The organism is Nocardia sp. CA-151230, assembly GCF_050942175.1.
Taxonomy (GTDB): Bacteria; Actinomycetota; Actinomycetes; order Mycobacteriales; family Mycobacteriaceae; genus Nocardia.
On the sequence record NZ_CP192061.1, the window covers coordinates 456731 to 569380 of the forward strand.

Genomic DNA, 112650 nt, shown 5'->3' on the forward strand with positions numbered 1-112650 from the left:
TCCTGATCATGGTGTACGCGGTGCGGTCGCTGTATCCGCAGCTGCTGGCGCGCGGTTCGGTGGGGCCCGCCGATCGGCGGCAGCTGTCGGCGCTGGCCCGGCGCAGCAATTTCTATCTCGCCGCGGCCGCATCGGTGCCGCTGCTGGCAGTAGCCAGCGTGACCTTCGTGTCGACCGCCGATCTGTCGCTGGTGATCGTGCCGCTGCGGCTGATCAGTGTCGGCGGCGTGCTGGCGTTCGTGCTCACCTACCGGCTCTCGCGGCTGCTGGAGGAGGACCTGCAGGCGCTGGTGCGCGCCATTCCCGAAGGCGGGCATTGATTCCCCGTAGTCTCGGAGGGGTGGCGATACGTGGCAGTGTCGAAACCTCGTTGGCGGAGTTGGCGGCTCGCGTTCGCCGCCGTGCCGACGGGCATTCCGGTCGGTTTCTGCTCGGTATCGCGGGCCCGCCCGGCGCCGGCAAATCCACCCTCGCCCGCGGCATCCGCGACGAGCTGAATCTGGCCGCCGGCGCTACGATCGCCGACGTCGCGCCCATGGACGGATTCCACCTCACCAACGCCCAGCTGCGCGCCGCCGGAATCCTCGATCGCAAAGGCGAACCCGACACCTTCGACACCGACGGCTTTGTGGCGCTGCTGCGCACCATCCGCGACACCGCGCCGGGCACGCCGGTGTCCTGGCCCGTCTACGATCGCGAGCTCCACGAACCGGTCCCCGGTGGCGTCGTGTTCGACCGCCAATCCATCGTGGTGACCGAGGGCAACTACCTGCTGCTCGACGACCGCGCACACCCGGCCTGGGCTGCCGTGCGCCCCCTGCTCGACGAGGCCTGGTACCTGGACGTGCCGCGCCCGATCATCGAACAGCGCCTGTTGCGCCGCCATATTCGCGGCGGCCGCACCCCCGAGGCCGCCCGGACCAAGGTGGCGCACAGCGACCTCCGCAATGCCGCCCTCGTCGAATCCACCCGCACCCGTGCCGATCTGGTGCTGCGCAAGGCCGGACACGGCTATCGCATCGACTGAACGCGCTATCCGATCGATCGAATGTCGAAGTGCCGCATCCATTCCCGGGTGCCGATGAAACCGCAGGAGGCCGTCGCCACCGCGGCCGCGCGCCGCAGCGCGACCGGGAAATCCGCGCCACGCTCGTGAAAATGGCAGAACGCGCCGTGCAGGATGTCGCCCGCCCCGAGGGTGTCCACCGCCGGCGCCGCGGGGACGGGGATCTCGCCGCGTCCGCCGGGCATCGAGTACCGGATCGGGCCACCGCCACCGGTGATCGCGACCAGCCGCGGTCCTGCCGCGTGCAGATAGTCGAACACCTCACCGGCCGAATCGGCCTGTACCCCAGGCGGAGTGAAGGAACTCGAGCAGATGGCTATATCGACGACCGGCAGCAGCGCGTCGTGCACCGGACGCCAGCGCCCGGCATCCAGCACCACGGGCACGCCCGCCGCCCGTGCCGCCGTCGCCAGCCGTAGCGCGGGCTCGGGATAGTGACCGTCCACCAGCAGCACCGTGGCCATGTCGAGTACCTCGGCCGCGGTCTCGTCGAGGGCCGGGTGGATCCGGGATCCATCCAGCGACACGATGGTCCGGGTGGCCGCCGCGGTGGCGACGATGATCGAGGACACCGGCGGCTGCTGATCGCCGTCGGGCGTGAGGTCCACGGCGGTGACCCCGTGCCGGTGCAGATCACCGCGAATCAGTTCCGCCAGTGGATGTTTGCCCAGCGCGGTCACCAGGGCCGGTGTCGCGCCGGACAGGAAGGCGTAGGTCACCGCCGCATTGGCGGCCGGTCCGCCCGCGCCGAGAAACAGGTCGGCGGCCTGGGTCTTGGAGTCCTCGGCAGGATACCGGTCGACGGCATAGGCGAGATCCAGTGTCGCCAATCCGGCGAAAACCGCACTCCTGCTACCCATGCCGCCGACCCTACGGTGAGCTACTCGCGCACCCGATTCTCGTAGGCCTTGCGTGCGTCGGAGTCCACATCGTCCAGGAACGCGCTCTGCGCGCCCAGCGCGCGCCCGATGGCATCGCCCATGGACTGCGGCAGCAGACCCACCACCTGCGAGATGATGCCCGCCATCGCCGTGACGCGAACCTTGGAGCGCGGCTCCACGATCAGCTTGGTGATGGCGTCGGCGATCTCCTCCGGCTCGGCCGGGCGCAGCAGCTTGGGCGCCGTAACCCCGGATCCCAGTTCGGTTCTGGTGAGCGTCGGCAGCACCGAGGAGAAGCGCAGCCCGGTGCCCCGGTACTCCTCGCGCAGGGTGTCGGTGAAGCCCAGCACCGCGTGCTTGCTGGCGTTGTAGGTGGCCAGGCCCGGAATGTGGGTCTCGCCGGCGAGCGAGGCGATATTGATGACGTGCCCGCGCCCGCGCGGCAGCATGCGCCCGATGGCGAGTTTGGAGCCGAGGATCACGCCGTACACATTGATGTCGAGAATGCGGCGGGTGATCTGATCCGGTTCGTCCACCACGCGGCCGGTGGGCATGATCCCGGCATTGTTGATGAGCACGTCGATCGGGCCGAGGCGGCGCTCCACCTCGTCGAGGAAGGCGTCGAAGGACTGGTGGTCGGTGACGTCCAGCCGATCGTAGACGTCGAAACCCCGTGCGGCGCCGGACTCCTTGACGGTGGTCTCGTCGATATCGCCGATGGCGATCCTGGCGCCGAGGGCCTGCAGGGCGGTCGCGGTGGCCAGGCCGATACCGCGCGCGCCGCCGGTGATCACCACGACCTTGCCGGCGATCGTTCCGAAGTCGGTCATCACATCCCCCGCACGGTCTTGATGATGGCGGGCAGGTTGATCCGCCGCAGTCCGCGGGTGCCCGCGGCCCGCATGGCGCCCATGGCGATGGTCAGCTTGGCCGGCGAATACGGGAACCACAGCGGCTCTTTGGTCTGGGTGGGCAGGATCGGCTTGGTGATGGCCTGCTGACGGCAATACTTGCGCACGCCGTTGGCCCCGCCCCAGCGCGCGCCGGTGCCGGACAGGCCCCAGCCGCCCATGGGCAGCGCGAAGCTGAACATATTGGCGAACACGTCGTTGATGTTCACCGCGCCCGCGTTCAGTTGGCGCGCAACGCGTTCGGCGCGATCCTTGTCGCCGGACCACACCGAGGCGGACAGGCCGTAGATCGAATCATTGGCCAGGCGAATGGCTTCCGCCTCGTCGACCACCTTCATGACCGGCAGCGTGGGCCCGAAGGTCTCCTCGGTCATGCAGGTCATGGTGTGGTCCACGTCGGCCAGCACGGTCGGCTCGAAGAGCGTGCCGACGCCGGTGCGCTTGCCGCCGGTCGTGACGCGCGCACCCGCCTTGACGGCCTCCTCGACGTGCCGCTGCACGATCTGCGCCTGGTTCTCGTTGGCGAGCGCGCCCATGTCGTACTGGGGCCGGCGGCCGTCCACGCCCTGGCGGACCTCCTTGACGGCGGCGGTCAGCTTCGCCAGGAACTCCTCGTAGACAGGCGCTTCCACGTATACGCGCTCGACCGAGATGCACACCTGCCCGGCGTTGAACAGCCCGCCGAAGGCGATGCCGTGCGCGGCGCGATCCAGGTCGGCGTCGGCCAGCACGATGGCCGGGTCCTTGCCGCCAAGTTCCAGGCTGTACGGGATCATCCGCTCGGTACAGGCCGCGGCGATCTTGCGGCCGGTGGCGGTGGAACCGGTGAACTGGATGTAGTCGGCGTTCCCGACCACGGCCGCGCCCGTCTCGCCCGCGCCGGTGACCACCTCGAACACCGGCGGCGCGCCGATCTCGCGCCAGCCGCGCGCCAGCTCGACCGCCGAAAGCGGTGTCACCTCTGAGGGTTTCAGGATGACCGCCGCGCCCGCGGCCAGCGCCGGGATCACATCGATGACCGGCATGGCCAGCGGGAAGTTCCACGGCGTGATCACGCCGACCACCTGGTAGGGCCGGAACACGGTGGTCAGCTGCTTGACCCGGGCCAGCGGGCTGTGCGGCGAAGGGTGTTCGTCGGCAAGGAATTTCGCGGCGCGGCGGGCGTAGTAGCCGGTCAGGTCGACCGAGAACGCCGGGTCGATGAGCGAGTCCACGCGGGCCTTGCCGGTCTCGGACTGCAGCACGTCGGCCAGGCGATCGGTGTTGTCCACCAGCCAGTCCTGCAGCTTCAGCAGCCACTCCTTGCGCCCGTCGGGGCCCAGGGCCTCCCAGGCGGGCTGCTGCGCGCGCAGGGCGGCGACCTTGGCGGCGACCGTCTCGGCCGAATCGATCGGCACCGTGCCCGCGAGTGCGCTGGTCGCCGGATTGCGGACCTCGAGTTCGGTGGCGGACGCCGGGGCCGCCTCCGGTTTCGGGGTGGCCTTGACGGCCGTCCCGGCCGGCTTGCGGGTCCCGGTCTTGCGAGCGGTGCCCGCGGCGGGTTCGGTATTGGTCACGATGTGCCTCTCCCCACGTGCGCTACGTTGCGACGGCGAGCTGTGCCCCAGCTCACTGGACTATGATCGTGACACAATTTTGTGAGCCCATGCTTGGCCAATCGGGTCAATTGTTCCGGTCGGTTTTGTGCTCTGAGTACAACCTCGGAGGAGGGCCCCGTGGCGACGCCCGCGAACCCGGCGGAGATCCGGCTCTGGATCGCCGATTTCGTCGCGGAAACTCTCCCGGCCGAAACCCTGGAACAGGTCGTCACCCGCCTCGACGACGCCATCATCGCCCGCATCCCGGAGATGCAGGACCGCGATATGCGCCGCGACCTGGCCGCCAGCAGCCGGGCCCACGCGGTCGCCGTGCTCAGCGGCCTCACCCAGGACCTGTTCGAATACCCGGTCCCGCCGGAGGCACACGCCTTCGCCCGCACCGTCGCCCGCCGCGGCTACGACGTGCGGCTGCTGCTGCGCGTCTACCACCTCGGCCAGGAGGCGGTCATCGACTACATGACCGAGGTGCTCGAACAGCGGCAGCTGCCGCAGGACATCGAAAGATCGGTGCTGCTACGGCTTTTCGACCGCACCACCCGCTGGGTCAGTACCTCGGTCGAGGCCCTCACCGACACCTACATGGCCGAGCGGGAACGCGGCCTGCGCGCCGCGCTGACCCAGCGCGCCGAGACCGTGCGCGCCCTGCTGGACGGCGCCGAGGTGGATATCGAGACCGCTTCGGGCCGGCTCGGATACCGGCTGTCGCAGCGGCATCTGGCGCTGGTGCTGTGGACGGACGAGGACGCCGCGCCGCTGCCGTCGGACGGCACCGGCGAGGCCGTCGGAAGGCTCGACCGGATCGTGGCCCGCTACGCGGGCACGCTCGGCAACGGCAGCCTGCTCACCGTGCCCTCGGGTGCGACCGCGCTGTGGGCGTGGATCGGCGTGGACGACGCGCTGCCCGAGCCCGGCGATCCTGTGTGGTCGGTGGACCCGCCCGTGCGGGTGGCGATCGGTGTGCCCGCCGCGCACGCCGCCGGCTTCCTGGCCGGTCACCGCGAGGCGGTCTCCGCCCGGCAGGTCGCCGAGCGTGCCCGCCCGGGCCTGCCGCGAGCACTGCACTACTCGGAGGTGGAGGTCGCCTATCTGGCGGGATCCGACGAGACCGCCATGCGGTCGCTCATCGACAGGGAACTGGGCGCACTCGCCGCACCCGACGCGCAGTCGGCGCGACTGCGGGAAACCTTGCATGCCTACCTGCGAGCCCGCCGCAGCCCGGATGCGGCCGCGAAACTGCTCGGCGTGCACAAGAACACGGTGCGATACCGGATTCAGCGCATAGAAGAACTACTCGGTCACTCTCTCGACCAGCGTGGTACGCGACTGGAGGTCGCGCTCGACTGCGTGGCGGTCTACGGCGTGTGAGTCCGCGAGCGTCAGCTCGCTTCCTCCGCGACGGTGTCCCGGGCGGCGCGTCGCCGGGTGGGCGGCTCGCCTTCGGAGGCCGGGCGCTCGGGTAATTCCGCCAGTAATTGCGTGGTGGCCGCGGCAATAGCGGCCACCGCCTTGTCCACCGCGGCCTTGGTGGCCGTCGTCAATCCCGACACCCCGCCGACTTTGCGCACGTATTCCTGTGCGGCGGCGTAGATTTCCTGCTCCGTGGCGGCCGGACTCAGCCCGCGGAGGAGGGTGATGTTCCCACTCATGCCCCCAGAGGTTAGCGCCCGATTACCCGCTGTGACAGGGCAAGATTCAGACAATTGCGTGAGTGTGTCGCGCGGGGCCCGTGGGAATGGCGCACAGTGGCCGCCGGAATTCCGAACCGAATGGTTTGCCGATTATTCGCACCCGACGCGGCCGGTGTGGCACACGCGATCGGCGAATAGCGGGCCACTCCAAGATCGATGGGGAACAATCGGGGTATGGCTGCCCGCGACGTGCCCACGCTGACGACTTTTCCGTACCCGGAGCTGGACCAGCGCGAGGACGATCACTGGTCCGGCGCGCAGGTCTCCGACGACGAACTGCGCGCCCTCTCGCTCGGCGGCTTCTACTCCTCCCGGTGGGACGCCTTCCACGACGCCCTGCTGCTCGGCCCCGAACGCGACCATCCCCTCGGTGATCGCCGCGAACTTGCCATCGACACCCTCACGGGCGCCTGGGGCATCACCGACGGCACCGAGGCCATGGCCTCGATGGAACAGCTGCTGGACGGCATGCACGGCCCGCTCTACGCGCTCGTGCATCCACTCGTCATGGCGGCCATCAACTCCCCTGAACGGGATCGCTTCGGCGAGCGCGCCGATCGGCACCGCGCGTTCCTGCGGCAGGTCGGCTCGTTCCGCGGCATGGAGAATCCGGAAGCGCTGGTCCGCGATTACGACATCTGGTCGCAGGCCATCAAGCTCGGTCTCACCGACCATCTGGTCCGCCCGCTGCCCACCGACATCCAGGCATGGGATCTGGCCCGCGTGGTCGCCGTCGCCCGTATGGCCTACACCGCGGGTTACCTCGACGCCGATGTCGCCTGGGATTACCTCATGCGCGCACTGCCCCCGGCCCAGCGGAAATACCGGAACTGGCGGCAATTCGGCGACGCCTACCTGGCCGGGTGGACCTACTGGCAGGCGTGCGAGGACCTCGCGGAACTGAAATCCGGTGGCGTGGACCGGCGAATGGAATTGCTGCGCCTGTGGATGCGCCCCACCAGCCCGTGGCGGCGGATCGCGCTGCAATCGGACGAATAAGCCGGTCGGGTTCGGGGGCTTGACCCCCCAACCTTTTCACTCGATCCGCCCGGTGCTCAATCGGGCAGGGACCGGAGAATTCCGCGTCCGTACCGCTGGAACTGCGCGTCGTCGACCATGCCGAGCGAATGCCGCTCGACCAGCAATTCCCATTCGGAGTACAGCTTCGCCACGCCCGGATCCGCCGGCCCGGCGGCGCCGTCGGCCACCTCGCGCTGGATGGCGAAATTCAAAGCGCCCGTTACCCGGTCGATGTCGGCCCGGTCGGTGCCGGTGAAATGCCAGGTCAGATTGCCGTCGCTGAGCTCGACGCCGTACTCGGCGAGCGGGGTGGCCGGTGCCTCGGCGTCGTCGGTGGTGCGTGCCCACAGCAGGGTCGCCACCGGTAGCTCGTGGGCGAAACGCTTGCTCGAGCTCAGCGAGACGAAGATCATCCGGGTGGTGGTGATCGCGAGCAGTCCGGTAGCCCGGGGCGCGGGCGCCTGCGCGGTGACGAGGGCGGTCTCCAGCACGTATTCGCCCGGGGTGACATAGCGCTGCAGCGCGGCGACGGCCGGCTTGGCGTCCCGCTTGGGCGCCATCCGGCGCACCGCGCGATCCACGTCCGCGCGGGCGGGCCCGGTGCGTCCCCAGGAGGGCGCGGGCGGGGTGAGGTCGGGGGCGGCCACGTCCAGTCGCTGGGTGGCCAGGATCTGATTGTTGATGCGCTCGACGATGACGGTGGCGGCGGGCACATCGTGCTCGGCGATGAGCACCGGCAGCGGGGTCCGGTCGGCGGGGACGCCGGTCAGGACGGGGGTCGGGTAGCGCAAATATATTTCGATGACGACGGCGTCATCGGCGCGCCGGTTCAAACGCACCTTGAGCAGGTCGCTTACCGGCACGTCGAGCACGCGCTCGCCGTCGGTTCCAGGTCGCAGCACCGTCAAACGCCCGTTGCCATGACGCACAATCGCCGTGGGTGTCCGTAGCTCGACTATGTCCATACCCCCTGCGCTCTGTTGTGTCGTCACTCACGATGAGACGACCATGCCATGATTGTGACCACTCGGTCCGACACCAGGGGGTGATCGACCCAGTGTGTTGCCGCAGATGGTCGGGGAACCACCCGCGTTCTCCAGCCGTTTACCTGTTGAACTGCACTAGCTGCCGAACTGCGCGATGTAACGACTAGACCGTACGCGGTAACGTGGCATGTCCGCATCCGTTCGCCGGAACGGGCGTGCCACGCAAGCATCGCAGGCAAACCGGATACACCCCCCGGAAAGGACTGGCCGCCGGCCGACGCTCTATGAACCGCAAGACTGTGTTCCGCAACCTGGCCATAGTCGCGGGCTTCCTGCTCGTGATCTGGTTGGTCAGCTATTTCAGCAACGACACGCGCGGCTGGCATAGCGTCGATACCTCGGTGGCGCTTTCCCAGCTCCAGGACAAGTCGAATGTCGATTCGGTCCAGATCGACGACAAAGAACAGCAACTGCGCATCACGCTGAAGAACGGCAATGATGCCACCAAGGGCGAGACCAAGCTCATCGCCAAGTATCCGGGCGGCGGCGAGGTGTCCGCGCAGGTCTTCAAGGCCGCGCAGGATTCCGGTGCCAAGGTCAACACCACCGTCAAGCAGGATTCCTGGCTGAGCCAGATTCTGCTGTTCATGCTGCCCATGGTGATTCTGCTGGGCCTGTTCATCTTCGTGATGGCGCGCATGCAGGGCGGCGGCCGCGGCGGCATGATGGGCTTCGGCAAGTCGAAGGCCAAGCTGCTGTCCAAGGACATGCCCAAGACCACATTCCAGGATGTGGCGGGCGCCGACGAGGCCATCGAAGAGCTCTACGAGATCAAGGACTTCCTGCAGAACCCGGCCCGGTATCAGGCGCTGGGCGCGAAGATCCCCAAGGGCGTGCTGCTCTACGGCCCGCCCGGTACCGGTAAGACGTTGCTGGCCAAGGCCGTTGCCGGTGAGGCCGGGGTACCGTTCTTCACCATCTCGGGTTCGGACTTCGTCGAGATGTTCGTCGGTGTCGGCGCCTCCCGCGTGCGCGACCTGTTCGATCAGGCCAAGCAGAACAGCCCCTGCATCATCTTCGTGGACGAGATCGACGCGGTCGGCCGCCAGCGTGGCGCCGGCCTGGGCGGCGGTCACGACGAGCGCGAGCAGACCCTGAACCAGCTGCTGGTGGAGATGGACGGCTTCGGTGAGCGCACCGGCGTCATCATCATGGCGGCCACCAACCGGCCCGACATCCTGGACCCGGCGCTGCTGCGCCCGGGCCGTTTCGACCGGCAGATCCCGGTCGGCAACCCGGACCTGAACGGCCGCCGCGCGATTCTGCAGGTGCACTCCAAGGGCAAGCCGATCGCGACCGACGCCGACCTGGAGGGTCTGGCCAAGCGCACCGTCGGTATGTCGGGTGCGGACCTGGCCAATGTGATCAACGAGGCCGCGCTGCTCACCGCGCGTGAACACGGCAATGTGATCACCGGCGCGGCCCTGGAGGAGTCGGTCGACCGTGTCATCGGCGGTCCCCGCCGCAAGTCGCGGGTGATCAGCGAGCACGAGAAGAAGATCACCGCCTACCACGAGGCCGGTCACACCCTGGCCGCCTGGGCGATGCCCGATATCGAGCCCGTCTACAAGGTCACCATCCTGGCTCGCGGCCGCACCGGCGGTCACGCCATGACGGTGCCCGAGGACGACAAGGGCCTGATGACCCGCTCGGAGATGATCGCCCGACTGGTCATGGCCATGGGCGGCCGCGCGGCCGAGGAGCTGGTGTTCCACGAGCCGACCACGGGCGCCTCGTCCGATATCGACCAGGCCACCAAGATCGCGCGCGCCATGGTCACCGAATACGGCATGAGCGCCCGCCTGGGCGCGGTCCGCTACGGCGAGGAGCAGGGCGACCCGTTCCTGGGCCGGTCCATGGGCATGGCCTCGAGCTACTCGCACGAGGTGGCCCGCGAGATCGACGAGGAGGTGCGCAACCTCATCGAGGCCGCGCACACCGAGGCGTGGGCGGTGCTCAACGAGTACCGCGACGAGCTGGACTCCCTGGCCACCGCGCTGCTGGAACGCGAGACCCTGCACCGCAAGGATCTCGAGGAAGTGCTGACGACGGTCGAAAAGCGGCCGCGCATCACGGCTTTCAACGATTTCGGTGACCGCACCCCATCCGATCGCCCGCCCGTGAAGACCCCGCGCGAGCTGGCCGCCGAGCGCGGTGAGCCGTGGCCGGAGGAGAACTCGCGGCCGTCGCATCCGGTGGTGCAGCCCGCCAACGGCTATCCGGAACCGGTCTACGGCTCCGCGCAGCCGCAGTACGGCGGCTATCCCGCGCCCGCGCCGCAGGGCTATCCGCTGCCGCAGGCTCCGGCCTATCCGCGGCACGGTGCGCCGACGCACGGTTCGCGTCCGGACTACGGCGCTCCGGCCGGTTGGTCGGCGCCGGGCTGGCCCCCGCAGGAGGAAGAGGCCCAGGCCCCGCAGCCGCGCGGCGCGTACGGCGGCTGGGCGCCCGCGGGCAACCAGCGCTATCAGCCGGGCGCCCAGTATCAGCCGGGCTACTCGCAGCCGGAGCATCCGGCCGCGCAGCCGGCGGCCGGGAATGACGAGGACGAGAAGAACGGTTGGGACGGACCGAACGGTCGTCGCTGACCGCGGTCCCGATAGGCTCAATGGGTTCGCGGCCCGCCTCGGGCGGGGTTCGGATGCTGGGTGAACGCCCCCCGTCCGGATCCGCCCGAGTGGTTCGGCGACCGCGTCCAAGCCGCGTGTGCACGTGCGGCAAGTCAACACAGGAGGTGTCGATTGTCGGCCACCAACAATCGTGTCGTGTCCGGCCTGATCGCGCTCGACACCGGTCGACCGTTCGATCAGGACCGTGCGGAAGCTGCCGTACGGGAGTTGCTGATCGCGGTCGGCGAGAATCCGGATCGCCCCGGGCTCGCCGAAACCCCGGCCCGGGTGGCTCGGTCCTACCGGGAGATGTTCGCCGGACTGTTCACCGATCCGTCCGAGGTGCTCAACACCACCTTCGAGGAGGGGCACCAGGAGCTGGTGCTGGTTCGCGACATTCCCATGTACTCGACCTGTGAGCACCACCTGGTGGCGTTCCACGGCGTCGCGCACGTCGGCTACATTCCGGGCCCGCACGGCCGGGTGACCGGACTGTCCAAGCTGGCCCGACTGGTCGATCTGTACGCCAAGCGCCCGCAGGTGCAGGAGCGGTTGACCAGCCAGATCGCCGACGCCGTGATGGAGAAGCTGGATCCGCGCGGCGCCATCGTGGTGATCGAGGCCGAGCACCTGTGCATGGCGATGCGCGGTATCCGCAAGCCGGGCGCCTCCACCACCACCTCGGCGGTGCGCGGCCTGCTGCAGTCCAACGCCTCTTCTCGCGCGGAGGCCCTGGATCTCATTCTGCGAAAGTGAGCGCACCGACCATGGCCGAGAGCGGTACACGGGGGGCCAACCTGGTTGTTCCTCGTGGGGGCCGCTCGTGCGTGGTGATGGGCGTCGTGAACGTCACCAGCGACTCGTTCTCCGATGGCGGCCGCTACCTGGATCCGGGTCTGGCGGTCGCGCACGGTCTCGAGCTGTACGAGATGGGCGCGGACATCATCGATGTCGGCGGTGAGTCCACCCGGCCCGGCGCGATTCGCATCGACCCGGAAACCGAAGCGGTGCGGGTGGTTCCGGTGATCCGGCAGCTGGCCGCGGCCGGGGTGCCGACCAGCGTGGACACCATGCGGGCGAGCGTGGCCGAGGCCGCCATCGCGGCGGGCGTGTCCATGGTCAATGACGTGTCGGGCGGGCGTGCCGACCCGAACATGGTGAAAGTCGTTGCGGCGACCAAGATCCCGTGGATCCTCATGCACTGGCGGGCCGAGGCGGACTACCGTCACGCCGGTCCCGCCGAACAGTACGACGATGTGGTGTCCAAGGTCTGGGAGGAGCTGAACGCGCAGGTCGAGTTCGCCCTCGCCGGCGGTGTCGACTTCGGGCAGCTGGTGCTGGATCCGGGCCTGGGCTTCGCCAAGAACGCCGACCACAACTGGGAGCTGCTGGGCGGCCTGTTCTACCGCATGACCGAGATGATGGACGCGGGCCTGCCGATCCTGATCGGGGCCTCCCGCAAGCGTTTTCTCGGCGGCCTGCTGGCCGATGCCGAGGGCCCGCGCCCGCCGGACGGCCGCGAGGTCGCCACGGCCACGATTTCCGCACTGGCCGCCGAGCACGGCGCCTGGGGTGTGCGGGTGCACGATGTCCGATCGTCGCTGGACGCCATCGCGGTGGTCGACGCGACCACCAATGCGGCCCGGCGCCTGCGGGAGCGGTATGTGCGGGAGCGGGAGACGGGGGAGCGGCTGTGAGCCTCGATCGCGCCGGATCGCCGGGTGACCGTATCGAACTGCGCGGGCTGCGCGTCTACGGCCATCATGGTGTCTTCGACTTCGAGAAGCGCGACGGCCAGGAGTTCGTCGTGGATCTGACGCTGTGGACGGATTTCACCGCCGCCGCGAAGTCGGACGACATCGCCGACACCGTCCACTACGGCGAGCTGGCCGAGCAGGTGGTGCGGATCGTGGCCGGGGAGCCGAAGGATCTGATCGAGACGGTGGTCTCGACCATCGCCGACGAGGTGATGGCCGATCCGCGCATCCAGGCCGTGGAAGTGGTGCTGCACAAGCCTTTCGCGCCGATTCCGCATACCTTCGAAGACGTCCGTGTAGTCACGTCCCGTCGTCGCGAACCGGAGGAGTAGAGCGGTGACCCGCGTTGTCCTGTCGATCGGATCCAATCTCGGTGACCGGCTGGCGCATCTGCGCAGTGTCGTGGAGGCACTGGGCCCGCGCGTAGTGGCGGTCTCGTCGGTGTACTCGACCCCGCCGTGGGGCGGGGTGCCGCAGCAGGACTACCTGAATGCCGTGCTGGTGGCCGAGGATCCGGCCATGGAACCCTCGGACTGGCTACGCCTGGGTCAGGAGCTGGAGCAGGCCGCGGGGCGGATCCGGGAAGTCCGCTGGGGTGCGCGCACTCTCGATGTGGACGTGGTGCAGGCCGAGTCGCGCCGCCGTGACGGCCGGGTGGTGGTGCGCAGTCTGGATCCGGTGCTGACGCTGCCGCATCCACAGGCCCACCATCGCGCGTTCGTGCTGGTGCCGTGGCTGGAGATCGATCCCGACGCGGAGCTGGAGGCGACCGGCGGGCTACGCACGCTGCGAGAGTGGTTGTCCGCCTTGGATTCCGCCGAGGTGAGTGGGGTGCGCCGCACCGAGCTGACGCTGGGCTGGACACCGTGACGCCGGAGCTGCTGCGGTGAAGCCGACCCGCATTCTCGATCTGTGTGCGAATGTGCTGCTGGCGGCGATCGTGGCCTGGGTCGCAACCAATATGGCGTATTCGAGTTTCCCGCCGATCTCGGTGTTCTCCGGCGCCTCGCTGTTGCCGGTGGCGCTGCTGGAGGCGGTACTGGCCTTCGTGATTCGGCAGCGTAAGGAGAATCACGGGATCGGTCCCGGTTCGGGGCAGCTGCATGCGATCACGGCGGCCCGGGCGGTGGCGCTGGCGAAGGCATCGGCGCAGGTGGGGTCGCTGGTGGGCGGGATCTGGCTGGGTTTCCTGGTGTGGCTGCTCATGCAGCGCTCGGATCTGCGTGCGGCGGCGTCGGATACGCCGGGCGCGGTGGTGGGTCTGCTGGGCGGGGTCGCCCTGGTAGCCGCGGCCCTGTGGCTGGAGTATTGCTGTCGGGCCCCCATTGAACCGCCCGACGAGGCAGCTACTTCGTAGCTAACGGATTGGCACTGATCATCGCCAAGGCGGGGACCGCACTCCCGAGATCAAGCTACGCTGGCGGACATGGTTTCACCCTCCCGTAGCAGTGCTTCCCGTCGCCGCCGGGAGGATGCGGGAAAGTTCTTCACCGGCTTTCTGCTTCTCCTCGGACTGGTTGCCAGCGTTTTCCTGGTCTTCAGTGACAACCTCCACCTGATCCGGGTGGGCCTGGTCGCGGCCCTCTGGGCGGCCGCCATCGGCGCACTCGCGGCCACCCGTTATCGCAGGGAGGCGGCCGTCGACAAGGCGAAAGTGGGCGACCTCCAGAAGGTCTACCAACTCCAGCTGGAGCGGGAGGTTGCTGCCCGCCGCGAATACGAGCTCGGCGTCGAGACCCGGGTCCGCCACGAGGTCGGTGCCGACGCCGCGGAGATGGCCGCGCTGCGGGCCGAACTCACGGTGCTGCGCGAGAGCCTGCAGCGTCTGTTCGACGGTGATCTGCCCTCCGAGCGTCCGGCCCTGCGTGCGGATGCTGTTCGGGTCCAAGAACTTCCGAGCAGCGAGTCCAATCAGGCCCCCGAGGCGGCGAACGATAACTGGCCGGACGCGGATCCCTGGGACCCGTGGTCGTCCCCCGACCAGGCCGAGGACGACGACCCGCGCGCCCGCATGGCCCCGAAGTTCGATCCCGCGCACCCCGAACCGCCGGCCTTCGCCACCCCCTTCGACGACCCGGTGACCGCTGAGACGTCGGTCATCACCGACGCCATGCGCCAGGACTACGAGGCCGAACGCGCCGCCGCCGAACCGGATTCACCCACCCCGCCCCCGAACCCGGAGGCCGCCAACGAATCCGCCGACGCACCCGCGGCGAACCGCAATGCCGGCGCCAACGGCAATGCGTCCGCCAATGGAAGCACCGCCGCCAATGGCACTACCACCAACGGCCCCGTCCCCGTCCCGCGCCTGACCCCCGACCCGACTCCCGCGGCCCCGGTGGGCCGCGCCACCGCCCGCCGTCGCCGCCGCTCCGAGGACGACGCCGGCGCCGAAGGCACCCACCGCCTCTCGGTCGCCGAGATCATGGCCAATCTCGAGTCCGAGAACAGCAACTGACCGGAGAGTCCACCGGGGGTCGAGGGCAGCGCCCCCGAGAATCCCGAGGGGGTTCGGGGCGGAGCCCCTGAGAGTCGCGAGAGTTGCCTATCCCACAGTGGGTAGCTCTGGCGAATCGGCGGCGATATTCTCGCTCGAGTAACGTCCGGTACCCGCAAGGCGGGACTGGAACGACTTTCGAGAGGACAAAGTGACCTCGGACAAGGATGTCTGCGGGACCGATCCTGCCCCTGCACGCTTGACGGTGGGAATCGTCTCGGCGGGACGCGTCGGATCCGCGCTGGGTGTGGCACTGGAGCGTGCCGGTCATGTCGTATTCGGGGTGTCCGCGATTTCGGATGCCTCGGTGCGTCGTGCCACCACGCGCCTGCCGGATTCCCGCATCCTGCCCGCCGAGGAGGTGGCCGCCCGCAGTGAGCTGCTGATTCTCGCGGTGCCGGACAGTGAATTGCCGGGTCTGGTCGCGGGTCTTGCGGCCGCGACCGCGGTGCGCGCGGGCACCATCGTGGTGCACACGTCCGGTGCGAACGGGGTCGGCGTGCTGGCGCCGCTGACCGCGCTGGGCACGCTGCCGCTGGCGATTCATCCGGCCATGACGTTCACGGGACACGACGAGGATGTGGCCCGCCTGGCCAATGCCTGCTTCGGCGTGACCGCCGCCGACGACATCGGCTATGCCATCGGGCAGTCGCTGGTGATCGAGATGGGCGGCGAGCCGGTGCGGGTCGCGGAGGAGAACCGCACCCTCTATCACGCGGCTCTCGCACACGGCAGCAACCATCTGGTGACCTTGATCGTGGATGCGGTCGAGGCATTGCGCGCGGCGCTGGCCGGTCCGGGTCTGCTGGGTCAGCAGACGGTGGACGATCAGCCGAACGGCCTGGCCGAGCGGATGCTCGCGCCGCTGGCCTCGGCCGCCCTCGACAATGCCCTGCGCCGCGGCCCGGCCGCGTTGACGGGTCCGGTGGCGCGCGGCGATGTGGCCGCGGTGGCCGCGCATCTGGACGCTCTCGAAGCCCTGAATCCCCGGCTGGCCGCGGGCTATCGCGCCCTGTCGCTGCGTTCGGCTCAGCGCGCCGAGACCAATCCCGCCCTGATCGATCTGCTGGAAGGACCCCGGTCGGGCGGTCAGGCCCGGAGGCGGCAGCGAAGCGTAACCACGGAGGGCCCCGACCGCCCGGAGAAAGGACACTGACGCCCATGGACCCCAAGCTGATTGGCACCTACAAGCGCGGCGAGCTGACCGTGCTGCACGATCCGGCCGTCATGACCAAGGTCGTGAAGGCGCTGCGGTCGGTGGGCCGCCGGGTCGCGCTGGTGCCGACCATGGGCGCGCTGCACGAGGGCCATCTGGAGCTGGTCCGGCTGGCCAAGCTGACCAACACCACCGTCATCGTGTCGATCTTCGTGAACCCGCTGCAGTTCGGCGCGAACGAGGATCTCGACAAGTACCCGCGCACCCTGGACGCGGATGTGGAACTGCTGCGCGGTGAGGGCGTGGAGCTGGTGTTCGCGCCGAGCGCCCAGGACATGTACCCGTTCGGCACCCGCACCACGGTGCAGGCCGGTCCCTACGGCGACATCCTGGAGGGCGCGACCCGCCCGGGCCACTTCTCCGGTGTGCTGACCGTCGTGTCGAAGCTCTTCAATATCTGCCAGCCGCACGAGGCGTTCTTCGGCGAGAAGGACTACCAGCAGCTGGCGCTGATCCGGCAGATGGTCGTCGACCTGAACATGGATGTGAAGGTCGTGCCGGCGGCGACCGTCCGCGAGGCGGACGGTCTGGCCAAGTCCTCCCGCAACCGCTATCTGAGCGCCGAGGAGCGCGAGCTGGCCACCACCCTGTCGGCGGCGCTGCTGGCCGGCCGGCACGCGGCGGGCCGGGGTCCGGAGGCGGTGCTGGAGACCGCGCAGTCGGTGCTGGATCTCACACCGGACGTCCGGGTCGACTATCTGGCCCTGCGGGGTGCGGACTTCTCCGAGCAGTGGCCGACCGGCAATGCCCGGCTGCTGGTCGCGGCCCGGGTCGGCACCACCCGCCTGATCGACAACATGCCCGTCTCCATCGGCAAGCCGCTCGATGGCCACCCCACTGCCCCCGATCAGCCTGCCCAGGCAGCTCTCTAGGAAGGCGACGACGATGTTGCGCACCATGATGACGTCGAAGATCCACCGCGCCACGGTGACTCACGCCGATCTGCACTACGTGGGTTCGGTGACCGTGGACCAGGACCTGCTCGATGCCGCCGACCTGCTCGAGGGCGAGAAGGTCAGCATTGTCGACATCACCAACGGGGCCCGCCTCGAGACCTATGTGATCGCCGGCGAGCGCGGTTCCGGCGTGATCGGAATCAACGGCGCCGCAGCGCATCTCGTGCATCCCGGCGACCTGGTCATCCTCATCGCCTACGGCATGATGGACGAGGCCGAGCTGAAGAGCTACGCCCCGCACGTGGTCTTCGTCGACGAGCGCAATCGCCCGATCGAGCTGGGCACCGATCCGGCGCACGCCCCGGAGGGGTCCGACCTGATCTCGCCGCGTTCGCTCTCGCTGGCCTGAGCGGCGGGCCATGCTGCTGACCATCGATGTCCGCAACACCAGCATCGAGCTGGGCCTGTTCTCCGGCAGCGGAGACCACGCGAAGCTGGTGCGGCACTGGCGGATGCACACCAATCCGCTGCTGACCGCGGACGAATTCGCGCTGCAGGTGCGCGGCCTGATCGGCGCGGACGCCGATCAGGTGGTGGGCGTCGCGGCGCTGTCCACGGTGCCGCCGGTGCTGCGCGAGCTGCGTGAAATGCTGTCCCGGTATTGGGCTCATGCCCCGCACGTGCTGGTGGAACCCGGTGTGCGCACGGGTATTCCGCTGCTGGTCGACAATCCCAAGGAGGTGGGCGCGGATCGCATCGTGAATTGTCTTGCGGCGTATCACCGTTTCCACTCGCCGGCCATCGTGGTGGATTTCGGGACGGCCATCTGTGTGGATCTGGTGTCGGCCAAGGGGGAATTCCTCGGCGGCAGTATCGCGCCCGGTGTGGAGATTTCCACCGAGGCGCTGATCGCCCGCAGTGCGCTGCGCCGCGCGGAGCTGACCCGCCCGCGGTCGGTGGTGGGCAAGAACAGCATGGAGTGCCTGCAGTCGGGCGCCATTTTCGGTTTCGCCGGCCTGGTGGACGGCCTGATCGATCGTATTCGCGATATCGACGCCTTCTCCGGCGACGATGTGGCGGTGGTGGCGACGGGTGCGACCGCGCCGCTGATCGTGCCGGAGTCGGAGACCATCGAGCATCACGAGCCGCATCTGACACTGGACGGCCTGCGCCTGGTCTACGAGCGCAATCAGCAGCGCCGGACCCGGCCCGAGCCGAGCGCCGCCCGGCCCTGAACAGACCGGTGGGAATAAAAGTGACGCAGTCGTCGTCGGGAGCCCCTGGTGATTCCCGGCGAACCGCTGTTAGACTCGCCGACGTGTATTTCCGCGTGAGCACCCAGGAGTGTTGTCGAGGCTGATTCGCCTCGACGGTCGTCGAGGCTTCCTATAGCCCCCGACCACAAACACACTTCTTGGAGTTTCGCTCATGCGTTCCTCTGTTTTCTCCCTCCCTGTCGATACCCGCGCCGCCTCGCCGCTCCTGCCCGAGGTCACCGAGCGGGCCACCGCCTCCGCCCTGCCGACCCGGCTGCGTCCGGCCGATCTGCTGCGCCTCACCGATGAGGGCGCCCAGGACGTGCTGGAGGGCCGCTACGACCACCTGCTGCCGGACGGCGGCCTGTGGCCCACCGAAAACCGCTGGGCCACAAGGCTTGTCGCCGACGACGAGGTGGACATCTGGCTGATCAGCTGGGTCGAGGGCAAATACACCGAACTGCACGACCACGCCGGCTCGCTGGGAGCGCTGACCGTGCTCTCCGGCGCGCTCTCGGAATATCGCTGGAACGGCCGGGACCTGCGCCGCCGCACCCTCACCGCGGGTGATCAGGCCTCCTTCCCGCTCGGCTGGGTGCACGACGTGGTGCGTGCCCCCGAGGCGGAGGCCGGCATCACCGGCCCGCTGAATCCGACTCTGAGCGTGCACGCCTATTCCCCGCCGCTGACGGCCATGTCCTATTACGAGGTCACCGGCCACGGCACCCTGCGGCGCACCCGTTCCGTCCTCACCGACCAGCCCGAAGGCGAACTCGAATGACCCACATGACGATCGACGGCATGCTCGCCCAGGCCCGCGGGCAGCTGCGTCGCCTGCTCCCGATCGAATTGCCGCAGGCCATCGCCCGTGGCGCGATTCTGGTGGATATTCGCCCGCAGGCGCAGCGGATGCGCGAGGGCACCCTGCCGGGCGCGCTGGTGATCGAGCGAAATGTCCTGGAATGGCGTTTGGATCCGTCGAGTTCCGCGCGTCTGGCCATGGCCGAGCACCACGACATGGAATGGATCATCGTCTGCTCGGAGGGATACACCTCGAGCCTGGCCGCCGCCTCCCTGCAACAGCTGGGCCTGCGCCGCGCCACCGACCTCGAGGGCGGATATCAGGCCTTGAAAGCGGCGGGCCTGCTGACCGCCGCGGCCACTGCCCCGCACTTCGAGCGCGAGGTCGCGACCCTCGCCTGGCTGTAGCCGAAGCGGCGGGGAGGCGGCGGAAAAAAGGAATTCCGCCGCACGATAGTCTTGAGACCCGTGAGCACCTCCACTCCTTCTTCTCCCTCGAGCAACCCCGTTCCTGCTGGGCAAAAGCGTGCCGCGGCGGCCCCCGTGGAGCATGACGTTCCCGAGCAGATGCGGATTCGCCGCGAGAAGCGCGAGCGGTTGCTCGAGGAGGGCCGTGAGGCCTATCCGGTGGTGGTGAACCGCACCCATACCCTCGGTGAAATTCGCGCGGCGTACCCGGATCTGGCGGCCGATACCCAGACCGGTCAGACGGTCGGGATTGCGGGGCGCGTCATTTTCGTCCGAAATACCGGCAAACTGTGTTTCGCCACCCTGCAGGAGGGTGACGGCACCAAGCTGCAGGCGATGATCAGCCTCAATGGCGTCGGCGCGGAGTCGTTGGCGGCCTGGAAGTCCGATGTCGACCTGGGCGACTTCGTGTACGTCCACGGCGAGGTGATCGCCTCGCGCACGGGCGAATTGAGTGTGATGGCCGATACGTGGGAGATGGCGGCGAAGTCGCTGCGCCCGCTGCCGGTGGCCCACAAGGAGATGGGCGAGGAGTCGCGCGTCCGCCAGCGCTATGTCGACCTGATCCTGCGCCCGGAGGCCCGTGAGATGGCCCGCACCCGCGTCGCGGCCGTGCGCGCGCTGCGAAATGCGTTGGAGCGCAGAGGTTTCCTCGAGGTCGAGACCCCGATGCTGCAGACCATTCACGGCGGCGCCGCGGCCCGTCCGTTCGCCACGCACTCGAACGCGCTCGATATGGAGCTGTTCCTGCGCATCGCTCCGGAGCTGTTCCTGAAGCGCTGCGTGGTGGGCGGCATCGAGAAGGTCTTCGAGATCAACCGGAACTTCCGCAACGAGGGCGCGGACTCGACCCATTCGCCCGAGTTCGCAATGCTGGAAACCTACGAGGCGTACGGCACCTACGACGATTCCGCCACGATGATGCGGGAATTGATCCAGGAAGTCGCGCAGGAGGTCTACGGCACGCAGGTCGTGACGCTCGCCGACGGCACCGAATACGATCTGTCCGGCGAGTGGGCGACGGTGGAGATGTACCCGTCGCTGTCGGAGTCGATCGGTACCGAGGTCACCCCGGAAACGTCGGTCGAGGAATTGCTGGCACTCGCGGACCGGGTCGGTCTGGAAATTCCGGAGGGCAAGGGCTACGGTCACGGCAAACTGGTCGAGGAACTGTGGGAGCACGTCTACGGCGACAAGCTGTACGCGCCGACTTTCGTACGGGACTTCCCGGTCGAGACATCGCCGCTGACGCGCCAGCATCGGAGCAAGCCCGGGGTTACCGAGAAGTGGGACCTGTACGTGCGCGGCTTCGAACTGGCCACCGGCTATTCCGAACTCGTGGATCCGGTGATCCAGCGGGACCGTTTCATGGATCAGGCTCGTTTGGCCGCGGCCGGTGACGAGGAGGCCATGCGCCTGGACGAGGACTTCCTCACCGCGATGGAGCACGGTATGCCTCCCACAACCGGAACGGGTATGGGTATCGATCGTTTGCTGATGGCCCTGACTGGCCTGGGAATCCGGGAAACGATACTCTTTCCAATTGTGCGTCCGGCAGCCCGATAGTTCTCCGGATTGCATTTCCGGGGCCTGTTCTGGGACTATCGGAATTAGCGGTATTCTGGCGTCGGGTAATCGGCCTGACTATGCGGGTCGCACGATTTCGAGAGGACGTTCATCTCATGGCAAAGAAGGTCACCGTTAGCTTGATCGACGATGTCGACGGTGAGTCCATCGCGGACGAGACCATCGAGTTCGCAATCGATGGCGTCTCGTACGAGATCGACTTGTCGACGGAGAATGCGGCCAAGCTGCGGGAGGGTCTGGACAGTTGGGTTTCGGCCGCTCGGCGCGTGAGTGGCCGGCGTCGTACCAAGGTGGCCGGTGCTCCGGCCGCGGGCCCGAAGAACCGGGTGTCGATCGATCGCGAACAAAGCGCGGCCATTCGCGAATGGGCACGCCGGAATGGTCACAAGGTGTCCGCTCGTGGTCGTATCTCCGCTGACATCACCGAGGCTTACAACAAGGCCGCTGCTAAGAACTAGTTGTCCGACTAGTCGCCGATTCGACTGCCGTCCGGGTGTTTCGTGCGTGCCCGGGCGGCAGTGGTTTTCTTCATACGCTTTGCGTATAACCGGGGGGTCGACTGCGATCTTGCTAGTGCCGGGAAGGCCAGGCACCATTGAAACGTGCGGACGATGTCACTGGCTGGATGTAGAGAAGAGGTATCGGCGCAGTGACCGCTTTCCACGGTTCCTTCCTTCGGGTCAAGGATCAAGAGGGACGTCAGCATGAGCTGATGCTGTCCCCTGACCAGCAGCGAATCACCATCGGGCGATCGCCGCAGGCAGACCTGTCACTTTTCTGGGACGTCGAGGTGTCGCGCCTGCATGCCACCGCCGAGTACCTGGGCGCGCACTGGACCATCGTCGACGACGGCCTGTCCCGCAACGGCACTTTCGTCAACGGGGATCGCCTGGTCGGCCGCCATCGCCTGCAGCCGGGGGACGTCATCCGGATGGGCACCTCGCGGGTCACCTTCCACGACTTCAGCGGCGCCGCAGGCGATGTCACGCAGACCTCCACCGGCGGGCTGCCGACGCTGCGCTCGCTTACCGAAACCCAGCGGTCGGTATTGATCGCGCTCTGCCGGCCGCTCCGGAGCAATGACGGGTTCGCCTCACCCGCCTCCAACCAGCAGATCGCGGCGGAACTCTTCCTCAGCGTCGACGCCATCAAGACCCATCTGCGCGCGTTGTTCGCGAAGTTCGGTGTCGAGGACCTCCCGCAGAACCAGAAGCGGGTCCGCCTCGCCAACCTGGCCATGCAGTCCGGCGTCATCTCCGAACGCGACCTCTGATTCGCCGATCCTGGTACTGCCCGTGCCTGTTGGACCCCCGCGCATGCGTGCGAGCTTCTGAGCCATGGGTTTCCGTGCCCGTCGGCGATTGACTGGATGTAGTTGATCACCCGGGAAGAACACGGGTGGCAGATCCAGTCAGGAGAGAACCATGTTCGCACTTCGCACCGCCGCGCTGGTGGCGGCGACGCTGACCACCGGACTGATCGCCGGGGTGTTCTACGCCTACGCGACCTCGGTGATGACGGCCCTGGGCCAGTCCGACGACCGCACCTTCATCGATGTCATGCAGAAGATCAACGTGGTCATCATCAATCCGTGGTTCATGCTCGGATTCATGGGCACGGTCGGCTTCACCGTGCTGGCCGCGGCCCTGCACCTGGGCAAGGACAACCGCACCACGCTGAGCTGGATCGGGGTCGCGCTGGCCCTCAATCTGATCGCCTTCTGCGTCACCTCGGGCCTGAACGTGCCGCTCAACAATCAGCTGGCCAATGCCGGTGACGTCGGGCAGATCCCGGATCTGGCGGCGGTGCGCTCGCAGTTCGAAAGCTCGTGGGTGGCTTGGAATATCGTCCGCGCGGTGCTCCACACGCTGGCGTTCCTGGTGCTGACGGGCGCGCTGTTCGTGGCCGGCGTCCAGCACGCCAAGGCGAGCGCGGCCGCCGCGGTCACCACCGTCGCGCCCACCGCGCAGCCGGGTTTCCCGCAGGCTCCGGGTGCCTACCCGGCTCCGGCGGCGTGGTCCGCTCCGGGCCGGCAGGCGTTGCCGTCCCAGTCCGGTTTCGCTTCCGGTCAGCAGTAATTCCTTCCGATTCCGGCAATGGCCGGGACCTCCGGTGCGGCCTCACACGCCGCCTGCGGGCCCCGGCCATCGCCGTTTTCCTGTACTGAAACCGGTTTCAGAACTTACCCGTCAGTAATCCATCCCTCATGCCCGGTTCCTGGCTACGTTGGCGGAACGCGTTCTAATTTGGGAGGGAACATGCGAAGGATGCCCATGCGCGGAACGCCGGGATCACTGCTGATCATGGCGTTTCTGGCGGTCCTGTGGATCGGTGCGAGCGGTACCGCCCGAGCGGAATATCCGGTCACTTTCAATTTCTTCGCGGGCATCCCGAACGAACTCACCAATCCCGGTGGCTCACTACCCGGGGCCAATGACTGGTCCTGCAAACCCAGTGTGGCGCACCCGGATCCGGTGGTCCTGATCCACGGCACCGCGGGCGGTGCGCAGACCAACTGGGGCACCTACGCGCCGCTGCTCGCCAATCAGGGCTACTGCGTATTCGCGCTGACCTACGGCGCCCTCGACGTGCCGTGGCCGCTGTCCGCGCTGGGCGGGATGAAGCCGATCCCCGAAAGTGCCGCTCAGCTCGGCGCTTTCGTGAGCCGCGTACTCTCCGCGACCGGTGCGGCGCAGGTCGACTTCGTCGCTCACTCGCAGGGCAATACGGTCGGCAACTACTTCATCAAGCGGCTCGGCGGCGCCGGTGAGGTCAACCGCTTCGTGGCCATCGCCCCCCCGTGGCTGGGCATCTTCGGCGACCAGATGAACGTGGTGCGGGCCTTCGGGCGGCAGCTCGGCGCGAGCGCCGACCAGGTGGACAACCTGGCCGCGGCGGGCGTCGTCTGCCAGGCATGCCCGGAGATGCTCGGCAATTCCTCGTTCATGAATGCCCTGAACGCCGACGGCGTCTACGACCCGTCGGTCACCTACACCAACCTGGCCTCCAACTTCGACGAGGCGGTGTGGCCCTCTATCGCGCTGGTGTCGGGTCCCAATGTCACCAATGCTCTGATGCAGGACGGTTGCCCTGTCGACTTCTCCGATCACATGGCCATCGCCGGCAGTCACCGTGCGGCCATGATGACCCTCAACGCCCTCGACCCGGCGCACCTCCAGCCGGTGTCATGCGAGTTCGTCCCACTCATCACAGGCGACTGACCGGCTTGCATCTCATGTAACGCGTTCTAATGCGGGAGGGGGGCATGAGACGGATGCGCATGGCACCTACGGCGACAACATGAACGTCGTCCGGGCTTTCGGTGCGCAGCTGGGTACGGGCGTCGCCGACGTGGGCCGCCATCGGCATGGGTGTCTGCCGGCCCTGCGCGCAGGTGGTCGGCGGCGACCCCTTCATGACCGCCCTGGATGCCGACCACCTCGCCATCGTGGGCAGCCGCCGTGCGGCCATGGTCGCCCTCAACGCTCTGGATCCGGAGCATCCCCGTCCGGTTCCGTGCGAGTTCGTTCCGCCGTTCACGGGATAGGGGATTCGTGGATTCGCGCGACTGACCGACTTGTTCGCTGTGGGCGTAGCGCGGATGGAAACGGTCCGCGCAACTGCCCCGTTATGACTGAATGAGTCGTACTGTCGCCGGTTCGCAATAGGGTGGACGGACGACGTGCGTGACCCCCGGCAACTAGAGTGGAGGCGGGGGATGCAACCCCAGGGCTTCATGGCAGGCTGGCGACCAGAAGGGCAGCACAGGGTCTGAAGCGCCGGATGCCAGTGATGGCGGAGCAGGAGAGTGAGGGAGCGATGTTCGAGAGGTTCACCGACCGCGCGCGGCGGGTCGTTGTCCTGGCCCAAGAAGAGGCCCGGATGCTCAACCACAACTACATCGGCACCGAGCACATCCTGCTGGGCCTGATCCACGAGGGCGAGGGCGTCGCGGCGAAGTCGCTGGAGTCCCTTGGCATCTCGCTGGAGGGTGTGCGTTCGCAGGTCGAGGAGATCATCGGCCAGGGCCAGCAGGCCCCGTCCGGTCACATTCCGTTCACCCCGCGCGCCAAGAAGGTGCTGGAGCTGTCGCTGCGCGAGGCGCTGCAGCTCGGCCACAACTACATCGGCACCGAGCACATTCTGCTCGGTCTGATCCGCGAGGGTGAGGGCGTCGCGGCGCAGGTGCTGGTCAAGCTGGGCGCGGACCTGAACCGGGTGCGCCAGCAGGTCATCCAGCTGCTGTCGGGTTACCAGGGCAAGGAGCCGGTCGAGGGTTCCGGTTCGCGCGGCGAGCAGGGCACCCCGTCCACCTCGCTGGTGCTGGACCAGTTCGGCCGCAACCTGACCCAGGCCGCCCTCGAGGGCAAGCTCGACCCGGTCATCGGCCGCTCGAAGGAAATCGAGCGCGTGATGCAGGTGCTGAGCCGCCGTACCAAGAACAACCCGGTCCTGATCGGTGAGCCCGGCGTCGGTAAAACCGCCGTCGTGGAGGGTCTCGCCCAGGCCATCGTCAACGGCGAGGTGCCGGAGACACTCAAGGACAAGCAGCTGTACACCCTCGACCTGGGTTCCCTGGTCGCGGGCAGCCGCTACCGCGGTGATTTCGAGGAGCGCCTGAAGAAGGTGCTCAAGGAGATCAACACCCGCGGCGACATCATCCTGTTCATCGACGAGCTGCACACCCTGGTGGGTGCGGGCGCGGCCGAGGGCGCGATCGACGCGGCCTCGATCCTGAAGCCCAAGCTGGCTCGCGGTGAGCTGCAGACCATCGGCGCCACCACCCTCGACGAGTACCGCAAGTACATCGAGAAGGACGCCGCCCTGGAGCGCCGGTTCCAGCCGGTCCAGGTGGGCGAGCCGACGGTCGAGCACACCATCAACATCCTCAAGGGTCTGCGCGACCGCTACGAGGCACACCACCGGGTTTCGATCACCGATGGCGCTCTCGTCGCTGCCGCCACCCTCGCGGACCGCTACATCAACGACCGCTTCCTGCCGGACAAGGCGATCGACCTCATCGACGAGGCCGGTGCGCGCATGCGCATCCGCCGGATGACCGCGCCGCCGGACCTGCGCGAGTTCGACGACAAGATCGCCGAGGCGCGCCGGGAGAAGGAGTCCGCGATCGACGCGCAGGACTTCGAGAAGGCCGCGCGCCTGCGCGACAAGGAGAAGCAGCTCGTCGCCAAGCGGGCCGAGCGCGAAAAGCAGTGGCGCTCAGGCGATCTGGACGTCGTGGCCGAGGTCGACGACGAGCAGATCGCGGAGGTGCTGGCCAACTGGACCGGTATCCCGGTGTTCAAGCTCACCGAGGAGGAGACCACCCGTCTGCTCCGCATGGAGGACGAGCTGCACAAGCGGATCATCGGCCAGGAGGACGCGGTCAAGGCCGTGTCCAAGGCCATCCGCCGCACCCGCGCCGGTCTGAAGGACCCGAAGCGTCCGTCGGGCTCGTTCATCTTCGCCGGTCCGTCCGGTGTCGGTAAGACCGAGCTGTCGAAGGCGCTGGCGAACTTCCTGTTCGGCGAGGACGACGCGCTCATCCAGATCGACATGGGCGAGTTCCACGACCGCTTCACCGCCTCGCGCCTGTTCGGTGCCCCTCCGGGCTACGTGGGCTACGAGGAGGGCGGCCAGCTCACCGAGAAGGTGCGCCGCAAGCCGTTCTCGGTGGTGCTGTTCGACGAGATCGAGAAGGCGCACCAGGAGATCTACAACACCCTGTTGCAGGTCCTCGAGGACGGCCGCCTGACCGATGGTCAGGGTCGCACGGTCGACTTCAAGAACACGGTGCTGATCTTCACCTCGAACCTCGGTACCTCGGACATCTCGAAGGCCGTGGGTCTGGGCTTCGCGCAGTCGAACAACGAGGGCTCGAACTACGAGCGGATGAAGCTCAAGGTCAACGATGAGCTGAAGAAGCACTTCCGGCCCGAGTTCCTCAACCGTATCGACGACGTGATCGTGTTCCACCAGCTCACTCAGGACCAGATCATCCAGATGGTCGACCTGATGATCGGCCGCGTCGCCAACCAGCTGAAGAACAAGGACATGGAGATCGAGCTGACCGAACAGGCCAAGAGCCTGCTGGCCAAGCGCGGTTTCGACCCGGTCCTGGGCGCCCGCCCGCTGCGTCGCACCATTCAGCGCGAGATCGAGGACCAGCTGTCGGAGAAGATCCTCTTCGGCGAACTGGGCGCCGGTCAGATCGTGGTGGTGGACGTCGAGGGCTGGGATGGCGAAGGCCAGGGCGAGAACGCCAAGTTCACCTTCACGCCGAAGGCCAAGCTGACCAAGAAGTCGGACTCCGGCGCCGAGGACAAGCCGGTCGCCGCCCTCGCGGGTGAGGCTCCGGCCTCCGCCTCGGGCGAGTAAAGGCTCAGCCTCGGGTCGAATAGGCTCAGCGACAACGAAAGCCCCGTTCTCCTTCGGGAGGGCGGGGCTTTTCGTTTGCCCGGGCGAGAAATTCGGTGGCGGCGCGATCCTGGTATCACCCATGCTCGGATAGCTGTCCGGAGGGACCGGGCGCGGAAAGGGCGACAGCATGCTCTCCGAGACACAGATCGAGGACTTCATCACCGAGGGATTCGTGAAGGTCGAGGGCGCCTTCTCCGCCGAGACGGCCGCCGCGGGCCGCGAGATCCTCTGGCGCGCAACCGGTTGCGACCCGGAGGATCCGTCGACCTGGACCCAGCCGGTCATCCGGCTGTGGGACCACGCCCAGGAGCCCTTCGCGCGGGCGGTCACTGCACCGCCGCTGCTCACCGCCTTCGATCAACTGGTCGGTCCGGGCCGCTGGTTCCCCCGGAAAACCCTGGGCAGCTGGCCGATTCGATTCCCCAGCCCGGAGCCCCCGGGCGACGACGGCTGGCACGTCGACGTGAGCTTTCCCGGCGACGCCGCGCCCGACGACTACCTGAGCTGGCGCCTGAACATCCACTCCAAGGGCCGCGCCCTGCTGATGTTGTTCCTGTTCTCCGATGTCGGCGTCGATGACGCCCCGACGCGTATCCGGGTCGGCTCGCACCTGCGGCTGGCGCCGGTGCTGGAGCCGCTCGGCGAGGCGGGCACCACCATGTTCGACCTCCACGAGTTCTACACCGCCACGGCCGATCTCCCCGAGGCCGTCGCGACCGGACGGGCCGGCGATGTCTACCTCTGCCATCCCTTCCTGGTGCACGCCGCCCAGCCCAATCGCGTCGGCCGCCCGAAGTTCATGGCCCAGCCGCCGCTGCTGCTGCGCGAGCCGTGCGTGCTGGACCGCCCGGACGGCGCGTATTCGGCAGTGGAACGGGCCATTCGGCGCGGGCTGGCGCTCGGGGCCGCGCACTGACTACGCGCCGAGGCGTAGCCGGGATGTGGTCTCCGGACGGATGTTTCGCGCCGCCGCCGGGCGGAGGGTGGAGTCATGGAACTCGGATTGCATCTGACGAACTTCGCCCTGGACACCCCTTCGGAACGGATCGGATCGCGGCTGGCGGAGGTGGTCCGCACGGCCGAGGACAGTGGTTTCTCGGTCATCGCCGTGGGTGACCATCTCTGGCAGAGCCCATGGCTGGGCCGTGTGGAACAGAATGCGCTGGAGGCGTATTCGACGCTGTCGTTCATCGCCGCGCACACGTCGCGGGTGGAGCTGACCGCACTGGTGTCCGGGGTGCACTATCGGCATCCGGCCATGCTCGGGAAGCTGGTCACCACCTTGGACGTGCTGTCCGGCGGCCGGGCCTGGCTGGGGATCGGTGCGGGCACCTCCACAGGGGATGTGGAGGGTTACGGCCTGCCGTTCCCGCCGCTGCGCGACCGCTACGAGATGCTGGAGGAGACGCTGCGGATCTGCCGGGCCATGTGGACCGGGGAGCGGGGCGGTGCGGAACCAGTGCCCGGCAAGCATTTTCACGTGGAGCGCCCGCTGAACGCCCCGCAGGCGGTGCGGAATTCGCGGGGCGGCACTCATCCGCCCGTGCTCATCGGCGGGGACGGGGAGCGGCGCACCCTGCCGCTGGTGGCGCGCTACGCGGATGTGGCGAGCCTGCGGCCCGGCCCGGACCTGCCGGCCAAGATCGCGCTGCTGGACCGGCTGTGCGCGGAGATCGGCCGCGATCCGCGCGAGATTCGCAAGAGCTGTGCCTTCGCTTTCGATCCGGGCCCGGGCGGAGGCGGCGTCGGCCAGGTGCTGGGGCAGCTGAAGTGGCTGGCGGACATGGGGATCGACCTCGTCATCGGCCGGGTGGCGGGTGTCGACGACCTGGAGCCGTTGCGGGTGCTGGGCCGCGAGGTGATCCCGGCGGTCGCCGAGTTCGGCGCTACTGCCAGCCCGGTCGGACCAGACCGGATTCATAGGCCATGACGACGAGCTGGGTGCGGTCGCGCGCACCCAGTTTCACCAGGATCCGGCTGACATGGGTGCGGGCGGTGGCGGGGCTCATGTAGAGGCGATCGGCGATCTCGGCATTGGTGAGGCCCTCGGCGACCAGGGTCATGACCTCGCGTTCGCGGTCGGTGAGTTCGGAGAACTCCGCCGCGGGCGCGGGTTTGGCGTGTGCGGCGAATTCGGCGACCAGGCGCCGGGTGACGCTGGGGGAGAGCAGCGCGTCACCGCCTGCGACCACTCGCACGGCCTTGACCAGGTCGGCGGGTTCGGTGTGTTTGACGAGGAAGCCGGTGGCGCCGGAACGCATGGCTTCGAAGACGTATTCGTCGAGTTCGAAGGTGGTCAGGACGACGACCTTCACCGCGGCGAGGACCGGATCGGACGCGATGGCGCGGGTGGCGGCGAGGCCGTCCAGGACCGGCATGCGGATGTCCATCAGTACGACATCGGGCACGAATTCGCGGGCCAGGTCGAGGGCCTGCGCGCCGGTGTCGGCCTCGCCCACCACCTCGATGTCCTCCTGCGCGCCGAGCAGCGCCACGAAGCCCGCGCGCACGAGCGCCTGATCATCGGCGATCACCACCCGGATGGGCATGGAACGTCCTCCAATTCGTCACTCACACAACCGGTTCGGATCGGGCCAGGTGGGTGGGCAGTCGGGCCTTCACCCGGAATCCGCCGTCCGCCTTGGGTTCCGCGGACAGTTGCCCGCCCAGGGCGTGGGCGCGTTCGGTCATGCCGGTGATGCCGTGGCCGCCGGTCGGCGACTGCGGCGCGGGCTGCCGGGTGGGCCGGGTGTTGTCGATGGTGAGTTGTAGCCGCTCGGCCGCGTAGTGCACGGTGACGAGGACGCTCGCACCGGGCGCGTGCCGGACCACATTGGTGAGCGACTCCTGCACGATCCGGGCGGCGGCCACGTCGACCACGGCCGGCAGCCGTCGCGGCCCACCGGTCACCATGGTGTGTACCTCCAGCCCGGCGGCGCGGGCCGGTCCGGTGAGCTTGTCGAGGTCGGTGATGCCGATGGTGGGTGCGGTCGGCGCGGTCACGGTGGCGGTGCCGCCGCGAATGGAGCGCAGCAGCGCGTTCACCTCGCCCAGCGCGTCCTTGCTGGCGGATTTGATGGCGGCCAGCGCAGTGGCGGCCTGTTCGGGCTTGCGGTCGAGCAGTTCCAGCGCGACCGAGGACTGCACATTGATCAGGGACAGGCTGTGCGCGAGCACGTCGTGCAGTTCGCGGGCGATGGCCAGGCGCTCCTCGGTGACCCGCTGTTCCCGCTCGGCCGATTCCAGTGCGCGCTGGGCCTGTTCGCGTTCGCGCTCGGCCTCTTCCTCACGGCGGGCCGCCTCGCCGCGCTGGCGCCGCGCGATGACCGCGGCGCGCCGCTGCCGGATGCCCTCGGCCGCTGCGGCGAGTACGAAAAGCCAGGCGAGCAAACCGAATTCCTGCCAGGCGCCGGTGTGGTACCCGCGCCAGCCGGGCACCGGCCACACCATGAGCAGGTAGCCCGCGGCCACGAACGGGTAGGTGTACCAACGGGATCCGAGGACAGCGGCGGTCAGGAAGGCGACGATGAGCGAGACGAAGATCGGCCCGTAACCGTAACCGAGCAGTAGGTACGCGACCGCCACGGCCAGTGTCGCGTAGAACACTTCCAGTGGCCGGCGCCGGCGCAGTACCAGCAGTGCCGGACCGGCGATGAGCAGCGCATATCCGTATGAATCGAGCTGGCGCACCCCGGTCTGATGATGATTGGCCAGGGTCCCGAAGCCGAGTTGTATCGCCCCCACCGCCAGCGCCGGGAGCACGTCGCGCCGCCCGAGCCTTCCCCCGCGTGTGTCCATAGCTGCACCGTAGCGCCGTCTGCGGGCAGCGGCAGTGTGTCGCGGCCAAATACGTCCAGATACGTACGCCGGATCGCGCGTCGCGACGGATTTTTTCCCGTCCGAGGCGGCGGATCGTTGAGCCCATGAACGAAGTGATCGTTGTCACCGATCGGCTGACCAAGCGTTACGGCTCCCACACCGCCGTGGACGCGGTGAGCATGAGTGTCCGCCGCGGTGAGATCTACGGTTTCCTGGGTCCCAATGGCGCGGGCAAGACCACCACGCTGCGCATGCTGGTCGGTCTCATCCGTCCGTCGTCCGGCGGCGCGACCGTGCTCGGCCGGCAGCCCGGCGACCCCGAAACCCTGCGCCGCACGGGCGTTCTCATCGAGGGCCCCGGCTTCTACCCCTACCTGTCGGGCCGGGACAATCTGCGCGTCCTGGCCCGTTACCGGGGTGTCGGCGACGACGCGGTCGCCGATGCCCTGGACCGGGTGGCCCTCAGCGCCCGCGGCAAGGACCGGTTCCGCACCTATTCGCTCGGCATGAAGCAGCGCCTCGGTGTCGCGGCCACCCTGCTGGGCCACCCCGACCTGCTGATTCTCGACGAACCCACCAATGGCCTGGATCCGGCGGGCATGGCCGAGATGCGGGAGCTCATCACCGGACTCGCCGCCGACGGGCACACCGTCGTGCTGTCCAGCCACCTGCTCAGCGAGGTGCAGGAGATCTGTGATCGCGTCGGCGTCATCTCCGGCGGGCGACTGCTGGTCGAGTCGACGGTACGCGAATTGCGTGGCACCGCCTCGCTTCTGGTGCGCGCGGAGCCGCTGGAGGTGGCCTTCCCGGCGGTGCGCGCGGTGGTGGGGCAGCGGTCGGCGCTGATGACCGCCAACGGTATTCGCGTCGACGCCGGGGCCGCGAACGCCCCCGTGGTGGCGCGCGCGGTCATCGAGGCGGGGGCGGAGCTGCTCGAGCTGCGCACCGACGAAAAGTCCTTGGAAGAAGTCTTTTTCGAGATGACGGAGACGGCGAAATGACCGACCTACTGGCCAGCACCCGGGCCGAACTGCTGCGGCTGCGCAAGTGGCCCGCCTTCTGGATCGTGCTCGGCACCTGGATCCTGTTGAATCTCACCTTCGTCTACCTGTTCAACTACCTGGCCTACACCACCGGCAGCACCACCCGGATGTCCAATGGCCTGCCGCGTGAGCTGCTCCTGCAGCAGATGCTGCCCGCGGCCGTACCGGAGGTGTTCACGCAGGGCATGGCCATGTTCGGCGGGGCGCTCATGCTGGTGCTGGGCGCGCTCGCGGTGGGCGGCGGCTACGGCTGGGGCAGCTGGAAAACCGCACTCACACAGGGACCTTCGCGGGTGCACGTGATCGGCGCGGTGGTGCTGAGCCTGGCGGTGACGGTGGTCGCGCTGGTGCTGGCCGCCTTCGTGATCGATACCGGCGTGGCCGCGCTCATCGCCGGCACCCGGGGCCAGTCCCTGGCGCTGCCCTCGGCGGGCCGGATGCTGCTCGGAATCGCTTCCGGCACCGCCATTCTGGGCATGTGGACGCTGGCCGGCGCGCTGATCGGGGCGGTCGCCCGGGGTCCCGCGCTGGCGGTGGGCCTGGGCCTGGTGTGGGTGCTGGTGGTGGAGAACCTGCTGCGCGGCGTCGCGGCGATCTTCGCGCCCATCCGGGCCGTCACCGACCATCTTCCCGGCACGGCGGCCGGCTCGCTGGCGGGTTCCCTGCGCACGGTGGGCGGCCCGGCCACCCCCGGTGTCCTGGATGTGCTGGGCCGTGGCGAGTCCCTGCTGGTGCTGGCCGCGTACGTCGTCGTCTTCGCGGGCGGAACGATCTGGCTGATCCGACGCCGTGACATGGTGTGAGACAGGCGAATACCGCGCGATGCGGCCGTTCACCCACCCGGTGAGCGGTCGTGGCGTCGTGTCAGCCCGCCGGATCCAGGACGCCGTGTGCGAGTTTCGCCAGGCCCGCGGCGATCTGCCCGGATCCGAGCCCGCGTTCACGCTGATGCCGGTACACCTCGGCGGCGAGCGGTGCGAGCAGCGGGTCCACGAGTGAATCGGGTTCGGACACACCGGCCTCGGTGAGCAGCGCCCGCACGTGCACCGCCCAGAACTGGTAGGCCCCGGTGCGGAAACGCGCACCGCCGGTCTCCGCACCGAGGACGAGATGGGCGTGGGTGTCCAGCAATTCGACCATCGCGGCGTAGAACGCGGCCAGTCGTTCGGCGGGCGGCGCGCCCGGCCCGAGCGGTGGCTCGCCGCGCAGCAGCTGCTCCTGGAGTGCCCGCTCATGCTCGTCGAGCAGCGCGACGGCGATGGATCCCACGTCCGGATAGCGCCGGTACAGCGTCCCCCGCCCGACTCCGGCCGCCTTGGCGATGTCGTCCATGGTGACCGTGCGCGGGTCGCGCCCGGCGAACAGTTCCGCGGCGGCGGCCAGCACCTTGGCCCGATTGCGGGCGGCGTCGGCGCGCTCGGCGGGCGCGGGCCGGTCGTTGAGCAGCGGGAGGCCGGGGGTGTTCATGCAGCTCACTGTAGCCCTCGGGAAATAACTGGACAATCCGTCCGGTTTGGGCCTACTGTCGGAGAAGTAAACGGACACAACGTCCATTTGATGGGAGCTTCGATCATGACCGCCCTGCTGCACCTCGACGCCAGCGCCCGCCGCACCTCGGTCAGCCGTGAGCTGAGCGCCGCCTTCGCCACCGCCTGGCGCGCCGAACACCCCGGCGCCGCCTACGTCCACCGTGACCTGGCCGCCGAACCGATCCCGTTCATCGGCGAGGGCTGGACCGAACTGTGCGATCGGGTGCTGGCCCACGGTCGCACCGACCTCGACCGCCTGGCCGAGCTGGTGGATTCCCCTGCGCAGCAGCGGGCCTGGGAGATCGTCGAGCCACTGCTGGCCGAGGTCCGCGCCGCCGATGTCGTGCTGATCGGCACGCCGATGTACAACTACTCGATTCCGGCGAGCCTCAAGGCGTGGCTGGATCAGATCACCTTCCCGCGAATGTCGCTGGCCCCCACCCGATTCGTGGTCGTCACCGCGCGTGGAGGTGCGTACTCGCCGGGCGCGCCGAAGGCGGTCTACGACTATCAGGAGCGCTACCTCCGCGACTTCTTCTCGGGCCATTTCGCCGTCGACGACACGGTTTTCGTCAATGCCGAACTGGTGAACTCGCGCCGGGACCCGGCGCTGGCCCATCTGCGCGACGAGCACGACGCCTCGTACGCCGCCGCGCTCGCCACGGCCCGCACCCTGGGCAAGGAGTACTGAAATGAACTGGCTCGTCCTGGGTTTGGCCGGCATGGTGGAAATCGCGTGGTCGCAATCCATCAAGCCGACCCAGAATTTCACCAAGCCGCTGCCCACCCTGCTGTGCTTCGTGCTCGCGGCGGTCGCGGTGTACCTGCTGTCCTACGCCCTGCAGTCGCTGCCGGTGGGCACCGCGTACGCCATCTTCACCGGCATCGGCGCGGTGGGCGCGATCGGGCTGGGCATCGTGGTGCAGAAGGACCCGGTGAGCGCGGGCCGGGTGCTGGCGCTGTCCATGATCATCGGCGGCATCGTGCTGGCTCGGGTCACCAATCCCGGGTGAGCGCGGGCCGGGGCGGTATCGTCGCGCCCCATGGACGTTGCGCCCCTGCGGCCACCCGACCTAGCCGCGCGACCGTTCTTCCTGGTCGCGGAACGCATCATGGCCGCCTCGCCCGCCGAGCTCTACCGCCAGTGCACCCAGCAGTTCGGACTCTGGTTCGCCGACCCGGGGTCGATCCTCATGCGCCCGGCGGTGAACCAGCCGTTCTTCTTCACCGCGGGCGGCGGCCACCCGCACTACGGCAGATTCCTGCGCCTGGAACCCGACCGGCTGGTCGAACTGACCTGGGTCACCGACGGCACCCAGGGCACGGAAACCGTGGTCACCCTGGAGCTTTCGGCGCACGGCGCGGGCACCGCGGTGCTCCTCACCCACGCCGGCTTCCCGAACGCCGCCACTCGAGACCGGCACGAGCAATCCTGGCCAAATGTGTTGCAGCAGTGGGACCGGCGGAGCGCTGCCGCGGTATAGAGTCTGCAAGCGTCCGGCAAGTCCATCACCGGATGAACCTCACCCGAAGGTTCGCGGCCCGTCTCGATTCTGGACTGAGTCGAGCGGGGAGCGAAGCGGAGGAGCGGAGGGAGGGAAGAATCGAGACCTCCAGGGCCGCGAACCCGCCCGCAGCGAAGCGGAGGGCAATCAGACACCGAAAGGACAGTGATGCCTACACGTAGCGCGCGTACCGCCTGGTCCGGCGGCCTGCAGGACGGTTCCGGTCAGGTCGAGCTGGTCAGCTCGGGCGTCGGCAAATACGACGTCTCGTTCCCGAAGCGCACCGCAGACGAGGCCGACGGCACCACCAGCCCCGAAGAGCTCATCGCGGCCGCGCACTCCTCCTGCTACGCCATGGCGCTGTCGGCTCAGATCGGCAATGCCGGCGGCACCCCGCAGAGCCTGGACATCACCGCCGACGTGACCCTGGGCCCGGACCCGGCCGGCGGCTTCCGTATCTCGAAGATCAAGCTGACCCTGGTCGGCAAGGCGTCGGGCATCGACGAGGCCGGCTTCCTGGCCGCCGCCGAGGCCGCCAAGGCGGGCTGCCCGGTGTCCAAGGCACTGGCGGGCGTCGACACCATCGAGCTGGATGCCACCTTCGAGGCGTAACTCGCGAGTTCCCGGCTGACGCTGTCGTCAGCCGGGAACCTCTGCGGCCGGGGCCTTACGAAACCGCCGGCTCCCGAACGCGATCCGCGTATTCGGTGAGCGCGGCGAAGGCCAGGCCGAGGGTCAGCCACAGCGTGCCGGTCTCGGCCAGCGAGGTGGCCCGGAACTGCCACAGCAGGGTCGCCGGGAAGTCCGACGGCACCTCGTTGATACCCGGCAGCGCGATATAGCCGATCGCCGCCACCAGCACGAACGCCGCCGCGGCACCGATCAGGCGCACCGAGTCCAGCTGCTTCCGCAGTACCCTGTAGACGTAGACACCCGCACCCACGGCCGCGAAGCCCAGCAGCACGGACGCGAACCACAGCCAGGTGCGCTCATTGATGGTGTCCGGCTGACCCACCGCGGGCGGGTTGGCCGGGTACTTGAAGAACGGCACCGCCACGATGGCCAGCCAGCCGCCGCCCGCAAGGGCCAGGCCCAGCCGCGGTCCCGACAAACTGGTGAAACGCCGCGCGACATTCGCGGCCGTGGCGAGAATGGCTCCGACGGCCAGCCCGAACAGTCCGAGCGCCAGGAACTGACCTGCCTTCTGCCCGGTCCGGCTCACCAGCGGCTGTTCCTCGTCCCCGTGCGAATGCCCGGAGCCCTCGGCCTGCTCGTGCGCGTGTCCGTCGCCGGAAGTCTCGGCCTTGGAATGGGATTCCTCGATGCTGATCGCCGTGTCGATCTTGGGCTCACCGACGAAATAACCGACGGTGGCCGCGAGCAGGCCGGCGATCACGCCGGCCAGCAAGCCACGCAGCAGGAGCGTAGTGAGAGAACCCTGAAGTGATCGGGATTCGCTCAGTGACACGGGACGCCCAGCAGGTGCCGTCCGTCATGCATGAGCTCGTGCATGTACATACCGGTGCGCGAAATGGCACCCTGATCGAATCCGACCAGGTACAGCGTGAGCAGTGCGAGCAGAACGACGCCCGCGGAGACGAGCAACGCGGTGAGCGCGTCGCCGCCCCGGCTGGGGTTGTGGACGATGGCCATTCGAGTCCTCCTGGGGGATTTCGCGTCCCCGTCGAAACGGATACGACGGTGCCGGTGTCTGGCTCTCCCAGCGCCCGCCGGACTCGGCTGGTGCTCGGTATTACAGTGGCGCGACCGCCCCGGAATCACACCGGGTTACGCGTCACCGTCGCTTATTGCACTTCGAAGAGTGACATCCCCGTTGGCCCTGCGTCAACACGTGCCCGGCCGCGTTGATCAGGCGTTCTTGCCCGGCACATCCAGGACGACTTCGAACTCCAGCAGCGACGCGCCGGTGGAGACCGGCTTGCGTGCCTCGCCCGCGTGCGCCTCGCGTGCCGGGCCGTCCCGCCACGCCGCGAAGGACTCCTCCGAATCCCACTGCGTGACAACGAAATACCGGTTGTCACCGGAAACCGGGCGGAGCAGCTGGAAACCCAGGAAACCCGGCGAGTTCTCCACCGCGTGCGCGCGGTGCGCGAAGCGCTTCTCCAGTTCGGGGCCCGCGCCCTCGGGAACCTCGATTGCGTTGATCTTGACGACTGCCATGGGTGCGAATGTACTCCGCGCCCGCGCCGTATCGTTCGAGGCGATAACCAACTCGGAACACATGGTCGAGGCGATGTTGTACGACGAAGGCGGCGCCGGCGCGCCCATCCTGCTGCTGCACGGACTGATGGGCAGCGCCCGGACCTGGCGGGCCCAGCTGCCCTGGCTGCGCGAATTCGGGCACGTGTACACGTTCGATGCCGCCGGGCACGGGCGTCCCGCGCCCGCCGAGCTCACCACCGAGGCGTTCGTGGCCGATCTGGCCGCGGCGACCTCGGACATCGCCGAACCCATGGTGGTGATCGGGCATTCGATGGGCGGACTGCACGCGTGGATGTTCACCGCGGCGCATCCGGAGCGGGTGCGCGCACTGGTGGTCGAGGACATGGCGCCGGACTTCCAGGGACGCACCGCGGAGAACTGGGCGGCCGTGATTTCGGCTTGGCCGCAACCGTTTCCGGACGAGCGGGCCGTGCTGGAATTCTTCGGCCCGGTCGCGGGACGCTACTTCCTCGACTCGTTCCGGCAGGGCGCCGACGGCTACCGCCTGCACGGTGAGGTCCCGACCTTCCGGGACATCTCCGAGGAGTGGGGTACGCGCGATTTCTGGGCGCAATGGAAATCCGTCACCGTCCCGGCCCTGCTGATCGAGGGCGAGCACACCATCACCCCGCCGGGGCAGATGCGCGAGATGGCCGCGCTCCACCCGGATGCCCGTCACGTCGTCATCCCCGACGCCGGCCACCTCGTCCACGACGATCAACCCGCCGCCTACCGGGCCGAGGTCGAGGATTTCCTGCGTCGCGTCCTCGTTTGATGGCGGGCGCCTGCAGTCGAGTGAGGTGGTCGTCGTATGCTCGGCTCGACCACGACTCCTGACGGATGGTGACCAAAGATGATCGACTTCTCGATTCCCGCCGACCTTGCTGCCGAACGTGATCGGGTTCGCCAGTTCGTCATCGACAAGATCGTGCCCTTCGAGCGTGATCCGCGCCTGACCGCGCACGGTCCCGACGACGAGCTGCGGCAGGAGCTGGTCGAGCTGGCCCGCGCCGAGAAGCTGCTCACCATCCAGGCCCCGGTGGAGCTGGGCGGGCGTGGCCTGACCCACATCGAGCAGGCCGTGCTGTACGAGGCGGCCGGCTGGTCCACCCTCGGCCCCGTCGCCATGAACTGCGCCGCGCCCGACGAGGGCAATATGTTCCTGCTCTCCAAGATCGCGAATCCGGAACAGACACAACGCTTCCTGCAGCCGGTGATCGACGGCCACCAGCGCAGCGTCTTCGCCATGACCGAGCCGGGCGGCGCCGGCTCCGACCCCAACCAGCTCGCCACCGAGGCCACCTTCGACGGCGACAACTTCACCATCAACGGCCGCAAGTGGCTGATCACCGGCGCCGACGGCGCCAAGACGTGGATCATCATGGCGCGCTTGGCCGCCAACCCGCACCTGCCGGAGGGACCCACCCTGTTCCTCTGCGAGGGCGACGCGCCCGGGATCGTGATCGAACGCGTCATGAACACCATGGACCGCAACTACGTCGGCGGCCACGCGGTGGTGCGCTTCGACAACCTGGTGCTGCCCAGGGAATCCGTGCTCGGCGAGACCGGTCAGGCGCTGCGCTACGCCCAGTTGCGGCTGGCCCCGGCTCGCCTCACCCACTGCATGCGCTGGCTGGGCGCGGCCGAGCGGGCACAGGCCATCGCCGTCGACTACGCCAAGACCCGCACCGCATTCGGCAAGCCCATCGGCGAGCACCAGGGTGTGTCGTTCATGTTGGCGGACAACGAGATTGCGCTGCACCAGTGCCGGCTCACCATCTGGCACGCGTGCTGGCTGATGGACCAGGGCCACAAGGCCCGCCACGAATCCTCCATCGCCAAGTCCTACGTCTCCGAGGAGCTGTTCAAGGTCACCGACCGCTGCGTCCAGGTGCTCGGCGGCATCGGCATCTCCGACGAGACCGTGGTCGAGATGATCTTCCGCGACATGCGCGCCTTCCGGCTCTACGACGGCCCCACCGAGGTGCACAAGTACGCCATCGGGCGGCAGATCCTGCGGGGATGAAACCGCTCTCCGACGGGTAGTACGACCAGCTCGCAGGCCATACCGCCACGAACCCCGCCTGTTGTGAAGCGCAGGGCATAATCTTCCAGCATGAGTTCGGAATTGCACGTGGACGTTTCCGGCGGCATCGCCGTGCTCACGCTCAATCGGCCCGCCCAGCAGAACGCACTGACCCCGGCCATGGCGTCGGAGCTCGGGGCGTCGCTGCGCCGCTGCGACGAAGACGACGCCATCGGCGCGGTCGTCATCACCGGGACCCCACCCGCGTTCTGCGCGGGCGCGGACCTGTCGCTGAAGGTCGGCGAGGTCAACGGCCTCATCGATCCGCCACCGTTCCGGATCCGGAAACCGGTCATCGCGGCGGTGAACGGGCACGCGGTGGGCATCGGCCTGGAGATCGCGCTGCAGTGCGACCTGCGCTATGTCGCCCGCGATGCGGTGTACGCGCTCAACCAGGTTCGCCGCGGCGCGCTCGCCGACGGGTTCGCGCACTGGACCCTGCCCCGGCTGATCGGCAGCGCCCGCGCCGCCGACCTGCTGCTCACCGGCCGCACCTTCGACGGCGACGAGGCCTACAACCTGGGCATCGCCAACGCGTGCCTGCACGCCGCCGAGGTCCTGCCCACCGCCCTCGAGGTGGCCCACGACATTGCCCACGGTTCGGCCCCGCTCCCGGTGGCCCTGTCCAAGCGCCTGCTGTGGGAGGCCCCCACCATGCCCCCGGAAACCGTGGGCCGCTTGGAAACCGAGCTCAACGACTACGTCGCCAAGAGCACCGATGGCGGCGAGGGCGTCGCGGCCCTCAAGGACCGCCGCCCGCCCAAGTGGACCGGCAGCGTCAGCGGCGAATGGCCCGCCTGGGATGCCGTGACGGGTGGCGAGCATCGGCCCGGTCTCGACTGATCAAGCCGTTCGGCTGAGCCTGATCGGGGCCGTTGGGCTAGGCCCGCCCGCTGATGGCTATCAGCAGGAAGATGCAGCCGAAGACCACCATCAGGCAGGTCCCGAGGACGCCGAGGACATAGCCCACCAGGACCTGTACCCGGCCACCGAAGCGGCCCTCGCCCGCCTCGATCTCGTTCAGTGCGCGCCGTCCGAGCGCCCAGGCGATGGGACCCAGCGCGCCGCAACAGAACACGCTGAGCGCACCCAGCAGTAGGACGGCCGTCGCATGCTCGTGCTCGACAGGGGATCCGAGGGGCGGCTGATCGAAGACCACCGCCCGAGTTTACGGGCGGAAGCCCCGTGGCGGCAGGCTGACGCGCGGTGTTCGCTTGCGCCACTTAGTTATCGAGGCTCGAGAGCCCCGGCAAGGTGATGGTCGGGCGACCGAATCAGGCCCGGCGCTGCCGCGCCACCTCGGCCAGCACCACGCCCGCCGCCACCGAGGCATTGAGCGACTCGACCGGACCCGCCATCGGAATGCTCAGGATCGAGTCGCAGGTCTCGCGCACGAGGCGCGACAAGCCCTTGCCCTCCGAGCCGACCACGATGACCGTCGGTGCGCTGCCGTCGAATTCGTCGAGGGTGGTGTCGCCGCCCGCGTCGAGGCCGACGATCTGGTAGCCCTTGTTCGCCCAATCCTTCAGCGTGCGAGTCAGATTCGTGGCCCGCGCGACCGGAAGCCGTGCTGCGGCACCCGCACTGGTGCGCCACGCCACCGCGGTGACACTGGCGCTGCGCCGCTGGGGGATCACCACACCCTGCCCGCCGAAGGCCGCCACCGAGCGGATGACCGCACCCAGATTGCGCGGATCGGAGATATTGTCCAGCGCCACCAGCAGCGCCGGCTCGCCCGCGTTGTGCACCCGGTCGACCAGATCGTCCGGATGCGCGTACTTGTACGGCGGCACCTGCAACGCCATGCCCTGATGCATGGCGTTGTGGCTCATCTTGTCCAGGTCGGTGCGCGGCACCTCCAGGATCGAGATACCGATCTCGGCGGCCGTCTTCACGGCCTCGGAGAGGCGATCGTCGTTCTCCGTGCCATTGGCGACGTACAGCGCGGTCGCCGGCACGCCCGCCCGCAGGCACTCCACCACCGGGTTGCGGCCGAGCACCAGCTCCGGACCCTCGTTGTCCTTGCGGCCCGCGATGGGCCGGGCGGCATTGCGCGACCGGGTGGTGGCGGCCGTCGACTGGGCCTTGGCCTTCGCCTTGGCGCGCTTGGCCGCGACGTGATAGACCCGGTCCTCGGCCTTGGGCGTCGCGCCCTTGCCCTCGAGTCCGCGGCGGCGCTGCCCGCCGGAGCCGACGGTCTGCCCCTTCTTGCTGCCTGCCTTGCGTGTCGCCCCGCGTCGCTGGGAATTGCCTGCCATCACTTCGCCTTCCGTATCTCGCGGGTATCCCGCCTCGGCCCGGCCGCGGGACGAACCCGCTCACGGTCGATCATGCGGGAAACCTGCCTCCGGTCGGCGCAGCGAACGGCTGCGCCCCTGTCTGAACTTCGCGCTGCCCCAGAGCAGCGCCTCCGGTCGGCCACGAGCCGCGCGGCATTGCCGGAGGGATGCTACGAATTGTGCCCCACGCTGGGCCGCCACCCCGAATTCGGTGCGCTCCGCCACACCGCGCGAGCTAGCCCGCGCGGTATTCGGGTGACCCGGGTTCCGCCGATGCGGAACCGCTCACTTCTTCTCCTTTGCCAGGGACCATTCCGCGCCCCGCGGCGTGTCGGTGACCTCGACTCCGGCGGCCGAGAGCCGGTCGCGGACCGCGTCGGCGGTGGCCCAGTCCTTGTCGGCGCGCGCCTGCTGCCGACGCTGCAGTTCCGCGCCGATCAGCACATCGAGTGCTGCGATGGCGGCGGAATTGTCTTCGGGCGCGGCCCAGTGCTCGTCGAGCGGATCCACACCGAGAATGCCCAGCATGGCCCGGACCTGCCCGGCCAGCATCCGCGCGCCCGAGAGGTCACCCGCGTCGAGCGCCTTGTTGCCCTCGGTCACCACGCCGTGAATCGCGGCCAGTGCCTGCGGAACTCCGAGGTCGTCGTTCAGCGCGTCACCGAATGCCGGGGTCCAGGTGCCGACCGGAACCTCACCCGTGCGCTCGGCCACCCGCAGCACGAAGGCCTCCAGCCGCTGGTATCCGGCGGCCGCCTCGGTCAGTGCCTGATCGGAATACTCGATCATGGACCGGTAGCTCACGCTGCCCAGGTAGTAGCGCAGCTCGACCGCGCGCACCCCGACCCGTTCCAGCACATTCGGAATGGACAGCACATTGCCGAGCGACTTGGACATCTTCTCGCCGCCCATGGTCACCCAGCCGTTGTGCAGCCAGTAGCGGGCGAATCCGTCCCCGGCCGCGCGCGACTGCGCGATTTCGTTCTCGTGGTGCGGGAAAACCAGATCCATTCCGCCGCAATGAATATCGAATTCCGGTCCGAGATAGAACTCGGCCATGGCGGAGCATTCCAGATGCCAGCCCGGGCGACCAGGACCCCACGGCGACGGCCAGCTGGGCTCGCCCGGCTTGGCGGCCTTCCACAGCGTGAAGTCGCGCGGATCCTTCTTGCCCTGGCCCGCGCTCTCGCCCTGGTGCACGTCATCGAGCTTGTGCCCGGACAGTTTTCCGTAGTCCGGGAAACTCAGCACGTCGAAATAGACATTGCCCTCGGAGGCGTAGGCGTGGCCGCGTTCGATGAGCCGCTCCATCATCCCCACCATCTGGGTGATGTGCCCGGTGGCGCGCGGCTCGCCGGACGGCGGCAGCACGCCGAGCGTCTCGTAGGCGCGGTCGAAGGCGCGCTCGTGGGTCGCGGCCCATTCCCACCACGGGCGGCCGTGCTCGGCGGCCTTGTTCAGAATCTTGTCGTCGATATCGGTGACATTGCGAATGAAGGCGACGTCGAAATCATTGGCGGCCAGCCACCGTCGCAGCACATCGAAGGCGACGCCGCTGCGCACGTGCCCGATGTGGGGTTCCCCCTGAACGGTCGCGCCGCACAGGTACACCGAGGCTTTGCCAGGGACCAGCGGCGTGAATTCACGCAGGGTCCGCGTCTCGGTGTCGAAAAGGCGCAGAGTCACGACAGAGCATCCTAGCTGTTGGGAAATCGGCGGATTACGGGTGCGTCAGGCGCGACAACACAGCAGCGCGGTGGCGACCGCCGCCACGCCCTCGCCGCGGCCGGTGAGGCCCAATCCGTCGGTCGTGGTGCCGGACACCGAGACCGGCGCACCCAGAATCTCGCCCAGCACCTGCTGCGCCTCGGCCCGTCGCGGGCCGATTTTCGGGCGATTTCCGATTACCTGTACAGCCGCATTGACAATTATGAATCCGGCCTCGTCGAGCAGACGCCGGACTTCTTTCAACATGGCCGCGCCCGACACGCCCGCCCATTCCGGGCGACCGGTGCCGAAAACCGCGCCCACATCGCCCAGCCCGGCGGCCGACAGCAGCGCGTCGCACAGCGCGTGCGCTGCGACATCACCGTCGGAATGTCCCGCACAGCCGCTGTCGCCCTCGAACAGCAGGCCCGCCATCCAGCAGGGCCGGCCCGATTCGACGGGGTGGACATCGCTGCCGATGCCGGTGCGCAGCGCCATGGGATCCATCACGGGGTGATCACCGCTTCGCGTGTCGTGTCCAGCCCACCTGCCGTGTCGGCCGTATCACGGCGCGCGGCAAGGGTATTGGCGAGGACCAGGTCCAACGGCGTGGTGATCTTGAAGGCCAGGGCGTCACCGAGCACCGTGTGAACGGTCGCACCGAGCATTTCCACCAACCCCGCGTCATCTGTCGCCTGTGTACCCACAGCGTAGGCGGCGCGCAGCAGCGCGGCATCGAAGCCCTGTGGAGTCTGGATGGCGCGCAGACCGGATCGATCCGGGGTACCCGTCACGGCTCCGGCCGCGTCCACGGATTTGATGGTGTCGGTCACCGGCAGCGCGGGCACCACGGCCCGCGCGCCCGCGCGCAGCGCGTCCACCACGCGAGTGATGAGCGCCGGCGGAGTCAGGGCCCGGGCGGCATCGTGCACCAGCACCAGGGTGGCATCGGGCGCGGCCGCGAGACCGGCCCGCACCGAATCGGTGCGCTCGGCCCCGCCCGCCACGACCTGCACGGGCACGGTGGAAACGGGTAGCAGAGCGCGGGTCTCGGCGACGAGTTCGGCGGGCACCATAACCACAACGTCGTCGACCGATCCGGAATCGATCAGCCCCTGGACCGCCCGAGTGAGCATGGGACTGCCGCCGACGTGGACGAACGCCTTCGGCTTGTTCTCACCGAGACGCACGCCCATGCCGGCGGCAGGAACCAGAGCGACGACACGACTGCCGTCGCCGGGTGTAGTTTTCACGGTCAGGAGGCCGCTGCGAGAACCTCGTCGAGCAGGGTCTCGGCCTTGACGTCGTCGGTACCTTCCGCGAGCGCGAGCTCACCGACGAGAATCTGCCGGGCCTTGGCCAGCATCCGCTTCTCACCAGCGGACAGGCCACGGTCCTGCTCACGACGCCACAGGTCGCGGACGACCTCGGCCACCTTGTTCACATCGCCGGAGGCGAGCTTCTCGAGGTTGGCCTTGTAGCGGCGGGACCAGTTGGTCGGCTCCTCTGTGTGCGGAGCCCGCAGTACCTGGAAGACCTTGTCGAGGCCCTCCTGGCCGACGACGTCGCGGACGCCGACATACTCTGCGTTCTCTGCGGGAACCCGAACGGTCAGGTCGCCCTGTGCGACCTTCAGGACCAGATACTCCTTTTGTACACCCTTGATGGTGCGGGTTTCGATAGCTTCGATCAGCGCCGCTCCGTGGTGGGGGTAAACGACGGTGTCTCCGACCTTAAAAATCATGTGTCCCGTGCCCCTTTCGATGTTCACAGTTTAACATGCGACTCGGTAACGGCGCGATCAACGGCGCAGGTCAGGGCCACAACGGAGCGGCGGCGGGGGTTGACAGAACGCGAATCGTGTGCATCCCGTTGTGGCATAAGGGGATAGCGCATCGCATCGTTCGCGTGCATATGCGAGTGCGTACTTCGCATACGCGACCGAGCGCCCTCTCATAAACATCAATGCATCACTCCGGAAAGTCGTCTCCGAATCGTTGTCAGGGCCCCTGACACACCCCCGCCCGGACGTTCTGTGAGACGCCGCGCCCGCGCCGGGCCGCCGCGGTGGGGCTCACGCCACGCGCACGCGACACCGCCCGCGTGTAGAGCGGGGGGAGGGACGGATTACTCTCTTTGACTACTACTCTCCATAGTGGAGTTAGCCCGGTCGACATGGAGGACCCCGTGACTGCCCTGAAAGCCACCACTGCGTCGAAGTCGCGGCGGCGTGCCGTGACAGTTGCTGCACTCGCTGCGGGTGCGGTGCTCGCGCTGTCGGGTTGCGGCGCCGGCCAGGTCTCGCAGACCGCCACCCAGGTCGCCGCCGTCAACGGCAACACCGCCAATGTCGGCTCCATCGCGCTGCGCGACGTGCGCTTCCTGCTCCCGCAGACCGAGGAGTACAACAACGCCAAGGGCGGCAAGGCCGTGCTGGCCTTCAGTGCCGTCAACCTCAGCGACAGCAAGACCGACGAACTGGTCAGCATCAGCACCGACCTGGGCCAGGTCAAGATCGCCGACAAGATCGAGATCAAGCCGTCCAGCACCGTCGTCGCCGACAAGCCGACCGCCAAGGACGCCGCCTCCGCGGCCGCCGGGCGCGAGCAGAACGCCGGCGAGCCCGCCTCCGACAAGGTCACCGACCCGAACGCCAAGCCCGTCCTGATCGAGGTCACCGGCCTCACCAAGGACGTCACCCCGGGCCTGACCTACCCGCTGACCTTCGTCTTCAAGGAGGGCGGCACCGTCGTCGTCAACACTCCCGTCGACGCCGGCGCGAACAACCCGCGCCAGGAGCCCCCGAAGCAGGAGAAGGGCGGCGAGCACTGAGCTCCCGCTAGAAGCCGGACAGCGCCCGCCCTGAGACATCAGGGCGGGCGCTGTTGTCCGATCAGCTATCAGGTTCGCGGCCGTCTCGATTCTGGACCGGCGGAGCGGGGGAGCGAAGCGGAGGAGCGGAGGAGGGAAGAATCGAGACCTCAGGGCCGCGAACCCTGCCCGGAGCGAAGCGGAGGGCAAATAGAGCACAGTGTCGGGGGCGCTGGCTAGGCTGCCCGGCGTGGCCAAGGTGAAATCGCTGTACCGGTGCGCGGACTGCTCGCACGAGGTCGCCAAATGGGTTGGGCGCTGCCCGGATTGCAACGCGTGGGGGACCATCGAGGAGATGGCGGCGTCCGCGTCGGCTGTCGCCGTGGGGCGGCGCGCGATGCTGCCCAGCACGGCGGCCGCGCCGATCTCGAGCATCGACTCCAAGAAGACCCAGGCTCGGTCGACGGGGGTGTCCGAGCTGGACCGGGTGCTGGGCGGCGGGATCATTCCCGGGTCGGTGGTGCTGCTGTCGGGCGAGCCCGGAGTGGGCAAGTCGACGCTGCTGCTCGAGGTGGCGCACCGGTGGGCGCGGGCGCGCGACGAGATCGCGCTGTACGTGACCGCGGAGGAGTCGGCGGGCCAGGTGCGGCTGCGAGCGGACCGCACGGGCGCGGTGCACGACAAGGTGTATCTGGCCGCGGAATCGGATCTGGCGACCATTCTCGGGCACGTCGAGCAGGTGAAACCCTCACTGCTGGTGGTGGACTCGGTGCAGACCATGCTGGCCGCCGATGCGGACGGCGTGATCGGCGGTGTCACCCAGGTGCGGTCGGTGACGGCGGCGCTCACCTCGCTGGCCAAGGCGAGCGGCATCGCGGTGCTGCTGGTCGGGCACGTCACCAAGGACGGCGCGGTGGCCGGTCCGCGCACGCTCGAGCACCTGGTCGACGTGGTGCTGCAGTTCGAGGGCGACAAGCACTCCTCGCTGCGCATGGTGCGCGGCATCAAGAACCGCTTCGGCAGTACCGACGAGGTCGGCTGCTTCGAGATGCGGGAGGCCGGAATCCATTGTGTGGACGACCCTTCGGGGTTGTTCCTGCACCATCGGGGCGACGCGGTGCCGGGGACCGCGGTGACGGTCGCCATGGACGGCAAGCGGCCCATGCTGGGTGAGGTGCAGGGCCTGACGGTGGACACCCAGGCGCCCGCGCCCCGGCGCGCGGTGAGCGGGCTGGACTACAACCGCGTTTCCATGGTCCTGGCTGTCCTGCAGAGCCGCGGGGGCGTCTTCGTGGGCAAGCAGGACGTCTACGCGGCCACCGTGGGCGGTATGCGGCTCACAGAGCCCGCCGCGGATCTGGCTGTCGCGCTTGCCATTGCGAGCGCCAGCCAGGATCTGGCGCTGCCCAGCGGCCTGGTGGTGCTGGGCGAGGTGGGGCTGGCGGGCGAGGTGCGCCAGGTGACCGGGCTGACCCGCCGGCTGGCGGAGGCGGAGCGGCTGGGTTTCACCGAGGCCCTGGTGCCGCCGGGCGCGGAACGCACCGGCCGCAGCATGACCGTGCGCGAGGTCGCCGATATCCGTGCCGCCCTTGCCGTTACCGGGTTGCGCCGGCGGCGCGGTGCGCAGGCCCCGGCGGAAATGGCTGAATGACAGCCGAAATCGAATGAGGTCGCGGAATCGAATTCGATCCGGGCCGGAATTCGGTTCGCAATTACCGGAATTCTCGAGAAACGGCGGAGGCCGGGACCCGATCGATCGGATCCCGGCCTCCGCCGCTGTGTGCTGAATTCAGGCGAGATTGAAGGGCTCGGGGGCGCTGCGGACCGAACCGAGTTGCGCCACAACGGTGTAGGGGCCCGCCGGGACGGGAACCCGGTCGCCCGCGCAGTTGGGCTGGGAGGTGGCGCCGGACCAGGTGACGGTGAAGGCGGCCTGCTGGCCGGGCGCCAGGGTGTGCAGGTCGGGGGTGCCGTCCGGGTAGCAGTCGGTGCTGGACCACAGCCTGCGCTGGCCGTCCAGGGACTGGACCTGGACCAGCTGCAGGCCCGACCCCATGTCGCGTTCGCAGGCGGCGCTGGAGATATTGGTGATGACGATGCCGAACTGCGGCTGCTCGCCGACCTTGTAGGTGGGCTGCCCGACGGCCACCTTCACGGCCAGCGACTGGTCGGGGCACAGACCCAGCGCGGCCGGGGCGATGGCGCTCGGGGTGACGCCGGAGGGCTTGGCCGCGCTCGGTTCCGGGGCGCTCGAGGAACTGCTCGCGGGTTTGGTGGTGGCCGCGGCGCTCGAGGTGGTGGCCTTGGCGTCCGTCTTGTGGTCGCCACCGCCCTTCAGCAGCGCGAAGGCCACCCAGATCACCAGCGCGAGGCCGAGCACCATCGCGCCGATCGCGACCGCGCGACGGCGCCAGTAGATTTCGGGTGGCAGTGGTCCGTTCGGTTCCAGCACGGTGACAACGGTAAGCGCACCGTCCGGGTCATCCCGAGCAGGGTGTCGGCGTGTCGGACGTGAAAGCGCCTACAGGGGCGGTAAATTCCGCCGCCCGCAGCAGCGAAACGCGCATCCCCGGCAGAACCGGCTCCATCCCGGCGGAGCGGGCTAGACCACCTCGCCGATATTGCCGATGACGCGGTGCAGCTTGATCTCGCCGTCGCCCAGGTTGTAGGTGACGCAGGCGATGGCGCACTCGCCGGTGGCCACCCGCTGGGAGATGATCATCGACCGCTGCATGAGCAGGCGGGCGGTCTCCTCGACGTGGCGGGCCTCGAGCTCGTCGACCGATTCCAGGCCCTCGCGGCGGCCGATGAGGATGGACGGGGTGACACGCTCGACGACCGAGCGGATGAACCCGCCGGGAACGTTGCCGTGGTCCAGGGCGTCGATGGTGGCGCGGACCGCGCCGCAGCTGTCGTGGCCGAGCACGATGATCAGCGGCACCGACAGCACCTGCACGCCGTATTCGATGGAGCCCAGCACCGAGGCGTCGATGACGTGACCGGCGGTGCGGACCACGAACATGTCGCCGAGACCCTGATCGAAGATGATCTCGGCGGCGACGCGAGAGTCGCCGCAGCCGAACAGAACTGCCGAGGGCTGCTGCCCGGCGACGAGCTTGGCCCGGTCGGCCGCGCCCTGGCTAGGGTGCTGCAACGTGCCGTTGACGAAGCGCTCGTTGCCTTCGCGCAAGGCTTTCCATGCACTGATCGGGTTGTTATGCGGCATGTGTCCCATTTTCCATAGCCCTCGGGTTACCGGCGAGTCCTCAGCGTTACGGTCGGGCAAAGACGCGCCGACCGGATCGCCACGCGCCCGGTGAGCCGCCGGGTGGGCGGAAACCGGCCTCGCCGAAATGGATACCATCGCGCGTGGCGGCGTGCGGGATTTCCGGCTCCGAAACGGCCCGGGAGGAGGCGAAGGTGGACAGCGACGCGCTCATCGACTGGTACGGCGAGACCGCGCGGGACCTGCCGTGGCGACGGCCCGGTGTCACGGCGTGGCAGATCCTCATGAGCGAGATCATGCTGCAGCAGACGCCGGTGGTGCGCGTCGAACCCATCTGGCGGGAGTGGGTGGCCCGCTGGCCGGTGCCCTCCGCCATGGCCGCCGCGCCGCAGGGCGACGTCCTGCGCGCCTGGGGCAAACTCGGCTATCCGCGGCGCGCGCTGCGTCTGCACGAGTGCGCCCGGGTGCTGGCCGAGGAGCACGGCGACGAGGTTCCGACCGACGTGGACGTGCTGCTGAGCCTGCCCGGGATCGGAGCGTACACCGCGCGCGCCGTGGCCTGTTTCGCGTACGGGCAGCGAGTTCCGGTGGTGGACACCAACGTTCGCCGCGTGGTGGCCCGCGCCGTGCACGGCCGCGCCGAGGCGGGCAATCCGGCGAACCGCGATCTCGCGGAAACCGAGGCCCTGCTGCCCGCGCGGGTCGACCGGGCCGCCGTCATGTCGGCCGCGCTGATGGAGCTGGGCGCGCTGATCTGCACCGCGCGGACCCCGGATTGCGAGCGCTGCCCACTTCCCGCGTGCGCCTGGGTGACCGCGGGCCGCCCGGCCTCCGAGGTGGTGCGGCGGGTGCAGAAGTACGAGGGCACCGACCGGCAGGCGCGGGGCCGCCTGCTCGACGTCCTGCGCGGGGCGTCGGGTCCGGTGGAGCGGGTTCGCCTGGACCTGGCCTGGACTCGCGATCCGGGCCAGCGCGATCGAGCCCTGGATTCGCTGCTGGTCGACGGTCTCATCGAGCAGACCCCCGACGGCCTGTTCGCCCTGGCGGGCGAGGGCAGCTGACCCGCGGACGCCCCTCCCGGGCCGAGGGGTCGTTGTCCGGGAGGGGCGTGCAGGGGCGATCTGCCGCCCCTCATGCGGTAGATCGCGGTGTCGCAGCCGGTTTCGCGGGATCCGGCCCGAAACTCAGGCTGCGATGAGGACTCTGCGGCGATTGCGGGTGCGGCTGCCCACCACCCGGCAGATCAGGTAGATCGTGAACGAGATGGTGGTGACGAAGGTCGAGATCGGGACGCCGGGGGCCAGCGACAGCAGAATGCCTCCGACGGCGGCGATCTCGGCGAACACGATCGACAGGATCGCCACCCGGGCCGGGCTGGCGGTGAGCTGGGCGGCCGCGGCGGCGGGAGTGATCAGCAGCGAGAGCACCAGCAGCGCGCCGACGATCTGGACGCCGAAGGCCGCCGTCACGCCGAGCAGCACGGCGAACACGATGGACAGCGCCCGCACCGGAACACCACGCGCCACCGCCACTTCCGGATCCGCGCTGGCGAACAGCAGCGGGCGGTAGACGGCGGCCAGCACCACCAGCACGGCGGCGGTGCAGGTGGCCAGCAGGCCGAGCCCGGAGTTCCCGACGCTGACCACCTGACCGGTCAGCAGCGAGAACTTGGAGCCCGCGCGTTCCGGTCCGAGCCACAGGAACAGCACCGACAGGCCGAGGCCGAAGGACAGCACCACGGCGATCACCGAATCACGTTCGCGGGCACGGGAACCCAGCACGCCGAACAGTACCGCCGCCACCACCGAACCGATGATGGCGCCCAGGCCGACGCCGATGCCGGCCAGCAGGGCGGCCGCCGCGCCGGTCAGCGACAGCTCGCTGGTGCCGTGCACGGCGAAGGACATCTGGCGGCTGATGATGAGCGGGCCGATGGCCCCGGCCAGCAGGCCGAGCAGGGCGGCGGCGAGCACCGCCTGCTGCACGAAGTCGTAGGACAGCAGATGCGCGGTGGTGGAGACGTCGAACATCTGCGAGAACAGCTTGGACAGCTTGTCGATCATGCCCGCGCCTCCTGTGCCTGCTCGCCGTGGCTGTGCCGGTTTTCGCCGTGGCTGTGCCGGTTCTCGCCGTGGCAGTGGGCCGCACCGGATTCGCCGAGGGCGTCCATGGCGTCGCCGGTGCCGACGACCACCAGGCGGCCGCGCACGCGCAGCACGTCCACCTCGGTGCCGTAGAGCTCGGAGAGGGTCTCGGAGGTCATGACCTCGTCGGGCGTGCCGATCCGGAACTGCCCGTCGACCAGGTACAGCACCCGATCCACCAGCGGGAGAATGGGATTGATCTCGTGCGTCACGAACAGCACCGCGGTGTCGTGGGTGCGCCGCCGCCGGTCGATGAGCTCGGAGACCAGCCGCTGATTCGCCAGATCCAGCGACAGCAGCGGTTCGTCGCACAGCAGCACCCGGGGATCACCGGCCAGCGCCTGCGCGACCCGCAGCCGCTGCTGCTCGCCGCCCGACAGCGCGTCCAGTGGCGCGTAGGCGAACCTCTCCGCCCCCACAGCCGAGATCGCTTCCGCCACTTTCCGTTTGCGTTCCCTGCGCCCACGCAGCCCGAGCCCCCATCGATGCCCGTCCACCCCGAGCCCGACGAGATCGACCCCGCGCAGCTGCGCCCCGCCCTCGATGGTCTTCTGCTGCGGCACATACCCGATATCCGGATTCCCCACCCGTACCGGCGATCCCGCGACCTCCGCGGTCCCCGCGGTCAGCCCCAGCTGCCCCAGCAGCATCCGCATCAACGACGTCTTCCCGGACCCATTGGGCCCCAGCACCGCGATGAATTCCCCCGGCGCAACCTCGAGATCCAGCCCCTGCCACAGGGTCCGCTCCCCGAACGACAACCGCGCATTCGATAGCCGCAGCGCCGGTGTGCCCCGGCCGCCGTGTGCGTTGCCTGCGCCCGTGGCCGGCGCGCCGGCGGCAGCGCTCGCCGTCGTTTCGGCCTGCGCCGCAATGGTGTTCGTGTCGGCGGTGGGGGCCGCCTCGGTGGACGGGTGGGGAGTCTCGGTGCAGGTCGAGCGGCCGGAAGGGGTGCGGGGGCGCACTCCGGTGAGGGCGCAACCGGCTTTGGGCGTCGTCACGCCGGTGTCGGACGCCTGCGCGAGGTTCGTGGCGGCCTGCGCGGGGTTCGCGGTCATGGTGGTACTCCCGGATGCGGCGGTGGTGGTGCTGGTCCGTACGGGGTCGGCGTCGAGGGTTGTGGCCGAACTGGTTTCGGGCACGGCGGAGTCGCCGGGCGCGGGGTGGGCGCTCGGCGACCGCGGTGTGGTCCGGTGGTTCAGCGGGATGTCCTCTGCTCGGTGGGGCGATCGGTCAGGACAGGGCCTTGGCGAGGGACTGGGCGTTGTTCGTCATCCAGGTGACGTAGTCCAGGCCCTTGGGGAGGGTCTCGGTGACCTCGACGACGGCGACGCCGGACTTGTCGGCGGTGGCGCGCAGGTCCTTGGTGAGTTTGTCCTCGGTCTGGATGTTGTAGACGAGGGCGCGGACCTGCTTGGCGCTCAGCAGGTCTCGCACGGTGGCCACGTCCTGGGGCGCCGGGTCGGTGCCCTGTTCGATGGCCTCCTGGAAGGCGTGCGGGGTCTTGTCGTCGGCCTTGGCGGCGGTGAGCAGGTAGGCGGCGAGCGGCTCGGTCTGCAGGACCGGCTGGTTCGGGTGCTCGGCGGCGATCTTGGCGGTCACGGCCTCGATGGGGGCCAGCTGCGCGGCGAAGGCGGCGGCGCGGTCGGTGAAGGCCTGCTTGTGGCCGGGGTCGATCTCGCCGAGGGCTTCGGCGATGTGCTGGGCGATGTGCCCGACCTGGTGCAGGTCGTACCAGACGTGCTCATTGGCCTCGTGGTCGTGACCGGCGGCCTCGGTCTGCGCGGAAGTCGGTGCGGCCGAACCGCTCTCGTGCGCGTGGTCGCCCTCGGTGGCGATGTCGAAGGCGTTGACGGTCTTCGTGCTCCGACCCGCGATGGCCTTGTCGATGAACTCGTCGTAGTGGCCGCCGTTGTAGACGACCAGCTTGGCGTCGGTGATCTTGGCGGCGTCGGCGGGGGAGACCTCGAACGAGTGCGGGTCCACCGTGGGGTCGTCGATGATCGATTCGACGGTCACGTCCGGCCCGGCGACGGCCCGGGTGATATCGCCCCAGACATTGGTGGAGGCGACGACGGTCGGCTGATCGGAGCTCTTGGAACTGCCGCAGGCGGTCACGGTGGCGACCGTCGCAAGTCCGGCGGCGAACACGGCGAATCCTCGGGCGAAGCTGATGGTCACGCGGGGTACTCCTGGCACTGCGGCTTACTAGTAACGAAAACGATTGCCATTTGAATGTAGCGCAAATGACCGTTAGGTCCCTAGCCCCAGGTTGGGAGATGTGGCCTGCGACACCTACGGCCCACCTCGGCCCGCATGGAGAACGGCCCCCGCGAACAGATGTTCGCGGGGGCCGTCTCGGTCGTGCGGTGCGGTCCGGCCTAGGTCATAGCCGCGACCGGCAGGCTCAGCAGCTGCGCGCAGCGGAGCAGGCCGAGGTGCGAGTACGCCTGCGGGTGGTTGCCGAGCGAGCGTTCGGCGACCGGGTCGTACTCCTCGGAGAGCAGACCGGTCGGTCCCGCCACATCCACCAGCTGAGCGAACAACGCCTCGGCGTCCTCCCGCTTGCCGATGAGCAGATACGCCTCCACCAGCCAGGCGGCGCACAGATGGAACCCGCCCTCGCCGCCGGGCAGCCCGTCGTCGTGGTGGTACCGGTACACCGTCGATCCGCTGCGCAGCTCGGCCTCGGTGGCCACCACGGTGGCCGCGAACCGCGGATCCGAGGGGTCGATCAGCCCGCTGAGCCCGATGTGCAGCGTGGCGGCGTCGAGGTCGGTGCCGTCGTAAGCCGCTGTGTAGGACTGGACTTCGTCGTTCCAGCCCTCGGTGCGGACCTCATCGGCAATGGTGTCGCGCAGCGGCTCCCACTCGGGATCCGCCGGCCGCCCGAACTGCCGGGCCAGGGTGAGCGCCCGGTCCACGGTGAGCCAGCCCATGACCTTGGAGTAGACGTGGTGGCGCGGATTGCCGCGGATCTCCCAGATGCCGTGGTCGGCCTCGCGCCAGCGGCGCTGCACCGCGGAGACCATGGCGTGCACCAGTTCCCAGTCCGCATCCGGCAGCGCCTTCGCGGGATCGTTGATGCCCTTGCGTTCCCGCGCGTGCGCGAGCTGGGAGATGAGATCCACGATGGGCCCGAACACGTCCAGCTGAACCTGCATGTTCGCCGCGTTGCCGACGCGCACCGGCCGCGAACCGGCGTAGCCGGGCAGCTGGTCGATGACGGCCTCGGGGGGCAGCGTCTCGCCGTAGAGCGTGTACAGCGGGTGCAGTCGCTCGGGTCCGGGCAGGGTCTCGAGCACCCGGTGCACCCAGGCCAGCAGATCCTCGGCCTCGCCGAGCGAGCCCAGCGAGACCAGCGCGGACGCGGTGAGCGAGGCATCGCGCAGCCAGCAGTAGCGGTAGTCCCAGTTGCGCACGCCGCCGATATCCTCGGGCAGCGAGGTGGTGGCCGCGGCCAGGATGGATCCGGACGGCGAGTGCACCAGCCCGCGCAGGGTGAGCGCCGAGCGCTTCATCAGATCCGGCTTGAGCGGCGGCAGTTCGAGCGTGCCGACCCATTCGGCCCAGTAGCGCTCGGCCTCCCGGCGGCGGTCCGACTCGGCCCGCATGGCGGGCGCGAGATCGGAGGTGCCGCAGCGCATTTCGAGCACGATCGGTCCCTGGCGCGGGTCGACCACGGCGCGGGCGGTGTGGTGGTTGCCGTCGTCGGTGATCTCCCATTCCACGCCGGGGGAGCGCAGCACGATCGGGTCGTTGGGGCCCTCCACCTTGAGCCCGCCGGTGGCGGGCAGCAGCCGAACCGGCACCTGCCCGAATTCGGGGCGCGGGGCGAAGGTGATGACCGCTTTGGCGTCACCGGTGATGACGCGGGTCAGGTCGGTGCGCTCGGGTACCACGTCGTGCGGCAGGTAGTCGACGACCTGCAAACTGGACCAACGGGTTTCGACGGTCATGGTGCCGTCGACATAGCGCTGCGACAGCGGCAGGCTCGCGCGCTCGGGCTGAATGGTGAAGTGGCCCGCGCCAGGTCCGCCCAGCAGATGAGCGAAGACGGCGGCGGAATCGGGTTCGGGGTGGCACAGCCAGGTGACGGTGCCGTCCGGTGTGACAAGGGCTTTGGAGCGCGGGCTGGCCAGCATGGTCAGCCGCTCGATTCGAGGGGCGGAGGCACCTGCCAACCACGTGCGGCGTTCCTCGAGTAGGAACGCCAGCGCCTTCGACACCTCCTCGGTGCTGGCGACCCGGTATTCGGCCATCGATTCGCCGTCGCCGACCTTGATGCCGACGTCCGGTCCGGAGAGGCGTTTGAAGGCCTTCTCGTCGGTGACGTCGTCGCCGATGAACAGTGCGGCCGAGGCGCCCTGCTGATGCCGGACGATGTCGAGTGCCGCGCCCTTGTCGGTCTCGACCACCGCGAGTTCGATGACCTCCTTGCCCTCGGTGGTCTGCACGCCGACCCAGCTTGCCGGGCCCTGGCGCACCGCAAAGACTGCGCGACGGCCGATTTCGGGGCTGGCATTGCGGACGTGCAGGGCCACGCTGGCCGGTTTGATCTCGACGGAAGCGCCCGGATTGTCCTGAGCGATCTGCGTCAGGGTCGTGGTGACCTCCTGCAGCAGCTGTTTCGCGTCATTGTCGATGGCGTGTACGAAGCCGACATCGAATTCCGAACCGTGACTACCGATCAGCTGCACCTCTACGGGTAGCCGGGACAGGGCCGCGAGATCGCGCAGGGCGCGACCGGAGATCACGGCGGCGGTGGTTCCGGTGAGTCCGGCGAGAGCGCGTAAGGCGCTCACCGACTCCCGATGGGGATAGGCCTTCGTCGGGTCGGAGACGATGGGCGCGATCGTCCCGTCGTAGTCCGAAGCGACCAGCAACCGTGGCACGCGGGCGATGGCCGACAGGGCACGGCGAAGTTCCAGTGACAAATCCTGTGCGCTCACGCATCCAACCTAGTGATCGGAGGAGATTTTTCAGGGCGCGAGTGATGCTACTGGGTCTTGATTGCTCACTCGTGTGTGCGGTGATACATAGCGTTTACAAGACACCTCCAGGTCGTTCACGCTTTTTGTGAGACACGCGCGGGTTGCCCGGCGTTCACCCCCGCTGACCAGCCCGGTTCCAGCAAACGCACAACGGGCTGCCCGGTTCTCCGGACCGGGCAGCCCGTTGTGCATCGAGCGAACGCAAGCGTGCGTTCGTGCTACTCGCTATTCGTTGCCGCTGCCGATGAGCAGGTCGACGGTGAGCTCCAGGCGCTCGGTCACATCGGTGGCCGAGGCGCGGCGGGTCAGCCACGCAACCAGATTCGACAGCCACACATCGGAGATGACGCGGGCGATGGCGAGCTGGCGGTCGCTGGGAACCTCGTCGGAGAGGGCGCGGGCGAAGAACCGGTCCATCACCTTGCCGACCCGATCGACCTCGGCGGCCGCGGAGGCGTCGGCGAACATGAAGGCGCGGGTCATGGCCTCGGTGAGCAGCGGGTCGCGCTGCATGGCCCGGGTGACCTGGGTGAGCAGCAGGTGCATGCGCTCCTGCGGGGTGGCTCCGGCGAGGGGCTTGCGCCGGCCCTCGAACTGCTCGAATTCCCTGGCCAGGGCGGACACCAGCAGGTGCACCTTGGACGGGAAGTACCGGTAGAGCGTGCCGACGGCGACATCCGCGCGTTCGGCGACCGCTCGCATCTGGACCGCGTCGTAGCCACCCTTGGATGCCAGGGCGAGCGTGGCGTCGAGGATGCGCTTGCGTCGGTCGCGCTGCGCCGCTGAGCTCAGATCCTCCTCGCTGAGGGTTGTGACGGGCGCGGTGCGTCCACCGGGCACCCCGTCGGCGGCCTGCGATCGGGAGGGACTGGCCATCGGTTGAGAGTCCTTTCCTGCACGAATCGTTCGGTTCATCTCACCCAGCGTCGACTGGGCACGAGTTCGTACCGCGACCGGGACGGCGCTTGACTTCCGCCCGGCTCGAACATTAGAACATGTTCTAGGAGCTGAAGTCACGCCGGAAAGGCGGTATGGAGTGTGACCATAGCCACCACTGACGAGCATAAAGCCGTCCAGGAGTCGATGCGCGGATGGGCAACCGCCGTGCGCCCGATTGCAACAATGCGTTCCAGAGCACAGGCGGAACTGCGTTCCGGCGCGCCAGATTTCTGGCGTGAGTACTGGCCGCGCCTGGCCGAGCTCGGAATTTTCCGGGTCGCGGTGCCGGAGGAGGCCGGGGGCGCGGGTGGGACCGTCGGAGATCTGGCCGTGCTGGTGGAGCAGGCGGCACATGACCTGGTCGGCGGACCGGTGCTCTCGACGGCGTTGGCGGGACTCGTCGCCGGCGAGGCGCTCGACGAGGTTACGCCATGCGGCGTCGCGCTCGCGGGCGAAATCGCGATATCCGTGGGCGAATCGGGCGCCTCGGTGTCCGGTGAGTGGGACTCGGTTCCGGGCGCCGCACCGGGTACGGCGGTGCTGGTCCCGGTGCGCGACGGTGACCGTCACCTGTGGGCGCTGATCGACGCCGACGCCGCCGGGCTGACCGTCGAGCCGCTGGCCGGCATCGACAAGACCGTGCCGGTGGCGCGGGTGGTGTGCGCCGACGTCGCCGTGGCCGCGGATCGCCTGTTCGAGCCCGGCTTCTCCGTGCTGGATCTGGCCGCCACGCTGGTCGCCGCCGAGGCTGCGGGCATTGCGGGCTGGTGCCTGGAGACCGCCACGGAATATGCGAAGGTGCGCGAGCAATTCGGGCGCAAGATCGGTGAATTCCAAGCGGTCAAACACATTTGCGCGTGGATGCTGTGCCGGGCCGAACAGATTCGCGCCGTCGCCGCCGATGCGGCCGCCGCGGTGGACAGCGGCAGCGCCGAACTGCAGTTGGCTGCTGCCGTCGCCCTGTCCATGTCGCTGGATGCCGCGGTGGAGAACGCCAAGGATTGCATTCAGGTTCTGGGTGGAATCGGTTTCACCTGGGAACACGACGCGCATCTGTATCTGCGCCGGGCCACCGCGCTGCGGCAGCTGCTGGGCGGCACCGCGCGCTGGCGGGCCCGGGTCGCCGAGCTGACCCTGGCCGGCATGCGCCGCACCGTCGGCGTCGACCTGGGCGCCGACGGCGAGCCCGGATCCGACTGGGAGACAGTCGGTCTGGATGCCGCCGAGGCGGCCGTGCTGGCGGCGGACCTGGCCAAGATCGCGGCGCTGCCGGAGCCGGAGCAGCGGGTGGCGCTGGCCGAGGCCGGACTGCTGGCCTCGCACTGGCCCGCGCCCTACGGCCGCGGCGCCGGACCTCTGCTGCGCACGCGCCTCGACGACCAGATCCGCCAGGCGGGTATCGCGCTGCCGGATATCGCGATTGCCAACTGGGCGATCCCGACGCTGCTGCAGTGGGGCACCCCCGAGCAGATCGAGCGCTACGCCATGCCGACGCTGACCGGTGAGGTCATCTGGTGCCAGCTGTTCTCCGAGCCGGGCGCCGGGTCGGATCTGGCGGCGCTGCGCACGGTGGCCGAGCGGGTCGAGGGCGGCTGGAAGCTGCGCGGCCAGAAGGTGTGGACCTCGCTGGCGGATCGCGCCACCTGGGGCATCTGCCTGGCGCGCACCGACGCGTCCGCGCCGAAGCACAAGGGCATCAGCTACTTCCTGGTCGATATGAAGAGCGCGGGGCTGGACATCCGGCCGCTGGTGGAGATCACCGGTGAGGCGCGCTTCAACGAGGTGTTCCTCGACGACGTATTCGTGCCGGACGACTGCCTGGTCGGCGAACTCGGCAATGGCTGGAAGATCGCCCGCTCTACCCTGTCGGCCGAGCGGGTCGCCATGGGTGGCAAGGGAATCGGGGACGAGCTGGAGGCGCTGATCGCCGCCGCGCCGGCCTCGGGTCCGGGCGCGGAGCTGGTCGCGGACCGGCTCGGCGGGCTCGTCGCGGAATCGGTTGCCGGAACGTTGTTGGAAGCTCGTGCGGCGCAGAAGCTGCTGTCCGGCGGGGACCCTGCCGCGCAGAGCAGCGTGCGCAAACTGGTCGGTGTGAGACACCGGCAGGCGGTAGCGGAATTCGCCGTCGAACTGTCTGGTGCGGCGGGCGCTCTGGAAACCGACGCGGTGAAAGAATTCCTGCTCACACGCTGTTTGTCGATTGCCGGCGGTACCGAGCAGATCCTGTTGACCGTCGCCGGTGAGCGGATCCTCGGGTTGCCCCGCGAGTCGCACGGCTAGTCCACACCTGAACCGGGAGCATTGCATTGGACTTCACCAGGGACGAGAGCCAGGACGCTGTCGCCGAGGTTGTCGTAAGTTTGCTGGAACGCGACAGCGTGCGTGACGCCGCGCTGTGGCCGATCATCGCGGACAGCGGCCTGCTGGCCGTGCCGCTGCCCGAACGCTTCGGCGGCGACGATATGGGCCTGCTCGAGGTCGGGGCCATGCTCACCGAGCTGGCCCGCGCCGCCGCGCAGGCGCCCGCACTGGTCACCCTCGGCTTCGGCGTGCTGCCGCTGAAGGCGATCGGGCTGCCGGATGCGTTGGCGGAAAAGGTGTTCCCGGCCGTGGCCGAGGGCGCGGTACTGACCGCCGCCCTGCACGAGCCCGGCTCGCCGTTCACCGTGAAGCCGGAGACCACCGCGGCGACCGACGGCGCCACCGTGCGCGTCACCGGCCGCAAGGTTGCGGTGCCCTACGCCGATACCGCGCGCTGGATCCTGGTGCCCACCGACAGCGGCATCGCCGTGGTGGACGGTGACGCCGCGGGCATCACCCGCACCGCGAGCCCGACTTCCGATGGGGTGCCGGAGTTTTCGCTCCAGTTCGACCAGGTCGTGATCCCGGCCGAGCAGCTGCTGCCCGGCGGGCTGACCGAACTGCACCGGTTCGCGCTGGCGAGCCTCGGTGCGGTGGCCGACGGCCTGCTCGCCGGCGTGGTCTCATTGACCGCCGAGCACGTGCGCACCCGTCAGCAGTTCGGCCGCCCGCTGGCCGAATTCCAGGCTGTCGCACAGCAGATCGCGGATGTCTACGTGGCCTCGCGGACGCTGCACGCGGCCGCCTGCTCGGCCACCTGGGCGCTGGCTCAGGACGAACAGGGCGCCGAGCACCTGGAGCGCATCGACGACGATCTCGACGTGCTGGCGTACACGGTGGCGGCGGAACTGCCCGCGGCCATGCAGAAGTGCCACCACCTGCACGGTGGTCTCGGGGTGGATATCACCCATCCGCTGCACCGCTACTACTCACAGGCCAAGGACATCGCCCGCTGGCTCGGCGGCGAATCGTTCCGGCTGGACCGTTTGGGAGCCAGATGTTCATCGAACTGACCGCGGAGCAGCGCAAGCTGCGCGACGAACTGCGCACGTACTTCACCGGTCTCGTGACTCCCGAAGAGGAGGCCGAGATGCTGGTGAACCGGCACGGTGACGCCTACCGCGCGGTGGTCAAGCGCATGGGCCGCGACGGCAAGCTCGGCGTCGGCTGGCCCAAGGAGTACGGCGGGCAGGGCTTCGGGCCGCTGGAACAGCAGATCTTCTACAACGAGGCGGTCCGCGCCGACGTGCCGGTGCCGCTGGTGACGCTGCTGACCGTCGGCCCGGCGCTGCAGTCGTTCGGCACCGAGGAGCAGAAGCAGAAGTTCCTGCCCGGAATCCTCACCGGCGACGTGCATTTCGCCATCGGCTACTCCGAGCCGGACGCCGGCACCGACCTGGCCGCGCTGCGCACCTCCGCGGTGCGCGACGCCAACGGCGACTGGATCGTCAACGGGCAGAAGATCTTCACCACCGGTGCGCACGAGGCCGACTACGTCTGGCTGGCCTGCCGCACCGGTTCCGCGGAGTCCCGGCACCGGGGCATCACGATCCTGATCGTGGACACCAGGGATCCGGGCTACTCGTGGACGCCGATCATCACCGCCGACGGCGCGCACCACACCAACGCCACCTACTTCGACAATGTCCGCGTCCCCGCGAGCATGATGGTCGGCGAGGAGAACGGCGGCTGGAAGCTGATCACCACCCAGCTCAATCACGAGCGGGTGAGCCTGGGCCCGTCCGGCAAGATCGAGCAGCTCTACCACCGCGTGCACGACTGGGCACAGGCCCAGGGCGTGCTCGGCGAGGCCGACGTGCGGCGCTCGCTGGGCCGCCTGCACGCCATGACCCGGCTGAACGAGCTGCTGAACTGGCAGGTGGCCTCCAATATGGAACGCCCCGACGCCGACCAGCGCGATGTCATCGCCGACGCCTCGGCGACCAAGGTGTTCTCCACCGAGGCGCTGCAGCAGGCGGGCCGCCTGGCCGAGGAGATCGTGGGCCGCTTCGGCGATCCCGCCGACCCGGCCACCGCGGAACTGCTGGTCTGGCTGGACAAGCGAACCAAGCAGAACCTGGTGGTGACCTTCGGCGGCGGCGTCAACGAGATCATGCGTGAGCTGATCGCCCAAATGGGCCTGCGCCTGCCCAGGGTCCCCAGATAGGAGCCACCCACCGTGGAGAAGACGTACCCCAGGCGGACGAGATCATGCGTGCTGAGCCCGATGGCCCAAATGGGCCTGCGCCTGCCCAGGGTCCCCAGATAGGAGCCACCCACCGTGGAGAAGACGAGGCGGACGAGATCATGCGTGCTGAGCCCGATGGCCCAAATGGGCCTGCGCCGGCCCAGGGTTCCGCGCTAGATCGCAGAGGAGAGAGCGTGACCAAGAGTTTCACGGCCGACGAGATCCGCGAGGGCCTGGAGAAGATCAAGGCGGACGGTGAGTCCGCGGCGCGCGCGGGGCGCGATCCGATCAACCAGCCCATGATCAACAACTGGGTCGAGGCCCTCGGCGACGCCAACCCGATCTACGTGGACGAGGCCGCCGCCAAGGCGGCCGGGCACCCCGGCATCGTGGCCCCGCCCGCCATGGCGCAGGTGTGGACCATGCTGGGACTGGGCGGCGTCCGCGCCGACGACGACCCGATGACCCGCACCAACGACCTGTTCGACGCGGCCGGCTTCACCTCGGTGGTCGCCACCAACTGCGAGCAGGTCTACCACCGCTACCTGCAGCTCGGCGAGCAGGTGACGGTGCGGTCCAGCATCGGGGACATCGTGGGCCCCAAGCGGACCGGGCTCGGCGAGGGCTGGTTCACCACCTACCTCACCAACTGGTATGTGGGTGACGAGCTGGTCACCGAGATGAAGTTCCGGATGCTGAAGTTCATCCCCGGGACCGGAAAGACGGCCGCTCCCCAGGAATCCGGCGACGTCTCCGCCGAGGACCTGGCCAAGCGCGTCCGGCCGACCGTCTCCAAGGACACCGAGTTCTTCTGGGACGGAATCAAACTCGGTGAGCTGCGGATCCAGCAGCGGCCCGATGGCTCGCTGCAGCACCCGCCGGTGCCGGCGCTGTGGAAGGACCACTCCGAGCAGACCGACTATGTCGTCGCCTCCGGGCGCGGCACCGTCTTCAGCTTCGTGGTGCACCACGCGCCCAAGGTGCCCGGCCGGCAGCTGCCGTACGTGATCGCCCTGGTGGAGCTGGAGGAGGGCGTGCGCATGCTCGGTGAGCTGCGCGGCATCGAGCCGGGCGAGGTCGAGGTCGGCCTGCCCGTCGAGGTGGGCTTCCTGAAGCTCGACGACGACAACACCGTGCCCTACTGGGAGGCCGTGCAATGACCACAGTGGAGCTCTCGGCCGTGCAGGTCGGAACCGTGTTGCCGGAGTTGGTGATTCACGCCGACACCACGTTCATCGTCTCGACGGCGCTGGCCACCCGGGACTTCCAGGACGTGCACCACGACCGCGACAAGGCGGTCGAGCGCGGGTCCAAGGACATCTTCGTCAACATCCTCACCGACACCGGTCTGGTACAGCGGTTCGTGACGGACTGGGCGGGGCCGCGGGCCATCGTCAGGTCGATCGCACTGCGGCTGGGCGTGCCGCTGTACGCGGGTGACACGCTCACCCTGAGCGGCACCGTGGCGGCCGTGGACGGCGCGGACATCACCATCGACGTGGTCGGCAAGGACTCGCTCGGCGACCACATCACGGCGAAAGCCGTCATCTCCCTGCAGGAGGCACAGTGAGTGGGCTGAGCCGTAGCGCCGCCGTCGTCGGCATCGGCGCGACCGACTTCTCCAAGGACTCCGGGCGCAGCGAACTGCGCCTGGCCGCCGAGGCCGTCACCGCCGCCCTGGCCGACGCGGGGCTCACGCCCGCCGATGTGGACGGCCTGACGACCTTCACCATGGACACCAACACCCAGGCCGCCGTGGCGCGTGCCGCCGGTATCCCGTCCCTGAAGTTCTTCAGCAACATCCCCTTCGGCGGTGGCGCGGCCGCCGCGACCGTGCAGCAGGCCGCCATGGCGGTCGCCACCGGTATCGCGGATGTCGTTGTGGCCTACCGGGCTTTCAACGAGCGCTCCGGAAACCGTTTCGGGCAGTTCGCGACTCACCTCGCGACCGGCAACCCGAGCTCCTCGGGCGTGGACAACGCGTTCTCCTACACCCACGGCCTGGGCACGCCGGCCGCGCAGGTGGCCATGGTGGCGCGACGCTACATGCACGTATACGGCGCGCGCAGTGAGGATTTCGGCCGGGTGGCCGTCGCCGATCGCAAGCACGCGGCCGTCAACCCGGCGGCGCACTTCTACGGCAAGCCCATCACCCTGGAGGAGCACCAGGCATCGCGCTGGATCGCGGAGCCGCTGCACCTGCTGGACTGCTGCCAGGAGACCGACGGCGGCGTTGCCATCGTGGTCACCAGCGCCGAGCGGGCCAAGGATCTGCCCAACAAGCCCGCGCTGATCGCCGGCGCCGCACAGGGTTCCGGGGCCGACCAGTACGTCATGACCAGCTACTACCGCGACGCCATGACCGGGCTGCCCGAGATGGGCCTGGTCGGCGACCAGCTGTGGGCGCAGAGCGGGCTGCGGCCGGAGGACATGCAGGCCGGCATCCTCTACGACCACTTCACCCCCTTCGTCCTCATGCAGCTGGAGGAGCTCGGCTTCTGCGGCCGCGGCGAGGCCAAGGACTTCATCGCCGACGGCGCCATCGAGATCGGCGGCCGCCTGCCGCTGAACACCCACGGCGGCCAGCTCGGTGAGGCCTACATCCACGGCATGAACGGCATCGCCGAGGGCGTCCGCCAGATCCGCGGCACCTCCGTGAATCAGGTCCAGGGCCTGGAGAACATCGTGGTCACCGCCGGCACCGGCGTGCCGACCTCGGGTCTGGTGCTCACCGCCAACTGAGCGAGTCACGAAGGCCCGGACGATCGTCGAGATCGTCCGGGCCTTTCACATGGAACCGCTTGGTATCCATAGAATCGGCCTGGTGTCCGACAGGTCTGAAATGGGCGAGTTTCTTCGGTCGCGCCGGGCGCGGTTGCGGCCCGAGGACATCGGCTTACCGGTGTGGGGCCGGCGGCGGGTGCCCGGATTGCGGCGCGAGGAGGTCGCGCACCTGGCCGGGGTGAGCGTCGAATACTACGTTCGGCTGGAACAGGGCCGCGCCGAAGCGGTTTCGGAGGGGATCGTGGACGCGATCGCCACCGCCCTGGTGCTGAGCGAGGACGAGCGACGGCACCTGCACAATCTGGCCCGGCCCCCGCGCTCGCTGTCCCGGGCGGGCAAGCCACTGCGGCCGGGACTGCAGCAGCTCCTCGATTCGATGACCCGCGCGCCCGCCTACATCGTCGGGCATCGCACCGACATCCTGGGCTGGAACGCGGCCGCGGTCGCGGTGTTCGGCATCGATTTCGCGGAACTGCCCGAACACGAACGCACCTGGATGCACCTCGTCTTCTTCGACCCGCGCATCCGGGCGATCACGGCCGATGTGGCGCTGGTCGCGGGCCACATCGCCGCCGATATGCGGCTGCAGGCCAGTCACCGGCCCGACGACCCGGAGCTGCGGGCCATGTTGCGCGACATGAACGAACGCAGTCCCGAGTTCCGGGAGTACTGGGAGACGCACGAGGTCAACGACTTTCAATACGGCCGCTACGTCGTGCACCACCCGCTCGTCGGCGACCTGCACCTGGATTACGAACTGCTCGACATTCCGGCCGATCCCGGGGTACGAGCCCTCATCGCCTACACCCCGGCACCGGGCACCGATACCGCACGGGCATTGGACTCGTTGCTGAACGCGAGCACCTCCGAAGCCAAACGGTGCGGCTGATCCGCGAGTCCGTCGCGCGGAAACGGCCACAGGCCGGTCGGCGGAGCTGGTCGTCCAGGCGATTGGGCGGGAAGAGCTACAGGCCAAGGGAATTCGTGCCCTCGAAGACCGCACCGAGCCGGGTGCGGATCCGGGAGGGGTTGCCGGCGATCGCGACTTCGTCGATCCAGGCGTCCTCGACCGTGATCAGTCGATGGTGCCCTTCGGCTCATGATATGTCTCCGGCATTAGTGCCAGCAATATTCAGCAGGTCGGCGCAGTCGTCGTTCCGGATGGCTGATCGACCGAAGCCGGCGCCGGCGCTGTTCGGGAGGCGTCCCGAGTTATACGGACATTGCGTCGCGTTCCCCGAAAGGCATGCGGCCGCCCGAGATTCGGTGGCTGTTGCCGGCGGCGGCGTAGATTGGGGCGCAATTCATCTGTGGGGAAAGGGATCGCGATGACCTTGCGGGAACGGCTGAATGAGCTGCCGGTGATGGGGAGCACGCCGGTGTACGGGGAACCGCACGAGACCTCCGATGGGACCACGATCATTACGGTCGCGGCCGTGAGTGGCTGGCGCGGGTCGCGGCCGATCGGCATATTCGTCATCCGCGACGGTGAGGTCAAGTGGGAGCCGGCCGTGGACGGGTCCCGTATCGCGACCCTCGGCGTCCTCACCGGCCTGATCGCCGCGACTCTCGGTACCTTGGCCGTGGTCAAGCAGCCGCCGTGGCCGAACATGCGCATCTGGGATATCCGATACCGCGCTAGCTGATGGCCCTGAACTGGGCGGCCAGTACGGTCGCCAGCTGATTCACGCTCTTCGCGGTGCCCGGCACGAGGCCGGTGCGAGCGCCGGCGAAGCGGTCGAAGACCAGGCCCTCGAGGACCGCGATGAAATCCGCTGCGGCAGTGGCCGGGTCGGATGCGCCGAGGGTTTCGAACAGGGTGGTGGCGTGCCGGTGCGAGAAGAGCGAGCTCGCGAGTTTGTCGTGCATTTCGGCATCGCCGAGCAGTTCGATGATGAGAGCGTGCCGGGCGATCAAATGGTTGCGGCGTTGCGCGAGTAGGCGATCCAGCCAGCCCGCGATGCCTGCTGCCAGCCGGTCCGGGGCGCTGTCGGTGAAGGTTCCGGGTGCTCCCGTCGGCGCCGCCAGGTCCGCCTGCCCGGTCGCGAAGTCGGTGCGGGAGCGGGTGGTGATGCGGTCCACGATGGCCTCGATGAGGGCCCGTTTGGTGCGGAAGTAGTAGGACGTCGATCCTGCGGGGAGTTCCAGCGCGGTGTCCAGGGCGCGGTGGGTGAGCGCCCGGAGTCCTCGGCTGGCAATGAGATCGATGGCGCTGTCCACGATGAGGGTGCGCCGGTCGGGTGTGGAGGTGGTCACCTTTGCTCCTCTGCGGCTCCGTGATCCTCTACAACTATAGAGGAAGCTCTACGGAAGTAGAGGATGCAGGGAGGGTGTCATGGAAACGCCGGAGATCATGCTCGATGCCGACCAGCGCCACGCCGCCGAGCAGCTGGCCGCCATTGCCGCGCGGGTGGGCCGGAGGTGGCGGCGGCCGCGCGGCCTGTACCTGTACGGAGGTCCGGGGCGCGGCAAGACCATGCTCATGAACCGCTTCTTCGCATCGGTGCCCTCGAATCGCAAGCGGCGCTACCACTTTCACGCCTTCTTCGCGCAGTTGAACGCCGGCATCCACGAATACGGGAATATCGACGCCTCGGTGGACGCCCTGCTCGGCGACGCCGATCTGATCTGCTTCGACGAATTCCATGTGCACGACTCGGGCGATGCCCGGCTCGTCGCGCGACTGCTGGACACGCTGTTCGCCCGGCGCGTCACGCTCGTGGTGACCTCGAACTATCCGCCGCAGGATCTGCTGCCCAACCCCCTCGTGCACGGCATGTTCGTGCCGACCATCGAGCGGATCCTCGAGCACCTGGACGTGGTGGCGGTGGACGGGCCGCAGGACTACCGCATGCTCGGGGGCCGCCACACCGGCTTCGCCGCCGGGCACTACGTGGTCGGGCCCTGCCCGGTGATCGGTGCGGTCGATCTGCCCGTCGCGCATCGGCGGCTGCACGCCCGCGCGCTGGAAAACGGGGAGCTCACCGTCGATTTCGCGGAGCTGTGCGGTATCCCGGTATCGGCGGCCGATTTCCTGGAGCTCACCCGTGAGGTCCGCCGCTGGGTGGTGTGCGCGGTGCCGCCCATGGGGACAGTGCCGCCGGACTGGGTGATGCGCTTCGCGAATCTGGTCGACGTGCTCTACGACGCCGACCTGGAACTGTCGATCTTCGCCGACGTGCCGCTGGCGGAATTGGGCGGTGCGATCGAGCGCGTCCCCGATCTCTACCGCACCCTGAGCCGGCTCGCGGAGCTGCGCGAACCGGCAAACCTCGAGTCTCGATAGCCGTTCGGCGAAGCCCCGGTGAACTCGCCGACTTGATCGACGTGCACGGTTCACGTGCCGTCAACGCGGAGGGGGTCTGGCGTTGCGGGCCGCTTCCTACCGTGGCGTCAGGAGCAGCACCGAACCGGAGGGGAACGATGCGAATCCGCGAGCAGGCAAGGGATTCCGCGCCGCGGAACCCGAGCATACCGAGTAGTCCCCATATCCGGAAAAGCGCCCGCCTGCGGGTGCTGGTCGTCGCCGAGTCCTTTCTTCCCCAGGTCAATGGCGTCACCAACTCCGTGCGCCGGGTGCTGGATCACCTGGCCGCCAAGGGTCACGAGGCCACGCTGGTGGCCCCGACCGGCCCCGGCAAGTACGCCGGGTTCCGCGTGCACGTGGTGCGCGGGGCCCGGCTGCCCTTCTACCGGGATTTCCGGATCGGGCTGGAGACCCGCCGCCGGCTGCGCAAGATCATGCGCGAATTCCGGCCCGATGTCGTGCATATCGCCTCGCCGGCGACGCTCGGCTATCAGGCGGCCAAGGTCGCGAACGAGCTCGGAATTCCGACCGTCGCCATCTATCAGACCGATCTGGTGGGTTTTGCGCTGCGCTACGACCTGCCCGGCGGCGTCCGCGCCATGACCGCGCTGACCCGGCGCATCCACCTGCGGGTGGACCGCACCCTCGCGCCCTCCACCGCCAGCCTGCGCCAGCTGGAGCTGATGGGCATTCCGGGACTGGGCCGCTGGCCGCGCGGGGTCGACCTGCAGCAGTTCGGCCCGTTCCGGCGGTCGGCGGAACTGCGAAAGCGCCTGGCCCCCAATGGTGAAGCGCTGGTCGGCTATATCGGGCGCCTTGCACCGGAGAAGGAGCTCGAGCTGCTCGCCGCACTGCGGCCGCTGCCGGGCGTCCGGCTGGTCGTGGTGGGCGGCGGCCCCGAGGAGAAGCGGCTGCGCAAGCTGTTGCCGGATGCGGAGTTCCTCGGCGTGCTGCACGGTGAGGAACTCGCGGCGGCCTACGCGTCGCTGGATGTGTTCGTGCACACCGGCCGCCACGAAACCTATTGCCAGGCAGCACAGGAGGCGCTGGCCTCCGGTGTGCCGGTGGTTGCGCCCAAGTCGGGCGGCCCGATCGACGTGGTCACGCCCGGCGCCGGCTTCCTCTATCCACCCGGCGACGCCGAGGCGATGACCGAACTGGTGCGCCGCTTGGCCGAGGACCCGCGACTGCGCGAGCAGATCGCGCAGAACGCGGTGCGCAGCGTGCGCGACCGGTCCTGGACGGCCGTCAACGATCTGCTCATCCGTCACTACCGCGAGGTGATCGCGGAACGCCTGCAGGCGGATTCGACTCTGCAGTCCGATTCGACGCGGGGCGAGTTCCCGGCCACCAAGGAGGCATCCTGATGCTCCGCATCTCCGTCATCGGCACCGGATACCTGGGCGCCACCCATGCCGCGGGCATGGCCGAACTCGGCTTCGAGGTGCTCGGGGTGGACAACAACCCGGCCAAGGCCGCGGCGCTGTCCGCCGGGCGGGTGCCCTTCCACGAGCCCGGGCTGCCGGAACTATTGGCCGGACACGTGGCGGGCGGGCGGCTGCGCTTCGGCACCTCGCTGGTCGAGGCCGCCGAGTTCGCCGACGTCCACTTCCTCTGTGTCGGAACACCGCCCGGGGTGAACGGGGCCGCCGACCTGTCGCAGCTCTACGCCGCGCTGGACGGGCTGGTGCCGCACCTGACCCGCAACTGCCTGATCGTCGGCAAGTCCACGGTGCCGGTGGGCACCGCCGAGGCGCTCACCGCGCGCATCGCCGAGCTTGCGCCGGAAGGGATTTCGGTCGATCTGGCCTGGAACCCGGAATTCCTGCGCGAGGGGCACGCGGTCTACGACACGCTGCACCCGAACCGGCTGGTCTTCGGTGTCACCACGCCGGATGCGGAATGGGCGCTGCGGCAGGTATATGCCACGCCCATCGCCGGGGGCTCGCCGGTGGTGATCACCAACCTGCCGACCGCCGAGCTGATCAAGGTCTCCGCGAATGCCTTTCTGGCGACCAAGATCTCGTTCATCAATGCCATGGCCGAGCTGTGCGACCTCACCGGCGCGGACGTGACCCTGCTGGCCGACGCCCTGGGCCACGACGATCGGATCGGCCGCAAGTTCCTGGGCGCGGGCCTCGGCTACGGCGGCGGTTGCCTGCCGAAGGACGTGCGCGCCCTGATCGCCCGTGCCACCGAGCTCGGTGCGGGGGAGTCGGTCGACTTCCTGCGCGACATCGACGCGGTCAACCTGCGCCGCCGCGAGCGCGTGGTGCGGGAGACCTTGGAGCTGCTGGGCGGCCACCGGCCGCGCGGGCGGGTCGGGGTGCTGGGTGCGGCGTTCAAGCCGCTCTCCGACGACGTCCGCGATTCACCCGCCCTCGATGTCGCGCAGCAGCTGCACGCGGCCGGGGTCGAGGTGACCGTCTTCGACCCCGCCGCAACGGGTCCGGCGCGCGCCGTCGCCCCGCAGCTGGTGTTCGCCGCCACCCCGGCGGCCGCCCTGCACGAGGCGGATGTGGTCCTGCACCTGACCGAGTGGCGCGAATTCCGGGAACTGGATCCGGGTTTCCTGCGCACGGTCGCCCGCGGCCGGGTCATCATCGACGCCCGCAATACTCTCGACCCCGAGCCCTGGCTGGCGGCGGGCTGGGACTTCCGCGCCCTCGGCCGCCTGGTCGAGCCGCGCACCGTGGCCGGCCGCGTCGGCGCTCCCGCCGGAACCGCCTATCCGGCACCTGCGGTCCGGGAGCCGGTCGCCGAACCGGCCCGCGCTCTGGTTCAGCCCTCGCCACTGACCCGCCTGCGCGCCCGCGTCCGCCGCACCGCCTGACCCAACGGTCGCCGACCGCGACTGCCCTGCCCGGCACGCGCCTGCCCGCGTCGCCGGGCTGCTGCGCGCCCTTGCATCACAGGGTGTGGCCGGTGAATTCCGGCCTCGAGAGGCCGACGGGCTCGCCTGCCGCGCGAGACACGCCTGCCCATGTCGTTACCGCGCGATCTTGATCTGCGCTCCGAGTGGCCCGGATCGTGCACGGATGGTGATAAGTGGGGTTGCGGCGGCAGGGTCGGCCTCGACCGGGATGACCAGGGTTTTCGGGTCTGGCACGGGATGCCGCGCAGGTGGGGGATTTATGCGCGGCGGGTATGTGATTCCAGCTTCACGATTTTGGTCCTGACGGACCGCTCGGCATGTAACTATGTGCCTGATTCCGCTGGACTCTGGTTAGGAGTATTCGTGACTGGGGTGGGGACGGTGGCAGCACGCGCGATCGCATTGATCGGGCTCGTGATGCTGGCTGTCGTCGCACTGCGCGGGTACATTCCGGGAACCGGAGGACCCGCGGCGCCACATCCGTCGTCGGCGGTGTCACTGGCCTTGATGCCGGTGCTGCTGCTGGTCTCGATGGTGATTCTCGTGGCAGGTGTGATCAACAGCCAGCATCGCCTCCCGCTCGCCATGCCCGAACCCGATCGCGAGTCCGCGGTGCGGGTGCCGGGCCTGCGGCGGCTCGGGCTCCTGCTGCTGGTCGGGATCGCGGCCATCGCGCTGATCGTGACCGCGGTGCTGTCGGTGTACCTGGTGACCCCGGCGCGGCAGACCCAGGTGGGGACGCCGCCGAGTGCGTCCGCCACCGGGACCGCCCCGCAGCCCGAGCCGAACGTGGCACCGCCGGAGGACGCGGTCCCCGAGCCCACGCTCACCGGCACCGCGCTGCTGCTGGTCGGCATCACCGCCGGCGTGCTGGTGCTGATCGCCATGACCGGCCTGGTCGTGGTGGCGGTGAGCTCGAACCGCCGGCCCTCGCTGGAACGCACGCCTCTACCCCAGCCCACGGCCACCGAGGCGGTCTCACTGGCCAAGGTCGCCGAGATGGGCCTGGCGGCCATGATCGCGCCGGGCCAGGACCCGCGCACCGCCATCATCGCCTGCTATGTCGCCATGGAACGCGGTCTGGCGCAGGCGCGGGAGGTCGCCCCGCTGGCCTCCGACACCCCGTCCGAGGTGCTGGCGCGAGCCTTCGATCGCGGCTTCCTGCACGACGCGTCGGCGCGGGAACTGGTGGCCCTGTTCGAGGAGGCGCGGTTCAGCCCGCACTCCATGCTGGAGTGGCAGCGGATGCGCGCCGAGCAGCTGCTCCGCATCGTGCTGGCCGATCTACAGGGGCAGGCGGCATGAAAGACGGTGTGGCAGTGCGGATCCCGGCGGACCGAACGGGGGTCCGGCCATGAATCGGAGCGCGATCGTGGTGGGCGCGGTGGCGCTTGCCCTCCTGTTCGAGCTACTCGCTCTCGGCGATCAGCGCGAGCATCTGGTGGCCCTCACCGCCGTTCCGGTGGCCGCGGCGCTGGGACTGCTGGTGTGGTCGCTGGTGGAGCGGTCGCGCCGGCTCGCCCCGCCCGAACCGGACGACAACGACATCGACAACGGCCCCGTCGAGATGCTGCACCGCTGGCAGGCGCGCGCACAGATGCTGGCCGACCGCTCCGAGGGCTCGCGCGCCGACTGGGATCGGCACCTGCGGCCGCTGCTGGCCAAGGAATTCGAACTGACCAGCGGGCACCGGATGGCCAAGAACCGGCGTGCGCTGGAAGTGGCGGGACAGCTGCAGTTCGGGCCCGAGCTGTGGCGCTGGGTGGACCCGGCGAACTCGGCACTGCGCGATCAGGTCAATCGGGCTCCCGGCCGCGAGGCCCTGGACGAAATCCTGCGCCGACTGCAGAACATGTGAGATGAGATGCGAGACATGCGATGACATCACCGATGGACGTGACCATCAAGCGCACCGACGCGGTGCTGCGTGAAGTATCCCGGGTCGTGGTCGGCAAGCGGGACGAACTGCAGCTGATCATGATCGCGGTGCTGTCCGGGGGCCACATCCTGATCGAGGACCTGCCCGGACTGGGCAAGACCCTCATCGCGCGCTCCTTCGCGACCGCGCTCGGGCTGAACTTCACCCGCGTGCAGTTCACCCCGGACCTGTTGCCCGCCGACCTCATCGGGTCGACGATCTACGACATGCATTCGGGCCGTTTCAGTTTCCGGCGCGGCCCGGTCTTCACCAATATGCTGCTGGCCGACGAGGTCAACCGCACCCCGCCCAAGACCCAGGCCGCGCTGCTGGAGGCCATGGCCGAGGGACAGGTCTCGATCGACGGCGAAACCTTCCCGCTGCCACAGCCTTTCGTCGTCTTCGCCACCGACAACCCGATCGAGTACGAGGGCACCTACCCGCTGCCCGAGGCCCAGCTCGACCGGTTCGCCATGCAGCTGCGGCTGGGCTACCTGTCGGAGAACGACGAGATGAACATGATCCGCCGTCGCCTGGAACGCGGCTCGCAACCCGCCCAGATCGGGCAGGTGGTGGATGCCGACGGCCTGCTGGAGATGCGGCAGTCGGTGGAATTCGTGACGGTGCACCCGGATGTGGTGGGCTACGTCGTCTCCCTCGCCTCGGCCACCCGCGGGCATCCGCAGGTGGAGGTCGGCGCGAGCCCCCGCGCCGAACTCGACCTGGTGCAGATGGCCCGCGCCCGGGCCCTGCTGCACGGCCGCGACTACGTGGTCCCCGAGGACGTGAAGGCGCTCGCCGTGCCGGCCATGGCCCATCGCATCACGCTGCGCCCCGAGATGTGGGTCCGCCGCATCCGCGGCGAGGACGTGATTTCCGAACTGCTGCGCCGCCTGCCGGTCCCACGCGCCACCCAGGCCTGAGGCGCGTATGAAGCATCGCGACACGAGTACGGCGGTCGAGGCCGAGTTGCGCTGGCGGCCCGCACCGTTGGTGTTCATGCTCGCCGCGGTGTCCGTGCCCGCCCTGGTGCTGGCGCTGGTACTGGACAAGTGGCAGCTGGTGGTGTTCGCCGCGCCCATGCTCGGGGTGCTGGCCACCGCGCCGCTGCAGCAGTCCCGCACCCGCATCCAGGTGGACGGGGCGGGGGTGCTGCGCTGCTTCGAGACCGAAGAGGTGGTACTGACCGCCGCGGCGTTCGTGGAACGCGGGCACGCACTGCTGCGGCTGCATCCGGAACCCTTGCAGAGCATGGAGATCCACGTCGAGGAGACGGTGGACTCCGGCGCCGCGCCCGCCGGGCTGCGGCTGGCGCTGTCGGCCCCGCGCTGGGGTCGATATCCGGTGCCGATGCGGGTGACCGCGCTGAGCCCGGCCGGGCTGGCGGTGGCCTCGGTGCGATTGCGTGCCGGGGAGGTGTACGTCTATCCGATCACCGATCCGCAGCGGATGCGCCTGCCGCGCACCGAACTTCCCGAACGGATGGGCACCCATCTCACCCGGCGGGCCGGGCCCGGCGTGGAGTACGCGGATATCCGCGCGTATACGCCGGGGGATCAGCTGCGCACCGTGAACTGGCCGGTGAGTGCGCGGCGCGGCCAGCTGTTCGTGACCGAGCGCTTCACCAACCGGGCCGCGGATGTGGTTGTGCTGGTGGACACGTCGATGCAGGCGCCCGGGCCCGCGTCGGACTCGCTGGAGCTGTCGGTGCGCGGCGCCGCCCAGGTGGCCCAGTCCGCGCTGCAGGCGGGCGACCGCACGGCGGTGGTGTGCCTGGGCCGTACCCCACGCTGGCTGCGACCGGATATCGGCCGCCGCCAGTTCTATCGCATCGTGGACGCCGTGCTGGATGTCGGCGACGAGCACATTCTCACCGAGGGCACGCTGGCGCCGCACGCCGCGGTGCCCATCGGGGCGGTCATCGTCGCCTTCTCGACGCTGCTCGACACCCAATTCGCGCTGGCCCTCATCGATCTGCGCAAGCGCGGCCACGTCGTGGTGGTGATCGATGTGCTGCGCGGAACGCCGTTCGGCGACGGCCTGGACCCCACCCTCGCGCGCATGTGGCAACTGGAACGCACCTCCATGTACCGCGATATGGGCACCGTCGGCGTCGACATCGTGCCCTGGCCCGAGGACACCCGCCTCGATCAGGTCATGCGCCTGCTGCCCGAACACCGCCGCACCGTGAGGGTTCGCCGATGACCAAGTTCCTCGCCGTGCTGTCCGGGCTGCTGCTGGCGGGCGCGGTGGCCATCGTGCTGCCGTGGGCCGCGATACCGGTGATCCTCCTGGCGGTGGCCGGCTGGCGCTGGCGGGTGTGCGCGGTGCTGGCCGTGCTCGCGGCCATGGCGGCGCTGGCCTGGGTCGGGACCGGGGCCCTGGTGGCGGGCGGCATCGGGCTGGTCGCGACCACCTACCTGCTCAACACGGCGACGGTGTCGGCTCCGGTGGGTGTGGTGCCGACGACGATTCCGTCGGTGGCGGGCGCACTGGTGTTCACGGTCGCGGCGGGCGCCGCGACCGTGCTGCCCACCGGACTCACCTGGGTGCCGATCCTCGCGCCGTTCACCGTGATCGCGTTGTACGCCTTGCTGATTCGCGGACTGACGGACGACCGGACCATTGGCCGAGCCGAGAACACGCCCGGCGGCTGAGGCGAAAAATCGCTTCGAATCCGGCTGTGGGGCTGGTTCACTCGCGCCATGAACGAACAACAGATGATCAAGGTCTCGAAACGGTTGTCGAGGCATCTACGGCATGCCCCCGAGGCCATCGGCATCGAGCTGGACCCGGCCGGGTGGGTGGATGTCGCCACGCTGCTGTCGGCGCTGGGCCGGCACGGGCGGGCGCTCTCGCGTCCCGAACTGGACGAGGTGGTGGCGCGGAACAACAAGCGCCGCTTCGAATTCGATGCGACGGGGACCCGGATCCGCGCGAGTCAGGGGCACAGTGTCGACGTTGACCTGGAGTATCGGGCGACCGTACCGCCCGCGGTTCTCTACCACGGCACCGTTGCCGCGGCACTGCCCGGAATTCGCGCCGAGGGGCTGAAGCCCATGCGCCGCCACGACGTTCACCTGTCGGCGGATACCGAGACCGCCGTCAAGGTCGGGGCACGACGTGGCAGACCCGTGGTACTGACCGTGGCTGCCGGCGCGATGCACCGCGACGGGCACGAATTCCGGGTCAGCACCAATGGGGTCTGGCTGGTGGCCGCCGTCCCGCCCGGATACCTGTCCGGACTCTGAGCGGGGCGGCCGCCGCGGCGACTACTGGAGGGCGGGGGGCATGCGGGTCGGCTTGATGCGGCCGGCGTCGATGAGCGCCCGGAATGCCGCGGCTTTGCGCGCGCACTCCGCAACCGGGCAGCGGCGGTGCTGCTGCATGGTGCGATGGGCTTCCTGGACGCCCAGCGGGTGATCCGGGGCCAGGTGCGACCAGGCGGAGTGGTCGGGGGTTGCCAGCGCTGAGACGCTGCGTTCCTTGTTGATTCGATCGCGGATCCGTTCTACGGAGAGTCGGTCCGGATCCTGATGGGGGTGGTGCAGGCTCATGATGGTGACAGCAATGATCACGAGCGTTGCGAGAGTGGCCGTGAACACTTGCCAGGCGGCCATTTGTTCACCTTCTCCATGTCTTTCGGATGTAGTCAGCTAGATTTTCAGTTGGTTAGCTAGATATTCACCGTATGCCTGAAGACGTTACGCCTCCAGCGCGTCCTCGGTCAGGTTCAATCCAATTTCGGCCGCTTTGAGCAACTCCGCTGTCTCCGATCCCGGTGTCGCGCTGAAGGTTTGCGGCCATCTCGATATCCGGTATGCGGCTTATGGCCGGATTACCGTGTCACCCATCGGGTCTCGGCACAAGAATCCACAGACCGAACACCCACTGCCCAACAAGATCAGGGAGCCCCCACCGAGGAAATCTGTCCGATTTCCCGCAGTGAGAGCTCCCTGATCTGGAAGCCCTGTTCGGTTTACGAGTGGGTGAGGACCACGTCCGCGAGGACGGGGGCGTCGTCGCGCTCGACGACGGTGACCGCGATGACGAGCTCGCCGTCCTGCTGCCAGATTCGGGAGCGCAGGGTCTCACCGGGGTACATGACGCCGGCGAAGCGGGCGCGGAAACCCTTGACGCGGGACACATCCGAGGCCAGGACGGTGTCGGTCGCGGTCTTCAGGACCAGGCCGTAGGTGCACAGGCCGTGCAGGATCGGGTTGGGGAAGCCGGCGTTGCGGGCGAATTCGGGGTCCGAGTGCAGCGGGTTGCGGTCGCCGCACATGCGGTAGAGCAGCGCCTGCTGCGGGAGGGTGGGGGTGAGGACCTCGAAATCCGGTGCCCGGTCCGGAAGTTCGGTCTTCGCGCTGGGGCCGCGGTCGCCGCCGAAGCCGCCCTCGCCCTTGGCGAAGATGGAGGAGCGCGACGTCCAGAGGGGTTCGCCGTCGGAGCCGACGGCGGTGTCCTCACGCCAGATGACGGCGTTGGAGCCCTTGTCCCAGATCTCGCTGATGCGGCCGGAGATGCTGCCCTTGCCGGCGGCCGGGATCGGGCGGTGCACGATGATCTCCTGGCTGCCGTGCACGACCTTCGCCAGATCGATGTCGATGCCGTCGAACTTCACCTTCGGCGGCTCGGTCTCGTGGAAGGACGGCGCGACGGTCGCGAAGGACGGCAGCACCTGCGGCTCGCGATCGTCGAGGTAGCGCAGCTCGGCGGCGTCGGTCCAGCGGTTGCCCGCGCCGAGCGCCAGGTTGTAGGTCTGCACATCACTGGCGGACCAGCTGAATTCGCGCGCGGGAATCTGCGCGCCGAGCGCGACACTCAAATCGATGGGCATGAAAGGTTCTCCTCGTCACTCGCGTCCGATGGTCCGGCGCGGCTCGCCTCCCCGCAAGCCGCCGCCCGCTGACCGGGTCGCGCTCGAAAGTCTGGTTCCCGGCCCGCCACGGGAAAGAGCGTTCGCGGCGGCGGGCACGGGCTGTTCAGTTGTCCGCGCCCCGCCGGGATAGAGCGGTACGGCGGGGCATGCGGGGTGGGTTGGGCGCGGACTCGACGTGACCCGACTCGCGCCCAACCCGATCCTGAACCGGGTTGGGACGGTTCAGGACGCTTCTTGGGACGACACCGTCTCGACCACCGGCGCGCCGTTCTTCGCCTTGGCGGCGATATCCAGGGCGGCCAAGTAGCCGAAGGTGATGGCGGGGCCGATGGTCGCGCCGGGACCGGCGTAGGTGTGGCCCATGACCGGGGACGAGGTGTTGCCGGCGGCGTACAGGCCCTCGATGACGGTCCCGTCCTCGCGCAGCACGCGAGCATCGTTGTCGGTGACCAGACCGCCCTTGGTGCCGAGGTCGCCGGGGACCATCTGCACCGCGTAGAACGGGCCGACCTCGAGCTTGTTCAGGCACGGGTTCGGCTTGATGGTCTGGTCGCCGTAGTAGCGGTCGTAGGCGCTGTCGCCCCGGTTGTAGTCGAGGTCCTTGCCGGTCGCGGCGAAGCCGTTGAAGCGCTCGATGGTGGCGGCCAGTTTGTCGGCGGGGACGCCGATCTTCTCGGCCAGTTCGGCCACCGTGGGCGCGACGACGATCAGGTCGTTTTCCATCCAGCGGGACGGAATCCGCTGGCCAGGCTGCAATCCGGCGAAGATGTACCGGGACCGGTAGCGCTGATCGAACACCAGCCAGCACGGCACGTTCTCGCCCGGACCCTCACCCTGCCCGTATTCGCCGCCGTACATGGTGTGCACAGCCTCGACGTAAGGAGCGGACTCATTACCGAATCGCTGACCTTGCGTATTGATCATGATGCTGCCGGGCAGATTCCGCTCCGCGAGGCAGAACCAGGGCTTTCCTTCACCGCGGAAGGTGGTCGGACCCCACCAGGCATCGTCCATGAAGTCGATGTCCGCGCCCGCCGCGATGCCCGCCCGGATGCCGTCGCCGGTATTGGCGGCCGCGCCCGTGGTCCACTCGGTGGTGATGGGCTCACGCTGGTACTTGTGCCGCATATCGGCGTTGTGCTCGAAACCGCCGCTGGCCAGGATGACGCCGTACTTGGCGTTGAACCGGACGGCCTGCCCGTGCTCCTCGGCGTCGACGCCGGTGACCACACCGTTGTCGATCACCAGTCCGGTGAGCGGGGTGTTCAGCAGCACCGGCACATTCGCGTCCAGCAGGCCCTTGCGCAGGCCGGCGATGATGGCCTGGCCCATGCCGACCAGCGCCTTGCCGGTGACCTTGCCCCACGCCCAGCGGGTGCCGACGCGCAGCACGCGGGCGATGCCGACCGGGTGGCGGCGAATCAGGTTGAGCTTCTTGTAGTCCGCCTGCATGACGACGACGTTCAGCGGCGCCTTGCTGTAGGCCGGCTCCAGCTTGAAGCGCTCCTCGCCCAGGACTTTGAGGTTGAACGGCTTGGGCTCGCAGCTGCGGCCGTCCGCCTTGCCGCCCGGTGCCTCCGGGTAGTAGTCGGAGTAGCCGGGCACCCAGGTCATCTTCAGGGCGGAGTGGTCGAGCACGTAGTCGAAGGCTTCGGCGCCACGATCGATGTAGGTGTCGATCTTCTCCTTGGGCACCACGTCGCCGATGATGCTGTACAGGTAGGTGCGCGCCTCGTCGAGGTCGTTCCCACGGCCCGCGGCCTTCAGCACCTTGTTTCCGGGAATCCAGACGCCACCGCCCGATCGCGCGGTAGAACCGCCGTAATGAGCGGCCTTTTCGATGAGCACCGTGCGCAGACCGTGGTGCGCAGCGGTGAGGGCGGCGGACATACCGGCGGCACCGCTGCCGACCACCACCACGTCGTAATCCCGATCAGTCATGTAGAACACGTTATAGAATCGATCCTGGTTTGGTCTATGTTGGTCTGGCAGATGGGACTGCTGAAGCGACGTTATTCACAAAAACTCGTTTCAGTTTCTAGTCTCGTTACTGGATGGCCACCGGCCGGTACCCCCGATGGAAGGAACACAGCGTGCTGACCGACGCGCTACGTAAGGAACTGGCCGACGAGCTCGCGGCGGCGGAGCGGACCCGGGTTCCGATCGATCCGCTGGCCGTGCGGCATCCCGAGATCGACGTGGTCGATGCCTACGAGATCCAGCTCATCAATATGCGGCAGCGCTTCGACGGCGGCGCCAAGGTCGTGGGCCACAAGGTGGGCCTGTCCTCCAAGGCCATGCAGCAGATGATGGGCGTGGACGAACCCGACTACGGGCACCTGCTCGCGGAGATGGAAGTCTTCGAAGACGTTCCGGTCGACACCTCCAAGTACCTGTACCCCCGTGTCGAGGTCGAGGTCGGCTTCATCCTGGGCGCCGACCTGCCCGGCGAGGACTGCACCGAGGAGGACGTGCGCAAGGCCACCGTCGCCTACGCGCCCTCCATCGAGCTCATCGACACCCGCATCAAGGACTGGAAGATCGCGCTCTGCGACACCATCGCCGACAATGCGTCCTCCGCCGGATACGTGCTGGGCAAGCAGCGGGTCTCGCCGGACCAGCTGGATATCAAGAACATCGATGCCGTGCTGACCCGCAATGGCGAGGTCATCGCCGAGGGCCGCTCGGACGCCGTGCTGGGTGACCCGACCATCGCGGTGGCGTGGCTGGCGCGCAAGGTCGCCTCCTTCGGGGTCCGCCTCAAGGCCGGCGACATCGTGCTGCCCGGCTCCTGCACCCGCGCCATCGACGCCCGCCCGGGCGACGAGTTCATCGCCGAGTTCGCCGGACTCGGTTCCGTCCACCTGGGTTTCGCGTAGACCTGAGCCAATCAGGCGGCGTCGCACAGACACTGACCTCACCGAGTAGGAGAAAGCCGTGACTGCAAGCAAAGTCACCGCCGCGATCGTCGGGTCCGGCAATATCAGTACCGATCTGCTGTACAAGCTGCTGCGTTCGGAGAAGATCGAGCCGCGCTGGATGATCGGTATCGACCCGGAGTCCGAGGGCCTCAAGCGCGCCCGCGGCCTGGGCCTGGAGACCTCCGCCGAGGGCGCGGACTGGCTGCTGGCGCTGCCGGAGAAGCCGGACCTGCTGTTCGAGGCCACCTCCGCGTATGTGCACCGGGCCTACGCGCCCAAGTACGCCGAGGCCGGCATCCGCGCCATCGACCTCACCCCGGCCGCCGTCGGCCCGGCCGTGATTCCGCCGGTCAACCTGGACTCGCTGCGGGATGAGCTGAACGTCAACATGATCACCTGCGGTGGGCAGGCGACCATTCCGATGGTGCACGCGGTTTCTCGCGTGGTCCCCGTCGAGTACGCCGAGATCGTGGCGTCGGTGTCCTCGGTATCGGCCGGTCCCGGTACCCGCGCGAACATCGACGAGTTCACCAAGACCACCTCCGCCGGTGTGGAGACCATCGGTGGCGCCAAGCGCGGCAAGGCGATCATCATCCTGAACCCGGCCGAGCCGCCGATGATCATGCGCGACACCATCTTCTGCGCCATCCCCGAGGATGCCGACCGCGACGCCATCACCGAGTCGGTCCACCGGATGGAGAAGTCGATCCAGGAGTACGTGCCCGGCTACCGGCTGCTCAACGAGCCGCAGTTCGACGAGCCGTCGCTGGTTTCCGGTGGCATGGCGAAGGTTTCGATCTTCGTCGAGGTCGAGGGCGCGGGCGACTTCCTGCCGCCGTACTCGGGCAACCTCGACATCATGACCGCCGCCGCCACCCGCGTGGGTGACGTGCTGGCCGACCAGATCATCTCGGCTCGGGTGTAAAGGAGTTCCGACAGTGAGTAATTCGAATATCGTCAAGCCGTTCTCCGCTGATCTGGATATCCGGGTCACGGACACCAGCCTGCGTGACGGCTCGCACCACAAGCGGCACCAGTTCACCGTGCAGGAAGTGCGCGACATCGTCGCCTCCCTCGACGCGGCGGGCGTGCCGGTCCTCGAGGTCACCCACGGTGACGGCCTCGGTGGCTCCTCGTTCAACTACGGTTTCTCGAAAACCCCTGAGCAGGAACTGATCAAGGCAGCCGCGGAGACCGCCAAGCAGGCCAAGATCGCCTTCCTCATGCTGCCGGGCGTCGGCGTCAAGGAAGACATCAAGATCTCGCAGGACAATGGCGCGAGCATCTGCCGCATCGCCACCCACTGCACCGAGGCCGACGTCTCGATCCAGCACTTCAACATGGCCCGCGACCTCGGCCTCGAGACCGTCGGCTTCCTGATGATGGCGCACTCCACCACCCCGGAGAACCTCGCCAAGCAGGCCCGCATCATGGCCGACGCGGGCTGCCAGTGCGTGTACGTCGTCGACTCCGCCGGTGCGCTGGTGCTGGAGCAGGTCACCGACCGTGTCTCCGCCCTGGTCGCCGAGCTCGGCAACGACGCGCAGGTCGGCTTCCACGGCCACGAGAACCTGGGCCTGGCCGTCGCCAACTCGGTCTACGCCGTGCGCGCCGGCGCCACCCAGATCGACGGCAGCGCCCGCCGTTTCGGCGCGGGCGCGGGCAACCTCCCCGTCGAGGCCTTCATCGGCGTCTGTGACAAGCTCGGCATCAAGACCGGCGTCGACTTCTTCGCCGTGACGGATGCCGCGGAAGACGTCGTCCGCCCGGCCATGCCGAGCGAGTGCCTCCTCGACCGCCAGGCATTGATGATGGGCTACGCGGGCGTCTACTCGTCGTTCCTGCGTCACGCCGAGCGCCAGGCCGAACGCTACGGCGTCTCCGCCGCCGAAATGCTCGTCCGCGCCGGCCAGCGCAAGCTGGTGGGCGGCCAGGAAGACCAGCTCATCGACATCGCCCTGGAACTCCAGCGCGAAAAGGAGAAGTCGGCCGCCAACGCCTGACGCACTACCCCCGCTGGGCCGCAACCGAACTCGGTTGCGGCCCAGTGTCGTTCAACGACGTTGTCGATCAGTCCAGCGGAGTACCCGGGCGCTCGACATCGACATCGACAGCGTCTGCCGTGTCGACCGGGATCTTGTTCGGGCGTGGAAGTTGGCTTGTGAGGAGTGCGAGTCTTTCTGGGGATACTTGTGGATAAAAATGGGAGACTTCTGGCTATTCAAAGTCTTCTGGCTGGTGCTTAACGTTGTCGGTGTTCGGTTCGAGGGACGGGCCGGGGACAGCGTTGGAGGGCAGCCAGATGCGTGCGGTGATTCAGAAGAGCTTCGGTGGGCCTGAGGTTTTGGAGGTTGTGGAGGTCGAGAAGCCGGAGTTGCTGTCGGGGGAGGTGCTGGTTCGGGTGAGGGCCAGTGCGGTCAATCCGGTTGATGTGGCGGTGCGGTCGGGGACGTTCCGGTTGCTGGGGGAGCCGCCGTTCGGGGTCGGGTGGGATATCTCCGGAGTGGTGGAGGCGGCTGGGCCGGGGGCGCGGTATGAGATCGGGGACGAGGTTTATGGGATGCCGTTCTTTCCGCGGGCCGCAACGGGTTATGCGGAGTATGTGGCGACGCCCTCGCGGCAGGTGGCTCGGAAGCCGAAGTCGCTGAGCCATGTCGAGGCCGCGGCGCTGCCGCTGGCCGTGCTGACCGCGTGGCAGGGGCTGGTGGACAAGGCGGGTGTCGGGGAAGGGGACCGGGTGCTGATTCACCGGGCGGCCGGTGGGGTCGGGCATCTGGCGGTGCAGATCGCGAAGCCGCGGGGTGCGTATGTGATCGCGCTGGCCAGTGCGGCGAAGCACGACTATGTGAAGAGCCTCGGGGCCGATGAGGTGATCGATTACCGGACAACCGATTTCACCGCGGTCGTGAAGGATGTCGACATTGTCTTCGACTCTGTCGCCGATGGTGCGCGGTCGCTTCGGGTGTTGAAGCCGGGTGGGGTGCTGGTGACGATTCTCGAGCATGTGAATCCGGAGCTGGAGCGGACCGTGAAGGAAGCCGGGCGCCGGTTCGCGGGTGTTTCGGTGGAACCGGATTACTGGGCGCTGGAGCAGATTGCGGAACTGGTCGACGCGGGGAAGCTGCGTCCCACCGTCGCCGAGACGCTGCCGCTGTCGGAGGCGGGGAAGGCGCACGAGATCGTGGCGTCGGGGCAGACCGTCGGCAAGGTGGTGCTGACCGTCGAGTGATGGGCGGCGCGAATAATCGGGGCGGGATCCGGGTCGCAGGGCACGGGTTCGAGGTGAAGGAGATCGGTCATGGATGTGCTGAGTGAGGCCCTGGCTTCGATGCGGACCGGTGCGCCGAACTCGGTGCGGACGGATGGGCGGGTGCCGTGGGCACTGCAGCTGCCGCCGACGGCGGGTGCGGGATTCCATGTGGTGCTGCACGGGACCTGCTGGTTCCATCCCTCGGACAGCAACGCCCGGCCGATCGCGCTCGGGCCCGGTGATGTGGTCTTCGTCCGGGACGGGGCGGGACATATTCTCGCCGACCACCCGGACACCACTCCGGAGATTCCCCGGCCCGAGCAGTACACGCAGCGTCCGCCCGTGGGCGCGTTGCAGATCGGCGGGGACGGCCCGGCCACCAGTCTGCTCTGCGGCAACTATCACCTCGACGGGCAGCGGCCGCATCCGTTGCTGCGGCAGCTTCCGGAGGTGATCCATCTGCCCGCCCGCCACGGCCGGCACCCGGAGTTGAATGCCGCGATCCAGCTGCTCGGCGCGGAGCTCGACAATCCGCGCATCGGGTCGCACGGCATCGTGCCGGCGCTGATCGACTCGCTGCTGCTGTACATCCTGCGCGCCTGGATCGAGGATCAGCCGCAATCCGAGGCGGTGGGATGGGCTGCGGCGCTGCGTGATCCGGCAGTCGCTCCGGCGCTCGAGGCCATGCACGGCGATCCGGCCGCGCCCTGGACCGTGCAGTCCCTCGCCGACCATGCCGGACTGTCCCGCGCCGCATTCGCCCGCAAGTTCAATGCCATGGTCGGCGAACCGCCGCTGGCATACCTGACCCGCTGGCGGCTCACCACGGCGGCCCGCCTGCTGCGGGAGGACGAGCTGGCCATCGAAAAGGTCGCCGCCCGAGCGGGATATAGCTCGGAGTTCGCGTTCGGGAAGGCGTTCAAGCGTGAATACGGCCTCGCCCCAGGCCAATACCGTCGGCAGGCCCGCGCTGCGGCCTGATCCATCCACAACGCTCACAGATGCAAAGTGCCCCTGTGGATGAATTCCACAGGGGCACTTTTCTATCGCCAGGGTTCTGGAGGAACCCGACTCACAACCAGGTGTCCAAGGTGGTGGTCGTGAGGAAGTGTTCGAGGTCCGCGCGCCAGGGCGCGGGCGTCGTCTTCTCCGGTTCGATGGCCGTGTACTGGCCCCGGTAGAAGAGCAGCGGCCTGCCGGAGTCCGTGGACTCCGACAGGGCCTGGACCCGGCCGATCACGATGTAGTGATCGCCGCCGTCGAGCACGTTGTCCACAGTGCACTGGATCGTGGCCAACGCGCCGTCCAGCACCGGGAGGTCCAGTTCCGAGGTGTGCCAGTCGATTCCGGCGAACTTGTCGGGTTCGCGGGAGCCGAATCGGGCGCACACCGGCTGTTGCTCCTCGGCGAGCATGTTCACGGCGAAGCTGCCGTTGCGTTCGATCGCCGCCCAGGAGCGGGACTCCTTGGTGGGGCAGAAGAGCACCAGCGGCGGATCGAGGGACAGGGCGGCGAACGACTGGCACGCGAAGCCGATGGGGGCCCGCGCGCCGTCGACGCCGTCGAAGGTGGTGATGACGGTGATGCCGGTGCAGAACTGTCCCAGCACATTCCGGAACTGACGCCCGTCGATGACGGGATTGGCGTCGGTGGTCATTGGCCGCCCCTGTTCCTTCTCGCTACTTGAATCCGACGCTGAAGTCGTGGCCCCACAGGCTGACCGCGGTGGATTCCCGCGCGATCCACGAGTGATCGTCGACTTCCAGTCCCTCACAGCCGAATTCGATGTCGAACCCGCCCGGCGTCTTCATGTAGAAGGAGAGCATCTTGTCGTTGATGTGCCGCCCGAGGGTGGCCGACATCTTCACCTTCTTGCGATTGGCGCGGTCCAGGCAGAGGCCGACGTCGTCGGAGTTCTCCACCTCGACCATGAGGTGCACGATGCCCGTCGGGTTCGGCAGCGGCAGGAACGCCAGCGCGTGGTGGCGCGGGTTGCAGCCGTAGAAACGCAGCCAGGCCGGGTCGCCGTCGGCGGGACGGCCCACCAGCTGCGGAGGCAGCCGCATGGAGTCGCGCAGCCGGAAGCCCAGCACATCCTGGTAGAACGCCTGTGCCGCGGCGTCGTCCGTGCAAGTGAGGACCACGTGGCCCAGACCCTGCTCGGCGGTGACGAACTTGTGGCCGTAGGGGCTCACGAAGCGGCGGCCCAGGTACTGCGCGCCGTAGAACGCCTCGAGGGTGTTGCCGGCCGGATCCTGGAACCGGATCATGCCCTCGACCCGGCGTTCGCCGAGCTCCTCCTTGGTGCCCTCGGTGAAGGCGACCCCGGCCTTGGACAGGGTCTCGCGCAGCTGCTGCAGGCCGCGGGCGTCGGTGACCTCCCAGCCCGAGACCAGCAGGCGGTCCTGCTCACCGGGGATGATCACCAGTCGCGCGGCGAAATCGTCCATGCGCAGGTAGAGCGCGTCGGGGTTGAGCCCGTCGCCCTCCATCATGCCGAGCACCTTGAGGCCGTACTCGCGCCAGGCCGCCATATCGGTGGCCTCGATGCGCATGTAGCCGAGCGCCTTGATACTCATGCTCACCTCTCCTTGACGCCGAGCAGGAAGTCGGTTGCCAGGCGGTTGAATTCGTCGAACTTCTCCAGCTGTGCCCAGTGTCCACAACCGCCGAAGACATGCAACTGCACGCGCGGCACCATCTTCAAGGCGACCAGGGCGCCGTCGATCGGGTTGACCCGATCCTCGCGGCCCCAGATCATGAGCACCGGCTGCCGCAGCTTGAACGCGTCGCGCCAGATCATGCCCTTGGCGAAATCCGGTCCGGCGAAGGACTTGCCCATGGCACGGGTGGCGGCCAGCGACTCCGGCTGCGAGGCCGAGGCGAAGCGCTCCTCGACGAGCTCCGGCGTGATCAGCTTCTGGTCGAAGACCATGATCCGCAGGAACGCCTCCAGGTTCTCCTTCGTGGGTTCGAAGTTGAACTTGGACAGCAGCTTCACGCCCTCGGTGGGGTCCGGCGCGAACAGGTTGGTGGACAGGCCGCCCGGTCCCATCAGCACCAGCTTGCCGGCGCGGTCCGGGTAGTCCAGCGCGAAGCGGGTGGCCGCACCGCCGCCGAGCGAATTGCCCAGCAGGTGTACGCGTTCGGTGATGCCGAGGGTGTCGAGCAGGTCCTTCAGCGCCGAGGCCGAGTGCACGAAGTATTGCGGGTGCTCGGTCGGCTTGTCGGACTGGCCGAACCCCGGCTGGTCGACGGCGAGGACGTGGAAGTCCTTGGCCAGCACCGGAATGTTCTTGGCGAAGTTCGACCAGGAGCTCGCGCCCGGACCGCCGCCGTGCAGCAGCACGATGGTGGGGCCGTTGCCGACCCCGGCCTCGTGGTAGTGAAGCTTGAGGTCCGGCCGCACCTGTGCGAAGCGCGAGGTGGACTCGTAGGTGATTTCTCCCACTGCGGTCATGGATTACACCATCGTGTCGGTGATCGGGAGACCGAAGGCGTGCGTGCCGAACATGGCGTAGGCGCGCTCCGGATCCTGCGAGGCGTGCACGCGTCCGGCGTGCGCGTCACGCCAGAACCGCTGCAGCGGAGTGCCTTCCACGAGCGCGGTGGCGCCGGAGGCCTCGAACAGGCGGTCGATCGAGGCGATCACGCGGCCGGTGGCGCGCACCTGGTCGCGGCGAGCGGCCACCCGCAGGTCGAACGGAACTTCCTTGTCCGCCAGGATGTACGCGTATTCCTCGGCGATATTGCCCGACAGCTGACGCCAGGCGGCGTCGATGTCACTGGCGGCCTCGGCGATGCGCACCTTGCCGAACGGGTCGTCCTTGGCCTTCTCGCCCGCGTAGGCGGCCCGGACGCGCTTGCCCTGGTGCTCGACGTGGGCCTCGTACGCGCCGTAGCCCATGCCGATGATCGGCGTGGTGATGGTCGCGGGGTGGATGCTGCCCCACGGCATCTTGTACAGCGGGTCGGTATTCTGTTCCAGGCCAGGGGATTTCAGGTCGCCCATGGTCTTCATGCTGAGGAAGCGGTGCCGCGGTACGTACACGTTCTCGACCACGACAGTGTTGGAGCCGGTGCCGCGCAGGCCGACCACGTGCCACACGTCGTTGATCTTGTACTCGCTCCGCGGGATCAGGAACGAGCCGAAGTCGACCGGCTTGCCGTTCTTGATGACCGGGCCGCCGACGAACACCCAGTCGGCGTGATCGGAGCCGGAGGACCAGGCCCACGAACCATTGACGATGTAGCCCTCGCCGTCCTCGGTCACCACGCCCGCGCCCATCGGGGCGTAGGAGGAGGAGATCCGGACCTCGGTGTCGTTGCCCCACACCTCTTCCTGCGCGCGCTGGTCGAACAGCGCCAGGTGCCAGTTGTGGATGCCGAGGATGCCGGCGCACCAGCCGGTGGAGCCGCACGCGCTGGCGATCTTGCGGACGGTGTCGTAGAAGATCACCGGGTCGCAGGCGTAGCCGCCCCACTGCTTGGGCTGCACGAGCTTGAAGAAGCCGGTCGCCTGCAGATCCTTGACGGTCTGGTCGGGAAGGCGGCGCAGATCCTCGGTCTCCTGGGCGCGCTCACGCAGGGTCGGCAGCAGCGCCTCGACCCGCTCAACTACTTCGTGCGTCATCTCGCCAGTTGCTCCTGCCTGGTGTTACGGGAAGCGGTCTTCGTTTGTCCCTGAGAGTAGAACACGTTCTTATTCCTGTCGAGAACGCAGTACAAGCGCAGCTCAGAGCGACCCTATCCAGGTAGTGGGACCTATCGCTGGCCAACCGTCAGCCGATTTTGTAACGTGTTCTAGTACATCCATAGGAGGATCAACGATGGCGACAAGCGCCCAAGGGCCCCGCGGGAAGGTCCGCGAGATCGACGTGGGCTCGATGCCCACCCGCTACGCCCGGGGTTGGCACTGCCTCGGCCTTGCCAAGGACTTCCGTGACGGCAAGCCGCATGCGGTCAACGTATTCGGTACCAAGCTGGTCGTTTTCATGAACAGCCAGAACGAACTGAAGGTACTGGACTCCTACTGTCGTCACCTGGGCGGCGACCTCTCCATGGGTGAGGTCAAGGGCGACTCCATCGCGTGCCCGTTCCACGACTGGCGCTGGGGCGGCGACGGCAAGTGCACCGGCATCCCCTACGCGCGGCGCGTGCCCCCGCTGGCCCGCACCCGCGCGTGGATCACGCTCGAGCGCAACGGCCAGCTGTTCGTGTGGCACGACCACGAGGGCAACCCGCCGCCGGACGAGGTGACCATCCCGCACATCGAGGGTCCCTACACCAATGCCGACGGCAGCGCGTCGGAGACGCTCAACGAGGGCTGGACCGACTGGACCTGGCACTCGCTGCTGATCGAGGGCTCCAACTGCCGCGAGATCATCGACAACATCGTGGATATGGCGCACTTCTTCTATATCCACTACGCCTTCCCCACGTTCTTCAAGAACGTGCTCGAGGGGCACGTCGCCACCCAGTACCTGGAGACCAAGGCCCGCCCGGACATCGGCAACGCGGCCAAGGCCGGCATCGATGTGCTGCTCAAGTCCGAGGCGTCGTACTTCGGGCCGTCGTACATGATCAACCCGCTGCTCAACATCTACAGCGGCTTCGAGGTCAAGACGGTCCTCATCAACTGCCACTACCCGGTCACGCAGAACTCCTTCATGCTGCAGTGGGGCGTCTCGCTGGAGAAGCCGAAGGGGCTGCCCGAGGAGCAGGCGCAGATGTTCGCGGCCAAGATGACCGAGGGCGTCAGCGAGGGCTTCCTGCAGGACGTCGAGATCTGGAAGCACAAGTCCAAGATCGACAACCCGCTGCTGACCGAGGAGGACGGGCCGGTCTACCAGCTGCGCCGCTGGTACGACCAGTTCTACGTCGATGTCGCCGACATCGACCCGAAGTCGGTGCAGCGCTTCGAATTCGAGATCGACACCTCCAAGGCCAACGAGGCCTGGGGTCTCGAGGTCGAGGAGAACCTGCGGAAGAAGCGGGAGGCCGAAGAGGCCGCCGCGCAGGAGGCGAACGTCTGATGACCAGCTGGGCGAAGGCACCCGATTTCGCGGACCGTCCGGAACAGCGAGCACAGGTGCGCGCCCAGACGGTCCTCGACAAAGAGCACTACATGGAGTCGGGGCTGACACCGATCGCGTGTCAGACCTGCGGCACCGAGGTGCTCGTGCGCAAGCACAGCCACAATCAGAAGACGGTGCAGTGGACGGTCGATCCGGCCACGCACTGCCCGGTCTTCCGCAAGCTGGCCGAGTCCGGGCCGACCACCGGTAAACCGGACTCCTGCCCGAACCTGGAGAAGACCATCGACCACGCGGTCGCGGAGGGCCTGCTCGGGATCGACGACTGAAGACTCGGGATCGACGACCGACGGCTCGGCTCCGAAAGTAGCTCAGTCGAGCCGGAAGTCGGCGAAATCGAATCCGGGGGAGACGACACAACTCACCAGCACGTAGTCGTCCCCTGCCGGACGGGCGGCCTGGCTGATTCCGCCGGGAACCACCGCCTGGGGGCGTTGCCCCTGCTCGACATCGGGTCCGAGGACGATCTCCTCACCCCCGATGTTCAGCAGCAGGGGACCACCCCGATGCCAGAACCAGATCTCGTCCGACGTCACCGTGTGCGGCGCGGACTTCTCACCGGGTAGCAGCAGGAAATAGATGGCTGTGCCGGTCGCGCGCGGGCCCGGGTAGCCTTCCGGCTCGAATTCCACTCCGCTGCGCCAGGTTTCCCGATACCAGCCGCCCTCGGGATGCGGCACCATATCCAGTTCAGCGGCCAGCTTCGGACGGTCGTCGCTCATGGCCCCCACTGTATTGCGGGGCTCGACCGAATTCCTGGTACTGCGACAGTGTTCGGCCACATGTCAGCCGCGGTCGTCTCATGCCCCGGTGATCGTCCAGGTGATGCCGTGGGGCGCGAGCGAATCCAGGAAGTACGCGGCGTCGAATGCCTCCGAGGGCGCGAGCACACCCGGCTTCACAGCGCCGCCGGCGAGCCGCACGGCCGCTTCGACCGCCATCAGGCCCGAATCCCGGTAGGAATCGACCCCGCTGACCGCGCCGCGCCGCGTCCGGCCGTCCACGGCGGTGGCGTCCACGATCATGTCGTAGCGCAGATCCGAAGCAGCACTCGGCTTTTCGGGCAGGCCGGCGACCAGCTCGGCGGTCAGGCCGGTGATGTTCGCCCGGAACGCGCTGTCGACGGCGCCGGTGACCGACGCGGCATCGGTGTGACGCGGGATGGTGAGCACGGCGGGGAAGGCGAACTTGGCCACCTCGATCGGCTCGGTGTCGCCGGGGTACAGCATCGGCGCCGGATCCGCCGGGCCGGTGCGGAACTCGCCGTCGGCGTAGTGCCAGCCGCCCGCGCGGAACCAATCCAGGCTGGCCAGTACAGTTTTCGCGCTGCCGCGGGAGCCGTCCCCGTCGCTGCGGCTCCGGTGGCTGATCACGAACCCGACCGGTCCGGCGAGACGCTCGGCGAGCAGATCCGCGAGCAGATCGGCGGGGAGATTGCTGTCGGTCACCGAGGAGAGGACCGTCACCCCGGCACGCTCGGCGCGCGGGCCGTACTCGTCGAGGACCCGGCGGAGGAACAGCTGCTCGCCCGAGATGTCGATGTAGTGCGTGCCCGCGTCGACGGCGGCGGCCAGAATGGGCTCGCCGAGGTCCACGTAGCCGGGCAGGCTGCTGATCACCACATTCGCCCCGGTGAACGCCGCGACCAGGGCAGCGTGATCGTCCGCCGCCGCGATCCGGATCTCGGCCTGCGGCAGCCCGGCCGCGTCGGCGGCGGCGCGCAGCCGACCGGCATTGCGGCCCACCAGGATCGGGGTCAGACTGCGGCGATGCAGCTCGGACAGGATGTAGCCGCCGGTGTGGCCGTTCGCGCCGTACACGGCGATGGTGGGGGTCTGCATGGTTTCGTGTGTCGTCATGTGAATGAAGTTATTCGCGTGCAGTGAGCATATGAATGGCTGAATTACTCAGTAAGATGCTCGAAACACTCACCATATGAGCAGTATGGTGTCGAGGTGGACATTCTCAGCGAGACCGTCGCCGCCATCCGCACCGGAAACCCGGCCTCGGGACTCTTCATCCGGCATGCGCCGTGGGGCCGTCGCTATCCGAAGGTGCCCGGTGCGGGATTCCATGTGGTGCTTCAGGGTTCGTGCTGGGTGCTGCCGCCCGACGGGGAGCCCATCGCGCTGGGGGCGGGCGACGTGCTGTTCATGCCACGCGGCGAGAACCATGATCTGGTCGACGCGCTGGGGACCCCGATCACCGAGGTCGCCGTCCCGGGCGAGCCACGCGAGATCGCGGGTCCGGGCGCACGGACGGCGCTGGTGTGCGGTGCGTACGAGCTCGGTCGGCATCGCAGCCACCCGCTGCTCGACGACCTGCCGGAGTTCATCCACCTCCCGGCCCGCCCTGGCCGCCACCCGGCCCTGCGGTCCGCCGTCGATCTGCTCGCCGCCGAGATCGCCGAACCTCGACCGGGTACCGATGCCGCCATCCCCGCGCTGCTCGACACCCTGTTGCTGTTCATGCTGCGCGCCTGGTTCGACGAACAGTCCACTGCGCCGACCGGCTGGGCCGGCGCCTTCGGCGACGTGGCCGTATCCGATGCGCTGCGCGCGATTCACGCTGCGCCGGAACGGGCTTGGACGGTCCCCGAGCTGAGTGCCGTCGCCGGGGTGAGCCGCGCCACCCTCGCTCGCCGCTTTCTCGCCACGGTCGGCGAGCCCCCGCTGTCCTATCTGACCCGCTGGCGCATGCTCACCGCGGCGCGGCTGCTGCGTGAGACCGACACCCCGCTGGCCGGCGTGGCGAGGAAGGTCGGCTACCGGAGTGAGTTCGCCTTCGCCAAGGCCTTCAAGCGCCAGCACGGCTCGGCCCCCGGCCAGTACCGCCGCGTCGCGGACGAACCCGCCGTCCTGGCGGTCTGAGCGCGAACCGCCGTGGCGTGGGTCGGGCCGAATCCAGCACGACGGTGCCTTCGTGGTGGGCAGCGGGCAGGGCGGGGCTCGGCCTAGGCTGAGCCGTGTGACGGACTGGCGCGCACGCAAGGGACCGATCGGCGTCTTGACCGGCGCGGGGATCTCGACGGACTCCGGGATACCGGATTTCCGTGGGCCGCGCGGGGTTTGGACCGAGGACCCCATCGCTGAACTGCTCTCCACCTATCAGAATTACGTGGCCGATCCGGAGCTACGCACCCGGGCGTGGCTCGCGCGGCGGGACAATCCGGCCTGGCGGGCGACGCCCAACGCGGCGCATCAGGCTTTGGTGCGGCTGGCGGCGGGCGGGCGGGAGGTCGGCATCATCACCCAGAACATCGACCGGCTGCACCAGCGGGCCGGGTCGGACAGCGTGGTGGAGATCCACGGCAATATGTTCGAAGTCGTCTGCATCGACTGCGATTTCACCGATTCCATGGCCGCCACCCTGGAGCGGGTGGCCGCGGGCGAGCCGGATCCGGCGTGCCCGGACTGCGGCGGCATCCTGAAGGCGGCCACCGTCATGTTCGGCCAGCAGCTCGACACCGCCGCCATTCGCGCGGCGGTGCAGATCGCCGAGAACGCCGAAATCTTTCTGGCCGTTGGCAGTTCACTCCAGGTCGAGCCCGCCGCGTCCATGTGCGCGGTGGCGGTGGACGCGGGGGCCGACCTGGTCATCGTGAACAACGAGCCGACCCCCTACGACGACTACGCCGCCGAGATCGTGCGTGACCCGATCGGGGCGGCGCTCCCCCGGCTGGTATCGGAGATCCTGGGGGACTGAGAGTTTCAGCTGAACGGCGTCTTGGGGCGCGGCACCATCTCGCCGTCCACCCAGATGTCGACCTTCTCGTTGTAGAACGACGCCAGCCCGGCGATCTTCTGGCTCTCCGGCAGCGGGGTGCGGTAGATCCACACCAGGTCCGGGTGGCTGGTCTCGCCCAGCTGGACGTTCCAGTACTCGGCGTGGCCCTTGTACGGGCACGACGTCCTGGTCGCCGACGGCCGCAGCAGGTCCATGCGGATATCGGTGAGCGGCAGGTAGTAGCGCGCGGGCAGCCCGGTCTCGAACAGGATGCGGGGGGAGTGCGAATCGGCCAGGGTCTCGCCATCCAGTTCGATGCGGATGTGGCGGGAGCTGGCGAGGATGTCCACCCGGGTGTAGGGGTCGCGCGGGTGGACGTAGATGGGCTCGTCCTCCTCGAACCACTCGTCCATGGCCTGGAAGTCCAGCTTCACCAGGTCGCGCAGTTCCGGAATCGGGGAGTCCAGGTGCCGGACGGCCGCGCCCGCGGCGGTGACGTCGTCGGCGATCACATCGAATTCGGTGCCGTCCCCGCGGCTGGGTGACTGGCGGGTCTTGCCATTGGGTTCCAGCTTCACCCGCAGGTCGGCGACCGGCAGATAGTAGGTGGGGTAATGGGGACTCTCCCATACCAGCGTCGGATTGACAGTATCGGCGGCCAGATGACCGCCCAGGTAGGCGCGTACCCGCTTGGCGCTCGGTTCGACGCGTACCCGGCCACGCTGTGTCTCGGTCATACCTCCCGACGGTACGCCCGTAGGTAAACCGCTGTCGGGGAGCGGGATTCGCGTATCGGCGGCAGCCCGGGAAACCACGGCCCGACCGGCGATTTTCCCTGCCTGACCAGGCCCGATATGGTGTTCGGGCAACACTCGAGCAACACAAGAAGGTGGCGGTCAGATGTCGGATACCGGCAGTGTCCAGAGGCCGGAATCCGGCAGTGCCCTGAAGCCGGAATCCGGCAGTGCCCTGAAGCCGGAATCCGGTAGTGCCCAGCTGACGGCACCGGGCGGCGAGCAGCAGGGACTGCGTACCGGACTCCGGCGCCGGCACATGACGATGATCGCCATCGGTGGCGCGATCGGCGCGGGCCTGTTCGTGGGCAGCGGCTCGGTCATCGAGACCGCCGGACCCGCCGCCATCCTGTCCTACGCGGGCGCCGGTCTCGTCGTGCTGTGCGTACTGCGGGCGCTCGGCGAAATGGTGGTGGCCCGCCCGGTCGCGGGATCCATGGGTGAGTACGCGCGGATGGCCATGGGGCCGTTCGCAGGATTCACCGTCGGCTGGCTGTACTGGTACCTCTACGTGATCCTGGTCGGGGCCGAGGCGGTGGCCGGCGCGGCCATCCTCGGCAACTGGATCGATCTCGACCAGTGGATCCTGTCCGCCGGGCTGCTGATCGTCATGACCACGGTCAACCTGGTGTCGGTCAAGTCGTTCGGCGAGTTCGAGTTCTGGTTCGCCTCCATCAAGGTGGTGGCGATCGTGGCCTTCCTGGCCATCGGACTGGCCTGGGTGTTCGGGCTGTGGCCGGGCTCGGACGCGGGCTTCGCCAACCTGACCCGGCACGGCGGCTTCGCGCCCCACGGGGTCGGCGGCGTCTTCTCCGCCATCGTGGTGGTGATGTTCGCGTTCGGCGGCACCGAGATCGTGACGGTGGCGGCCGCGGAATCCAAGGAGCCGGGCCCGGCGGTGGCCCGCGCCACCAACAATGTGCTGTGGCGGGTCGGCCTGTTCTACGTGGCCTCGATCTTCCTGGTGGTGACCATCCTGCCGTGGAACGACGCCGAGGTGCTGACGAGCCCATTCGTGAGCGCGCTCGAGCACATCGGGATTCCGGCCGCCGGCGCCATCATGCAGGTCGTCATCCTGACCGCGGTGCTGTCGGTACTGAACTCGGCCATCTATGTCTCCTCCCGCATGCTCTACGTCCTCACCCGCGACGGCGACGCCCCCGCCTCCCTGGTGAAGGTGAACAAGCGCGGCGTCCCCGCCCGGGCTGTTCTGCTCGGCACCGTCGCCGCCTGGGGCGCGGTCATCGCCTCCTACGTCTCACCCGACAAGGTCTTCACCTTCCTGGTGAACTCCATCGGCGTCGTCCTGGCCTTCGTCTACGTGGCGATCATGTTCTCCCAGTTGCGACTTCGCGCCCGGCTCCGCCGCGAAGACCCCTCCGCCCTCACCTACCGCATGTGGGGCTACCCCTACATCAGCTGGGCCGTCATCATCGCCCTGTTCGCCGTCTTCGTCGCCATGGCCCGCAACCCCGACCAGCGCAACCAGCTCATCGCCTCCACCATCAGCCTCCTGGCAGTCATGGCCATCTACCCCCTGCGCGCCAAATTCGGCCGCAAGAAGCCGGTCCGCGAGGTCGAGGTCCTGCACCACTGACCCGAATCCCCTGCGCCACACCGATTCCCGCAACGAATCGGGCGATTCCCGTCGAGATGACCGGTTATCGAACAATCTTTCGATAACCGATCTACCGTCGTGCTCATGGTCAGCTCGAAACATGAAGCGATGCACCGGCTTTTCCGAAGCCACCCAGAGGTGTTCGGCCGTGCCTTCGAAACCCTCGGCTTACCGTTTCCAGACCCGCGTGAGGTCGCTCTGCTACCGAACGACCTCACCGAGATCGATCCGATCGAGCGCCGAGTCGACACTCTGCTGCGCCTCGAAACCGACGAGGGGCCTTTCCTGCTGCTGGTGGAAGCACAGGCGAGGAACGACCGAAGAAAGCCCGGTTCCTGGGCGTACTACCTGTCCCACGTCCACGCGAAGTATCAACTGCCCCCTGTCCTTCTGGTCGTCTGCCAAGACGCCGCGACTGCGAAGTGGGCGGAAGGTCCGCTATCGATTGGCCCTCGCCAGTGGACGAGCCTCGTCGTTCGCCCATTGGTTCTCGGCCCGCACAATGTTCCTGCGGTGGCAGATCCGTGTATCGCGGCCTGCGACATCCCGCTCGCAACCCTGTCCGCGATTACTCACGCCAACGACGCCGACATCGGTGCGATACTGAAAGCACTGGCCACCGCGTTGCAGAGCGTCGACGAAGACGACGCGCTGATCTTCGCCGAACTCACCGAGCTCGGTCTGGGCAACACCCCGGCCGCACAGACCTGGAGGCAGTTGATGACCGTGGACCTTTCATTCTTCCGCTCGGAAACCTCCCAGCGCCTCCGCGCGGAGGGTCGTGACGAAGGCCGCGCCGAAGGGTTGGCCGAGGCGATTCTCCGCAGTCTCGCGGCCAGGAGGATCGAAGTGTTACCCGCGGACCAGAATCGAATCGAATCGTGCTCGGACCCGGACCTTCTCCGCTCCTGGTTGGATCGGTCTTTCACCGCAACGACTGCCGCCGATCTTTTCGGTGTGGAGGACTGATGCCTATTGTGAGGCGGGCTTGACGATCACCGCGGTGCCGTAGGCGGCGACCTCGCTCATGGTGTTGGCGATCTCATTGCAGTCGAAGCGCATGGCGATCACCGCGTTCGCGCCATAGGCCATGGCGTGCTGGCACATTCGCATGATGGCCTCGTGCCGCGACTGGTACAGCAGCTGGGTGTACTCGTGGATTTCGCCGCCGCCCAGGGCGCGGAATCCGGCCGCGAAATTCGCGCCCAGGCCGCGGCTGCGGACGGTCAGACCCGCGACCTCACCGATCACCGTGACGATCTCCTGGCCCGGCACATCGTTCATGGTGGACACCAGGATCGGGAACTGTGGGCCCGGCTGCTGCTGCGGTTGCGGCTGGCCCTGCTGGGGGTAGGGGGCCTGCCCCTGTTGCGGGTACTGCTGCCCAGGCCCCTGCTGGGGGTACTGCTGGTAGGGCTGCTGCGGCGGCATGGGTTGGTTCATGAGCGGGATCGTACGGGGTGAAACCGAACGCGGACCGCATCCAGTGGGTGCGGTCCGCGAACGGCGGGCGAATCAGTCGTCGCCGAGGGCGATGGCCTGGGCCTCGGCCGGGGTGTGCGCGGCGGGGGCGTGATCGTCCATGTGGGACAAAAGCTTTCGGCCGGAGACCAGGACGCCGACCGCGGCGGCGGTGCAGGCCGCGCCGACCCAGAAGGGGAGGGACGCCTGGTGTTCGCCGAGCTTACCTGCCAGGTAAGGGGCGGCCGCGCCGCCGGCGAAGCGGACGAAGCTGTAGGCGGCTGAGGCGGTGGAGCGCTCGACAGGGGCGGCCTCCATGACGGCCTCGGTGATCAGAGTGTTGTTGACACCGAGGAACAGGCCCGCCAGGACGGTGCCGGCGATGAGGACCGGCTTGTGGTCGGTGAACACGGCCATGACCGCGAGATCCGCCGCGAACAGGGCGAGCGCGAGCGCCATCATGGGCACGGTTCCGAAGGCGCGCTGCAGTTTCGGGGCGAAGACCACCGAGGACAGGGCGAGCAGCAGACCCCAGCCGAAGAAGATGAAGCCGATCGAATAGGTGCCCATGTTCAGCGGGAACGGGGTGTAGGCGAGCAGGGTGAAGAAACCGTAGTTGTAGAGCAGCGCGGTCACGCTCACCAGCAGCAGGCCCGGGTAGGTGAGGGCCTTGAACGGCGCGACGATCGAGGTCGGCTTCGCGGGCTTCGGCGACTCCGGCAGCAGCACCACCAGGGCGATGAACGCGACCGCCATGAGGACCGAGACGCCGAAGAACGGTGCGCGCCAGGTGAAGTGGCCCAGGAACCCACCCACCAGCGGACCCGACGCGATGCCGATGCCCAGCGCCGCCTCGTAGAGAATGATGGCGCGGGCGACGCCGCCGGTGGCCGCGCCCACGATGGTGGCCAGCGCGGTGGCGATGAACAGCGCATTGCCCAGACCCCAGCCCGCGCGGAAGCCCACGATCTGCCCGACCGTGCTGGAACTGCCTGCGAGAGCGGCGAACACGACGATGATGGCCAGGCCGGCCAGCAGGGTCTTCTTGGCCCCGAAGCGACTGGAGATGACGCCGGTGATGAGCATGGCCACGCCCGTGACCAGCATGTAGCTGGTGAACAGCAGTGTCACCTGGGACGGTGAGGCGTGCAGCTGCTCGCCGATCGGTTTGAGGATCGGATCCACCAGCCCGATGCCCATGAACGCGATGACCGAGGCGAAGGCGACGGCCCACACCGATTTGGGCTGCTTGGGTTTCGAGATGGCGGCATTGTCGGGGCCGACGGCCGCGGGGAAGCCGGGCCGGGTGATCGGGGTGCTGGTGGTCACGGGAGAGTCCTCATCTACGAATGATGGTGAGTCGCAGCTGCTTTCGGTCGAGTTGCGAGGGGCCGGATTCAGGCTCCGGCGGCCTTGAAGGCCTCGGCGAGGTCGTTCAGGTCCCGGCTCAGGCGGGTGAGCAGGGCCGGATCGAGGTCGGGAAGCCGTGCGGCGAGGGAGTTTCCGAGATGGTCCCGGGCGGCGGCCAGCCGGTCTCGTCCCGCGGGCGTGAGCTCGACGACCACGGCTCTGGAGTCGTCGGGATCCTTGGTCCGCGTGGCGAGACCGGCATCGGTCAGCCGGCCGATCAGCGCCGTTGCTGCCGGTTGCGAGCATCGGTCGAGGCGAGCGAACTCGCTGATCCGCAGGGGGCCGTACTCGTCGAGGGTCCCGAGGGCCCGCATGACGGCGTGCGGAAGATCGATGCCGCCGAGTACTCCGGCCAGGCGGGTGAGTCGTGAGGTGGCGACGACGATGTCGACCAGCCTGTCCCCGGCGTCCTCCGGGGTGAGCTCGGTTGCCTGTCTCAGCTGCACCCGTCGATTGTTACATAAGCTAACTATTCATTTATATAGGCTAACGATATTTCGCCGCGTGAGATACGGCACAACGCAGACGGCCCGTGCGCAGCGAACTGCGCACGGGCCGTTTCGGGAAAGGATTCGCCGCTAGGCCGGACGGGCCAGCGGACGGGCGGGAGTGCCGAAGAGCTGGGCGTCGGCGTGGGCGCGCTTGAAGAACAGGTGCGCGTCGTGCTCCCAGGTGATGGCGATACCGCCGTGCATCTGGACGGTCTCGGACACCACCGAGTTGAAGGTGTCGATGGCGTGCAGGCGGGCGGACTGTACGTCGACGGCCTCGACCGCACCCGCGGCCAGGCCCGCGATGGCCAGGTACGCAATGGAGCGGGTCGACTCGACCAGCACGTACATATCGGCCATACGGTGCTTGAGCGCCTGGAAGCTGCCGATCGGACGACCGAACTGCACGCGGGACTTGGAGTACTCGACGGTCATGTCGAGGCACTGCTCGGCCGCGCCGAGCTGCTCGGCAACCACTGCCGCCCAGGCGATTTCACGCAGACGGGCGACATTCAGCTCGCCGAGCCGACGGGCCTCGACCGAGTCGAAGTCGATGCGCGCCAGCTTGCGGGTCGGATCCTGGGTGACGACCGCGGTGCGGGCGACGCCGGCGGCCGTGCCGTCCACCTCGAACAGGCCCGCGGCGGTCAGCACCAGCAGGGTGTCCGCGTGCACCCCGTCCAGCACGTAATGCGCCGAGCCCGAGAGCTTTTCGCCCTCGGCGGTGACCCCGAACGAATCCCAGCCACGCTGCCCGGCCCAGCACAGCGCCAGCGTGCGGACACCCTCGGCGACCTCCGGCAGCAGCCGCTCATTGGCCTCGGCGTTCCCGGCCAGCAGCAGCGCCTGCACACCCAGCACGGCCGAGCCGAGCATGGGCGGCGCGGACAGCGTGCGCCCGAGCTCCTCGACCACCAGCAGGGACTCGACCAGACCGACCCCGACGCCGCCGAACTCCTCCGGAATCGCCAGCGCGGCGACACCGACCTGCTCGCACAACAGCTTCCACAGCTGCTCGTCGTAGCCGCGCTCGCTCTCCAGCCCGCGCCGCATGGCCGCGCTGTCCCCGTGCTTGGCCAGCACCGCGCGCACGGTGGTCGCGAGTTCCTGCTGTTCGGCGGTGAGGCTCATGCCTTCGCTCCCATGTCGTAGAAGTGATTCGAGTGTGTCGCCCGGCGGCCGGGCGTGCTCGGCGCCCCGGCCGCCGGGGTGCTCATGCGACGTTTCCGGCGCGGAGAGCCGCGGCGATGCGGGCGCGGTGTTCGGCCGGGGTACCCCAGGCCGAGCGCAGCGCGGTGACCTTGGTCAGCCACAGCGACAGATCGCATTCGGCGGTGTAGCCGATGGCGCCGTGCACCTGCAGCGCGATGCGGGCGGCCTGGTAGGCGGCCTCGCCGCAGGCCAGCTTGGCCGCGGAGATGTCGCGCCCGCGGGTCTGCGCGTCCGCACCGGACTCCAGGGTCAGGGCCGCCCGGTAGAGCAGCGGCTGCGCCATGTCCAGCCCGATGTGGGCATTGGCCACGTGGTGCTTGATGGCCTGGTAGCGCCCGATCGGGGTGCCGAACTGCTGCCGCTGCTTGACGTACTCGACGCTGGTGTCCAGCAGCGCCCGGCCCGCGCCGAGCAGCTGCGCGGCGGCGGCCAGGGCGGCGGTGTCGAAGGCGAGATCGATGGCGGCGCCGACGCCTTCGCCCTCGGCCAGGGTCTCGCCGGCGGTCACGGTGAACAGGCGGCGGGCGGCGTCCACCGACGTCACCAGGTCACCGGCGGTGGCCAGCGCGATGCGGTCGCCCTCGGCGATCAGCACCAGGTCGGCGATGTCGGCGTCCAGCGCGGTGGCCGCGCCCGCGGCCCGGCCCGCATTCGCGCCGGCCGTGGCGGTCACCGCGAGGGTGCCCAGCTTCGCGCCCTCGGCCAGCTCGGGCAGCCGCTCGGCGGCGAGCGCCGAGTCCGGAAGCGCCTGCAGCAGTGCGGGAATCGCCGCGGCGGTCTCCACCAGCGGGCCCGGCACCGCGGCCCGGCCGATCTCGGTGAAGGCCACGATCATCTCGACCGGGCCCGCACCGAAGCCGCCGTTCTCCTCGGTGACGGTCAGGCCCAGCGCGCCCGCCTCGGCCAGCTGGCCGATGAGTGCGCGCCCGGCGGCGGAATCGCCCGCGCCCCACGCCCGGACGACGCCGGGAGTCTTGGCGGCCTCGCCCATCTTGCGCAGGCTGGCGGCGAAATCGTTCTGTTCTGCGGTCAATGCGAATCGCATGTCGTCGTCCTCCGGGTGGCTATCGCGGCAGGCCGAGCAGGCGTTCGGCGATGATATTGCGCTGGATCTCGTTGGTACCGGCGTAGATCGGGCCCGCCAGCGAGAACAGGTAGCCGTCGGTCCAGGCCGATTCCTGTTCCGCGGCCGCGCCGTGCAGGTCGAGCGCGGTCTCGTGCATGGCGATGTCCAGATCCGACCAGAACACCTTGTTCACCGAGGATTCCGCGCCGAGCTGACCGCCCTCGGCCAGCCGGGTCACGGTGGCCCAGGTATTGAGGCGGTACGCCTCCGCGCCCACCCAGGCGTCGACCACACGGTCGGCGAGGGCGGTGTCGGACTCGGCGGCCGCGCCGCGCCACAGCTCGATGAGCTTGTTGGCGGTGGCGTTGAACCGGCCCGGCGAACGCAGCGACAGGCCGCGCTCATTGCTGGAGGTGGCCATGGCGACCTTCCAGCCGTTGTTCGGCTCGCCGATCACGTCCGCATCCGGCACGAACACGTTGTCCAGGAAGATCTCCGCGAAGCCCGGCTCGCCGTCCAGCTGCGGAATCGGCCGCACCGTAATGCCTTCCGCGGTGAGCGGGAACATCAGGTAGGTCAGGCCGCGGTGGCGCTCGGCCTCCGGGTCGCTGCGGAACAGGCCGAAACCCCAGTCCGCGAACGAGGCTCGCGAACTCCAGGTCTTCTGACCGTTGAGCAGCCAGCCGCCCTCGGTGCGCTTGGCGGTGGAGCGGATGCCCGCCAGGTCGGAGCCGGCCTCCGGCTCGGACCAGGCCTGCGCCCAGATGTCGTCGGCGCGCGCCATTCTCGGCAGGATGCGGGCCAGCTGCTCCGGCGAGCCGTGCTCGAACAGGGTCGGCGCGAGCAGGAAGATGCCGTTCTGCGAGACGCGGCCCGGCGCGCCCGCGGCGTAGTACTCCTCCTCGAAGATGACCCACTCGGTCAGCGAGGCGTCGCGGCCGCCGTACTCGGCGGGCCAGGCCACACACGACAGGCGGGCCTCGGCGAGCTTGGCCTCCCACGCGCGGTGCGCCTCGAAGCCCTCCTCGGTGTCCATGGAGGGCAGGGGAGTGGCGGGCACATTGGCCGCCAGGAACTCGCGCACCTCGGCGCGGAACTCCTCTGTCTTGGCGTCGAATTCGAGATCCACTTATTTCGCCCCGTCGTTGTTGGCGGATTCTGTTTCGCGGCCGGTCGCGGCGGCCTTCATGGACTTGGCGTTCATCCCGCCCAGCGAGTCCGCGCCGACCTCGGCATTGTGGGCGTGCGCGAAGTGGTGCAGCCCGAACACCGAGTCCATGCCGGCCCGCATGCCCATGAGGTCCTCACACTGGTTGACGGCCTTCTTGGTCAGCGCCAACCCGAACTGCGGCATCTCCGCGATCTTGTCGGCCAGCGCGAAGGTCTCGGTCTCCAGATCCGAGCGTGGGACGACACGATTGACCATGCCCCACTCGTAAGCCTGTGCGGCGGTGAAGCGTTCACCGGTGAACAGGATCTCCTTGGCGCGGCGCGGCCCCAGCACCCACGGGTGCGCGAAGTACTCGACGCCCGGAATACCCATGCGCACAACCGGATCGGAGAAGAACGCGTCCTCGGAGGCCACGATCATGTCGCAGGACCAGGCCAGCATGAGCGCACCCGCGATGCACGCGCCCTGCACCATGGCGATGGTCGGCTTGGGGATCTCCCGCCAGCGGCGGCACATGCCCAGGTAGACCTCGGACTCACGGGCGAAGCGCTGATCGCCACCCGGGCGATCGGTGTGGTCCCACCACAGCGCGGCCTTGTTCTCGTACTTGATGTGGTGGTCGCGGCCCGGCGTGCCGATGTCGTGGCCCGCGCTGAAATGCTTTCCGGCGCCGCCCAGCACGATCACCTTGACCTCCGGATCCTCGACGGCCCGCACGAAGGCGGCGTCGAGTGCGTAGGTCATGACCGAGTTCTGCGCATTGCGGTAGTCCGGCCGGTTCAGCGTGACGACCGCGATCGGCCCCCGCTTCTCATAGAGGACGACCTCGCCCTCGTCCGGGATGGCACCCAGTTCCTGGCTCACACTGTCTCCTTTACGCGTGATCGAGCGCCCTTCGTGGTTGTGCTCCGCAAGCGCTGAGTGGAGGAGCGGCGCCTCCGGGCTCGACTCGCTCACGCGGTCTCCTCACGTAATTGCCGCTTGAGAACCTTTCCGGCGGCGTTGTAGGGCAGTTCGTCGCGGAATTCCACGTACTTGGGCACCTTGAAGTTGGCCAGCTGCGCCTTGGCGTAGGACTGCACGTCGTCGGCGCTCAGCTCCGAGCCGGACCGGCGCACCACGAACACCTTGCCGACCTCGCCCATGCGCTCGTCCGGCACGCCGATGACCGCGGTCTCGGCGACACCCTCGAGCCGGGCCATGGTCTGTTCCACTTCGGCGGGATACACATTGAAGCCGCCGGAGATGTACATGTCCTTGAGCCTGTCGGTGACCTTCATGTATCCGCGGTCGTCGATGACGGCGACGTCACCGGTGTGCAGCCAGCCGTCGGCGTCGATGGTCGCGGCCGTGGCCTGCGGATCGTCGAGGTAGCCGCGCATCACCTGGTCGCTGCGCAGCAGCAGCTCGCCATTGTCGGCGAGCTTCATCTCGAAGCCGTCGATGGTGCGCCCGCAGGTATTGGCGATGGTCTCGCTGGAGTCCTGGGGCCGGCACATGGTGCCGAACCCGCCGGATTCGGTCTGCCCGTACGCGGTCAGCACCACCTCGAAATCGAGTTCGCTGCGCATTCTTTCGATGAGCACGACCGGCACCGTGGCCGCGCCGGTGACCGCGACGCGCAGGCTGGACAGGTCCGCCCCGTCGCGCTCGGGGTGGTCGAGGATGGTCTGGTGGATGGTCGGCGGACCGGTCAGCACGGTGATGCGCTCGCCGTGGATGAGCCGCATGGTCTCCCGCACGTCGAACACGGCCTGCGGAATCATGGTCGCCCCGGTGACCAGGCTGGTGATGATGCCCGCCTTGTACCCGAAGCTGTGGAAGAACGGCGGCACGATCAGATAGCGGTCGGTGTTGTTCAGCGTCGCGCAGTCGGCCCAGGCCCGGGCGCTGCTCAGCACCTGGTGGTGCGCGATGAGCACGCCCTTGCTGCGCCCGGTGGTGCCGGAGGTGAACAGGATGTCCGAAAGATCGTCCGGCGATACCGATTCCGCACGGGCGATGACCTGCTCGAGGCTCACCGCCTCGGCCACCTTGCCCAGTTCCGACCAGACGATGGCGTCCTCGACGGGGGCCTCGCCCTCGACGGGGATCACGATGGTGGTCTCGATGCCCAGTTCCGGTGCGGCGGTCCGCAGTTCGGTCAGCCGGTCGCGCCCCAGGAATTCGCCCGTGATGAACAGCGCCTTGGCATGCACGCGCGACAGCACGTCCGCCGCCTCGGCGGCCACGTAGCGGGTATTGAGCGGAACGATCGCCGCACCCACGTAGTGGCTCGCCAGCACCGCGGTCACCCAGTGATGCGTGTTGGGCGCCCAGATGCCGATGCGGTCGCCGCGCTGAATGCCGCGCGCCATCAGCGCACGCGCGGTCTCACGCACCGAGTCCAGCAGTTGCGACCAGCTCAGTCGCACGGCACCGTCGCCGACGGCCGGCGCGTCACCGTAGGCGTGCGCGGCCGCGTGCAGGGCGAGCGGTGTGGTCTGCGGAGGAGATGTCACAGGGCTTCCTCGCTGTCCGGGAATGGGTCTAACAAAGCAAGTGCTTGGTAGGTTACTCTACCGACGTGAGCATGATCCAGACCCCCGAACCGGCCAGCGGGATTGAGCCCCCCGAGGATGCCGAATTCCGTGCCGAGGTGCGTGAATGGCTGGCCGAGAACCTGAACGGCCGGTTCCGCGAGCTGCGCGGTCTGGGTGGTCCCGGGCGCGAGCACGAGGCCTTCGAGGAGCGGCTCGAATGGGATCGCGCCCTCGCCGCCGCCGGCCTGACCTGCCTGGGCTGGCCCAAGGAGTGGGGCGGCCGCGACGCCACCCTGCGCCAGCAGGTCATCTTCCACGAGGAATACGCCAAAGCCGATGCCCCGAGCCGGGTTTCGCACCTCGGCGAGGAACTGCTCGGACCCACGGTCATCGCCTTCGGCACCGAGGAGCAGAAGAAGCGCTTCCTGCCGGGCATCCGCAATGTCACCGAGCTGTGGTGCCAGGGCTATTCGGAGCCGGGCGCGGGTTCGGACCTGGCCGCCGTCACCACCTCCGCCCAGCTCGAGGGCGACGAATGGGTGATCAACGGCCAGAAGATCTGGACCTCGCTGGCGCACCTGTCCGACTGGTGCTTCGTGGTCGCCCGCACCGAGAAGGGCTCGACCCGCCACCACGGCCTGTCCTACCTGCTCGTCCCCATGAAGCAGCCGGGCGTCGAGGTGCGGCCCATCATCCAGCTCACCGGCACCGCGGAATTCAACGAGGTCTTCTTCGACAATGCCCGCACCGCCGCCGATCTGGTGGTCGGGCAGCCCGGCGACGGCTGGAAGGTCGCCATGGGCACGCTCACCTTCGAGCGCGGCATCTCCACCGTCGGCCAGCAGATCCGCTACGCGCGCGAACTCGCCGACCTCGAGGCCGTGGCCCGGGAGAACGGGGCGATCGAGAACCCGGTCCTCGCAGACCGTTTCGACAAGGCGTGGGTCGGCCTGCGCGTGCTGCGCGCACACGTGCTGCGCACCCTGGAGTCCGGCCACGACGGAGCCTCCGTGGATGCCCGCACCGCCGCCGGGCAGGCCTCGGTGACCAAGCTGCTGTGGGCCAACTGGCATCGCGGCCTGGGCGAACTGGCCATGGACGTGCTCGGCGCGCCCGGCCTGATCGCCGACGGCCCGGGCGATGACCTCAACGCCTGGCAGCGCATGTTCCTCTTCACCCGTGCGGACACCATCTACGGAGGTTCGAACGAAGTGCAGCGCAATATCATCTCCGAGCGCGTGCTCGGACTTCCCCGAGAGGCTCGACCGTGACCGACCTGTCCACCGCCCCCGAAATCACCCCCGGCCACAACCTGCTCGCGGGCAAGATCGCGGTGGTGACCGCCGCCGCGGGCACCGGCATCGGTTCGGCCACCGCGCGCCGCCTGCTCTCCGAGGGTGCGGACGTGGTGATCTCTGACTGGCACGAGCGTCGCCTGAAGGAGACCGAGCAGGCGCTGCAGGCCGAATTCCCGGACCGCCGAATCGCTTCCGTGCCCTGTGACGTCAGCTCGACCGAGCAGGTGGACGCCCTCATCGCCGGTGCGGTGGCGGCGCTGGGCCGGATCGACATCATGGTCAACAACGCCGGACTCGGCGGCGAGGTGCCGGTGGTCGACATGACCGACGAGCAGTGGGACAAGGTCCTCGACATCACGCTCAACGGCACGTTCCGGGCGACCCGGGCGGTGCTCAAGTACTTCCGTGAGGCCGGCCACGGCGGCGTCGTCGTGAACAACGCCTCGGTGCTCGGCTGGCGCGCCCAGCACGGCCAGGCCCACTACGCCGCTGCCAAGGCCGGCGTCATGGCGCTGACCCGCTGCAGCGCGGTCGAGGCCGCCGAATACGGCGTCCGCATCAACGCGGTGGCCCCGTCCATCGCGCGGCACGCGTTCCTGGACAAGGTCACCTCGGGCGAGCTGCTCGACCGCCTGGCCGCCGGAGAGGCCTTCGGCCGGGCCGCCGAGCCGTGGGAGGTGGCCGCCACCATCGCCATGCTCGCGAGCGACTACACCACCTACCTCACGGGCGAAGTGGTTTCCATTTCCAGTCAGCGCGCCTGACCAATATCCGATTCACTCGGAACTTTTCTCCGGCCCGCCTGAAATTTCAGGCGGGCCGGATGTTTTTGGCAATTCTCGAATGCTCCACCGGGGGTTCGCGGCGCGTCTCGTTCTGGGCCGACTCAGCCGAGGCGCGGAGGAGGGAAGAACGAGACCGTCAGCGCCGCGACCGCCTCCACCTCCCTGCGGCTTGCCCGGAAGCGGATCGGAAATACGCACCGAAAATGGCTGGCGCGTCGGGGGTGTGGTTGTGCAATCCTGGGTTAGGCCGGTACCGCTAGTCGAAGGGCACGACCCATGGGTCCGGATCGCCGACAACAAGCAGCCCCAGCACAGGCCCACGAGGAATTGGAACTCGAGCTGGTGCGTGAGGTCGTTCTAGCGCGCCGAAGACTCGACAATGTCGTTCTGGCCGCACTGACTTTGGGTGCGGAATTACTGGATCACGACTCCGAGTGCGCCACCGCCATGCGGGCGGCGCAGATCCTGGAACAACACGCCGTGGACGAAACCGACGTGACACGCGACCCGCGTGGTGCGTTGCGGCGGGACATGGTTCGTGATCGCGAGCGCGCCCGCCGCATCGGCCTCTCCCGGATCGGGTATTCGGACAGCGAGGCGGATCGGCGTCGCCGCAAAAGGACGGCCCTGCTCTGCGAGGTCCGGGCCGATCTGCTGGAGGTGGTTCGCAACTGCCGCCGCCTGCGCTACGACCATGCCGCCTTCACCGACGGTATCGCGCAGGGATTATGTGCTGCCACAGACAAATTGGTGGTGGGCGCCGATATGGAGACCTATCGGGCCTGGCAGCGGGGGATGGTCCTCAAGCTCATCGAGGAACCGGGTCGCGACGGTATACCCCCGCGGGTCATGGCCACCGTGGACGCCGGGCCGGGCCGGGAGCCGCTGACCATCGAGTGGGACAGTCCCGAACGGCGGTTGGCGCTGGTGGCGCGGATGGCGCGGGCGGGGGTGTCACCCGTGGTCATCTGCGATCGCCTGCTGGCCGACCTGTCGGTCTCGTCGCCGCTGCGGTACTCGATGCGCTGATCCTCCTCTTGCAATCCCCATAGGACGCGGCCCGCCTCGGTCTGGACTGACGGAGCGGGGGAGCGAAGCGGAGGAGCGGAGGAGGGAAGACCGAGGTAACAGGGCCGCGGCCCTGCGACGCCGGAGGCGGCGCAATTGAACACTGACGGAGCGGGGGAGCGAAGCGGAGTAGCGGAGGAGGGAAGACCGAGGTAGCAGGGCCGCGGCCCGCGACGCCGGAGGCGGCGCAATTGAATACCGCAGTGGACCAAGCAAATGCTTGGTTGTATATTGACGGGGTGACCCAACCTGACCCCTCCAAATCAGCACGTCGCACCGAGCTGCTCGGCCTGGCCGCGAACCTGTTCGCGGAACGGGGTCTGCGCGCCACCACGGTTCGTGACATTGCCGACGCGGCGGGGATTCTATCGGGGAGTCTCTACCACCACTTCGATTCCAAAGAAGCCATGGTGGACGAAATCCTGCGCGGGTTCCTCGACGACCTCTTCGGTCGCTACCGCGAAATCGTGGCGGCCGGCGTCCCCGCCCGCGACACGCTGGAAGCTCTGGTCACCGCTTCCTACGAATCCTTCGACCGGTTCCACGCGGCCGTCGCCATCTACCAGGCCGAGGCCAAACGACTCAGCGGCACACCGCGATTCGACTACATCGCGGAATACAACAGCGAGTTCCGTGAGCTCTGGCACCAGGTGCTGACCAACGGCGTCGCCGACGGCAGTTTCCGGCCCGAGATGGACATCGAACTGGCCTACCGGTTCCTGCGCGACACCGTCTGGGTGTCGGTGCGCTGGTACCAGCCCGGCGGCCGGATCACCGTCGACAACCTCGCCAAGCAGTACCTGACCATCGTGCTCGACGGGCTCACCAGCCCCGAAGAGCGCACATAACCAACTCTCAGCGACAACTTCACCGCAGCAGCAGCCAGTAGGAGTTCCCCATGTCAGCACCGTCCCGCCGTCAGTATTCGCCGATGCGTGAGGCGTATGTGATCGACGCCGTGCGCACGCCGGTCGGCAAGCGGGGCGGCTCGCTGGCCGCCGTGCACCCGGCCGATCTGGGCGCCGCCGCCATCAAGGGGCTCATCGAGCGCACCAACCTGGACCCGGCCGCGGTGGACGACGTGGTGTTCGGCTGCTGTGACACCATCGGCCCGCAGGCCGGAAACATCGCGCGCACCTCGTGGCTGGCCGCGGGCTACCCCGAGTCGGTGCCCGGTGTGACCGTGGACCGGCAGTGCGGTTCCTCGCAGCAGGCCATCACCTTCGGCGCCCAGGCCATCATGTCCGGCACCGCCGAGGTGATCGTGGCCGGCGGCGTCCAGAACATGAGCGCCATCCCGATCTCCGCGGCCATGCTGGCCGGGCAGGCCTACGGCTTCGACTCGCCGTTCGTCGGCGCGCAGGGCTGGGACCACCGCTACGGCACCGGTGAAGTGTCGCAGTTCAATTCGGCCACCATGATCGCCGAGAAGTGGGACATCTCCCGCCGCGATATGGAGGAGTGGGCGCTGCGCAGCAACGAGCGCGCCCGCAAGGCCATCGTGGACGGCAAGTTCGACCGCGAGATCGTGCCGGTGGGCGACTTCTGGATCGACGAGTGCCCGCGCGAGACCACCCTGGAGAAGATGGCCGGGCTGCAGCCGCTCGCCGAGGGCAGCCGCATCACCGCGGCCCTGGCCAGCCAGATCTCCGACGGCTCCAGCGCGACCCTGCTGGCCTCGGACTGGGCGGTCCAGGAGTACGGGCTCACCCCGCGGGCGCGCATCCACCACGTGAGCGCGCGCGGCGCGGACCCGATCTACATGCTGACAGCGCCCATCCCGGCCACCAAGTGGGCCCTGGAGAAGACCGGTCTGACCATCGACGACATGGACGTCATCGAGATCAACGAGGCCTTCGCCTCGGTGGTGCTGGCCTGGATCAAGGAGACCGGCGCCAACCCCGACAAGGTCAATGTCAACGGCGGCGCCATCGCGCTGGGCCACCCGCTGGGCGCGACCGGTGCCAAACTGTTCGCCTCCCTGCTCAACGAGTTGGAGCGGGTGAACGGCCGCTACGGTCTGCTCACCATCTGTGAGGGCGGCGGCACCGCCAACGTCACCATCATCGAGCGCCTGGTCTAGTCCCGGATTCGCTTTCCGGAAGCCGCGCACCGAATTTCGATGCGCGGCTTCCGCATTCCGCGCCCGTGATGTCCGCCGATGGCGGACGATGGACCAGTTGACTGCGGAGTGACGCCCGGGGCGGGAACTGGATGATGAAGGAGAACCTACCGAGGAGGGGGTTCCTCCTGGGGGCCCTCGGAATCGCGGGCATGGGCTATATGGCTTCGGCGGCAGCCGATCCCGTGCCCCTACCGCCACCTCCCGTGCCGGTTCCGCCGCTGCCCGCGCCGACGTTCACGCCGCTCAACTACCATTCGCCCGCGCTGGAGCCGTTCGTCGACGAGCTGCCCATCCACGAAATACGCGCGGCCACAGGTGAATTGGCCGCCATCTCCGGAATGCACCGCTATCACCGCGATCTGCCGGAGACCCGTAGCTGGGGTTTCGGGCAGCCGGTGCTGGGTCCGACCCTGGAGGGGTACCGGGATCGGGTGTCGCACCTCAGTTTCCGCAATGAGCTCGGTGCCCATGTGCTGGCGGCGGACGTCGATCTCACCATGCACGGGGTCAGCGAGCTGGATCGCACCGATCCCCGCTTCACCGTGCACCTGCACGGCGGCGCGAATTCCCCCGGCTCCGACGGGCATCCGCTCATCGGGTGGCGCAATGGCGGCGGGCCCAGTTTCGAGTACGGCAACCGGCAGGAGGCCGCGACCCTCTGGTACCACGACCACGCCATGGGGATCACCAGGCTGAACATTCAGGCCGGACTGGCCGGAATCTACTACCTGCGCGACGAATTCGACACCGGCCGCGACGACAATCCGCTCGGCCTGCCCAGCGGTGAGTTCGAGGTCCCGCTCATCGTGCAGGACCGCACCTTCAATGCCGACGGCAGCCTGCAACCCATGGTGGCCACCTATATTCCGCAGGGCTACAACCAATCCGGACAGCTGGGCGACGTGTGCTGCGTGAACGGGGTGGCCTGGCCGTGGCTGCGCGTGCGCCGCACCGTCTACCGGTTCCGGCTGCTCAACGGATCCAATTCGCGGCCCTACATTTTCGAGTTCTCCAACGGCATGCTGTTCTTCGCCATCGGCGGCGATCTGGGCCTGCTGAATGCGCCGGTGCCGACACCGTCGATCCGGGTCAGCCCCGGCGAAAGAGTGGACCTGCTGGTCGATTTCAGCGGCCTCGAGGACGGCGCGACCGTCGACCTGATCAATACCGCCCAGAACGATCTCGGCAATGCCGTGTTCATGGCGCCCGAACTACGGCCCGTCATGCGGTTCATCGGCGCCGGCGACGGACCGTCGGCCGGCATACCGGTCCAGCTGCGCGGCGGCGCCGGTCAGCCCGA

115 protein-coding genes (2 of these 115 only partly in view) are annotated in these 112650 nt (G+C 68.5%); 72 read left to right on the plus strand and 43 right to left on the minus strand.

Features of this window, described 5'->3' with window-relative positions; all coding sequences use genetic code 11:
* Together ACQP1O_RS01990 and ACQP1O_RS01995 are read left to right on the plus strand one after the other, a co-directional pair.
* On the plus strand, window positions 1-320 hold the end of the coding sequence (locus ACQP1O_RS01990) for a protein kinase domain-containing protein (protein WP_433564224.1). It extends 1882 nt beyond the left edge of the window; only the last 320 of its 2202 coding nucleotides appear in the window; its start codon lies off the left edge, out of view; it ends in the stop codon at window positions 318-320.
* A 20-nt stretch (window positions 321-340) separates the two neighbouring features.
* A complete protein-coding gene (locus ACQP1O_RS01995) occupies window positions 341-1027 on the plus strand; it encodes a nucleoside/nucleotide kinase family protein (RefSeq protein ID WP_433564225.1) in 687 nt (228 codons plus the stop codon).
* 5 nt (window positions 1028-1032) lie between these two features.
* On the opposite strand, the gene ACQP1O_RS02000 is transcribed toward ACQP1O_RS01995, so the two are convergent.
* Genes ACQP1O_RS02000 through ACQP1O_RS02010 form a run of 3 tightly spaced genes read right to left on the minus strand, consistent with a single transcriptional unit; the run spans window position 1033 to window position 4414 of the window.
* On the minus strand, window positions 1033-1926 hold the full coding sequence (locus ACQP1O_RS02000) for a PfkB family carbohydrate kinase (RefSeq protein WP_433564226.1): 894 nt from the start codon (window positions 1924-1926) through the stop codon (window positions 1033-1035).
* 20 nt (window positions 1927-1946) lie between these two features.
* Window positions 1947-2777 carry an SDR family oxidoreductase gene (locus ACQP1O_RS02005; RefSeq protein ID WP_433564227.1) on the minus strand — a complete coding sequence of 277 codons (831 nt, stop codon included), beginning with the start codon at window positions 2775-2777 and terminating at the stop codon, window positions 1947-1949.
* Complete coding sequence (locus ACQP1O_RS02010; RefSeq protein ID WP_433564228.1) at window positions 2777-4414, minus strand: aldehyde dehydrogenase family protein; 1638 nt, start codon at window positions 4412-4414, stop codon at window positions 2777-2779. Before ACQP1O_RS02010 ends, ACQP1O_RS02005 begins: the two co-directional genes overlap by 1 nt.
* A 159-nt stretch (window positions 4415-4573) precedes the next feature.
* Here ACQP1O_RS02010 and ACQP1O_RS02015 point away from each other — a divergent pair, with 159 nt between their 5' ends.
* A complete protein-coding gene (locus tag ACQP1O_RS02015) occupies window positions 4574-5821 on the plus strand; it encodes a PucR family transcriptional regulator (RefSeq protein WP_433564229.1) in 1248 nt (415 codons plus the stop codon).
* Window positions 5822-5832: 11 nt separating this feature from the next.
* On the opposite strand, the gene ACQP1O_RS02020 is transcribed toward ACQP1O_RS02015, so the two are convergent.
* Window positions 5833-6102, minus strand: coding sequence for a DUF2277 family protein (locus ACQP1O_RS02020; RefSeq protein WP_433564230.1), 270 nt, complete (start codon window positions 6100-6102; stop codon window positions 5833-5835).
* Window positions 6103-6318: 216 nt separating this feature from the next.
* On the opposite strand from ACQP1O_RS02020, the gene ACQP1O_RS02025 reads away from it, so the two are divergent.
* Window positions 6319-7143 (plus strand): DUF1266 domain-containing protein, encoded by an 825-nt coding sequence (locus ACQP1O_RS02025; protein WP_433564231.1) that lies wholly within the window; start codon window positions 6319-6321, stop codon window positions 7141-7143.
* A gap of 56 nt (window positions 7144-7199) precedes the next feature.
* On the opposite strand, the gene ACQP1O_RS02030 is transcribed toward ACQP1O_RS02025, so the two are convergent.
* Complete coding sequence (locus ACQP1O_RS02030; RefSeq protein WP_433564232.1) at window positions 7200-8066, minus strand: hypothetical protein; 867 nt, start codon at window positions 8064-8066, stop codon at window positions 7200-7202.
* A gap of 368 nt (window positions 8067-8434) precedes the next feature.
* Between ACQP1O_RS02030 and ftsH the strand changes: the two genes are divergently transcribed.
* The 22 genes from ftsH (at window position 8435) to ACQP1O_RS02140 (ending at window position 29647) form a co-directional block, all read left to right on the plus strand.
* Window positions 8435-10798, plus strand: a complete 2364-nt coding sequence (ftsH, locus tag ACQP1O_RS02035) for an ATP-dependent zinc metalloprotease FtsH (protein WP_433564233.1) — start codon at window positions 8435-8437, stop codon at window positions 10796-10798.
* Window positions 10799-10975: 177 nt separating this feature from the next.
* Complete coding sequence (folE, locus tag ACQP1O_RS02040; RefSeq protein ID WP_433564234.1) at window positions 10976-11575, plus strand: GTP cyclohydrolase I FolE; 600 nt, start codon at window positions 10976-10978, stop codon at window positions 11573-11575.
* Between the two features lie 77 nt (window positions 11576-11652).
* Entirely contained in the window at window positions 11653-12516 is an 864-nt protein-coding gene (gene folP, locus ACQP1O_RS02045) for a dihydropteroate synthase (RefSeq protein ID WP_433567553.1), read from the plus strand.
* Window positions 12513-12908, plus strand: a complete 396-nt coding sequence (gene folB, locus ACQP1O_RS02050) for a dihydroneopterin aldolase (RefSeq protein WP_433564235.1) — start codon at window positions 12513-12515, stop codon at window positions 12906-12908. Before folP ends, folB begins: the two co-directional genes overlap by 4 nt.
* Window positions 12909-12912: 4 nt before the next feature.
* Entirely contained in the window at window positions 12913-13446 is a 534-nt protein-coding gene (gene folK / locus ACQP1O_RS02055; RefSeq protein ID WP_433564236.1) for a 2-amino-4-hydroxy-6-hydroxymethyldihydropteridine diphosphokinase, read from the plus strand.
* Between the two features lie 16 nt (window positions 13447-13462).
* Complete coding sequence (locus tag ACQP1O_RS02060) at window positions 13463-13933, plus strand: DUF3180 domain-containing protein (RefSeq protein WP_354831436.1); 471 nt, start codon at window positions 13463-13465, stop codon at window positions 13931-13933.
* Between the two features lie 69 nt (window positions 13934-14002).
* Window positions 14003-15034, plus strand: coding sequence for a DUF6779 domain-containing protein (locus ACQP1O_RS02065; protein ID WP_433564237.1), 1032 nt, complete (start codon window positions 14003-14005; stop codon window positions 15032-15034).
* A 190-nt stretch (window positions 15035-15224) separates the two neighbouring features.
* A complete protein-coding gene (locus ACQP1O_RS02070; RefSeq protein ID WP_433564238.1) occupies window positions 15225-16229 on the plus strand; it encodes a Rossmann-like and DUF2520 domain-containing protein in 1005 nt (334 codons plus the stop codon).
* Window positions 16230-16234: 5 nt separating this feature from the next.
* Complete coding sequence (panC, locus tag ACQP1O_RS02075; protein WP_433564239.1) at window positions 16235-17161, plus strand: pantoate--beta-alanine ligase; 927 nt, start codon at window positions 16235-16237, stop codon at window positions 17159-17161.
* Window positions 17162-17174: 13 nt separating this feature from the next.
* A complete protein-coding gene (panD, locus tag ACQP1O_RS02080) occupies window positions 17175-17594 on the plus strand; it encodes an aspartate 1-decarboxylase (RefSeq protein WP_433564240.1) in 420 nt (139 codons plus the stop codon).
* 10 nt (window positions 17595-17604) lie between these two features.
* Window positions 17605-18420 (plus strand): type III pantothenate kinase, encoded by an 816-nt coding sequence (locus ACQP1O_RS02085; RefSeq protein WP_433564241.1) that lies wholly within the window; start codon window positions 17605-17607, stop codon window positions 18418-18420.
* Window positions 18421-18613: 193 nt separating this feature from the next.
* Window positions 18614-19222, plus strand: coding sequence for a cysteine dioxygenase (locus ACQP1O_RS02090; protein ID WP_433564242.1), 609 nt, complete (start codon window positions 18614-18616; stop codon window positions 19220-19222).
* Window positions 19223-19227: 5 nt separating this feature from the next.
* Complete coding sequence (locus ACQP1O_RS02095; RefSeq protein ID WP_433567554.1) at window positions 19228-19650, plus strand: rhodanese-like domain-containing protein; 423 nt, start codon at window positions 19228-19230, stop codon at window positions 19648-19650.
* 159 nt (window positions 19651-19809) lie between these two features.
* Entirely contained in the window at window positions 19810-21276 is a 1467-nt protein-coding gene (lysS, locus tag ACQP1O_RS02100) for a lysine--tRNA ligase (RefSeq protein WP_433567555.1), read from the plus strand.
* Window positions 21277-21392: 116 nt separating this feature from the next.
* On the plus strand, window positions 21393-21755 hold the full coding sequence (locus ACQP1O_RS02105; RefSeq protein WP_354831422.1) for a histone-like nucleoid-structuring protein Lsr2: 363 nt from the start codon (window positions 21393-21395) through the stop codon (window positions 21753-21755).
* Between the two features lie 254 nt (window positions 21756-22009).
* Window positions 22010-22570, plus strand: coding sequence for an FHA domain-containing protein (locus ACQP1O_RS02110; RefSeq protein ID WP_433564243.1), 561 nt, complete (start codon window positions 22010-22012; stop codon window positions 22568-22570).
* A gap of 151 nt (window positions 22571-22721) precedes the next feature.
* Complete coding sequence (locus ACQP1O_RS02115; protein WP_433564244.1) at window positions 22722-23375, plus strand: DUF1772 domain-containing protein; 654 nt, start codon at window positions 22722-22724, stop codon at window positions 23373-23375.
* 189 nt (window positions 23376-23564) lie between these two features.
* Window positions 23565-24518, plus strand: coding sequence for an esterase/lipase family protein (locus ACQP1O_RS02120; RefSeq protein WP_433564245.1), 954 nt, complete (start codon window positions 23565-23567; stop codon window positions 24516-24518).
* A gap of 101 nt (window positions 24519-24619) precedes the next feature.
* Window positions 24620-24844 carry a hypothetical protein gene (locus ACQP1O_RS02125; protein ID WP_433564246.1) on the plus strand — a complete coding sequence of 75 codons (225 nt, stop codon included), beginning with the start codon at window positions 24620-24622 and terminating at the stop codon, window positions 24842-24844.
* 272 nt (window positions 24845-25116) lie between these two features.
* Window positions 25117-27675 carry an ATP-dependent Clp protease ATP-binding subunit gene (locus ACQP1O_RS02130; RefSeq protein WP_433564247.1) on the plus strand — a complete coding sequence of 853 codons (2559 nt, stop codon included), beginning with the start codon at window positions 25117-25119 and terminating at the stop codon, window positions 27673-27675.
* 169 nt (window positions 27676-27844) lie between these two features.
* A complete protein-coding gene (locus ACQP1O_RS02135; protein WP_433564248.1) occupies window positions 27845-28633 on the plus strand; it encodes a phytanoyl-CoA dioxygenase family protein in 789 nt (262 codons plus the stop codon).
* Between the two features lie 75 nt (window positions 28634-28708).
* Window positions 28709-29647, plus strand: a complete 939-nt coding sequence (locus ACQP1O_RS02140; RefSeq protein ID WP_433564249.1) for an LLM class flavin-dependent oxidoreductase — start codon at window positions 28709-28711, stop codon at window positions 29645-29647.
* Here ACQP1O_RS02140 and ACQP1O_RS02145 read toward each other — a convergent pair.
* On the minus strand, window positions 29604-30266 hold the full coding sequence (locus ACQP1O_RS02145; RefSeq protein ID WP_433564250.1) for a response regulator: 663 nt from the start codon (window positions 30264-30266) through the stop codon (window positions 29604-29606). The two genes, ACQP1O_RS02140 and ACQP1O_RS02145, sit on opposite strands and share 44 nt — an antisense overlap.
* A 22-nt stretch (window positions 30267-30288) precedes the next feature.
* Window positions 30289-31515, minus strand: a complete 1227-nt coding sequence (locus tag ACQP1O_RS02150; protein WP_433564251.1) for a sensor histidine kinase — start codon at window positions 31513-31515, stop codon at window positions 30289-30291.
* Window positions 31516-31640: 125 nt separating this feature from the next.
* On the opposite strand from ACQP1O_RS02150, the gene ACQP1O_RS02155 reads away from it, so the two are divergent.
* Both ACQP1O_RS02155 and ACQP1O_RS02160 read left to right on the plus strand, forming a co-directional pair.
* Complete coding sequence (locus tag ACQP1O_RS02155) at window positions 31641-32537, plus strand: ABC transporter ATP-binding protein (protein WP_433564252.1); 897 nt, start codon at window positions 31641-31643, stop codon at window positions 32535-32537.
* Window positions 32534-33382: an ABC transporter permease gene (locus ACQP1O_RS02160; protein WP_433564253.1), complete on the plus strand. Its 849-nt coding sequence runs from the start codon at window positions 32534-32536 to the stop codon at window positions 33380-33382. The genes ACQP1O_RS02155 and ACQP1O_RS02160 overlap by 4 nt, the downstream gene beginning before the upstream one ends.
* 61 nt (window positions 33383-33443) lie before the next feature.
* On the opposite strand, the gene ACQP1O_RS02165 is transcribed toward ACQP1O_RS02160, so the two are convergent.
* On the minus strand, window positions 33444-34046 hold the full coding sequence (locus ACQP1O_RS02165) for a TetR/AcrR family transcriptional regulator (RefSeq protein ID WP_433564254.1): 603 nt from the start codon (window positions 34044-34046) through the stop codon (window positions 33444-33446).
* A gap of 90 nt (window positions 34047-34136) precedes the next feature.
* On the opposite strand from ACQP1O_RS02165, the gene ACQP1O_RS02170 reads away from it, so the two are divergent.
* From ACQP1O_RS02170 to ACQP1O_RS02185, 4 genes are all read left to right on the plus strand, one after another.
* Complete coding sequence (locus ACQP1O_RS02170; protein WP_433564255.1) at window positions 34137-34799, plus strand: FMN-dependent NADH-azoreductase; 663 nt, start codon at window positions 34137-34139, stop codon at window positions 34797-34799.
* A 1-nt stretch (window position 34800) separates the two neighbouring features.
* A complete protein-coding gene (locus tag ACQP1O_RS02175) occupies window positions 34801-35121 on the plus strand; it encodes a DMT family transporter (RefSeq protein ID WP_433564256.1) in 321 nt (106 codons plus the stop codon).
* A gap of 30 nt (window positions 35122-35151) precedes the next feature.
* On the plus strand, window positions 35152-35592 hold the full coding sequence (locus tag ACQP1O_RS02180; RefSeq protein ID WP_433564257.1) for an SRPBCC family protein: 441 nt from the start codon (window positions 35152-35154) through the stop codon (window positions 35590-35592).
* A 189-nt stretch (window positions 35593-35781) separates the two neighbouring features.
* On the plus strand, window positions 35782-36225 hold the full coding sequence (locus ACQP1O_RS02185; RefSeq protein ID WP_433564258.1) for an OsmC family peroxiredoxin: 444 nt from the start codon (window positions 35782-35784) through the stop codon (window positions 36223-36225).
* Between the two features lie 55 nt (window positions 36226-36280).
* On the opposite strand, the gene ACQP1O_RS02190 is transcribed toward ACQP1O_RS02185, so the two are convergent.
* The 3 genes from ACQP1O_RS02190 to mhuD form a co-directional block, all read right to left on the minus strand.
* A complete protein-coding gene (locus tag ACQP1O_RS02190; protein ID WP_433567556.1) occupies window positions 36281-37075 on the minus strand; it encodes a CbtA family protein in 795 nt (264 codons plus the stop codon).
* Window positions 37072-37266 carry a CbtB domain-containing protein gene (locus ACQP1O_RS02195; RefSeq protein WP_040854304.1) on the minus strand — a complete coding sequence of 65 codons (195 nt, stop codon included), beginning with the start codon at window positions 37264-37266 and terminating at the stop codon, window positions 37072-37074. Before ACQP1O_RS02195 ends, ACQP1O_RS02190 begins: the two co-directional genes overlap by 4 nt.
* Window positions 37267-37482: 216 nt before the next feature.
* Window positions 37483-37794 carry a mycobilin-forming heme oxygenase MhuD gene (mhuD, locus tag ACQP1O_RS02200; protein WP_364606466.1) on the minus strand — a complete coding sequence of 104 codons (312 nt, stop codon included), beginning with the start codon at window positions 37792-37794 and terminating at the stop codon, window positions 37483-37485.
* Between the two features lie 73 nt (window positions 37795-37867).
* Here mhuD and ACQP1O_RS02205 point away from each other — a divergent pair, with 73 nt between their 5' ends.
* The 3 genes from ACQP1O_RS02205 (at window position 37868) to ACQP1O_RS02215 (ending at window position 40765) form a co-directional block, all read left to right on the plus strand.
* The gene (locus ACQP1O_RS02205; protein WP_433564259.1) at window positions 37868-38611 is read left to right on the plus strand and encodes an alpha/beta fold hydrolase; all 744 of its coding nucleotides are present in this window, start codon (window positions 37868-37870) and stop codon (window positions 38609-38611) included.
* A gap of 78 nt (window positions 38612-38689) precedes the next feature.
* Window positions 38690-39862 (plus strand): acyl-CoA dehydrogenase family protein, encoded by a 1173-nt coding sequence (locus tag ACQP1O_RS02210; RefSeq protein WP_433564260.1) that lies wholly within the window; start codon window positions 38690-38692, stop codon window positions 39860-39862.
* Between the two features lie 90 nt (window positions 39863-39952).
* Window positions 39953-40765 (plus strand): enoyl-CoA hydratase/isomerase family protein, encoded by an 813-nt coding sequence (locus tag ACQP1O_RS02215; protein ID WP_433564261.1) that lies wholly within the window; start codon window positions 39953-39955, stop codon window positions 40763-40765.
* A 37-nt stretch (window positions 40766-40802) separates the two neighbouring features.
* Here the strand turns inward: ACQP1O_RS02215 and ACQP1O_RS02220 are convergent, their stop codons facing one another.
* From ACQP1O_RS02220 to carD, 6 genes are all read right to left on the minus strand, one after another.
* A complete protein-coding gene (locus ACQP1O_RS02220; RefSeq protein ID WP_433564262.1) occupies window positions 40803-41081 on the minus strand; it encodes a DUF4190 domain-containing protein in 279 nt (92 codons plus the stop codon).
* Window positions 41082-41196: 115 nt separating this feature from the next.
* Complete coding sequence (gene rlmB / locus ACQP1O_RS02225; RefSeq protein WP_433564263.1) at window positions 41197-42180, minus strand: 23S rRNA (guanosine(2251)-2'-O)-methyltransferase RlmB; 984 nt, start codon at window positions 42178-42180, stop codon at window positions 41197-41199.
* Between the two features lie 306 nt (window positions 42181-42486).
* The gene (cysS, locus tag ACQP1O_RS02230) at window positions 42487-43887 is read right to left on the minus strand and encodes a cysteine--tRNA ligase (RefSeq protein ID WP_433564264.1); all 1401 of its coding nucleotides are present in this window, start codon (window positions 43885-43887) and stop codon (window positions 42487-42489) included.
* A gap of 45 nt (window positions 43888-43932) precedes the next feature.
* Window positions 43933-44400, minus strand: coding sequence for a 2-C-methyl-D-erythritol 2,4-cyclodiphosphate synthase (gene ispF / locus ACQP1O_RS02235; protein ID WP_433567557.1), 468 nt, complete (start codon window positions 44398-44400; stop codon window positions 43933-43935).
* Window positions 44401-44414: 14 nt separating this feature from the next.
* Entirely contained in the window at window positions 44415-45161 is a 747-nt protein-coding gene (ispD, locus tag ACQP1O_RS02240; protein WP_433564265.1) for a 2-C-methyl-D-erythritol 4-phosphate cytidylyltransferase, read from the minus strand.
* A 2-nt stretch (window positions 45162-45163) separates the two neighbouring features.
* Window positions 45164-45652 (minus strand): RNA polymerase-binding transcription factor CarD, encoded by a 489-nt coding sequence (gene carD, locus ACQP1O_RS02245; protein WP_025346809.1) that lies wholly within the window; start codon window positions 45650-45652, stop codon window positions 45164-45166.
* 443 nt (window positions 45653-46095) lie between these two features.
* Between carD and ACQP1O_RS02250 the strand changes: the two genes are divergently transcribed.
* Together ACQP1O_RS02250 and radA are read left to right on the plus strand one after the other, a co-directional pair.
* On the plus strand, window positions 46096-46740 hold the full coding sequence (locus ACQP1O_RS02250) for a hypothetical protein (protein ID WP_433564266.1): 645 nt from the start codon (window positions 46096-46098) through the stop codon (window positions 46738-46740).
* A gap of 229 nt (window positions 46741-46969) precedes the next feature.
* The gene (gene radA, locus ACQP1O_RS02255) at window positions 46970-48370 is read left to right on the plus strand and encodes a DNA repair protein RadA (protein ID WP_433564267.1); all 1401 of its coding nucleotides are present in this window, start codon (window positions 46970-46972) and stop codon (window positions 48368-48370) included.
* A gap of 138 nt (window positions 48371-48508) precedes the next feature.
* Here radA and ACQP1O_RS02260 read toward each other — a convergent pair whose 3' ends face one another.
* Window positions 48509-49171 carry a hypothetical protein gene (locus ACQP1O_RS02260; protein ID WP_433564268.1) on the minus strand — a complete coding sequence of 221 codons (663 nt, stop codon included), beginning with the start codon at window positions 49169-49171 and terminating at the stop codon, window positions 48509-48511.
* 150 nt (window positions 49172-49321) lie between these two features.
* Complete coding sequence (locus ACQP1O_RS02265; protein ID WP_379398239.1) at window positions 49322-49945, minus strand: carbonic anhydrase; 624 nt, start codon at window positions 49943-49945, stop codon at window positions 49322-49324.
* 194 nt (window positions 49946-50139) lie between these two features.
* Here ACQP1O_RS02265 and ACQP1O_RS02270 point away from each other — a divergent pair, with 194 nt between their 5' ends.
* Window positions 50140-51006, plus strand: a complete 867-nt coding sequence (locus tag ACQP1O_RS02270) for an A/G-specific adenine glycosylase (protein WP_356998764.1) — start codon at window positions 50140-50142, stop codon at window positions 51004-51006.
* 123 nt (window positions 51007-51129) lie between these two features.
* Here ACQP1O_RS02270 and ACQP1O_RS02275 read toward each other — a convergent pair whose 3' ends face one another.
* The 5 genes from ACQP1O_RS02275 to kstR all read right to left on the minus strand — a co-directional run bounded on the left by ACQP1O_RS02275 (window position 51130) and on the right by kstR (window position 57959).
* Complete coding sequence (locus ACQP1O_RS02275; RefSeq protein WP_433564269.1) at window positions 51130-52008, minus strand: metal ABC transporter permease; 879 nt, start codon at window positions 52006-52008, stop codon at window positions 51130-51132.
* Window positions 52005-52871 (minus strand): metal ABC transporter ATP-binding protein, encoded by an 867-nt coding sequence (locus ACQP1O_RS02280; protein WP_433567558.1) that lies wholly within the window; start codon window positions 52869-52871, stop codon window positions 52005-52007. Before ACQP1O_RS02280 ends, ACQP1O_RS02275 begins: the two co-directional genes overlap by 4 nt.
* 451 nt (window positions 52872-53322) lie before the next feature.
* Window positions 53323-54270, minus strand: coding sequence for a metal ABC transporter solute-binding protein, Zn/Mn family (locus tag ACQP1O_RS02285; protein WP_433564270.1), 948 nt, complete (start codon window positions 54268-54270; stop codon window positions 53323-53325).
* A gap of 200 nt (window positions 54271-54470) precedes the next feature.
* Window positions 54471-57041: a trehalose-phosphatase gene (otsB, locus tag ACQP1O_RS02290; RefSeq protein ID WP_433564271.1), complete on the minus strand. Its 2571-nt coding sequence runs from the start codon at window positions 57039-57041 to the stop codon at window positions 54471-54473.
* A 267-nt stretch (window positions 57042-57308) separates the two neighbouring features.
* Window positions 57309-57959 (minus strand): cholesterol catabolism transcriptional regulator KstR, encoded by a 651-nt coding sequence (kstR, locus tag ACQP1O_RS02295; protein WP_040854337.1) that lies wholly within the window; start codon window positions 57957-57959, stop codon window positions 57309-57311.
* 162 nt (window positions 57960-58121) lie between these two features.
* On the opposite strand from kstR, the gene ACQP1O_RS02300 reads away from it, so the two are divergent.
* The 8 genes from ACQP1O_RS02300 to ACQP1O_RS02335 all read left to right on the plus strand — a co-directional run bounded on the left by ACQP1O_RS02300 (window position 58122) and on the right by ACQP1O_RS02335 (window position 67001).
* The gene (locus tag ACQP1O_RS02300; RefSeq protein WP_433564272.1) at window positions 58122-60302 is read left to right on the plus strand and encodes an acyl-CoA dehydrogenase; all 2181 of its coding nucleotides are present in this window, start codon (window positions 58122-58124) and stop codon (window positions 60300-60302) included.
* Between the two features lie 26 nt (window positions 60303-60328).
* Window positions 60329-61396: an acyl-CoA dehydrogenase family protein gene (locus ACQP1O_RS02305; protein WP_433564273.1), complete on the plus strand. Its 1068-nt coding sequence runs from the start codon at window positions 60329-60331 to the stop codon at window positions 61394-61396.
* Window positions 61381-62550, plus strand: coding sequence for an acyl-CoA dehydrogenase family protein (locus tag ACQP1O_RS02310; protein WP_433564274.1), 1170 nt, complete (start codon window positions 61381-61383; stop codon window positions 62548-62550). The genes ACQP1O_RS02305 and ACQP1O_RS02310 overlap by 16 nt, the downstream gene beginning before the upstream one ends.
* Window positions 62551-62765: 215 nt before the next feature.
* Entirely contained in the window at window positions 62766-63731 is a 966-nt protein-coding gene (locus ACQP1O_RS02315; RefSeq protein ID WP_433564275.1) for a bifunctional MaoC family dehydratase N-terminal/OB-fold nucleic acid binding domain-containing protein, read from the plus strand.
* A complete protein-coding gene (locus ACQP1O_RS02320; RefSeq protein WP_379425177.1) occupies window positions 63728-64141 on the plus strand; it encodes a MaoC family dehydratase in 414 nt (137 codons plus the stop codon). Before ACQP1O_RS02315 ends, ACQP1O_RS02320 begins: the two co-directional genes overlap by 4 nt.
* Window positions 64138-65313 (plus strand): lipid-transfer protein, encoded by a 1176-nt coding sequence (locus ACQP1O_RS02325; protein WP_433564276.1) that lies wholly within the window; start codon window positions 64138-64140, stop codon window positions 65311-65313. Before ACQP1O_RS02320 ends, ACQP1O_RS02325 begins: the two co-directional genes overlap by 4 nt.
* Window positions 65314-65395: 82 nt before the next feature.
* The gene (locus ACQP1O_RS02330; protein WP_433564277.1) at window positions 65396-66244 is read left to right on the plus strand and encodes a helix-turn-helix transcriptional regulator; all 849 of its coding nucleotides are present in this window, start codon (window positions 65396-65398) and stop codon (window positions 66242-66244) included.
* A 439-nt stretch (window positions 66245-66683) separates the two neighbouring features.
* Entirely contained in the window at window positions 66684-67001 is a 318-nt protein-coding gene (locus ACQP1O_RS02335) for a hypothetical protein (RefSeq protein ID WP_433564278.1), read from the plus strand.
* Here the strand turns inward: ACQP1O_RS02335 and ACQP1O_RS02340 are convergent.
* Window positions 66994-67611: a TetR/AcrR family transcriptional regulator gene (locus tag ACQP1O_RS02340; RefSeq protein WP_433564279.1), complete on the minus strand. Its 618-nt coding sequence runs from the start codon at window positions 67609-67611 to the stop codon at window positions 66994-66996. The two genes, ACQP1O_RS02335 and ACQP1O_RS02340, sit on opposite strands and share 8 nt — an antisense overlap.
* A 79-nt stretch (window positions 67612-67690) precedes the next feature.
* Here ACQP1O_RS02340 and zapE point away from each other — a divergent pair, with 79 nt between their 5' ends.
* The 9 genes from zapE to ACQP1O_RS02385 all read left to right on the plus strand — a co-directional run bounded on the left by zapE (window position 67691) and on the right by ACQP1O_RS02385 (window position 76706).
* A complete protein-coding gene (zapE, locus tag ACQP1O_RS02345) occupies window positions 67691-68641 on the plus strand; it encodes a cell division protein ZapE (protein WP_433564280.1) in 951 nt (316 codons plus the stop codon).
* Window positions 68642-68862: 221 nt separating this feature from the next.
* Window positions 68863-70029, plus strand: a complete 1167-nt coding sequence (locus tag ACQP1O_RS02350) for a glycosyltransferase family 4 protein (protein WP_433567559.1) — start codon at window positions 68863-68865, stop codon at window positions 70027-70029.
* Window positions 70029-71495 carry a UDP-glucose dehydrogenase family protein gene (locus ACQP1O_RS02355; RefSeq protein ID WP_433564281.1) on the plus strand — a complete coding sequence of 489 codons (1467 nt, stop codon included), beginning with the start codon at window positions 70029-70031 and terminating at the stop codon, window positions 71493-71495. The genes ACQP1O_RS02350 and ACQP1O_RS02355 overlap by 1 nt, the downstream gene beginning before the upstream one ends.
* Window positions 71496-71900: 405 nt before the next feature.
* Window positions 71901-72842 (plus strand): DUF4129 domain-containing protein, encoded by a 942-nt coding sequence (locus ACQP1O_RS02360; protein ID WP_433564282.1) that lies wholly within the window; start codon window positions 71901-71903, stop codon window positions 72840-72842.
* Window positions 72843-72891: 49 nt separating this feature from the next.
* Entirely contained in the window at window positions 72892-73395 is a 504-nt protein-coding gene (locus tag ACQP1O_RS02365) for a hypothetical protein (RefSeq protein WP_433564283.1), read from the plus strand.
* Between the two features lie 20 nt (window positions 73396-73415).
* Window positions 73416-74378 (plus strand): AAA family ATPase, encoded by a 963-nt coding sequence (locus tag ACQP1O_RS02370; RefSeq protein ID WP_433564284.1) that lies wholly within the window; start codon window positions 73416-73418, stop codon window positions 74376-74378.
* A gap of 7 nt (window positions 74379-74385) precedes the next feature.
* Window positions 74386-75660 (plus strand): DUF58 domain-containing protein, encoded by a 1275-nt coding sequence (locus tag ACQP1O_RS02375; protein WP_433564285.1) that lies wholly within the window; start codon window positions 74386-74388, stop codon window positions 75658-75660.
* Complete coding sequence (locus ACQP1O_RS02380) at window positions 75657-76112, plus strand: hypothetical protein (RefSeq protein WP_433564286.1); 456 nt, start codon at window positions 75657-75659, stop codon at window positions 76110-76112. Before ACQP1O_RS02375 ends, ACQP1O_RS02380 begins: the two co-directional genes overlap by 4 nt.
* Window positions 76113-76160: 48 nt before the next feature.
* Window positions 76161-76706 carry an RNA 2'-phosphotransferase gene (locus tag ACQP1O_RS02385; RefSeq protein ID WP_433564287.1) on the plus strand — a complete coding sequence of 182 codons (546 nt, stop codon included), beginning with the start codon at window positions 76161-76163 and terminating at the stop codon, window positions 76704-76706.
* Window positions 76707-76727: 21 nt separating this feature from the next.
* On the opposite strand, the gene ACQP1O_RS02390 is transcribed toward ACQP1O_RS02385, so the two are convergent.
* From ACQP1O_RS02390 to kstD, 3 genes are all read right to left on the minus strand, one after another.
* Entirely contained in the window at window positions 76728-77075 is a 348-nt protein-coding gene (locus ACQP1O_RS02390) for a hypothetical protein (RefSeq protein ID WP_433564288.1), read from the minus strand.
* A 359-nt stretch (window positions 77076-77434) separates the two neighbouring features.
* Window positions 77435-78295, minus strand: a complete 861-nt coding sequence (locus tag ACQP1O_RS02395) for a MaoC/PaaZ C-terminal domain-containing protein (RefSeq protein ID WP_433564289.1) — start codon at window positions 78293-78295, stop codon at window positions 77435-77437.
* Between the two features lie 264 nt (window positions 78296-78559).
* Complete coding sequence (kstD, locus tag ACQP1O_RS02400) at window positions 78560-80278, minus strand: 3-oxosteroid 1-dehydrogenase (protein ID WP_433564290.1); 1719 nt, start codon at window positions 80276-80278, stop codon at window positions 78560-78562.
* Between the two features lie 152 nt (window positions 80279-80430).
* On the opposite strand from kstD, the gene ACQP1O_RS02405 reads away from it, so the two are divergent.
* The 5 genes from ACQP1O_RS02405 (at window position 80431) to ACQP1O_RS02425 (ending at window position 85489) form a co-directional block, all read left to right on the plus strand.
* Window positions 80431-81216: a 2-keto-4-pentenoate hydratase gene (locus ACQP1O_RS02405; protein ID WP_354831291.1), complete on the plus strand. Its 786-nt coding sequence runs from the start codon at window positions 80431-80433 to the stop codon at window positions 81214-81216.
* 58 nt (window positions 81217-81274) lie between these two features.
* Window positions 81275-82183 carry an acetaldehyde dehydrogenase (acetylating) gene (locus ACQP1O_RS02410; RefSeq protein ID WP_433564291.1) on the plus strand — a complete coding sequence of 303 codons (909 nt, stop codon included), beginning with the start codon at window positions 81275-81277 and terminating at the stop codon, window positions 82181-82183.
* A 13-nt stretch (window positions 82184-82196) separates the two neighbouring features.
* On the plus strand, window positions 82197-83261 hold the full coding sequence (dmpG, locus tag ACQP1O_RS02415) for a 4-hydroxy-2-oxovalerate aldolase (protein ID WP_433564292.1): 1065 nt from the start codon (window positions 82197-82199) through the stop codon (window positions 83259-83261).
* Between the two features lie 350 nt (window positions 83262-83611).
* Entirely contained in the window at window positions 83612-84487 is an 876-nt protein-coding gene (locus ACQP1O_RS02420) for an NADP-dependent oxidoreductase (RefSeq protein ID WP_433564293.1), read from the plus strand.
* 69 nt (window positions 84488-84556) lie between these two features.
* Window positions 84557-85489: a cupin domain-containing protein gene (locus tag ACQP1O_RS02425; RefSeq protein ID WP_433564294.1), complete on the plus strand. Its 933-nt coding sequence runs from the start codon at window positions 84557-84559 to the stop codon at window positions 85487-85489.
* 91 nt (window positions 85490-85580) lie between these two features.
* On the opposite strand, the gene hsaB is transcribed toward ACQP1O_RS02425, so the two are convergent.
* From hsaB to hsaA, 4 genes are read right to left on the minus strand one after another with little or no spacing between them, the layout of a single operon-like run.
* Complete coding sequence (hsaB, locus tag ACQP1O_RS02430; protein WP_354831279.1) at window positions 85581-86165, minus strand: 3-hydroxy-9,10-secoandrosta-1,3,5(10)-triene-9,17-dione monooxygenase reductase subunit; 585 nt, start codon at window positions 86163-86165, stop codon at window positions 85581-85583.
* Between the two features lie 22 nt (window positions 86166-86187).
* On the minus strand, window positions 86188-87087 hold the full coding sequence (gene hsaC / locus ACQP1O_RS02435; protein ID WP_433564295.1) for an iron-dependent extradiol dioxygenase HsaC: 900 nt from the start codon (window positions 87085-87087) through the stop codon (window positions 86188-86190).
* Window positions 87088-87089: 2 nt separating this feature from the next.
* Window positions 87090-87968: a 4,5:9,10-diseco-3-hydroxy-5,9,17-trioxoandrosta-1(10),2-diene-4-oate hydrolase gene (hsaD, locus tag ACQP1O_RS02440; protein ID WP_433564296.1), complete on the minus strand. Its 879-nt coding sequence runs from the start codon at window positions 87966-87968 to the stop codon at window positions 87090-87092.
* Window positions 87969-87971: 3 nt separating this feature from the next.
* Window positions 87972-89141 carry a 3-hydroxy-9,10-secoandrosta-1,3,5(10)-triene-9,17-dione monooxygenase oxygenase subunit gene (gene hsaA / locus ACQP1O_RS02445; RefSeq protein ID WP_433564297.1) on the minus strand — a complete coding sequence of 390 codons (1170 nt, stop codon included), beginning with the start codon at window positions 89139-89141 and terminating at the stop codon, window positions 87972-87974.
* A gap of 196 nt (window positions 89142-89337) precedes the next feature.
* Between hsaA and ACQP1O_RS02450 the strand changes: the two genes are divergently transcribed.
* Complete coding sequence (locus ACQP1O_RS02450; RefSeq protein ID WP_433564298.1) at window positions 89338-90543, plus strand: Rieske 2Fe-2S domain-containing protein; 1206 nt, start codon at window positions 89338-89340, stop codon at window positions 90541-90543.
* Entirely contained in the window at window positions 90543-90872 is a 330-nt protein-coding gene (locus ACQP1O_RS02455; protein ID WP_433564299.1) for a hypothetical protein, read from the plus strand. Before ACQP1O_RS02450 ends, ACQP1O_RS02455 begins: the two co-directional genes overlap by 1 nt.
* 42 nt (window positions 90873-90914) lie before the next feature.
* Here ACQP1O_RS02455 and ACQP1O_RS02460 read toward each other — a convergent pair whose 3' ends face one another.
* Window positions 90915-91325: a cupin domain-containing protein gene (locus ACQP1O_RS02460; protein WP_379398175.1), complete on the minus strand. Its 411-nt coding sequence runs from the start codon at window positions 91323-91325 to the stop codon at window positions 90915-90917.
* Window positions 91326-91403: 78 nt separating this feature from the next.
* A complete protein-coding gene (locus tag ACQP1O_RS02465; RefSeq protein WP_433564300.1) occupies window positions 91404-92462 on the minus strand; it encodes a saccharopine dehydrogenase NADP-binding domain-containing protein in 1059 nt (352 codons plus the stop codon).
* Between the two features lie 96 nt (window positions 92463-92558).
* Here ACQP1O_RS02465 and ACQP1O_RS02470 point away from each other — a divergent pair, with 96 nt between their 5' ends.
* Window positions 92559-93473, plus strand: coding sequence for an AraC family transcriptional regulator (locus ACQP1O_RS02470; protein ID WP_433564301.1), 915 nt, complete (start codon window positions 92559-92561; stop codon window positions 93471-93473).
* A 97-nt stretch (window positions 93474-93570) separates the two neighbouring features.
* Window positions 93571-94308 (plus strand): SIR2 family NAD-dependent protein deacylase, encoded by a 738-nt coding sequence (locus ACQP1O_RS02475; protein WP_433564302.1) that lies wholly within the window; start codon window positions 93571-93573, stop codon window positions 94306-94308.
* Window positions 94309-94313: 5 nt separating this feature from the next.
* On the opposite strand, the gene ACQP1O_RS02480 is transcribed toward ACQP1O_RS02475, so the two are convergent.
* The gene (locus ACQP1O_RS02480) at window positions 94314-95066 is read right to left on the minus strand and encodes a DUF427 domain-containing protein (protein WP_433564303.1); all 753 of its coding nucleotides are present in this window, start codon (window positions 95064-95066) and stop codon (window positions 94314-94316) included.
* A 163-nt stretch (window positions 95067-95229) separates the two neighbouring features.
* On the opposite strand from ACQP1O_RS02480, the gene ACQP1O_RS02485 reads away from it, so the two are divergent.
* Window positions 95230-96720, plus strand: coding sequence for an amino acid permease (locus ACQP1O_RS02485; protein ID WP_433564304.1), 1491 nt, complete (start codon window positions 95230-95232; stop codon window positions 96718-96720).
* 105 nt (window positions 96721-96825) lie between these two features.
* Complete coding sequence (locus ACQP1O_RS02490; RefSeq protein WP_433564305.1) at window positions 96826-97710, plus strand: hypothetical protein; 885 nt, start codon at window positions 96826-96828, stop codon at window positions 97708-97710.
* A gap of 3 nt (window positions 97711-97713) precedes the next feature.
* On the opposite strand, the gene ACQP1O_RS02495 is transcribed toward ACQP1O_RS02490, so the two are convergent.
* The 8 genes from ACQP1O_RS02495 to ACQP1O_RS02530 form a co-directional block, all read right to left on the minus strand.
* A complete protein-coding gene (locus ACQP1O_RS02495) occupies window positions 97714-98184 on the minus strand; it encodes a YbjQ family protein (protein WP_433564306.1) in 471 nt (156 codons plus the stop codon).
* A 72-nt stretch (window positions 98185-98256) separates the two neighbouring features.
* Window positions 98257-99465 (minus strand): MFS transporter, encoded by a 1209-nt coding sequence (locus ACQP1O_RS02500; RefSeq protein ID WP_433567560.1) that lies wholly within the window; start codon window positions 99463-99465, stop codon window positions 98257-98259.
* Between the two features lie 134 nt (window positions 99466-99599).
* On the minus strand, window positions 99600-100058 hold the full coding sequence (locus ACQP1O_RS02505) for a MarR family winged helix-turn-helix transcriptional regulator (RefSeq protein WP_433564307.1): 459 nt from the start codon (window positions 100056-100058) through the stop codon (window positions 99600-99602).
* Window positions 100059-100190: 132 nt separating this feature from the next.
* A complete protein-coding gene (locus tag ACQP1O_RS02510; RefSeq protein WP_433564308.1) occupies window positions 100191-101234 on the minus strand; it encodes an acyl-CoA dehydrogenase family protein in 1044 nt (347 codons plus the stop codon).
* Window positions 101235-101316: 82 nt separating this feature from the next.
* On the minus strand, window positions 101317-102360 hold the full coding sequence (locus tag ACQP1O_RS02515) for an acyl-CoA dehydrogenase family protein (RefSeq protein ID WP_433564309.1): 1044 nt from the start codon (window positions 102358-102360) through the stop codon (window positions 101317-101319).
* 19 nt (window positions 102361-102379) lie between these two features.
* Window positions 102380-103510 (minus strand): acyl-CoA dehydrogenase family protein, encoded by a 1131-nt coding sequence (locus ACQP1O_RS02520; protein ID WP_433564310.1) that lies wholly within the window; start codon window positions 103508-103510, stop codon window positions 102380-102382.
* A complete protein-coding gene (locus tag ACQP1O_RS02525) occupies window positions 103511-104416 on the minus strand; it encodes an enoyl-CoA hydratase (protein ID WP_433564311.1) in 906 nt (301 codons plus the stop codon).
* 89 nt (window positions 104417-104505) lie between these two features.
* On the minus strand, window positions 104506-106053 hold the full coding sequence (locus ACQP1O_RS02530) for a FadD3 family acyl-CoA ligase (RefSeq protein ID WP_433564312.1): 1548 nt from the start codon (window positions 106051-106053) through the stop codon (window positions 104506-104508).
* Window positions 106054-106124: 71 nt separating this feature from the next.
* Between ACQP1O_RS02530 and ACQP1O_RS02535 the strand changes: the two genes are divergently transcribed.
* The 6 genes from ACQP1O_RS02535 to ACQP1O_RS02560 all read left to right on the plus strand — a co-directional run.
* On the plus strand, window positions 106125-107345 hold the full coding sequence (locus tag ACQP1O_RS02535) for an acyl-CoA dehydrogenase family protein (RefSeq protein WP_433567561.1): 1221 nt from the start codon (window positions 106125-106127) through the stop codon (window positions 107343-107345).
* Window positions 107342-108136: an SDR family oxidoreductase gene (locus ACQP1O_RS02540; RefSeq protein ID WP_433564313.1), complete on the plus strand. Its 795-nt coding sequence runs from the start codon at window positions 107342-107344 to the stop codon at window positions 108134-108136. The genes ACQP1O_RS02535 and ACQP1O_RS02540 overlap by 4 nt, the downstream gene beginning before the upstream one ends.
* Before the next feature lie 297 nt (window positions 108137-108433).
* Window positions 108434-109186 carry a hypothetical protein gene (locus ACQP1O_RS02545; protein ID WP_433564314.1) on the plus strand — a complete coding sequence of 251 codons (753 nt, stop codon included), beginning with the start codon at window positions 108434-108436 and terminating at the stop codon, window positions 109184-109186.
* Between the two features lie 278 nt (window positions 109187-109464).
* Window positions 109465-110073, plus strand: coding sequence for a TetR/AcrR family transcriptional regulator (locus ACQP1O_RS02550; protein ID WP_433564315.1), 609 nt, complete (start codon window positions 109465-109467; stop codon window positions 110071-110073).
* Window positions 110074-110156: 83 nt separating this feature from the next.
* Window positions 110157-111308: an acetyl-CoA C-acetyltransferase gene (locus tag ACQP1O_RS02555; RefSeq protein ID WP_433567562.1), complete on the plus strand. Its 1152-nt coding sequence runs from the start codon at window positions 110157-110159 to the stop codon at window positions 111306-111308.
* 245 nt (window positions 111309-111553) lie between these two features.
* Window positions 111554-112650: the 5' portion of a multicopper oxidase family protein gene (locus ACQP1O_RS02560; RefSeq protein ID WP_433564316.1), read on the plus strand. It continues 622 nt past the right edge of the window; 1097 of the gene's 1719 nt are visible here — the first part of the coding sequence; it begins with the start codon at window positions 111554-111556; its stop codon lies beyond the right edge, outside the window.

Excerpts from the sequence above, each read along its gene's own strand:
- ACQP1O_RS02000 (WP_433564226.1), bottom strand. The coding sequence starts at position 1,926 with ATGGGTAGCAGGAGTGCGGTTTTCGCCGGATTGGCGACACTGGATCTC.
- ACQP1O_RS02005 (WP_433564227.1), bottom strand. The coding sequence starts at position 2,777 with ATGACCGACTTCGGAACGATCGCCGGCAAGGTCGTGGTGATCACCGGC.
- ACQP1O_RS02020 (WP_433564230.1), bottom strand. The coding sequence starts at position 6,102 with ATGAGTGGGAACATCACCCTCCTCCGCGGGCTGAGTCCGGCCGCCACG.
- ACQP1O_RS02025 (WP_433564231.1), top strand. The coding sequence starts at position 6,319 with ATGGCTGCCCGCGACGTGCCCACGCTGACGACTTTTCCGTACCCGGAG.
- ftsH (WP_433564233.1), top strand. The coding sequence starts at position 8,435 with ATGAACCGCAAGACTGTGTTCCGCAACCTGGCCATAGTCGCGGGCTTC.
- folP (WP_433567553.1), top strand. The coding sequence starts at position 11,653 with ATGGGCGTCGTGAACGTCACCAGCGACTCGTTCTCCGATGGCGGCCGC.
- ACQP1O_RS02065 (WP_433564237.1), top strand. The coding sequence starts at position 14,003 with ATGGTTTCACCCTCCCGTAGCAGTGCTTCCCGTCGCCGCCGGGAGGAT.
- panC (WP_433564239.1), top strand. The coding sequence starts at position 16,235 with ATGGACCCCAAGCTGATTGGCACCTACAAGCGCGGCGAGCTGACCGTG.
- panD (WP_433564240.1), top strand. The coding sequence starts at position 17,175 with ATGTTGCGCACCATGATGACGTCGAAGATCCACCGCGCCACGGTGACT.
- ACQP1O_RS02085 (WP_433564241.1), top strand. The coding sequence starts at position 17,605 with ATGCTGCTGACCATCGATGTCCGCAACACCAGCATCGAGCTGGGCCTG.
- ACQP1O_RS02090 (WP_433564242.1), top strand. The coding sequence starts at position 18,614 with ATGCGTTCCTCTGTTTTCTCCCTCCCTGTCGATACCCGCGCCGCCTCG.
- ACQP1O_RS02095 (WP_433567554.1), top strand. The coding sequence starts at position 19,228 with ATGACGATCGACGGCATGCTCGCCCAGGCCCGCGGGCAGCTGCGTCGC.
- lysS (WP_433567555.1), top strand. The coding sequence starts at position 19,810 with ATGCGGATTCGCCGCGAGAAGCGCGAGCGGTTGCTCGAGGAGGGCCGT.
- ACQP1O_RS02105 (WP_354831422.1), top strand. The coding sequence starts at position 21,393 with ATGGCAAAGAAGGTCACCGTTAGCTTGATCGACGATGTCGACGGTGAG.
- ACQP1O_RS02110 (WP_433564243.1), top strand. The coding sequence starts at position 22,010 with ATGCTGTCCCCTGACCAGCAGCGAATCACCATCGGGCGATCGCCGCAG.
- ACQP1O_RS02115 (WP_433564244.1), top strand. The coding sequence starts at position 22,722 with ATGTTCGCACTTCGCACCGCCGCGCTGGTGGCGGCGACGCTGACCACC.
- ACQP1O_RS02120 (WP_433564245.1), top strand. The coding sequence starts at position 23,565 with ATGCCCATGCGCGGAACGCCGGGATCACTGCTGATCATGGCGTTTCTG.
- ACQP1O_RS02130 (WP_433564247.1), top strand. The coding sequence starts at position 25,117 with ATGTTCGAGAGGTTCACCGACCGCGCGCGGCGGGTCGTTGTCCTGGCC.
- ACQP1O_RS02135 (WP_433564248.1), top strand. The coding sequence starts at position 27,845 with ATGCTCTCCGAGACACAGATCGAGGACTTCATCACCGAGGGATTCGTG.
- ACQP1O_RS02140 (WP_433564249.1), top strand. The coding sequence starts at position 28,709 with ATGGAACTCGGATTGCATCTGACGAACTTCGCCCTGGACACCCCTTCG.
- ACQP1O_RS02145 (WP_433564250.1), bottom strand. The coding sequence starts at position 30,266 with ATGCCCATCCGGGTGGTGATCGCCGATGATCAGGCGCTCGTGCGCGCG.
- ACQP1O_RS02150 (WP_433564251.1), bottom strand. The coding sequence starts at position 31,515 with ATGGACACACGCGGGGGAAGGCTCGGGCGGCGCGACGTGCTCCCGGCG.
- ACQP1O_RS02155 (WP_433564252.1), top strand. The coding sequence starts at position 31,641 with ATGAACGAAGTGATCGTTGTCACCGATCGGCTGACCAAGCGTTACGGC.
- ACQP1O_RS02160 (WP_433564253.1), top strand. The coding sequence starts at position 32,534 with ATGACCGACCTACTGGCCAGCACCCGGGCCGAACTGCTGCGGCTGCGC.
- ACQP1O_RS02165 (WP_433564254.1), bottom strand. The coding sequence starts at position 34,046 with ATGAACACCCCCGGCCTCCCGCTGCTCAACGACCGGCCCGCGCCCGCC.
- ACQP1O_RS02170 (WP_433564255.1), top strand. The coding sequence starts at position 34,137 with ATGGGAGCTTCGATCATGACCGCCCTGCTGCACCTCGACGCCAGCGCC.
- ACQP1O_RS02175 (WP_433564256.1), top strand. The coding sequence starts at position 34,801 with ATGAACTGGCTCGTCCTGGGTTTGGCCGGCATGGTGGAAATCGCGTGG.
- ACQP1O_RS02180 (WP_433564257.1), top strand. The coding sequence starts at position 35,152 with ATGGACGTTGCGCCCCTGCGGCCACCCGACCTAGCCGCGCGACCGTTC.
- ACQP1O_RS02185 (WP_433564258.1), top strand. The coding sequence starts at position 35,782 with ATGCCTACACGTAGCGCGCGTACCGCCTGGTCCGGCGGCCTGCAGGAC.
- ACQP1O_RS02195 (WP_040854304.1), bottom strand. The coding sequence starts at position 37,266 with ATGGCCATCGTCCACAACCCCAGCCGGGGCGGCGACGCGCTCACCGCG.
- mhuD (WP_364606466.1), bottom strand. The coding sequence starts at position 37,794 with ATGGCAGTCGTCAAGATCAACGCAATCGAGGTTCCCGAGGGCGCGGGC.
- ACQP1O_RS02205 (WP_433564259.1), top strand. The coding sequence starts at position 37,868 with ATGTTGTACGACGAAGGCGGCGCCGGCGCGCCCATCCTGCTGCTGCAC.
- ACQP1O_RS02210 (WP_433564260.1), top strand. The coding sequence starts at position 38,690 with ATGATCGACTTCTCGATTCCCGCCGACCTTGCTGCCGAACGTGATCGG.
- ACQP1O_RS02215 (WP_433564261.1), top strand. The coding sequence starts at position 39,953 with ATGAGTTCGGAATTGCACGTGGACGTTTCCGGCGGCATCGCCGTGCTC.
- rlmB (WP_433564263.1), bottom strand. The coding sequence starts at position 42,180 with ATGGCAGGCAATTCCCAGCGACGCGGGGCGACACGCAAGGCAGGCAGC.
- carD (WP_025346809.1), bottom strand. The coding sequence starts at position 45,652 with ATGATTTTTAAGGTCGGAGACACCGTCGTTTACCCCCACCACGGAGCG.
- ACQP1O_RS02265 (WP_379398239.1), bottom strand. The coding sequence starts at position 49,945 with ATGCCGCATAACAACCCGATCAGTGCATGGAAAGCCTTGCGCGAAGGC.
- ACQP1O_RS02275 (WP_433564269.1), bottom strand. The coding sequence starts at position 52,008 with ATGATCGACAAGCTGTCCAAGCTGTTCTCGCAGATGTTCGACGTCTCC.
- kstR (WP_040854337.1), bottom strand. The coding sequence starts at position 57,959 with ATGGCCAGTCCCTCCCGATCGCAGGCCGCCGACGGGGTGCCCGGTGGA.
- ACQP1O_RS02310 (WP_433564274.1), top strand. The coding sequence starts at position 61,381 with ATGTTCATCGAACTGACCGCGGAGCAGCGCAAGCTGCGCGACGAACTG.
- ACQP1O_RS02320 (WP_379425177.1), top strand. The coding sequence starts at position 63,728 with ATGACCACAGTGGAGCTCTCGGCCGTGCAGGTCGGAACCGTGTTGCCG.
- ACQP1O_RS02335 (WP_433564278.1), top strand. The coding sequence starts at position 66,684 with ATGACCTTGCGGGAACGGCTGAATGAGCTGCCGGTGATGGGGAGCACG.
- zapE (WP_433564280.1), top strand. The coding sequence starts at position 67,691 with ATGGAAACGCCGGAGATCATGCTCGATGCCGACCAGCGCCACGCCGCC.
- ACQP1O_RS02355 (WP_433564281.1), top strand. The coding sequence starts at position 70,029 with ATGCTCCGCATCTCCGTCATCGGCACCGGATACCTGGGCGCCACCCAT.
- ACQP1O_RS02365 (WP_433564283.1), top strand. The coding sequence starts at position 72,892 with ATGAATCGGAGCGCGATCGTGGTGGGCGCGGTGGCGCTTGCCCTCCTG.
- ACQP1O_RS02370 (WP_433564284.1), top strand. The coding sequence starts at position 73,416 with ATGACATCACCGATGGACGTGACCATCAAGCGCACCGACGCGGTGCTG.
- ACQP1O_RS02375 (WP_433564285.1), top strand. The coding sequence starts at position 74,386 with ATGAAGCATCGCGACACGAGTACGGCGGTCGAGGCCGAGTTGCGCTGG.
- ACQP1O_RS02380 (WP_433564286.1), top strand. The coding sequence starts at position 75,657 with ATGACCAAGTTCCTCGCCGTGCTGTCCGGGCTGCTGCTGGCGGGCGCG.
- ACQP1O_RS02385 (WP_433564287.1), top strand. The coding sequence starts at position 76,161 with ATGAACGAACAACAGATGATCAAGGTCTCGAAACGGTTGTCGAGGCAT.
- ACQP1O_RS02390 (WP_433564288.1), bottom strand. The coding sequence starts at position 77,075 with ATGGCCGCCTGGCAAGTGTTCACGGCCACTCTCGCAACGCTCGTGATC.
- ACQP1O_RS02395 (WP_433564289.1), bottom strand. The coding sequence starts at position 78,295 with ATGCCCATCGATTTGAGTGTCGCGCTCGGCGCGCAGATTCCCGCGCGC.
- kstD (WP_433564290.1), bottom strand. The coding sequence starts at position 80,278 with ATGACTGATCGGGATTACGACGTGGTGGTGGTCGGCAGCGGTGCCGCC.
- ACQP1O_RS02425 (WP_433564294.1), top strand. The coding sequence starts at position 84,557 with ATGGATGTGCTGAGTGAGGCCCTGGCTTCGATGCGGACCGGTGCGCCG.
- hsaB (WP_354831279.1), bottom strand. The coding sequence starts at position 86,165 with ATGACCACCGACGCCAATCCCGTCATCGACGGGCGTCAGTTCCGGAAT.
- hsaC (WP_433564295.1), bottom strand. The coding sequence starts at position 87,087 with ATGAGTATCAAGGCGCTCGGCTACATGCGCATCGAGGCCACCGATATG.
- hsaD (WP_433564296.1), bottom strand. The coding sequence starts at position 87,968 with ATGACCGCAGTGGGAGAAATCACCTACGAGTCCACCTCGCGCTTCGCA.
- hsaA (WP_433564297.1), bottom strand. The coding sequence starts at position 89,141 with ATGACGCACGAAGTAGTTGAGCGGGTCGAGGCGCTGCTGCCGACCCTG.
- ACQP1O_RS02450 (WP_433564298.1), top strand. The coding sequence starts at position 89,338 with ATGGCGACAAGCGCCCAAGGGCCCCGCGGGAAGGTCCGCGAGATCGAC.
- ACQP1O_RS02455 (WP_433564299.1), top strand. The coding sequence starts at position 90,543 with ATGACCAGCTGGGCGAAGGCACCCGATTTCGCGGACCGTCCGGAACAG.
- ACQP1O_RS02460 (WP_379398175.1), bottom strand. The coding sequence starts at position 91,325 with ATGAGCGACGACCGTCCGAAGCTGGCCGCTGAACTGGATATGGTGCCG.
- ACQP1O_RS02465 (WP_433564300.1), bottom strand. The coding sequence starts at position 92,462 with ATGACGACACACGAAACCATGCAGACCCCCACCATCGCCGTGTACGGC.
- ACQP1O_RS02480 (WP_433564303.1), bottom strand. The coding sequence starts at position 95,066 with ATGACCGAGACACAGCGTGGCCGGGTACGCGTCGAACCGAGCGCCAAG.
- ACQP1O_RS02485 (WP_433564304.1), top strand. The coding sequence starts at position 95,230 with ATGTCGGATACCGGCAGTGTCCAGAGGCCGGAATCCGGCAGTGCCCTG.
- ACQP1O_RS02490 (WP_433564305.1), top strand. The coding sequence starts at position 96,826 with ATGGTCAGCTCGAAACATGAAGCGATGCACCGGCTTTTCCGAAGCCAC.
- ACQP1O_RS02495 (WP_433564306.1), bottom strand. The coding sequence starts at position 98,184 with ATGAACCAACCCATGCCGCCGCAGCAGCCCTACCAGCAGTACCCCCAG.
- ACQP1O_RS02510 (WP_433564308.1), bottom strand. The coding sequence starts at position 101,234 with ATGAGCCTCACCGCCGAACAGCAGGAACTCGCGACCACCGTGCGCGCG.
- ACQP1O_RS02515 (WP_433564309.1), bottom strand. The coding sequence starts at position 102,360 with ATGCGATTCGCATTGACCGCAGAACAGAACGATTTCGCCGCCAGCCTG.
- ACQP1O_RS02535 (WP_433567561.1), top strand. The coding sequence starts at position 106,125 with ATGATCCAGACCCCCGAACCGGCCAGCGGGATTGAGCCCCCCGAGGAT.
- ACQP1O_RS02545 (WP_433564314.1), top strand. The coding sequence starts at position 108,434 with ATGGGTCCGGATCGCCGACAACAAGCAGCCCCAGCACAGGCCCACGAG.
- ACQP1O_RS02555 (WP_433567562.1), top strand. The coding sequence starts at position 110,157 with ATGCGTGAGGCGTATGTGATCGACGCCGTGCGCACGCCGGTCGGCAAG.